The organism is Neobacillus sp. BF23-41 (assembly GCF_041106275.1).
Map to the genome: position 1 here is coordinate 1 of NZ_JBGBPR010000018.1, position 90,557 is coordinate 90,557.

The 90,557-nt window shown below is 38.3% G+C and carries 82 protein-coding genes and 3 pseudogenes; 18 read left to right on the top strand and 67 right to left on the bottom strand.

Going from position 1 to position 90,557, the window contains the following annotated elements; all coding sequences use genetic code 11:
• The 3 genes from AB7942_RS21980 to AB7942_RS21990 form a co-directional block, all read right to left on the bottom strand.
• The coding region (locus AB7942_RS21980; protein ID WP_369448507.1) for an MFS transporter at window positions 1-671 on the bottom strand (671 nt) is incomplete at its 3' end.
• Between the two features lie 795 nt (window positions 672-1,466).
• A complete protein-coding gene (locus AB7942_RS21985; protein WP_369448508.1) occupies window positions 1,467-2,042 on the bottom strand; it encodes a TetR/AcrR family transcriptional regulator in 576 nt (191 codons plus the stop codon).
• A gap of 215 nt (window positions 2,043-2,257) precedes the next feature.
• The gene (locus tag AB7942_RS21990) at window positions 2,258-2,863 is read right to left on the bottom strand and encodes a TetR/AcrR family transcriptional regulator (RefSeq protein ID WP_369448509.1); all 606 of its coding nucleotides are present in this window, start codon (window positions 2,861-2,863) and stop codon (window positions 2,258-2,260) included.
• 187 nt (window positions 2,864-3,050) lie between these two features.
• On the opposite strand from AB7942_RS21990, the gene AB7942_RS21995 reads away from it, so the two are divergent.
• Window positions 3,051-3,485: a PaaI family thioesterase gene (locus tag AB7942_RS21995; protein WP_369448510.1), complete on the top strand. Its 435-nt coding sequence runs from the start codon at window positions 3,051-3,053 to the stop codon at window positions 3,483-3,485.
• Window positions 3,486-3,758: 273 nt separating this feature from the next.
• Here AB7942_RS21995 and AB7942_RS22000 read toward each other — a convergent pair whose 3' ends face one another.
• From AB7942_RS22000 to AB7942_RS22055, 12 genes and pseudogenes are all read right to left on the bottom strand, one after another.
• Window positions 3,759-4,187, bottom strand: coding sequence for an organic hydroperoxide resistance protein (locus AB7942_RS22000; RefSeq protein ID WP_369448511.1), 429 nt, complete (start codon window positions 4,185-4,187; stop codon window positions 3,759-3,761).
• A gap of 137 nt (window positions 4,188-4,324) precedes the next feature.
• Entirely contained in the window at window positions 4,325-4,990 is a 666-nt protein-coding gene (gene wrbA / locus AB7942_RS22005; protein ID WP_168244441.1) for an NAD(P)H:quinone oxidoreductase, read from the bottom strand.
• 133 nt (window positions 4,991-5,123) lie between these two features.
• A complete protein-coding gene (locus AB7942_RS22010) occupies window positions 5,124-5,726 on the bottom strand; it encodes an alpha/beta hydrolase (RefSeq protein ID WP_369448567.1) in 603 nt (200 codons plus the stop codon).
• Window positions 5,726-6,669: pseudogene (locus tag AB7942_RS22015) on the bottom strand (ring-cleaving dioxygenase). The gene AB7942_RS22010 and the pseudogene AB7942_RS22015 overlap by 1 nt, the downstream one beginning before the upstream one ends.
• Window positions 6,670-6,770: 101 nt before the next feature.
• Window positions 6,771-7,709 carry a ring-cleaving dioxygenase gene (locus tag AB7942_RS22020; protein WP_369448512.1) on the bottom strand — a complete coding sequence of 313 codons (939 nt, stop codon included), beginning with the start codon at window positions 7,707-7,709 and terminating at the stop codon, window positions 6,771-6,773.
• Window positions 7,710-7,895: 186 nt separating this feature from the next.
• Entirely contained in the window at window positions 7,896-8,327 is a 432-nt protein-coding gene (locus AB7942_RS22025; protein ID WP_369448513.1) for a MarR family winged helix-turn-helix transcriptional regulator, read from the bottom strand.
• Window positions 8,328-8,444: 117 nt separating this feature from the next.
• Window positions 8,445-8,840: a transcriptional regulator SpxA gene (gene spxA / locus AB7942_RS22030; protein WP_369448514.1), complete on the bottom strand. Its 396-nt coding sequence runs from the start codon at window positions 8,838-8,840 to the stop codon at window positions 8,445-8,447.
• 291 nt (window positions 8,841-9,131) lie between these two features.
• The gene (locus tag AB7942_RS22035) at window positions 9,132-9,548 is read right to left on the bottom strand and encodes a nucleoside 2-deoxyribosyltransferase (protein ID WP_369448515.1); all 417 of its coding nucleotides are present in this window, start codon (window positions 9,546-9,548) and stop codon (window positions 9,132-9,134) included.
• A gap of 174 nt (window positions 9,549-9,722) precedes the next feature.
• A pseudogene (locus tag AB7942_RS22040) lies at window positions 9,723-9,788 on the bottom strand (NAD(P)H-dependent oxidoreductase); the annotation flags it as partial.
• A gap of 16 nt (window positions 9,789-9,804) precedes the next feature.
• Window positions 9,805-10,638 (bottom strand): glycoside hydrolase family 18 protein, encoded by an 834-nt coding sequence (locus tag AB7942_RS22045; RefSeq protein WP_369448516.1) that lies wholly within the window; start codon window positions 10,636-10,638, stop codon window positions 9,805-9,807.
• The gene (locus tag AB7942_RS22050; RefSeq protein WP_369448517.1) at window positions 10,635-10,949 is read right to left on the bottom strand and encodes a nucleotide pyrophosphohydrolase; all 315 of its coding nucleotides are present in this window, start codon (window positions 10,947-10,949) and stop codon (window positions 10,635-10,637) included. Before AB7942_RS22050 ends, AB7942_RS22045 begins: the two co-directional genes overlap by 4 nt.
• A gap of 363 nt (window positions 10,950-11,312) precedes the next feature.
• Window positions 11,313-16,094 (bottom strand): AAA domain-containing protein, encoded by a 4,782-nt coding sequence (locus AB7942_RS22055; protein ID WP_369448518.1) that lies wholly within the window; start codon window positions 16,092-16,094, stop codon window positions 11,313-11,315.
• Window positions 16,095-16,548: 454 nt separating this feature from the next.
• On the opposite strand from AB7942_RS22055, the gene AB7942_RS22060 reads away from it, so the two are divergent.
• Window positions 16,549-17,184: a hypothetical protein gene (locus AB7942_RS22060; RefSeq protein WP_369448519.1), complete on the top strand. Its 636-nt coding sequence runs from the start codon at window positions 16,549-16,551 to the stop codon at window positions 17,182-17,184.
• Window positions 17,185-17,477: 293 nt separating this feature from the next.
• On the opposite strand, the gene AB7942_RS22065 is transcribed toward AB7942_RS22060, so the two are convergent.
• From AB7942_RS22065 to AB7942_RS22080, 4 genes are all read right to left on the bottom strand, one after another.
• Complete coding sequence (locus AB7942_RS22065; RefSeq protein ID WP_369448568.1) at window positions 17,478-17,561, bottom strand: putative holin-like toxin; 84 nt, start codon at window positions 17,559-17,561, stop codon at window positions 17,478-17,480.
• Window positions 17,562-17,867: 306 nt separating this feature from the next.
• Window positions 17,868-18,071, bottom strand: a complete 204-nt coding sequence (locus tag AB7942_RS22070) for an ATP-binding protein (RefSeq protein ID WP_369448520.1) — start codon at window positions 18,069-18,071, stop codon at window positions 17,868-17,870.
• Window positions 18,072-18,261: 190 nt separating this feature from the next.
• Window positions 18,262-19,263 carry an ABC transporter substrate-binding protein gene (locus AB7942_RS22075; protein ID WP_369448521.1) on the bottom strand — a complete coding sequence of 334 codons (1,002 nt, stop codon included), beginning with the start codon at window positions 19,261-19,263 and terminating at the stop codon, window positions 18,262-18,264.
• A gap of 129 nt (window positions 19,264-19,392) precedes the next feature.
• Window positions 19,393-20,286, bottom strand: coding sequence for a TauD/TfdA dioxygenase family protein (locus AB7942_RS22080; protein WP_369448522.1), 894 nt, complete (start codon window positions 20,284-20,286; stop codon window positions 19,393-19,395).
• Window positions 20,287-20,755: 469 nt separating this feature from the next.
• Here AB7942_RS22080 and AB7942_RS22085 point away from each other — a divergent pair, with 469 nt between their 5' ends.
• Both AB7942_RS22085 and AB7942_RS22090 read left to right on the top strand, forming a co-directional pair.
• Window positions 20,756-21,523 carry an ABC transporter ATP-binding protein gene (locus AB7942_RS22085; RefSeq protein ID WP_369448523.1) on the top strand — a complete coding sequence of 256 codons (768 nt, stop codon included), beginning with the start codon at window positions 20,756-20,758 and terminating at the stop codon, window positions 21,521-21,523.
• Between the two features lie 24 nt (window positions 21,524-21,547).
• On the top strand, window positions 21,548-22,372 hold the full coding sequence (locus AB7942_RS22090; RefSeq protein WP_098934815.1) for an ABC transporter permease: 825 nt from the start codon (window positions 21,548-21,550) through the stop codon (window positions 22,370-22,372).
• A 290-nt stretch (window positions 22,373-22,662) separates the two neighbouring features.
• On the opposite strand, the gene AB7942_RS22095 is transcribed toward AB7942_RS22090, so the two are convergent.
• The 13 genes and pseudogenes from AB7942_RS22095 to AB7942_RS22155 form a co-directional block, all read right to left on the bottom strand.
• On the bottom strand, window positions 22,663-23,415 hold the full coding sequence (locus tag AB7942_RS22095; protein WP_369448524.1) for an NADPH-dependent oxidoreductase: 753 nt from the start codon (window positions 23,413-23,415) through the stop codon (window positions 22,663-22,665).
• A gap of 105 nt (window positions 23,416-23,520) precedes the next feature.
• Entirely contained in the window at window positions 23,521-24,888 is a 1,368-nt protein-coding gene (locus AB7942_RS22100) for a dipeptidase (protein WP_369448525.1), read from the bottom strand.
• Between the two features lie 72 nt (window positions 24,889-24,960).
• Complete coding sequence (locus AB7942_RS22105) at window positions 24,961-26,892, bottom strand: fructose-1,6-bisphosphatase (protein ID WP_369448526.1); 1,932 nt, start codon at window positions 26,890-26,892, stop codon at window positions 24,961-24,963.
• A gap of 172 nt (window positions 26,893-27,064) precedes the next feature.
• Window positions 27,065-27,421, bottom strand: a complete 357-nt coding sequence (locus AB7942_RS22110) for a DnaD domain protein (protein WP_369448569.1) — start codon at window positions 27,419-27,421, stop codon at window positions 27,065-27,067.
• Window positions 27,418-27,858 (bottom strand): hypothetical protein, encoded by a 441-nt coding sequence (locus AB7942_RS22115; protein WP_369448527.1) that lies wholly within the window; start codon window positions 27,856-27,858, stop codon window positions 27,418-27,420. The genes AB7942_RS22110 and AB7942_RS22115 overlap by 4 nt, the downstream gene beginning before the upstream one ends.
• 42 nt (window positions 27,859-27,900) lie before the next feature.
• Window positions 27,901-28,215, bottom strand: coding sequence for a hypothetical protein (locus AB7942_RS22120; protein WP_369448528.1), 315 nt, complete (start codon window positions 28,213-28,215; stop codon window positions 27,901-27,903).
• Between the two features lie 75 nt (window positions 28,216-28,290).
• Window positions 28,291-28,671, bottom strand: coding sequence for a winged helix-turn-helix domain-containing protein (locus AB7942_RS22125; RefSeq protein WP_369448529.1), 381 nt, complete (start codon window positions 28,669-28,671; stop codon window positions 28,291-28,293).
• 213 nt (window positions 28,672-28,884) lie between these two features.
• Window positions 28,885-29,484 carry a DUF4386 family protein gene (locus AB7942_RS22130; RefSeq protein ID WP_335711662.1) on the bottom strand — a complete coding sequence of 200 codons (600 nt, stop codon included), beginning with the start codon at window positions 29,482-29,484 and terminating at the stop codon, window positions 28,885-28,887.
• 731 nt (window positions 29,485-30,215) lie between these two features.
• A complete protein-coding gene (fdhD, locus tag AB7942_RS22135; protein ID WP_335438503.1) occupies window positions 30,216-31,037 on the bottom strand; it encodes a formate dehydrogenase accessory sulfurtransferase FdhD in 822 nt (273 codons plus the stop codon).
• A 33-nt stretch (window positions 31,038-31,070) separates the two neighbouring features.
• The gene (locus AB7942_RS22140) at window positions 31,071-33,428 is read right to left on the bottom strand and encodes an FdhF/YdeP family oxidoreductase (RefSeq protein WP_335438502.1); all 2,358 of its coding nucleotides are present in this window, start codon (window positions 33,426-33,428) and stop codon (window positions 31,071-31,073) included.
• Window positions 33,429-33,604: 176 nt separating this feature from the next.
• Complete coding sequence (locus tag AB7942_RS22145) at window positions 33,605-33,964, bottom strand: Na-translocating system protein MpsC family protein (RefSeq protein WP_335438501.1); 360 nt, start codon at window positions 33,962-33,964, stop codon at window positions 33,605-33,607.
• Window positions 33,965-34,340: 376 nt separating this feature from the next.
• A pseudogene (locus AB7942_RS22150) lies at window positions 34,341-34,454 on the bottom strand (DNA alkylation repair protein); the annotation flags it as partial.
• Between the two features lie 59 nt (window positions 34,455-34,513).
• Window positions 34,514-35,545, bottom strand: coding sequence for a S66 family peptidase (locus AB7942_RS22155; protein WP_369448530.1), 1,032 nt, complete (start codon window positions 35,543-35,545; stop codon window positions 34,514-34,516).
• A gap of 481 nt (window positions 35,546-36,026) precedes the next feature.
• On the opposite strand from AB7942_RS22155, the gene lspA reads away from it, so the two are divergent.
• Entirely contained in the window at window positions 36,027-36,464 is a 438-nt protein-coding gene (gene lspA, locus AB7942_RS22160; protein WP_369448531.1) for a signal peptidase II, read from the top strand.
• 60 nt (window positions 36,465-36,524) lie between these two features.
• Here the strand turns inward: lspA and AB7942_RS22165 are convergent, their stop codons facing one another.
• The 8 genes from AB7942_RS22165 to AB7942_RS22200 all read right to left on the bottom strand — a co-directional run bounded on the left by AB7942_RS22165 (window position 36,525) and on the right by AB7942_RS22200 (window position 45,331).
• Complete coding sequence (locus AB7942_RS22165) at window positions 36,525-37,301, bottom strand: arylamine N-acetyltransferase family protein (protein ID WP_369448532.1); 777 nt, start codon at window positions 37,299-37,301, stop codon at window positions 36,525-36,527.
• A 221-nt stretch (window positions 37,302-37,522) separates the two neighbouring features.
• Window positions 37,523-37,759, bottom strand: coding sequence for a hypothetical protein (locus AB7942_RS22170; RefSeq protein ID WP_098933259.1), 237 nt, complete (start codon window positions 37,757-37,759; stop codon window positions 37,523-37,525).
• Entirely contained in the window at window positions 37,759-38,079 is a 321-nt protein-coding gene (locus AB7942_RS22175; protein ID WP_088088275.1) for a YbjQ family protein, read from the bottom strand. The genes AB7942_RS22170 and AB7942_RS22175 overlap by 1 nt, the downstream gene beginning before the upstream one ends.
• Before the next feature lie 204 nt (window positions 38,080-38,283).
• Complete coding sequence (locus tag AB7942_RS22180) at window positions 38,284-39,492, bottom strand: acyl-CoA dehydrogenase family protein (protein WP_369448570.1); 1,209 nt, start codon at window positions 39,490-39,492, stop codon at window positions 38,284-38,286.
• 17 nt (window positions 39,493-39,509) lie between these two features.
• Complete coding sequence (locus AB7942_RS22185) at window positions 39,510-40,697, bottom strand: CaiB/BaiF CoA transferase family protein (RefSeq protein ID WP_369448533.1); 1,188 nt, start codon at window positions 40,695-40,697, stop codon at window positions 39,510-39,512.
• 244 nt (window positions 40,698-40,941) lie between these two features.
• Window positions 40,942-41,268, bottom strand: a complete 327-nt coding sequence (locus tag AB7942_RS22190; protein ID WP_246869554.1) for a DUF3870 domain-containing protein — start codon at window positions 41,266-41,268, stop codon at window positions 40,942-40,944.
• Window positions 41,269-41,577: 309 nt separating this feature from the next.
• Window positions 41,578-43,887, bottom strand: a complete 2,310-nt coding sequence (helD, locus tag AB7942_RS22195; RefSeq protein WP_369448534.1) for an RNA polymerase recycling motor HelD — start codon at window positions 43,885-43,887, stop codon at window positions 41,578-41,580.
• Between the two features lie 571 nt (window positions 43,888-44,458).
• Complete coding sequence (locus AB7942_RS22200; protein WP_369448535.1) at window positions 44,459-45,331, bottom strand: SDR family oxidoreductase; 873 nt, start codon at window positions 45,329-45,331, stop codon at window positions 44,459-44,461.
• A gap of 233 nt (window positions 45,332-45,564) precedes the next feature.
• Between AB7942_RS22200 and AB7942_RS22205 the strand changes: the two genes are divergently transcribed.
• The gene (locus tag AB7942_RS22205; protein ID WP_335438169.1) at window positions 45,565-46,005 is read left to right on the top strand and encodes an Rrf2 family transcriptional regulator; all 441 of its coding nucleotides are present in this window, start codon (window positions 45,565-45,567) and stop codon (window positions 46,003-46,005) included.
• Window positions 46,006-46,147: 142 nt separating this feature from the next.
• Here AB7942_RS22205 and AB7942_RS22210 read toward each other — a convergent pair whose 3' ends face one another.
• From AB7942_RS22210 to AB7942_RS22230, 5 genes are all read right to left on the bottom strand, one after another.
• Window positions 46,148-48,172, bottom strand: coding sequence for a glycoside hydrolase family 3 protein (locus tag AB7942_RS22210; protein WP_369448536.1), 2,025 nt, complete (start codon window positions 48,170-48,172; stop codon window positions 46,148-46,150).
• Between the two features lie 591 nt (window positions 48,173-48,763).
• Window positions 48,764-49,714 (bottom strand): sugar ABC transporter substrate-binding protein, encoded by a 951-nt coding sequence (locus tag AB7942_RS22215; protein ID WP_369448537.1) that lies wholly within the window; start codon window positions 49,712-49,714, stop codon window positions 48,764-48,766.
• A 39-nt stretch (window positions 49,715-49,753) separates the two neighbouring features.
• Window positions 49,754-51,817 carry a PAS domain S-box protein gene (locus AB7942_RS22220; protein WP_369448538.1) on the bottom strand — a complete coding sequence of 688 codons (2,064 nt, stop codon included), beginning with the start codon at window positions 51,815-51,817 and terminating at the stop codon, window positions 49,754-49,756.
• A complete protein-coding gene (locus AB7942_RS22225) occupies window positions 51,759-52,604 on the bottom strand; it encodes a CheR family methyltransferase (RefSeq protein ID WP_369448539.1) in 846 nt (281 codons plus the stop codon). Before AB7942_RS22225 ends, AB7942_RS22220 begins: the two co-directional genes overlap by 59 nt.
• A 5-nt stretch (window positions 52,605-52,609) precedes the next feature.
• Window positions 52,610-55,348, bottom strand: coding sequence for an ATP-binding protein (locus AB7942_RS22230; RefSeq protein WP_369448540.1), 2,739 nt, complete (start codon window positions 55,346-55,348; stop codon window positions 52,610-52,612).
• Window positions 55,349-55,884: 536 nt separating this feature from the next.
• On the opposite strand from AB7942_RS22230, the gene ilvB reads away from it, so the two are divergent.
• Together ilvB and AB7942_RS22240 are read left to right on the top strand one after the other, a co-directional pair.
• Complete coding sequence (gene ilvB, locus AB7942_RS22235) at window positions 55,885-57,555, top strand: biosynthetic-type acetolactate synthase large subunit (protein ID WP_369448541.1); 1,671 nt, start codon at window positions 55,885-55,887, stop codon at window positions 57,553-57,555.
• 73 nt (window positions 57,556-57,628) lie between these two features.
• The gene (locus AB7942_RS22240; RefSeq protein ID WP_369448542.1) at window positions 57,629-57,775 is read left to right on the top strand and encodes a hypothetical protein; all 147 of its coding nucleotides are present in this window, start codon (window positions 57,629-57,631) and stop codon (window positions 57,773-57,775) included.
• A 21-nt stretch (window positions 57,776-57,796) separates the two neighbouring features.
• On the opposite strand, the gene menC is transcribed toward AB7942_RS22240, so the two are convergent.
• The 5 genes from menC to AB7942_RS22265 all read right to left on the bottom strand — a co-directional run bounded on the left by menC (window position 57,797) and on the right by AB7942_RS22265 (window position 62,560).
• Window positions 57,797-58,906, bottom strand: a complete 1,110-nt coding sequence (menC, locus tag AB7942_RS22245; protein WP_369448543.1) for an o-succinylbenzoate synthase — start codon at window positions 58,904-58,906, stop codon at window positions 57,797-57,799.
• A 20-nt stretch (window positions 58,907-58,926) separates the two neighbouring features.
• Window positions 58,927-59,754 carry a GNAT family N-acetyltransferase gene (locus AB7942_RS22250; protein WP_369448544.1) on the bottom strand — a complete coding sequence of 276 codons (828 nt, stop codon included), beginning with the start codon at window positions 59,752-59,754 and terminating at the stop codon, window positions 58,927-58,929.
• A gap of 136 nt (window positions 59,755-59,890) precedes the next feature.
• Complete coding sequence (locus AB7942_RS22255) at window positions 59,891-61,042, bottom strand: amidohydrolase (protein WP_335712929.1); 1,152 nt, start codon at window positions 61,040-61,042, stop codon at window positions 59,891-59,893.
• 23 nt (window positions 61,043-61,065) lie between these two features.
• Window positions 61,066-61,917 (bottom strand): MurR/RpiR family transcriptional regulator, encoded by an 852-nt coding sequence (locus AB7942_RS22260; RefSeq protein WP_369448545.1) that lies wholly within the window; start codon window positions 61,915-61,917, stop codon window positions 61,066-61,068.
• A gap of 433 nt (window positions 61,918-62,350) precedes the next feature.
• Complete coding sequence (locus AB7942_RS22265) at window positions 62,351-62,560, bottom strand: Fur-regulated basic protein FbpA (RefSeq protein WP_369448546.1); 210 nt, start codon at window positions 62,558-62,560, stop codon at window positions 62,351-62,353.
• Window positions 62,561-62,827: 267 nt separating this feature from the next.
• Between AB7942_RS22265 and AB7942_RS22270 the strand changes: the two genes are divergently transcribed.
• Together AB7942_RS22270 and AB7942_RS22275 are read left to right on the top strand one after the other, a co-directional pair.
• Window positions 62,828-63,343 (top strand): J domain-containing protein, encoded by a 516-nt coding sequence (locus tag AB7942_RS22270; RefSeq protein WP_088088289.1) that lies wholly within the window; start codon window positions 62,828-62,830, stop codon window positions 63,341-63,343.
• Between the two features lie 213 nt (window positions 63,344-63,556).
• A complete protein-coding gene (locus AB7942_RS22275) occupies window positions 63,557-63,742 on the top strand; it encodes a hypothetical protein (protein WP_088088290.1) in 186 nt (61 codons plus the stop codon).
• Window positions 63,743-63,894: 152 nt separating this feature from the next.
• Here the strand turns inward: AB7942_RS22275 and AB7942_RS22280 are convergent, their stop codons facing one another.
• Window positions 63,895-64,965: a pyruvate kinase gene (locus tag AB7942_RS22280; protein WP_369448547.1), complete on the bottom strand. Its 1,071-nt coding sequence runs from the start codon at window positions 64,963-64,965 to the stop codon at window positions 63,895-63,897.
• Window positions 64,966-65,266: 301 nt separating this feature from the next.
• Here AB7942_RS22280 and AB7942_RS22285 point away from each other — a divergent pair, with 301 nt between their 5' ends.
• Window positions 65,267-65,482 carry a DUF1540 domain-containing protein gene (locus tag AB7942_RS22285; protein ID WP_335397661.1) on the top strand — a complete coding sequence of 72 codons (216 nt, stop codon included), beginning with the start codon at window positions 65,267-65,269 and terminating at the stop codon, window positions 65,480-65,482.
• A 183-nt stretch (window positions 65,483-65,665) separates the two neighbouring features.
• Here the strand turns inward: AB7942_RS22285 and AB7942_RS22290 are convergent, their stop codons facing one another.
• The 5 genes from AB7942_RS22290 to AB7942_RS22310 form a co-directional block, all read right to left on the bottom strand.
• The gene (locus AB7942_RS22290; RefSeq protein WP_369448548.1) at window positions 65,666-66,328 is read right to left on the bottom strand and encodes an amino acid ABC transporter permease; all 663 of its coding nucleotides are present in this window, start codon (window positions 66,326-66,328) and stop codon (window positions 65,666-65,668) included.
• Between the two features lie 12 nt (window positions 66,329-66,340).
• Complete coding sequence (locus AB7942_RS22295; RefSeq protein ID WP_369448549.1) at window positions 66,341-66,979, bottom strand: amino acid ABC transporter permease; 639 nt, start codon at window positions 66,977-66,979, stop codon at window positions 66,341-66,343.
• Between the two features lie 90 nt (window positions 66,980-67,069).
• Window positions 67,070-67,876 carry a transporter substrate-binding domain-containing protein gene (locus AB7942_RS22300; protein WP_088088295.1) on the bottom strand — a complete coding sequence of 269 codons (807 nt, stop codon included), beginning with the start codon at window positions 67,874-67,876 and terminating at the stop codon, window positions 67,070-67,072.
• Between the two features lie 15 nt (window positions 67,877-67,891).
• On the bottom strand, window positions 67,892-68,620 hold the full coding sequence (locus tag AB7942_RS22305; protein WP_088088296.1) for an amino acid ABC transporter ATP-binding protein: 729 nt from the start codon (window positions 68,618-68,620) through the stop codon (window positions 67,892-67,894).
• Window positions 68,621-68,894: 274 nt separating this feature from the next.
• On the bottom strand, window positions 68,895-70,253 hold the full coding sequence (locus AB7942_RS22310) for an amino acid permease (RefSeq protein ID WP_369448571.1): 1,359 nt from the start codon (window positions 70,251-70,253) through the stop codon (window positions 68,895-68,897).
• Between the two features lie 313 nt (window positions 70,254-70,566).
• Here AB7942_RS22310 and AB7942_RS22315 point away from each other — a divergent pair, with 313 nt between their 5' ends.
• Entirely contained in the window at window positions 70,567-71,244 is a 678-nt protein-coding gene (locus AB7942_RS22315; RefSeq protein ID WP_369448550.1) for a cell wall hydrolase, read from the top strand.
• Between the two features lie 75 nt (window positions 71,245-71,319).
• Here AB7942_RS22315 and ypfJ read toward each other — a convergent pair whose 3' ends face one another.
• Window positions 71,320-72,159, bottom strand: a complete 840-nt coding sequence (gene ypfJ, locus AB7942_RS22320; RefSeq protein WP_369448551.1) for a KPN_02809 family neutral zinc metallopeptidase — start codon at window positions 72,157-72,159, stop codon at window positions 71,320-71,322.
• A gap of 206 nt (window positions 72,160-72,365) precedes the next feature.
• On the opposite strand from ypfJ, the gene AB7942_RS22325 reads away from it, so the two are divergent.
• From AB7942_RS22325 to AB7942_RS22340, 4 genes are read left to right on the top strand one after another with little or no spacing between them, the layout of a single operon-like run.
• Window positions 72,366-73,406 (top strand): LacI family DNA-binding transcriptional regulator, encoded by a 1,041-nt coding sequence (locus AB7942_RS22325; RefSeq protein WP_369448552.1) that lies wholly within the window; start codon window positions 72,366-72,368, stop codon window positions 73,404-73,406.
• A 58-nt stretch (window positions 73,407-73,464) separates the two neighbouring features.
• Window positions 73,465-74,625 (top strand): Gfo/Idh/MocA family protein, encoded by a 1,161-nt coding sequence (locus AB7942_RS22330; RefSeq protein ID WP_369448553.1) that lies wholly within the window; start codon window positions 73,465-73,467, stop codon window positions 74,623-74,625.
• Window positions 74,626-74,654: 29 nt separating this feature from the next.
• Window positions 74,655-75,392: a ThuA domain-containing protein gene (locus AB7942_RS22335; protein ID WP_369448554.1), complete on the top strand. Its 738-nt coding sequence runs from the start codon at window positions 74,655-74,657 to the stop codon at window positions 75,390-75,392.
• 49 nt (window positions 75,393-75,441) lie between these two features.
• Window positions 75,442-76,539, top strand: a complete 1,098-nt coding sequence (locus tag AB7942_RS22340) for a Gfo/Idh/MocA family protein (RefSeq protein WP_369448555.1) — start codon at window positions 75,442-75,444, stop codon at window positions 76,537-76,539.
• A 233-nt stretch (window positions 76,540-76,772) separates the two neighbouring features.
• On the opposite strand, the gene AB7942_RS22345 is transcribed toward AB7942_RS22340, so the two are convergent.
• The 5 genes from AB7942_RS22345 to AB7942_RS22365 form a co-directional block, all read right to left on the bottom strand.
• Entirely contained in the window at window positions 76,773-78,572 is a 1,800-nt protein-coding gene (locus AB7942_RS22345) for a S9 family peptidase (protein ID WP_369448556.1), read from the bottom strand.
• Window positions 78,573-78,667: 95 nt separating this feature from the next.
• Entirely contained in the window at window positions 78,668-80,245 is a 1,578-nt protein-coding gene (locus tag AB7942_RS22350) for a SagB family peptide dehydrogenase (protein WP_369448557.1), read from the bottom strand.
• Between the two features lie 24 nt (window positions 80,246-80,269).
• Window positions 80,270-82,216, bottom strand: coding sequence for a TOMM precursor leader peptide-binding protein (locus AB7942_RS22355; protein WP_369448558.1), 1,947 nt, complete (start codon window positions 82,214-82,216; stop codon window positions 80,270-80,272).
• A complete protein-coding gene (locus AB7942_RS22360; protein WP_369448559.1) occupies window positions 82,213-84,183 on the bottom strand; it encodes a putative thiazole-containing bacteriocin maturation protein in 1,971 nt (656 codons plus the stop codon). Before AB7942_RS22360 ends, AB7942_RS22355 begins: the two co-directional genes overlap by 4 nt.
• A 175-nt stretch (window positions 84,184-84,358) precedes the next feature.
• The gene (locus AB7942_RS22365; protein ID WP_369448560.1) at window positions 84,359-84,700 is read right to left on the bottom strand and encodes a heterocycloanthracin/sonorensin family bacteriocin; all 342 of its coding nucleotides are present in this window, start codon (window positions 84,698-84,700) and stop codon (window positions 84,359-84,361) included.
• 360 nt (window positions 84,701-85,060) lie between these two features.
• Between AB7942_RS22365 and AB7942_RS22370 the strand changes: the two genes are divergently transcribed.
• On the top strand, window positions 85,061-85,315 hold the full coding sequence (locus AB7942_RS22370; protein ID WP_335397698.1) for an HPr family phosphocarrier protein: 255 nt from the start codon (window positions 85,061-85,063) through the stop codon (window positions 85,313-85,315).
• Window positions 85,316-85,400: 85 nt separating this feature from the next.
• Here AB7942_RS22370 and AB7942_RS22375 read toward each other — a convergent pair whose 3' ends face one another.
• Both AB7942_RS22375 and AB7942_RS22380 read right to left on the bottom strand, forming a co-directional pair.
• Window positions 85,401-86,096, bottom strand: coding sequence for a YoaK family protein (locus tag AB7942_RS22375; RefSeq protein ID WP_369448561.1), 696 nt, complete (start codon window positions 86,094-86,096; stop codon window positions 85,401-85,403).
• 381 nt (window positions 86,097-86,477) lie between these two features.
• Window positions 86,478-86,783, bottom strand: coding sequence for a hypothetical protein (locus AB7942_RS22380; RefSeq protein ID WP_369448562.1), 306 nt, complete (start codon window positions 86,781-86,783; stop codon window positions 86,478-86,480).
• Window positions 86,784-87,087: 304 nt separating this feature from the next.
• Here AB7942_RS22380 and AB7942_RS22385 point away from each other — a divergent pair, with 304 nt between their 5' ends.
• Window positions 87,088-87,570: a DUF2231 domain-containing protein gene (locus tag AB7942_RS22385; RefSeq protein WP_369448563.1), complete on the top strand. Its 483-nt coding sequence runs from the start codon at window positions 87,088-87,090 to the stop codon at window positions 87,568-87,570.
• Here the strand turns inward: AB7942_RS22385 and AB7942_RS22390 are convergent.
• The 3 genes from AB7942_RS22390 to AB7942_RS22400 form a co-directional block, all read right to left on the bottom strand.
• The gene (locus tag AB7942_RS22390) at window positions 87,567-87,806 is read right to left on the bottom strand and encodes a hypothetical protein (RefSeq protein ID WP_369448564.1); all 240 of its coding nucleotides are present in this window, start codon (window positions 87,804-87,806) and stop codon (window positions 87,567-87,569) included. The two genes, AB7942_RS22385 and AB7942_RS22390, sit on opposite strands and share 4 nt — an antisense overlap.
• 238 nt (window positions 87,807-88,044) lie before the next feature.
• Window positions 88,045-89,034, bottom strand: coding sequence for a Gfo/Idh/MocA family protein (locus AB7942_RS22395; protein WP_369448565.1), 990 nt, complete (start codon window positions 89,032-89,034; stop codon window positions 88,045-88,047).
• Window positions 89,035-89,048: 14 nt separating this feature from the next.
• A complete protein-coding gene (locus tag AB7942_RS22400) occupies window positions 89,049-90,212 on the bottom strand; it encodes an SEC-C metal-binding domain-containing protein (RefSeq protein WP_369448566.1) in 1,164 nt (387 codons plus the stop codon).
• Window positions 90,213-90,557: the final 345 nt, after the last annotated feature.

Consider the following 90,557-nt stretch of genomic DNA (forward strand, 5'->3'; position numbering starts at 1 on the left):
GATAACGCAATTCCTTGAATTGTGAAAACAGTAAAGATCGGCAGTGCAACAAATGACCAAAAATGTGAACGAATACTATTAGGCACTCCAAGTGATATCTTAGTCTTAGCCGGTTTCTGCATGAGGGAATCCTCATGCTTAGGAAGAGTTTCCAGAATTACTAAAGAAGTAATTAACATTACAAGTAAAAACCAGTATGGTACTCTAAGCGGCTGCAGATGTAAATATTGCAAAATTAAACCAGCAATTGCTGGACCTAGGCCAAATCCGATGAGTACCGTTGCTCCTGATAACTTGATAGCTGTACTTACTTTATTAGGAGAGATTTGTTTTATTAAAAATGCAGCGGCAGTACCTGTAAAAGAGCCATATGCAATACCTTCCAATATTCTTGCAGCATAGAGCATCCAAACATCAAAACTGCCTAGAAAGAGCAACGTAGAGGCAATAGAAATCCATATACTGCTGCGAAGCACCCTCTTCAATCCCCAGGTGTTCCCTCTGGCTCCTACAACAAACAAGGTCGGCAGTAGGATAGCGGCATAAACGGCAAACAAAATCGTAATTTGCAGACTATTCAATTGATAATGTTCACTGTACAAAGGAAATAATGGTGTAATAAATGTTGCACAGCAGGACATTATAAGATAAACCCAAAGCATTCTTTTCATTTTAGAAATCCCTACTTTCATAATTATATTTTACTTACTAGTTGGTAAGTTACATTCGTAGAAAAACCGCCCTATAATTTTTAATAAGACGGTTTATTTGTTTCAGAACTTGGGATCATATATCCTTCCCCAATAGCGTTTATATTGCAAAGTACCACTTATACATGACAGAATTGTATGAGCTATCCATTCAACATCTTCAGACTTTTAAACGATATTTCATGATCGGTAACGGCAACTCCTATATCCTCTTTTTTTCAAAATGACCTGTTGTTTGAACAAATCATCATAACAAATGCCAACATACCTTTTTTCCGAATAAATATTAATCCCAGGTATAAAAATTTGTGTTTTTCGATTTCCACTATTGTATTTTAACTTACTAGTAGATAAGTGTCAAGCATTGATATGCACCCATGTAACTTTTGTAACAGTTTCCCATACTTTTAAATGTTGGCTATTCTTCAAAGCAATGATTACCTCCAATCCTTGTATATATTTATTTATTTGCAAAAAATAACAACAAAAATGAGTTAACTGGTTTTAGTTAACTCTTTTTCTTTCACAATAAAATTATAGAAATCTGGTCTTATTAAAATGAATTTAATAATAACTTTTTACTTATTTTTATTTAGAATGCGGCTAAGACTAAAATGAAACAAACATAAATTAGTTCCTTTTGTTAGTACCAAAATGATGTCCCACATAAACTCATCTCATACACCACATTTATCATTTTCAATTGTCTAGCACCCTTTTCCGTCTTTTAAAATAAAGTCTAACAATTTTAAATAATTAATCTAATACAGAGAGTGTCATATCAACAATATTTTTTAGTTTATGTTTATCGTTAGTTGTTTTTGCTAATACTCGTAAACCTACAAAAGAATTATGAATAAACTGAGATAGTTTTTCTATATCATGGTGTTTAGGGATTTCACCTGAATTTTGTCCACGTAATAGTAATTCAAGTATAATCTTTTCTGATTTAGAAAAATTTTGTTCAATTTTTTCTGCCACCTCTTGATCATGTAAAGCCAACTCAACTGCACTATTTACTGTCAAACATCCAATTGATTTTTCATTATCTTGAGAAATGGCCATTTCTAATATACTTCTAATAGTATCTTTCACAGATGATAATTTCTTAACTTGTATATCCATTTTTTTCTTCATAGTGTTATCATAAAGTTCTAATGCTTTAATAAACAAAGTATGTTTGTCACCGAATGTATCATATAAACTTCTTCGATGAATCCCCATATGAGAAACAAGATCTTGCAATGAGGTTTTTTCGTAACCTTGATACCTAAATAGTTCCATTGCTTTTTGTAAAGCTTCCTTTTCATCATATTCTTTATGTCTGGCCAAGCTAGTACCTCCTTATGAAAGCATTATAGCATATTAAAAAATAATCATTGAATAGTCAATAAAACACTTTTATTAAGGGAGTGTGACAAATAAAGGATTCTCAAATCTAAATATTCTCTTTTTGGTTCTATCCGCGAGGGTAACATGAGTTTTTTCTCAAGTTCTGTGAATGGTTCATCAACTGAAAAACCTGGAGTGTTAGTTGCAATCTTAACTCAATCTTTATTATTAGTCGTTTCAAGTTTAGTTAGGTAATCTCTTAAGAAGCCAATAGAGCGGTTTATATAAATAGTGTCATAATATAGCTTTGTCATCATAAGAGATCCCTCAATTGTGGATATAAATATAGTTGTAAAAGTTTCAGAATCTATTGTAGGAATGATTTCTCCGTTTTTTATCCCATTTCGAACTATTTGAACGATCATGGAATATAAATCATTCATGGCCCTTACTGTCGCCTCCCGTAAATCGGGATGTGCATCATCTGACTCTATCGCTGCATTTAAGATCGGACAACCTCCAGGAATGGGCTTCCCTTCTACTAATAACAAAAAAACATCAAGTATAGCATTCAGCTTTTCAATAGTATAATTTTGGTTTTCAATTGCTTTTTGAAAAGTCATGGACATGGTATTAATTGAGTAAGAAAATGCATCCAATGAAAGTTCTGCTTTACTTTTAAAGTGATTATATATTCCTCCTTTTTCCATCCCGGTTTTTTCCATGATACTAGTAATAGAAGTACTCATATAACCTTCTGTATTTAATAGTCCAGAGGCTTTTTCAATAATCATCTGCTTAGTTCGTTCACCCTTGCGCATATTTTTGTCCTCTTTTCTGTCTGATTTATCAAACTGATTGGTCTGTTAAAATTAGTATAACTCTATAAGTCTTCATATTCACATTATTTTTATCTGAACATTACAATTATATTGACAAATAAAACCTACTAAAGTATATAATAAAAACAGACCGTTTTGTATTTTTTTATAATGGAGGGATGTTAAAATGAGTAAAAAAGTTCTTGATATGTTTATTAATGGTGAGGTTCCACCACCACCCATTGCAAGGTTAATTGGGGCGGAGCTGGTATATGTTGAAGAAGGAAAAGCAGTTTTTGAATTACAATGTAATACAGAAAAACATGCAAATCCTATGGGGACGATCCACGGTGGAATTCTATGCGATATTGCCGATATGGCGATGGGTGTAGCCTTTTCGAGTACATTAGAAACTAATGAAACCTTTACAACCGTTGAACTTAAAATTAACTATTTAAAACCCGTCTGGAACGAAAAAATTATAGCAAAAGGAGAGGTTATGAAAAGAGGAAACACTATAGGGTTGATTAAGTGTGATGTTTTTGATGAAGGAGGTTCCTTAGTCGCCCATGCTTTAAGCACATGTATGATTCTTCGAGGAGAAAAATCAGCAGGAAGATAGGAGCACAATTTTAGCTTATAAATTACTGGCGAAAAGACTGCTTTAAAAAGCGGTAACAGTAACAAAATTCATTAACACATACGTGTAATTATATGGTACTTAGTAATTTTTGATATTTCTAAAACGCCTCAGAATTTGTCCTGAGGCGTTTTAATATAATTCTCAGTATTAATTTTTTGGAATTAAAAATGTAAGACAAACTTATATTGCAGAACTTTCCTCGACAAGGCATTTATTTTTTTTAATAAATTAGATCCAACCAACGAATTTGATTTATTCAACAACCTGGAGAGTGACGTCAATATTCCCTCTTGTGGCTTTTGAGTATGGACAGAACTCATGAGCCTTATGTACAAGCTCTTCTAATTTTTCCTTTTCCACACCAGTCCCTTTTACTTGCAAGGTTACCGCAATTTTGAATCCTTGATCAGCCTCATCTTTTAAGAAATCTACATTTGCCGTTACTTGTGATTCGAATTTGACATGTTCCTGCCTTGCGATGTGCTGTAAAGCTCCATCGAAACAAGCAGAGTAACCGCAAGCGAACAACTGTTCAGGGTTTGTCGCGTTTGGTAATTCTTTCGCTCTTGGGGAGCCGGGCATTGCTAAATCCACTTTTATCTTGCCATCTGATGATTCAACTCTGCCTTGTCTTCCTCCTGTAGCTGTTGCAGATGATGTGAATAATGGTATTGTAGTCATCGATTTTCTCCTTTTTTGAGAATAATGTCTTGCCTTAATGTTCACAAAGAGAGAGCTTATTACCCTTAACTCAAAACCTAACATTTTGAAAAGCTAATCGGAAATTTTCCGACTAGCTTTTCTTATCGGTCAAAATGTTATTGATTCGCTTTTTTGACCCACTCCGCAACTGTAACGGTACGTTTAGCTTGATGTTTAACAGCTGCCTGTACGTCTTCGATCATTTTCCCATCTTGTCCAACAGTAACACTTGTTCCATAAGGGTTACCACCTGCTCCGAAGGTGACCGGATCTGTATAACCAGGAGCTGCGACAATTGCACCCCAATGATACATGGTGGTATAAAGGGATAAAATCGTTGCTTCTTGACCGCCATGAGGATTTTGTGCAGAAGCCATGGCGCTAACTACTTTGTTTACAAGCTTTCCGTTAAACCATAAACCTCCGGTTGTATCCAAAAATTGCTTCATTTGTGCAGGCATGTTACCAAATCGAGTAGGTACACTGAAAATAATGGCATCTGCCCATTCCAAATCATTTAATGTTACTTCAGGTACTGCCTTCGTTGCTTCAACATGAGCTTTCCAACCAGGATTTCCTTCAATAACTGATTGTGGTGCAAGCTCAGGCACTTTTAATACCTTTACTTCAGCACCCGCTTCTTTCGCTCCTTCTTCAGCCCATTTTGCTAATTGATAGTTTGTTCCACCCATGCTGTAATAAATTACGGCTAATTTTACATTTGTCATTGTTTCGATCTCCTTTTCTGATGAATCCCCAAATAGTTTAGATAAAAAACCCATTTTAATACACCACCTATTTTCTCAATCATTTTCAATTAATATTCATAATAATGCCGTTTTTTTATTTTTTTGATTCTCATTAAAAAACAGTTGATTTACATTCGATTCATTGTCTGTAATTTTTATTATTTAATTATAGTTTGCGATACCATTGAGCCGCGGCTTCTACCTCTTCGACGGTTAACTGATGGCCTCTGTTCTCCCAATGAAGTTCAACCTTTGCGTTTGCGTGCTCAAGTAACGATTGTAGTTCAGCAGATTCCAATGGTGAGCAGATTGGGTCATTTGTTCCAGCAGCAATAAATACTGACTTCCCTGACAAATCTGGAAGATCAATTCCTTTTCTCGGCACCATTGGATGATGAAGAATGGCACCCTTTAATGCATTTTGATAATGGAATAATAAACTAGCGGCAATATTTGCGCCATTTGAATACCCAATTGCCAAAATATTATTTCGGTCAAAACCATATTTTTGTGATGCTTCGTCAAGAAACTCATTTAATTCTTTTGTTCTGAATATTAAATCTTCTTTATCAAAAACTCCTTCAGCTAATCTTCGGAAAAATCGGGGCATTCCATTTTCCAATATATTCCCACGTACACTTAATACTGAAGCCTCATCATCAATTCTTCCCGCAAGTGGCAGCAGGTCTAATTCATTTCCACCTGTACCGTGAAGCAACAGTAAAGTTGGTTTTGATGGGTCAGTCCCCTTATTAAATATGTGTTTCATCATTTATCTCCTTCCAGAACGCGAACCTCCACTGGGGGTAAGGTTTCTTCTAATTCTTCACGCTTTGACTCTAACCATGAAGGTAACATGAGTTTTTTTCCAAGTTCAGCAACAGGTTCATCAACCGAAAAGACTGGCGGGTCAGTCTCTATTTCGAAGAGGATTCCTCCTTCTTCATGAAAATAAAGAGCTTTAAAATAATTTCGATCAAGTATTTCTGTCGGATAATACCACTTATCTTGAAGAAGTTTTCTCCATCTGCTATGGTCTTCGTCATCCTTTGCTCTCCATGCTATATGGTGAACCGTTCCTGCCCCCATTAGCCCTCGGGCTGAGGGATTTAGCATGATATCAATGTTATTTCCAAGTTGTCCTTCAGATTTAAATCTTGGAAATTCATCTTCTTGCCCAATACATTCTAATCCCAAAATATTTTCTAGCATGTCCGTGGTTTTATGCGGCTGAGCAGAAAAAAGAACTGCGCCGCCAAACCCTTTAATAGCATTCTCTGCTTGAACTCCCCCAAAGTTCCAATTATTGATTGCTCCTTCATCTCGTTCAATTAGTTCGAGTTGAAGACCATCAGGGTCGTTAAATTTCAAATTACTTTCCCCAAAACGAGTTGTTGAAATAAATTCAATATTGAATTTTTGCAACCGTTTCTTCCAAAATTGAATCGAGCCCTTTGGGATAATATAACTTGTCACACCCACCTGTCCTGTTCCAATTCGACCTTTAAGCTGTTTAGGCCATGGAAAAAAAGTTATAACAGTTCCATGTTGGCCCATTTCATTCCCAAAATAAAGATGATAAACCTCTGGACGATCAAAATTTATCGTTTTTTTACGAGCCTTAACCCAAGTACACCAGCATAAAAATCAATATTCCTTTGAGCATCGTTAACCATCGCACTTATATGATGGATCCCTGCTGTTTTTTGCATTTTAATCCACTCCATTTCACCAGTGGGATTGGGTGTAACCTTCTCTATCGGTATTTGCGGCTTGGTCTATCGAAAGCAAAGCAATTATTCTCTTTCGTGAATTAATCTAATTCTCTTACTTCAATCGGAATCAATACTTGCTCAATTTGTCCTCTATGCGATTCGTATTGTGATGGCAGCATCAATTTTTCTCCCATCGTCGCCAATGATTCATCATGAGCGAATCCTGGTGGATCTGTTGCAATTTCAAATAGAATTTCGCCATGTTCTCTAAAGTAAATAGCATTAAAGTAGTTTCGATCCTGTACTGGTGTAACACCATAATCGTTCGCCTCAACATACCTCTTCCAATCCAATTGATCCTGGTCATCTTTAGCCCGCCATGCAATGTGGTGTACTGTTCCTACACCCATTTGACCGCGTCCAGTAGGAATTAATTTTAGGTCGATAATATTTCCGATATCTGCAGAAGAACGATAACGAGCGAAATCTCCTTCTTTTCCGATTAATTCAAGTCCCATTACATTTTCTAACAATTCCCCGGTTTTGTTAGGTTGTGCAGATAAAAGAGTGGCGCCGCCGAATCCTTTGATTGCAACTTCAGGAGTTACCTCTCCGAAAGTCCATGAATTGACTTCCCCCTCTTCTCTTTCCACAATTTCCAAGTGAAGTCCATGCGGATCATCAAATTCTAAATATTGCTCACCAAAGCGTTCCATTTTAGTAAAGGAAACGTTGAATTTTTCAAGTCTTTTTTCCCAAAATTCCATAGCACCCTTCGGAACAACATAAGAAGTGATCCCTACTTGACCGTCTCCAATGATTCCTTGACGAGCTCCAGGCCAAGGGAAAAAGGTGATAATCGTACCCGGTTTTCCGCCTTCATTACCGAAATAAAGATGATAAGTACCAGGATCATCAAAATTTACCGTTTGTTTTACTAATCGCAACCCTAAAACTCCAGCGTAGAAATCTACATTTTCCTGCGGATGCCCTACAATTGCTGTTATATGGTGAATACCCATCGTTTTCTTAGTCATTTTTGTCACTCCATTTTCTAATGTTTTTTACGAAACATGTTCAATTGTTCAATCCTTAGTAAAACATTTAAATTTTATTCATTTAATCCCTAATAACTATTTTGTACATTTGATGCATTTAAACTCTTATAAATACTATTATTTCAGATTCAAAATTCTCTAAATCGAGATATTTTAACTAAAAAATTATTTTTTCACTCTATTATTAATTTTTTTCAAAAGATTAACTATTATCTGAGCATCATCATTATTTAAAGAACCAAAAATATCATCCACCAATTCTTGATGTTTTGGCATGATTATCTCCATTAAAGCAACTCCAGCGTCAGTTAATGTCACATGTATTACACGCCTGTCATCAGGACATGGAAGTCGATTTAAAAAACCTTTTTGTTCTAATTTGTCTATAACATACGTCATCGAACCACTAGATATCAGTATGCTATTACCAATCTGCTGAATCGTTTGTTTTTCATTATGGTAAAGCACTTCTAAAACCGAAAATTCTGTAATACTTAGGTTATTTTTGGACATTTCATCCCTTATTCGCTCCTGAATTACTTTTGAAGTATGCATCAATTCTATAAATGGTTTATTTGTGCATTCTCTTTTCATCATAACCACCTCCTATAATATCTCCCTTTAATATATCTCGAATTCGAGATATCGATGAAGATAATAATAAATAATGTTATTTTAGTCAATATCTCTTTTTATTTGTCTTAAACTTAAGATTTAATTAATCATTCGTTGAGCTTCACGAAGCTGGAATAATCGATTTTTTCTAGGCAAAAATTTACGAATTTCTTCTTCGTTATACCCGACAAGTAACCTTTTTTCATCCATGATTAACGGTTTTCGTAATAATTCTGGGTTATCTTTAATTAACTTGTACAACTCTTGAAGTGATATAGATTCAATGTTACCATCCAATTTTTTAAAAGCATTCGAATGTGTTGAAATTATTTCATCTGTACCATATTCTGTTAAACGAAGAATTTTTTTAATCTCATCGATCGAAAGAGGTTCAGATAAAATGTTTCTTTCTTTATAAGCAATTTGGTGATCTTCAAGCCAAGCTATTGCTTTACGGCAATATACACAACTAGGTGTTAAATATAAAGTTACCATTTTAACCTGACCTTCCTTAATATATATTAGCAATAATATCTATCCTGAAAATAATGAAATAAATACAAAAACGAATGTATATACATTACAAAAAGGTAATTACCTATTTAATATCTTATATAAACAGATATCTCAAATCTGATTATCTCAAATTCAAGATAATTCAATTATAATTTATTTAACCAATTTGTCAACAATCTATCTTTTAATGTTAAGAAATACTCAAAAGAACAAATAATGGAGAAATTATATATTTTCACCCTAATAAATATCCTATTATCAATATAAATTTCATGTCACAGCTCCAAGATAAGGTATTCGAGGTAATTTATTAAAATCATACTGAATTACTTTATCAAAACTATCTAAATAGGCATGTAAAGATTGAACAATCATAAGATTTAACACTTTTTCTTTAGTATTAAAAATAATGATTGGCTTTTTAAGCGACCATGCATATCCAACTTCCCACATTGTTCCAGGATCCTGATCGTTATATACTGCAAAGATAATATCGCCATACTGAATGGCATTCACATCAGCAACAAAGTTTTGATATTGCCATTGATAAGATCCAAAAGGAAACTCACTTTTGTATTTACGTGGAGAAAAAACATTTAATCCTTTGTTCAATAAAATTATTTCTAATTTTTCTAACAGCGCAATTTGTTCTGAGTTAAAAAATGGTCCCGCCAAATATACGTTCATTTATTGACCTCCAAATGTTTATAAACATAATTATTAGGAGGTTTATGAAAATAGAAATGGCTAAATAAAAATTTTATTAAAGTTTCAAGAATGCTAAGCATTTTTTGATTCTACCAAGGATTATTAAGAAAAAACCAGGAGACCCTTCTGCAAGAATTACTGGTTTTTTACAAATTATTGTTCTACTCTTGAAAACCAATCAATAGCATTTTTTAAGTCCCCTGGAACAGATTGATTGTATTAAGATATAACAATATTAGTGCACATTAAATTCCTCTAGTAACATTTTTTCTGTTTGAGGCATTGTTAAAACTAAGTGCCAGCACCCCATTCCAGCTAGTCCATATTGTCGAACTAGTCGAAACTTAACCAGTAAGCTGCGTGGGTCCTTAAACCATACTTCGTACAGATTTCCTTTATTGTCAACACGGAACCAAGGTGCAGTAGCATTCTCATTATAGTGCACCGGACTTTGATATCTGTGCTTCCGGATATTCCTTGCCAAATCCCGATCATTAAATTGGAAGTAAACAGGAGATACCTGTATATAACTGCTGTAGCGCAAATCCAGCAGCGGCTCCCCGATACTAGCCATAATATAATTATGTAAATAAGCACAAGAGTGAAGCTGAATTGAGGTTGAATCACAATAAAGTGACTCATTGAAATTCTGCAAATATCTCTTATAAGAAGATGCTTGATAGGCAGGATGAACCGTTTCCCGTTCTCTACCTCCTAAAAAGGTCCGTACAATACCCTCTCCTTCAGAAACCTTTGCTTTCTGCCATTGTTTCAACTCAATGATGACAGCATTTTTTGTCCCCTGTTCGTCCTGGCCAGCAACGAGAAAGTCGATTCTCTTTTCAGATGAGGGCAGCTTATATTCCAATAATACATGGGTATCCTCTTTTAAATCTGCATCCCCTAAAACCTTAGCCATTTGCGGGAGTGAGTTTTCCCAGGACCTCAATTCACTTCCTGAAACTACTTTGTTCATTTTTGATAAAACGTTTTTCTTAAGAACATACCCAATTTTATTTTCATAAATATGGTTAAAAAAATTTGAAGAGGTCTCATTGTAGATAATCATTTAATTTTTTCCACACTTTTACTTACTGGGTATTTAATAGCGTTTTTAACCAGCTTGTTTGTGACTTCCTCTTCAAGATTAATTCCCATTTTATCTGCAAGCTGGACAAGATATATTAAAATATCCGCCATTTCTTCTTTTATATTTTGTTCGGATTTAGCAATTGCTTCTTCACTATTACGCCACTGAAAATTTTCAAGCAGTTCATTTGCCTCAAGGGAAATCGATATGGCCAAATCTTTTTCATTGTGGTACTTTTTCCAATCTCTTTCATCACGGAAGTCTAAGATCTTTTTTTGAATCTCTTTCATTCTTTATCTCTCCTATGGAACATTATTCCAATGATATATTTAATTCTATTATTACCTTATTTTAACACTACAATTTTATATAAAAACTTTATAATAATATTATGTGATGATTATTCATCGATTAATTTCTGCGGTTATGCGCACCTTTTGGCTAGGTTGTATATTTTTCAATAAAAGTAAAGACTTATACTTTAGACCAACGATTTTCCTAAGACCTCCTAAAGGTCCCTCGTCGCCATGGACACCATTTTTTCGACTAATAGTTCTCATATCCACGCTCATACGGTAATTGATGACATGTTAATGAAAATGACTGCACACAGAAAGGCCTAACCACAATTGGTTACGCCTTACTTAATATTTCTATCCCATGTAACTCGTAAACCACCCAGGTCTATACTTAGTCGCGCGACTCCCTTTAATTGAAAACTGAAAGTTAATCCCCATTTGTCTAAGTTCACTAATTAACGGCCTTAGTTCAGCCCCACCGACTAACCAAAGATTCCCACCCTTGTGACGTTTGTCTATAACTTCATAGTTCTTTACAGTTAAATAATTATAAAGACTTTCAGGGGCTTCATCAATCAAATCAATTAAATCCATTTGTTCATGATAACCTTCTAATTCATGTGAGAATAGGGCTATTTGTTCTGAATGAGTTTTGTTTTTTTGGGGTTCAACTTTGATGTTTCTATCTTGCTTGAAAGTAGAAAAATTTTCTTTGGATTTTTCTCTCACTGGTTGTTTATTTAATTTTTTTAGGATGATTTCCTTTTTTAATACTCTTGGTGAAACATTATTACTTGTTTCCTTTTGTTGATTATGAGGACGAATTCCCATGTAACTCAACTTGGCAAAGAGCGATTCCATCGTTTTCTCAGGATTTGAATAGAATACACTTCCCCTGATCCGCCAAAATGTCCATCCTACTCTTTCAAGAACACGCTGTCGTTCAATTTCCTCTTTCCATTTCTCCTCACCTTGCCATTCCATATCACCCTCACATTCAATGGCTAATCGCGTACGCTCTCCTTCAACTACCAAATCTATTGCCTTACCTAATGTGCCAACCTTAACTTGTGGAACAACACGATATCCCTTGGATGAAATTAACGTATAAATGTCTCTTTCTAGTTCCGAGACAAATTCATGTTCCTCCTTAACCAATTCTTCCTCGGTTTCACCATGATTAAGACAATGTTGTAAAAGTCGATATCGAACATCATTTGGATTTAACTTGTTTGCATCAACGGAGTGGAACAATATCATTTGATCTCTTGATCGGCTTGCAGCAACATTAAATCTTTGTAGTGCATCTTTTTTCCCGAGTGAAGTAAAACTTTTATTTTCCGCGATGACTAATGAGAGGAAGATCACATCGCGTTCGTCTCCCTGAAAGGCATACGCATCTCCTACCACTAGTCTTCTATTGATGATGTCTTCTTCAACGATTTTCTTGTGAATGAGTCCTTCAATCACTTTTTGTTGATCGTTCCCGAGTAGTGTAATCACTCCAAAAGACTTTTGATAATATATTGGATCCTTAATACACTCTATAATATAATCAACAATGGCTTCAGCCTCTGGAATGTTAATTACTTTAGTGGTATTGTCCAATCGATACCCATCATCAACTTTTACTGCCTTTACAGGCGGTGTAAACATATCCTTTGCAAAAGGTAGACGTAATGGGTCAATCATTCCGCCATACATTAATTCATTGCTGAATTTAATGATTTCTGGGACGCAGCGGAAATGCTCTTTTAAGACGATTTTACTGTCAAAAACCCTAGAAGCTGTGTCATATAAACTGGTCCGAATGTCAAATTGCATTTTATTCGGGATATCAAAAAGATACCTAGTGATTAATTCATGGACATCGCTTATTTCTGTAAAAGCATTCTCAGGACTGATTTGATTTTCATCCCCAACTATAACCGCTTTTTTCCCACGAAGAAAGGCACTTAATCCGAACAAATTGCTTTGGCTACTTTCATCAATAATAACCACATCAAACATGTCTTCTGTTAGATCGAAGTTCTCAATCACACGCTGGATTGGCATAATCCAAACTGGAATGGCCCCTCTTGCTACCTTCATTTCTTTGCTAGCCTCTTGGCGGTATATACGGGTATATTTTCCCGTTCCTTTTCCAATTCGTTGAATCGCCTTTTGCCATGCGAATAAACTCATTTTTTGTGTCCGTGTGGTTCGTTCTAATTGTTCCTTCCAAGTTGCTTCCGCAATTAATTCTTTTATGACTTTTTGTTCTTTCAATTTTGCCATTTTTCTATGTTCTTCTAGGTGATCAATCTGTTGTTTAGCATTTAATTCCTTCAGCCAGGCATCTACTTGACGCCATATCCAGGCAATCTCTAGATCTGTTGGGGGAATTAGCGGCTTTCCTACTCCACCAGTTTCTAGTAATTCCAATGTCCATTTTGGTGCTGCATCAAATAGTAGACTTTTTAGTTCTAACAATTGTTGATAATCAACTTCTAAGCCTTCAAGTCTTTCCACTTCTGAAAGGATTGCATCCCAAGTTGTGGTATTTCGCTTACGAAGTGAATCTAATAAGTTATTCCATAATGGATGTGAATGTCGTTGATTCATTCCTGCAATTAAATCTACTTCTATTTTTTGAAAGAATGTTTGTGTTTCATGCCAAGTCTTTTTGTAATGAAAAGCTTGTAAACCTTGATGTAGTTCATACAGCCATTGTTCCTCATGAAACCTATGTTCCCCAGTCATGGAAATAACAGCAAATAATTCCTCAAACTCTTTTTCTAAGTTGTTAACCCAATTAGATGCATTAAGGATTTGATTGCATTTCTCCTTTATTATTAGAGCAAATCTTTTCTGTGTTTCTTCCATTTTAGTTCCGTCAATTTCATCTAAGACACGATTCCACTTAATAGATAGTTTTTGCTTCATAATCATTAGATCAATGTGTTTTATGACCAAGGTGAGGTCTTCACTGTTTCTAATCGGATAGGTATTTACTTTTATCTCTTCAAAGAGATATTTAAGTTTTCTACCTGTTACGTTTTTATATAACCAGCCTATCTTGGGATTAGAAGATAATTTTTCATTCAAAACAAGGAGGTCGTCCCTTAACTCAGGAAGAATCTTATTTGTAGTTAGGACAATTTTATGCTCAATGATTTCCTTCTCCAGTATTTGAATTTCAATTACCTTTTCATCAATTTCTTTGATAAATTGATTCCACATGGGTACTTGGCTTGATTCTCTCACGCAATCCTTGATAATGGTATAGAGCCACTTGGGATTATGCATTTGTTTCAACTTTACAATGGCTTCTGTCGTTTTAGTCGTCCATTTGGCAAAATCAAGGCTCATAAAATCCTCGGTAGTCCAGCCCTTTATCTGTTCCGTTGTCTGTTCGATCTTCTCCTCTATTCCCTGTATCTCATTGACTTTTTCTAAAAATACGTTGGATGGAGGCAATGATTTTAGGCTAGGTCTTACTAACGATAGCGACTGAATATCTTCTTTTGCCAGAAGACCTAAAATTTCAAAAAATTTAATTAGTTTTTCGGTAGAGAATGGGAATGGCGAGTCTGATTTAATGTTATCAGGTATCCAGGCATGACTTTCAAACTTCTTAAGCCATTTTGCTGCATCTAGTGGCTTTAATTCCATGTCACCAAACTTTTTTGGTATGCATTCCCTTTCTGCAGCATCATTAATCATTTGATTGATTCGTTCAATACTCCTCTTAGTGGTTTGTAATTCTCTTTTTAATCGCTCGATATTCTTTTGTAAAATTTCAGGTTGTTTTGAATCGATATTTTCGGCAATAACACGAACGGAGTCCTCGATTTCTTTGACTGATTTCGAGTCCCCTCCTAAAACACTTACACACAGTGGACGAATTTCTTTAGGGATTTTATTTTTTAATACATGTAAAGCACGTTCTTTTTCACTAGTGACAAGTACTCTTTTCCCGTGTGCAAGAAGGTGACTAATCAAATTAGCAATCGTATGGCTTTTCCCTGTTCCAGGTGGCCCCTGTATAACTACACCACTATTAGCAGCTAATTTCTCAGCAATCAATTGCTGTTCTTTATTAGCCGGCAATGGGAAAAGCAACTCCTGGCCCACTGCCTCCCAATCTGGGGATAGAACCTTTGGATCATCACCAGATTCACTTGTCGTAATTAATTTTTTTATGGATTCTGGAACTGGAAAACCTGCTTGTATTTTTTCAATGGCATTGGTTAATTCTTGCTGCCAAAACCTGCCACCTGTTTTTCTCAAGAATATGGCCGGACTATTAGAAATGATCGGTGTTGATACGCTTTTCAAACTGTCCTTTTTATCTGTCTTAAATAATCCTTCTGGGCTTATCGTATGAACAACTTCCTGCAAAAAGGACTTAATAGGATCCAATTGATTTGGTGAAAAATCAAGCTCTTGAATTTGATTTTCCATTTTCATAACCCGTGTGGCATTCGGAAAATCAATATGTAATAACATGTCTGTTTCCATCGCTGTTCCTTTGCTCGTAGGCAAGAGATGAAAAATACCTTTCTTTGCGTCAAAAGTAATTTCTAATTTCGTTACTAAAATATGACGGGAGATTTGTTTATCATCAATTTTCCATTGAAGTAATCCATGCCCGCAAACAAGTTCTATGTCTTCCCCTTCACGTTCAAACCGTTGATACAAGGTGAATAGGTCCGTATATAACTGTTGAATCTTCATTTTTGGGGATGCTTCTGCAGCCCACATTTCCCATTCTTCTATCCATTGTTGGTAACTAGTTTTTCGTTTTGGATCCTCATCAAATAATTCCATAATTTCTTTTTCTTCTTCATCTATGCCTATTACCAGGACCTCAAGTACTGTGGGAGATTGCTCTGGATTATCAAATTTAGTTACCCATTTTTTTAATTCAGATGGAACTTGGGGTACTGTAGGAATTTCTTGCTTATGTACCTCAAACCAAGCTTCTTCACTTGTCCCACTCCCGCCAATATAAAAACCATCTATTTGTGGAATGTCCTTTTCCCACCATACCTGTTCATAATCATTAACAATACGAATAATCTTTTCGTTTAGATTTTTAACAGCAAGCAAATATTCAAAAATCCTTGCTATTTTCGCTGTTTCCGTTGACATGATCTCCCCACCTTATATAGGCTTTTTCTCTTAATATCATATTAGCATAATTTGGGTATTATTAGACCTGTAGTAAATAAGGACCTTATAATATATTCGAAGATTAAAACAAAAAGCACCCTTCGAATTTTTTGGAGGGTGCTAAATAATTATATTTAAGACAAGAATACAGTTTGTTCTCACGCTTATACCAAGTGGCAATTAAGTTAAATTCCTCCTGGCCACTTACTTTTATCGGAATAATAAACTTGAAATCTTCCTTGTAGGCTGGATATATTTAAATTTCATTGCCTAATTCCAATTTAATTACCTAAACTATTGCCACCTTACCACAACATTAAGATTGTCCAATTCTAGTAGAAAATGACAGCACCTAATAAATAAAAATAGAACAAAAGAGGTTCCTAAATTTAAGAACCTCTCCTTTCCAAACCCTAATTAAGGCCGAATTGCCGTGGAATGTGATGGTGATCATTGGCACGGACCCTACCAATATGACTACGATATGAATCGCCAGCGAATATTAGAAAGATGTGGATGGAGATTTTGGAGAGTTCGGGGAAGCGAGTATTATTACAACCCTGAAAAAGCACTCGATTCTCTATGGGAAACTCTTAAACAATATCAAATTGAACCATCTGGAAGAATTGATCTAAACAGACCGCCAAAAACGATGACTATTTCGCTAACAAGAAAAAATGAGTATCAGGATGTTTCTGGAGATAAAGCTGATTTGGACCTGAAATCAAAGGAAACAAACCCACCTATAACGCCGGCTACTGGAGAGGAACATTTGATTCAATCTACAGTTCTTACTAAAGTGGAAACTCCCATAACTGAAAAGAAAGCAGTGGTTGACCAGAAACACCTAACCATTGCTGAAGAAGGGTTAAAAGGATATTTAGAGAGCCTGGGGTATGAAGTTATTGACCAACGAGATAATCATGGAGCCTTTTGGCTCGTGGGTGATATGGAGCAAAACGAGCTCATCTCAAAGCTCAAAGAACAAAATATTCACTTCTCCTATGCACCAAACGGAAGCATATATACAAACCGCAGGCCGGGTTGGTATACAAATTTCCAAGGATAATACAAAGGGCACACCTTTTTTGAGTGTGCCCTTTAATGGAAGTGCCTTTCAATCCCCAACAAGTTCAATGATAGGGACCCTATATCGAGATGAATAGTGGAACAACCTAAAACTCATACTCTATTTTCTTTTTCCGTTTTTTTGGTTATAATATATCTATATAATTGCATAAAATAAAAAAAGACCGCTGGTGCCATTAACACCACACGGTCAATGCAATAGCAGGTTCCCTGCAAGGGAATCAGCATTAAGCGGAAGTAATCCACCCAGGGCTGCTAAAACTCAAGGGTGGATTATTTTTTTTGGTTAAATGACAGAACGGCTACAATCAGGCTTGCAAATGCAAACGTAATCATGAATGTTTCAAATACTGTCATTAAGCATCACCCCCTTTCTGATGGGAATGTGCTAACCACCCTTGAGAAATCCTCTTCTATCGCACTTCTATTTTAACATGCAATAATAGAAATAGGAACATACGTTTTGTTTTTTGGATAAATAGATCGATACGTACGAAATCATACTATGTTCTCTACTATATTATTTTCTACAATTTTCCAGTCTATTTCCCCACCTATTCAAGGGCTAAAGAGACAGCTTCAATATCCCTCTATACTGATCGTGTTTAATTCCGTTAATTGATAGGAACTTTCGGTTGTTACTTCTCTCATTAGTTCAATCAGTCAAGAGTGATGGGAGAAGAAAATGATTTGGGTTTGTTTAGATAGTTCCAGCAATATTTTTAATGTTTCTTTTGATCTTTCGTCGTCAAAGTGGACCAGAATGTCATCTACGATGAAAGGGATAGGCTCGTATTCTTTTACATACTTTTCTAAACTTGCGATTCTTAAGGATGGATATAGCTGGTCTGTCGTTCCATCACTCATACCTGAAACTTCTACTTTTTCGTCTATATTACGAACTCCCATTATGACAGGTTGGTCTTTTTTGTAACCTTGAATAGGAAAGGATTAGAAATATAACGAAAATCTAGCTCTTTTAAAAAAAGTGCCTGACACCATCCAAAATTGGATGGTGTCAGGCACTTTTTTTAAATTTCTATTTAACCTTTTGATGTTATTTTTTTAAAGCTGCATCGATGTACTCATTATGGATTTGTTCTTTATAATTAAATGCTTTCTTGATGTACCCTGCATCAGCTAATGTGTCAATGGAATCTTGCTGTGCGTTAATAGACTCTTCAGTAAAAAGTATATTGGGTTTTTCCGCTGTGATGATTTTCTTAATGAGAGCAGCTGGAAGTTTTGTTGCACGTGAATATATTTCAGATGCTTCATCCGGATTTTCAATTTGCCAATCGGCTGCTTTTTTGTATACTCTTAAATATGCTTGAACAATCTCAGGATGTTCTTCCGCAAAGCCTGTCCTGGCAATAATTGCGCCAGGGGCAAATATTTTTTTGTTTACATTTAGAGTTACTCCATTCCCTTTTTCAACATTATTTAGATAATAAGGATTCCACACTGACCATGCGTCTAATTTTTTGGATTCGAAGGCCGCTTGTGCATCATCGGGTTGAAGATTGATGAGTTTCACATCATCAGTCGTTAATCCATTCGCTTTCAATGCTTTAATTAGATACACATGAGCCGTTGTACCAAGTGGAACACCAACAGTCCTGCCTTTTAAATCTTTAATCTTCTTTATATCTCCATTTTTTTGTACTAAAATCCGAACATTCGATTCTCCTGTACCGGTTTGGGCAATTACTTCAAATGGAAGTTTTTTATCTAAACCTGCTATTAACGCACCATCTCCTAAAAACGATAAATCAACACGATTTGAAGCAAGTGATTCTAATAGCGGGGGTCCGCTTGTGAATTCACTCCATTTAACTTCGGCATTCATCGCCTTAAACTCTTCTTCGAACCAGCCCTTTTCCCGAGCAATGACTAATGGTCCCATTTTCCCATTTAAAGCAATATTCACTTTAGCCGGAGCACCTTTGTCATTACTTTTGGCATTCGTTTTTTCTGCGGATGAACCGCATCCTGCTAATAAAAATATCATGGAAATGACCAAAAATAATCCTAATAAATGCTTACGATATTTCTCCATATTTTAACCTCCTCGTATCACATGGCTTCACCCGCCTGTATGTGTGTATCCTGACTAGGATAAGAAAAGAGGTCCGACAATGAGCGTGATCTCCTTATCGGAACCTCTAATTATTCAATTGGTTAGATTTTATTTTTTAACTATTAATCTGCTTACTTCATTTTCCTGATTAACGGGTACGTTTTTTCCGACTGTTACACGTCGTACAACGCGATGACGATCTCCGTAGTCTGCAACCGCATAATGTTGCGTGGCCAAGTTATCCCAAATGACCACATCCCCTTCCGTCCATTTCCAGCGTACGGTATTCTCTAAACGGGTCACATAAGAATCAAAGATACTTAACAATCTTTCAGATTCACTTGTTGTATAGCCTTCTAACTTTCCTGCAAATCCTCCTAATAACAAATGCTTTTTCCCTGTTTCTGCGTGAACATGAACAACTGGATGTCTCGTTTTAAAAACTGTTGATTCAAAAACAGCACGATATTTTTTTGTAACTTCATTAACATTAATATCACTTTGTTTAAACTGTGCATAATCAAATTCATTTGAATGAATTCCCCATAACTTATCTGCTAATCTTTTCAAGCCCTCCGGAAGGTCATCATACGCTGTATTCGTATTTGCCCAAACTGTATCACCGCCAACTTCCGGAATCGTTACCCCTCTTAATATAGAGTATTTCGGAACTTCAGGAACAAACGTAACATCAGTATGCCAATGATTCGCTTTTGCACCTACCTCAGAGTCCAGCTCAAAAATATAGTTCGTATTATTTTTTACCGGTACGGTCGGATGAGCATATGGTTCGCCTAGTAATGTTGCAAATGCTTCTTGGCTCGCATCCGTTAAATGATTTTGACCCTTAAAAAATACTACCTTGTACTCGTTTAGCGCTTGTTTAATTTCATTTAAAATACTTGATTCTAAATCCCCGCTTAATTGAACACCTTGAATTTCTGCACCAATTCTTCCTGCTTGCGGTACCACTTTTAATTGTTTTGTTTGAAAAGCTGTCATTTTCAAATTCCTCCTAATAATCATGTTTTATTTTTTTCAAATACAGCGTAAATCTCTCTTGAACCGCCTCCTGACTTTTTATTTCCCACCTAACCCAGTGATATAGTCAGCTTAATGATTCGTTCAAAAAACAAAAAGAGATCCAACAAAGTGAGCGTGGAAGCTTCTCTTTGTTAAATCTCTAGTCGACTAGTGGATTCTGATCACTTTTATTTAATTGGACTAAATTGGTAAGTGGTTTGTTTATGAATGCATCTTAACAGGGTTCGAAATAGTCTGTCAATTATTTTTTAAGTAATCCTATAAATTTAGTTGGTTTTAAAGTATTGAATATTAATAATAACCATGGTAAGTTATTATCAATTAATTCATTCGAATGAATCGACTAGTCTACTGGAGATTCGGCGAAAAGACACATATGTCTTTTCGCTGAATCTCTTTTTTTATTTTAGAAAGGATGATGAGCATTATGGTATCAACAGTGGAAATAAATCATGTAAGAAAAACTTTTAAGAGTGACAATGAAAGCATTAAAGTTTTAGAGGATTTTAATCTCGGTGTAAAATATGGTGAGTTTATGACCATTATTGGTCCCAGCGGTTGCGGAAAAAGTACATTATTAAAATTGATTGCAGGACTTGATTTAGATTTTGAAGGCGAGATTAAGATAGCTGAAAAGGCAGTGAATGGTCCCTCTAAGGATCGTGGCTTTATTTTTCAAGAGCATCGTTTGTTTCCCTGGTTAAACGTAGAAAAAAATATTGCAGGTAATCTGTCATTAAAAGATCCGGATATACGTTCAAAAGTGGACCATTTAATTTCACTTGTAAAACTTAAAGGATTTGAAAAAGCATATCCGCGTCAATTATCCGGGGGAATGTCACAACGTGTGGCAATTGCCAGGGCCTTGCTGCGAAATCCTGAAGTGTTATTGTTAGATGAACCGTTTGGCGCATTAGATGCATTCACTCGCAACCATCTCCAAGAAGCTTTACTTGAAATATGGGAGGAAAATCAGACGACAATGATGCTTGTAACCCACGATATTGATGAGGCGATCTTTTTGTCATCTAAAGTCGTCGTCATGGATGCAAAGCCAGGGCGAATAAAGGGTATTGTACCTATTGATTTGCCTTATCCAAGAACAAGGATCAGTAAAGCGTTCCAAGAATACAGAACCGTTATCTTGAAATACCTTGATCACCAAGTTAATGAAATAGAAGATTGGAGCATTTAACTAAAAAAAGAAAGGATGATATAAATGTCTACACAAACAATCGCTCAGAACAAAGCCATTTCAATTAAGAAAAAGAAATCACAATTAACAAAAAGCTACTCTATTTGGCGAGGATTATCCCTGCCTGTTTTCGTATTGATTTTATGGCAATTCTTAAGTTCAATCGATATCTTGTCCGCTCAATTATTTTCTTCACCATTGTTAATTGTCACCCGCTTCATTGAACTAGTCCAGTCAGGGGAGATGGCTAAACATTTGCAAATCAGTTTAATCCGAGCATTTCTCGGCTTTGCAATAGGCGGTTTTCTCGGATTATTAATAGGTGTCATTGTTGGCATGAACAAAATGGCGGAGGAATATTTAAACCCAAGTATCCAAATGCTCCGCACTGTCCCACTGCTTGTGATTACACCGCTGTTTATCATGTGGTTAGGGTTTGGTGAATTATCTAAGATATTACTAATTGCTTTAGGTGCCTTTTTCCCTTTATATTTACAAACCTTTTTAGGCATTCGTAATGTAGATAAAAAATTATACGATGTTGCTCAAATATTAGAGTACAGCCGAATAGAGCAAATAACTAAGCTTATGATTCCAGCTTCTCTACCTAATATTTTACTAGGTATACGCTTAGCTCTAAGCGCTGCCTGGATGTGCTTAGTTGTCGCAGAGTTATTGGGCGCAGATAGAGGTGTGGGCTTCATGATCCAAGATGCCCGTTCTTTTATGCAGACAGACACTGTCTTTGTAGGCATTATCATCTTTGCCCTTGCTGGTAAAATATCCGACTCTATTGTCCGCTTTTTAGAAAATCGTTTACTAAAATGGCAAGATAGCTTTAAAGCTTAACCAAAAACCAATCAATCCACATCTCATTCAACTAAGAAAAGTCGTCAAGACCTCCAAATTACTACAACATAAAAAGACTACTTCCTATATATATGAAAGTAGTCTTTTTTGTAGAAAAAACTATATTAACTGATATTGTTAGCACTTTTTTCTTTTTTATTATCATGGTACTTATAAGATAAAGATCAATTAATTTCGAGATTGTCTTTTTGGAAATCAACAATTTCCTATCAACTAGCTACGCCCATATTAGTCCATTGCTCTATTTTGAGTTAAGATCTATGAATTTTTCACTTATATCGGAACCTCTGATTTTTTACCGTGGGACTGGAATTTTTTGCGTATTGGTCAAAACCCGTATCATAAAATTGAGCGACCTTACTGGACCAGTCGCTGGTATCTTTCCCGCTGGTCCGTTCAGACATATAGGATGATATCGTTTGATCATATTGGTCAATAATTTCCTTTTGAATTTTCGCATCATACTGTTCTTTCTGAAGTGTTGCCTTAATTGGCAGCCTTGGTTTTTGAGCGGGGACGGATTGTGGATATCCGACCACCAGACCTGAGATTGGAAAAACATATTCCGGAAGATTCATTAGTTCAACAAAGGTTTGGGGATTTCTCCGTAATCCTCCGATTGGAACGATCCCAAGACCCATCGATTCAGCCGCTATAACTGCGCTTCCCAGAGCGATCCCTACATCTGTTGAACCGATCATAATGGCTTCTAAGTCCTCGACAATTTTAAACTCCGTACCATTTTTTTCAGCTGCCAGCTTCGCCCGATAAAAATCCATGCAAAACACTAGAAAAACTGGAGCTTCCTTAATCCACCTTTGGTTGCCTGCCGCCTTCGCCAATGCGGCTTTCCTTTCAGTTTCCCTGACTTCGATCACGCTCACTTGCTGACCATTAATCCAATTGGGACCAGCCAAAGCCGCCTCAATAATCACTTCGATCTGGGCTTCGCTTACCTCTTTTTCAGTGTCGAAGTCCCTAACTGAGCGATGATTTCTTAATAATTGAATGGTTTCGTTCATACTATCACTCCTCGTGTATACGATACTACACACGCAGCTTTAAATTCAAACACCTGAATCTAATAAAAGTGCCTGACACCACTGAAGGTGGTGTCAGGCACCATTTTACTTATTAAGAAGTTCTAAAAAGGAACAAATGGTTAAGATCCCTTTATCGAAGTTTTCTAAGTTAAAGTGTTCGTTTGGAGCATGAAGATTTTCATCTGGCAAACCGAAGCCCATTAAGACAACAGGAGCATGTAGTGATTGGTTGAAATCCGATACAATAGGAATGGAGCCACCTTCTCTTTTGTAAACAGGCGATTTCCCATAAACAGTTTCATACGCTTCAGCCGCTTTTTGAATCATCGGACTGTCGATCGGCGTTAAAAATGGATTCCCCGTATCTTGTAGCGACACTTTCACCGTGCATCCTTTTGGTGCATGTTCTTCCAGATGCTTTTTTACCAATCCTTGAATCTTTTCAGGGTTTTGATTGTGGACTAGACGGCAGGTGATTTTGGCATGAGCCTCGTTCGGGATGACCGTTTTAGTTCCTTCCCCCTGAAATCCGCCCCATAATCCGTTAATTTCTAATGTTGGCCTGGAGCTGATTCTCTCAGGATAAGGATAATTGTTTTCCCCTCCTGTTAAATCAGTTAATGCTAACGATTTTTTTAACTTTTCTTCATCGAAGCCCAGTGCTTTAATTTGTTCCTTTTCAAATGCGGTTAATTCCACTACATCATCATAAAAATGGTCAACATTTACTTTACCATTTGAATCATGAAGAGTAGAAAGCAGCTGTACCAATAGATGGTTGGCGTTTTGAACTCCCCCGCCGAACATGCCCGAGTGCAAATCAGAATTTGCGGTTTTAAGGGAAACTTCTAATGCACACAGACCTCTTAATGAATAAGTAATCGCAGGGACGCCTCTGTCCCACATATCAGAATCGGAAATCACGACCACATCACAGGATAATTTTTCTTTATTCTCGGATAAGTATGGCGGAAGATGAGGACTTCCGATTTCTTCTTCTCCTTCGATGCAAAATTTTACGTTTACCGGTAATTTACCTTCTAATTTCAATAGTGTTTCCACTGCTTTGATATGTAAGAACGTCTGCCCTTTGTCGTCGGTTGCCCCTCTGGCAAAGATCTTTTCATCACGGATCGTTGGTTCAAACGGAGGCGTTTCCCATAGATGAATGGGATCAACGGGCTGTACGTCATAATGGCCGTACACTAAGACTGTTGGGGCATTTTCCTGATGAAGCCAGTCCGCATAGATAAGCGGATGACCCTTTGTCTGGACGATTTCAACATGTTCCATTCCAATGCTTTCTAATTTATTGGCAATCCATGAAGCTGCTTTTTGAATGTCCTCTTTATGCTCGGATAAGGAACTGATGCTTGGAATCCGGAGCAATTCTTTTAATTCCTCGACATTTTGATTATGTTGATTGGATAACAACTCGGATAATTGACTCATGTTCTCACCTTTTCTCGTTTATTTTCTATTCTTATATTATACAAAAAGAATGGAGAAAACCCACAATCCGCTCTAATTCATATATCGATATTCCCTCAAACTATTCAAATTTGAAATTTCCTGTAATAGTTCTTTACCAATATTCGTTTCTCTTACCTTTTTTCTCACCAGTTCTTTATCCACTACTCTTTTTACCGATAATACATCGGTACCGTCACTTAATACATTTTCTTTTGAATGAAACTGTTTATGAGCAACCAATTGCATACCGTAGGAATTATATAGTAACGTGTATCCTGCTATACCTGTTACAGATTGATAGGGTTTTGAGAACCCACCATCGATAACAATCATTCTTCCATTCGCTTTGATGGGATTCTCTCCCTCAATTTCTTTCACTGGTGTATGGCCGTTGATAATATGACCCTGCTCAGGGTCGAGATCGAATTCAGCCAAGAGTTTTTTGCAAAGTTCTTCATTCTCACGTAAGTAATAATAAGGGTTCTTTTTCTCCTTATGCGTTTCCTTATCCTGAATAAAGTACCTTTCAAAGGTGGTCATTTCTCTTTTTCCAAAGAGGGATGAGTATTCTCCGTTCCATAAATACCAAACCATATCAGTTGCAAGGTCATCTGTATTTTCCGGATGTTCAAAAGCATGTCGTAAATTATATTCAAACGTATCAAGTAATTCACGGCCTGCATACGTTTTATTCTCAATCGTCATTTTTTCCATATTTCCTTCTTCATCTAAAGGAATGCAACCATGAATTAACAAGTTTCCGTTATATTTCAAATAAAGGCTGCCTTTTTTCATAAGGAATTTCATATGTCTAGCCAGCTTTTCGGAATGCTGAACGGAAAATAACAATTTTTCGATCACTTGTTTTTCTTCATCTAATAATTGATCTGGCTGCATTGGATTAACAGTAGCAAAGCAACTATTTACTAGAGGGTAGGTTTTCCCATGTATCGTTATTTCGTTCTTTTCATAATCAATTTTCTCAAGTAAAAGTCTTTCTGACATATTAAAGTACGGGCGCCTCTTAATGATCGGAATTTCCAGTTTGAATTGAATCATGGCGATCGCTTGATGAATTTTCGTAATTTGCAGTTGTTCATGATTAGATAGTTTTTTATCGGAATGGACCTTAGGTCTAAAAACTGGATTGTCTTCATAGTACTTTTCCGCTAGATTAAGTAATGGTCTTAGATTGATTCCATATACATCTTCAATAATATCCAAATTGTCGTATCTCGCACAAATACGAATAATATTAGCCAGACATACCTTTGATCCAGCAAAGGCACCCAGCCATAGGACATCATGGTTTCCCCATTGAATATCAACCGAATGATAATCGATCAGTGTTTCCATAATTTTATCGGGCTCGGGTCCACGGTCGTAAATATCCCCTACTACATGAAGATGGTCGACAACTAATCGCTGTGTCGTATAGGCAAGACCTATGATCAGTTTATCCGCCTGTTCTAAGGAGATAATCTGCTGGACAATTTTTGAATAATAATCATCCTTATTTGTGGAATCATCTTTTTTGTAGAGTAACTCTTCAATTATATACACAAACTGTTTCGGCAAAGCTTTACGTAACTTAGAGCGTGTGTATTTGGAGGAGGCATAAGAAATGAGCTTAATCATTCGCTCAATGATTTCTGTATACCATTGGTTTAATTCTAGTTCATTACCAAAATGACTTTTTATTAACTTCAGTTTTTCCTCTGGGTAATAAATTAATGTTGCAAATTCATTCCTTTCGGATTCAGATAAGGTATGTTGAAACAGGTCATTAATTTTCTCTTTTACATTCCCTGAACCATTTCTTAATACATGTTGAAAAGCTTGATACTCACCATGTAAATCACTGACAAAATGTTCAGTCCCCTTTGGTAGATTTAGAATGGATTCGAGATTAATAATTTCTGTTGCTACTTTTTCTGCACTATCATATTTTTGGGCGAGTAAATCTAGATATTTTGCGTTCAAAAAATATGTATCCCCTTTCAGAATTGACTGCGTTGCTTTTATTAACATTATTCATTAATGATATTATAAGGGATAAATAGAATATATTTATATCATAATACATATTTTTATTGTCTTTATTTGCAAAAGAAGGAAACTTGATGACTGCAATCGCAGAACTTCGCAAAACACATCACTCTTCACCAGCCGTAAGATCAAGTACAAATCGACCTGGAATTGCTCTTCCAGCAGGAAATGATTCGGTTGATTGCCTATGCTTTGGTACGGACTTTTGGTTCTCATGTTGGGAATCAATTTCTGCTACAGTCAGTAAAGATTCATTTTCCCAGTTCCTCAGAATCCCCACCACATAGCTCAGCCTTCGCTTGTTATTGGCACACGCAATATTCATCGCTTTTAAAATCACCTCTTTCGGCTGTAAAAAGCTAGAATCATCTAACCAAACTAACAGCTGCTCTTTCGCATTCATGTTCGAAAAACCAAATCCATTGTCGTCCCAAAACTCAATAATTTCTTTTACATCTACTATTTATCTGCTATGGATATATTTTCTACTTTAGCATTCATCCATTCCACAAGACCTTCATAATTTCTTGCTAACAAAAGATGGCTCGCTACTTCCTTCATCTCTTTATTACTTTTAAATGAAGCGTTTTTCAACTCTCGAATTTCCCTTGCATATTTTTGAAGTACCATTGCCATTTGCACCGTATCTTGATAAATCAAGTTCATGTCCCAGCGTACAGCTCCTTCTGCACACATACACGATCCAGATTGGTTTTCGAAATGGACCGTCCACTTATAATGAAGAGTCAGTTCACTTAAGTATTTCTCCTGAATCACCTTGAACCAGGCACCTTGATATCCTCCAGAGATTTGGACATTTGGCGCGTAACGGTGATGGCCGTGGCAGCCAGCAAGAGTTGTAATACCCGCCTTGTTTAATGATTTAACTAGCATCGCCATGTTTGCATCCATATCCAAGGCATTGACCTTAATTCCAAACCGTCATTGAGCAAAGGATCTCCACTGGAAATGATAGCCTTCTATCTGGACAGGGAATTCTCGCCCGGGAGCGTTCATGATCTTCTTCATCGTAACAATCGGAGACCTGTTTACTAACACCTGAAATTGGTTATCCAGCCAAAAAGTTGGGATACCAAGGCTGCTTATTAATTGTTTTGTTTTCGTTATATCCTCCTGGGTATTTTCGTCTGACAGAATAATAAAATCGTCTTTAACCTCAATAAATAAGCCTCTCATTTGCAGTGCTTCTGCAATTCTTTCTGTGGCATTCATCATTTCTAATTTCAATAAGTTCATACTTATCATCCTCCTTTAACTTTCTGCTCCTTAAATATACAAAAGTCCGGTTACGATGGTCGTAACCGGACTTCTTTATCCATTTCGGAGGACTTTTGCTGGGATCTCTGCTTTCCAAACATATTCGCCCAAGTCTGTCGTTTCTAAGATATTTTTATCTATATCGTTTCGTCCCATTGCCTGAGAAAGTTTTTTTCTTATCGCTGATATATACCGTCTTACGGTAGTGGGGTTAACGGTTTGATCGTTCCAAACAGCATTTTCGATTCTGCTTTTTGTACAATAAATCCCTTTATTTTCAATCAAGTAACCAATCAGATTGGCTTGTTTTGGCTCAAGCCGAATAGTATCCTTTATTCCATAAAAAAGCTTCTCTGGACCTGCCAAATTGAGAACAACACACTGTCCTTTTTCTGCCTCCTCGACAAGTTGGTCTAAATCCCGATTCTTGAACATCGTTCGATTCTCATCTATTTCTTTTAAAAGAATAGGCTCTTTCCGTTTAAGTTTCATCTTATCTTTATACAATTGTATGAACCAGGAATGTTCACCTTACCCATCTGATTTCTGTGCTTCTTGAATAAGTTGCAACGCTTTTTGCACATATCCCATTCTTGAATAGCCTAATGCAAGGTTGCACAATAGTTTGATTCGTTTGCTCGGGTGTTTCTACAATGTAACATTTTTTCCTTCCTCTGATTCGGAGAGTCTCTTTACTTTATTGGACTTTAATCCGGATACGATAAACCCCGCTCCTGTGAAAAGAGCGCCAATGACCTCAATAATCTTCTGTCTGTCGCCTGAAACACTGGCCGCAGCAAACACTATGGTACCGATCAATAAAAGATACCCTGTAATTTTAGGAAATACCTTCCCTCTAATCATCGATACTCCCAACAAAATCATTCCTAATACAAACAGGAGCGGTCCGATCGTATAAATGGGCTCAGTATATGCTGTGCTAAAAACATGGGTAACCTTTTCCCCTGAAGCCTGTGCGATTTCCACAAAAACAATGGCTGTTACTATGATGTTTCCTATGTTTCCTAGAATCATAGCAAAAAGACCCAGCAATCCGTTTCTATCCTCTTGAAGGGAATACAAGCCAAAAAAAGCAAAGACGAGCAGTAAATGGGCAGCAAAAATAAGAAAAGTACCAAAAATGCTTTCATGTTCACTTGCCAGTAGGTTTAAAGAATGAGCCAACACCAGAAGGATTCCAGAGAGAATTGCAGTGATACGCCCCATACGAGGAATAGATTGATTCATATTCTTTTACACTCCTTTATTTTTTTTAAGCTAGGATGATTTAATGGATTGGGAAAAAAGTAAAATGACAGAGCAGACATGATGTCGGATAGAGCATGAACAAGGATTAGTGGAAAAAGTCTACGTGTTTTCAAGTAAATGATCGGGATGGTTATCAAGTGCCTGACACTTTTATTTTTCCGCTTAATGAATTATAAGATATATAAAGAATAATCCCATTTGGGGTCATCGGCCCAATTTACATAATCTGTAGCGATGACGACATAACTAAACAAATAATTACCTATTTTTGAATATCAAACAAGATTGAAAATTATCATGTAGAAGAAACTTCTGAGGTTGAAATAGTGAGGAAAAAGGATGCATTTATAGGAGTAAGTTTAATTTATTAAAACAATCAATATGTTCCTAGGTAACCTAACTCCATATCAGTAAGCAACAAACCGTCTTCTATCATCAATTTTTTCATGAACGTCTTACTCCTACCCATTTTTTTTCGATAATATTTGGCTCTTCCCTGCTCGTATGAAGGACATACATTTCCCGTGAAGGATCTTCTCGGTGAAATATTTTGTATATTTATTTTATCATTTAGGAAATGGCAAAGAAAGCCGTAATCTAAACTTGATCTTCTATTAGTTTTACTTATTTCCCCTAACAAAAAAACACTCACAAATATTGATATTCCAACATTTGTGAGTGTTTTATCTTTTATAAAAAAGATTGAATCCTTATAAAACAGATGACGATGATCGATTATATTCGATACCTTGAATGCGCTCCTGATGGGTGTAAACATTAAATCCGTTAGCTCGGATAAAGCCAACCGCCGTAATTCCGAGTTCCTCTGCTAAATCTAGGGCAAGATTGGTAGGTGCAGATTTGGATAGAATAATTCCTACTCCAATCTTGGCTGCTTTTAGTAACACCTCGGATGAAATTCGGCCACTGAAAGCAATGATTTTGTCCTTAAGTGGTATTCGGTTAATCATGCAATAGCCAAAAAGTTTATCCAGGGCATTGTGTCGACCGATATCCGTTCGTGCTGCCACAATTCCATCCTTCGTACAAAGGGCTGCATTATGAACCCCGCCGGTTTGTTGAAAATGTGAAGAGTTTTCTTGCATTTGCTTCATTAACTCACGGCATTGTTCCGGTGTAACCGTCAATTTTGTCATAACTGTTTTAGCTGTCTTTACGTCGTTATGAAAGTAAAATTGCCGCCCTTTTCCACAACAAGAACCAATGAATCTCTTCGAATGGAAATCTTTTTGGAGCGAATGTTTACTCACAAGATCAACATAAGCAAATCCCGTTTCTTCATCAATATGGATCGATTGAATATCTTGGTAGACTCGAATCACACCCTCAGAAGCTAGGAAGCCGACCACCAATTCTTTCAGTTCAGAAGGGGTACAAACCATGGTGGCAAACTCAGTTCCATCTAATATAATCGTTAAGGCAGATTCGACTGCAATATCATCCTCTTCCTCTATGAAGTTATGTCCATTATACTTGACAATGTTTTGAGAAGTAGTGATTTCCTTTAACATATGCGGTGCCCCTTTCCATAGATATTCTTGCCCTTAACCAACTTCTGTTTCAAGCTCAGCAATCGGCTTTTCTAGATATTGGGTATCTTTACGCGCATGATATCGTTCTGCTTTTTCAACAGTAACCGTGATGTTGTAATCCGGAATGCCGGCAAATTTCTCATACCGACCGCGCGGCAGTAAGTAGTTACCCTCCGGGAAATGAACTTCTAAATTTCCTTGCGCAATATCAACAAATTTTGCCGTACCTTGGAAGACGCCAAATCCGTTATAAACAACAATTCCTTCGCCTTCAGCAATGCTTAATTTTTGCCCATCAACAGGACTCATTAATACATCATATCGACCAGCACCGTTTAACGGATCTACTTCTTTATACACCATCGAGTTAAACTGCTTACCACGGCGGGATGTAATAATAAATTGTTCTGGCTTTTTATTTAAATCCGGAATATCAACCGGAATTAAGGTACCTCTCCCATCTGGAGTTGGACAAATTCCATCTTCACATAACCAAGCGCCCCCCCACTGGAAAACGTCTCCTTGCTTTTTCAAATGCTGAATTCCGTCGTAATCAGGGTTTGCTTTGGCAATTTCCTCACGAATTGCCTGCCCGTCAGCAAAATCGACCAAATGAAACGTTTCTGGTTTCACACGCTTAGCAAGGTCCAGATAAATCTTCCATTCTGCACGTGCTTCTTCAATCATGTTTTTGTTACCAGTAATTTCCGGAGAGAAGTAAACCATCCGTTCTGTTGATGTACTCGTGCCGCCTCCTTCTTGCTCATAACGCGTTTTCGCCGGTAACACAATGACTGCTTCTTTCGCATCGACTAAGGTCGATGTGTTTAAAATAATATCTTGATGAACGCGAATCTCCAGTTCGGATAAGGCTTGTTCAATAAAATCTGGGTCAGGCATCGTTTCTAAGAAATTACCACCAGATAGGTAATATAATTTCACTTTCCGCTCATGATCTTCTGGAAGAACAATGTTTTCTAGTGTGACGCCAACGATATCACCCTGCCACTTTGGCAGGTCAAATCCCCAAAGTTTTTCTACTCGCTCTACATTTTTCTCATCCCAGCCTCCGCCAGGTAAAACAAACGGGTCTGCCCCCATTTCTCCACTGCCTTGAACACTAGAGTGTCCACGGAACGGCATAAGACCAGCGTGCTTTCGTCCTAAGTGTCCACGAAGGAGTGCAAGGTTTGCTACTTGTGAGATATTGTCAGTTGCAAATGAGTGCATGGTCAGACCCAGCGCCCATGCATACACCGCATTTTTGCTGTTTGCTAAAAGCTCAGCTAATTCAATGATTCGTTCTTTAGAAACACCTGAAGACTCGATGATATCTTCCCAAGGTTGTTCTTGGACTTTTTTCTTTAATTCCTCGTAACCGTTTACATGTTCATCTACGAACTCATGGTTAATCGCTGACCCATATGCTTTATCCTCCATATCAAACCAATGCTTCATGATTCCATGCATAAAGGCAATATCCCCGCCAATGTTGACTTGATAGAAGTCATCGGCAATTTTTGTACCGAATAATGCAGACTCAGGGTTTGAAGGAATCCAATACTTATCCATCGCTGGTTCACGGTATGGATTAACAACAATGATTTTGGTTCCTTTTTTCTTTGCTTCAAGCATATATTTCGAAGATACAGGTGATGAGTTCGAAGCAACACTTCCCCAAAACAATAAGACATCTGTTCCGATCCAATCTAAATAATTGGATGTCGAAGCTCCCACACCAATGGAACGTTTTAAAGCTGTTTTACTTGGAGCATGGCAAATACGGGAAGCGTTATCAATGTGATTGGACCCAAGAAAGCGTGCGACTTTCGCTGCAACATAATAGCTCTCGTTTGTAATCCCCCGAGCGGTTAAATAAAATGAATATTGTTTCGGATCCAACTTTTTCATTTTATCTGCAATTAAATCCATTGCGTCATCCCATGTAATCCGTGAAAATTTACGTTCCCCTTTGCGACGAATCATTGGATATGGAATCCGGCCTAGCTTACGAAGTTCACTGCTATCATATTTCTTAAGTTCATCGATATCGGCATGAAGAATTTCAGGATTAATCGCAGGCATTGTATTTAGCCGAAGCACATTCAAACGTGTGGTGCAAACGTGCGGTCCATCCAATGTTTGGTCATATAACCCTGAGACACCGAGCGCACAACCGTCACATACCCCTTTTGTAATAATACGTGTGGCATAGCCGATATTGTCTTTATTATCCCAAGCGATTTTCATCGTATCGCGGATATGCTGCGGCTTAATCTTTCCTAGTCCAAAAGGAATTGGACTAACCCAGTATTTAGGAGCAGGTAACATTGCCTTTTTTTGTGGTCCTGGATGTTGAGTTTTTCCCATTTTCATTTCCTCCTCTATTTGTCAATTGCAATGATCCCAATAAAAAACCACCTAGGACTTTATTCATCCGTAAAAAAGGACAAATAGATCTAGGTGGTTAGTCTTTAACAGGTACGCTGTCAAGTGCCAACATTATGCAGTTGAAAGAAGTATTTATTGGAATTAATATTAAGTCTTTAAGTTCTAAACTTTACCTCAATATCTTGATCAAACACGAAGATCGACATCCCCATGTCGGTTTCAATATCAATATCCACAAAGACACGAATGAATCTTGCATCAAGTAGCTCTTCCATTTCCTGAGGATAGTTTTTTTTATAAATGTCCTTTACCATTTCAGTACGAGCAGATCGTAACATTTGTTTCCCATCTTCGGCTGTTGCAATAAATTTTTCAATAGGAGATAAATTACCTTCTAATTCACAAATTGCCCAGTTCTTACAAAAAGTTGTTCGAACCTGACTAGGGCCTTTACCCATAAAACGTTTTCGATACGTGCGAACAATGTTACTAAATTCTGCTTCATATTTATTCACATAACTCAACTCACTTGTTTTTACTCAATATTATCACTATGTTAATGATGTTTATTCTATTATTATACAATAAAACGAAACAAAAATAAAAACCATTGTAATAGATTCCTTATAGGTTCCATAAAAAAGGCGGAATCCCAATTGAATCATTACAACGGTTCTACTAAAACAGGTTCGCTGTTAAGCACCAACAGTTATAATATTTTACCCTTGTCATATGAGTTAAAAAACCTCTTAACCGATCAACAGGTTCGCTGTTTCGTATTAAAAAGAGACTCATATTTTATAATAAAATCGTAAATTTCACAAATTGTTCACATTTGACAACTTAATCATAACATGGCAGTGAAATCAACACAATAGATAAAATTTTTAATACCATTTGTTCTCGTTCCGACGCCTTATCATAGAGCGGTAAATATGAAATCGCGACTGTGTAGATAAAATTATTCATCGCGGATTTCGTTCGATCAGGAGAATCATGAATCGTTTACCACTTCCTTCTTTGTGATCATTCCCACTGCATTCTAATTATTATCAAGCAATTCATTATTCCACGCCACTTTCTAAAATCGTGAAAGTCTTTTTATCACAATTAATTTCCGCCATTGCTCCATAAGGCAATATAAATTTCGGTTCGGTATGACCAAAATTCAAGTTATATAGGATCGGCAAATCCTCCAAATTAAATTCCTTCATGACTTTTTGAATTTCAACTTTATATTCATCGTAATATTTCTCGTCTTGCGGTTTACCAAAAATGATTCCATTGGCTTTTTGTAGAATTCCTTGTATGGCATAATTTCGCAACCAATACTTAATATTATTTGGTTCCGGCTTTTCTTCAGATGTTTCAAAGAAAAGAATACTTTCATTCCAATATTTCTTTTCAGGCCAAAGCACTGTTCCTTTGGCAAACTCTAGTACCTCTATACAGCCTCCAATCAAATGTCCTCGTGCTACACCTGAGCCTTGAAGTATCTCGTAACCTACATTTTGTCGCATTGTCCGTCGGCGGTTCTTATTCTCTTCTATCCATTCTAAACGTTCACTCGTCCATTCTTTGGCTGGTTGAATTTCGCCAATCATCTCATTTGAAAAGAGCGTTCGATTCACCATGTCAATCGTATATGGATCCATCTCAACGTTTTCAGCAAAATCGGTTAATATTGCCGGACCATAAAAAGAAGAAATTCCTGCTTTATGACAAAATAAATGTGAAACAGTTACATCTGAGTAGCCCATAAAAATTTTCGGGTTTTCACGTATAATATCAAAATCAATATATGGAAGTAAACGAATACTATCTTCTCCGCCAATATTTGCAAAGATTCCTTTAATGCTTTCATCTTTAAATGCTGTCATCAAATCTTCAGCACGAGCTTGTGGATTTTTATAAAGATAGTCGCTCCCTTTTAAACTATTCGACATTGGGATAACTTCCAGTCCGAAAACTTCTTCTATTCTCTTTACACCTTGTTCATACCGCCATCTAAGTTCTGGATCACCAGCACCTCCCCAAGACGGACTTACTGTTACAACACGATCTCCCGGTAGCAATTTCTTTGGCTTTATTAACATATTTACTCCCACCCTTGTAGCATTTGATTAGCTAAGAATATACCATCCTCGTAGGTGATGAACATTTCACCTAGCTTTAATTTCTACAAGATTAAAAAATTTACCTGCTGTTATTTGATAATGGTCCTATACTATAATATTTTTAGAAATCTGACATTTACGATGTTTAAAGAACAAAAAAAGTGTCAGGCACCATTCAATAATTGGAAATCCTATCAATTTGATGCGTATTCATTCCTTCAATTTTACCACCGTAAGTATAATATTGGGCATTTGCTAATACCGTGGTCAAATAAAAATGGTATTGAATCTATCTATCAATTAAATGATCCGTTCTCAATCTCGATTGTTGCTACTTCGCATCAGTTCTACTTTACAATATCGAATAAACGTATTAGAGCTTCATAATAGAATAGAAATAAGCCTTCAATTATACTGAAGATTAGAATGCAAAGGATTCTGCAAGAAAGAAGGACTATATATGCTATTTTACTTAATTGCAATCCTCGTTATTGTGATGGACCAGCTTTCTAAATATTTAATTAGGGCCTACATTGACATCAATGAAACATTTACATTGTGGGGAATTCAACTCACACATATAGAAAATAGTGGGATGGCAGGAGGTTTATTTCAAGGCTATGCACGGCTCTTCGGAGTTGTGGCTGTGTTGTTCCTGATAGGTGTTTTATATTTTCGCAAATCCGGAAAAATGAAGGGTGCTCTCATCGATAGTAGTTTGGGATTCCTAGTCGGAGGAGCAATTGGAAATGGCATTGATCGTCTTTTGTTTGGGCAAGTGACAGATTTTATCATTCGCTCTGGTGGAATTCTTAACTTGGCCGACCATGCCATCGAGATTGGGGGGGTACTGCTTATTATTTATGGAGCCGTTAGTTGGTTGAAAAATAAGCACTAGATTTTCTAGAAAAGCACATGGGAAAATGCTCTTTCGTCCCCCAAAAATGACAATATGTTTTTAAAGCCCAAAATGTTGTTTTGCCAGCTCTTTGAATTTTACATTATCAATTGTCACTTTAGATAGAATTCCGTCTGCCCATTGGGTAAATGTGGTATTTGTTAAGGTGATATTTCCGTTATGGGTAAGTCGGGTGATTAAAGGTTGTTTGTTAAATGGAGATTTTGGGTGTTCTGTAATTATTCTTTGGATTTCACTCAAATCCGCCAAATCTTCAATAGGTTTCTTGGAATTAAATGCATAGCCCATTTTCCAATCTGTATCTTTATGCTTTAATTTCATCTCTAAACAATAGTCCCCATATTGATGATTTACTTTTTTAATCCGAAACTCCCCATTATACGAAGAGATGGTCTCACCGGATATTGGAACTGGTTTTAACGGTAAATTCCCACCAAAACCCGTGTCAACTAAATAGGTTTGTCCCTCGTGGTTTATAAGAACCGTTACATGCGTCCTTCCAAATTGATGATACTCGTTGGCAGCTTGATTATAAACAACACCGTCTGTTAAGACTGCATTAAACCCATTTTCTAATAGGTAGAAATAGAAAAGCGGATTTAATTCGAAACAAAGGCCGCCTTCATTTCTTTCCACTATTTTGTTCATTAAGTTTTCCTTTGTAATTTTACGGGTTTTGTTTTCAATGATAGTTAAATTTTCAAACGGAATGTTTTGTGCTGTTTTTTCAAGAACCTCATCTAATTTTTCAAAGGTAATTGTTTGGTTCATCGGCATGCCTATTCTGTTATGAAATAATGACGTCAGCTTTTGCATTTCTACCCCTCCAAATCCTTTTATTGCTTTATTTTTTTGAAATTCCTTTTAAACTATTATAATAGTTAATTAACGTCTGTACAAAATTCCAGTGTTTCTTTTCCCTTCCAAAGACTTTATGATCTAGAAAGTGCCTGACGCTACCAAATCACCTGTGTTTTAACAAAAAAAATGACACAAATTAATAGACAATTTGAGTCATTTTTTACATTTTTAGATTTTCATTTTTCCTTTTTATAAAAACGCTCCCCTGTTAGGGGGTTATAGTACACTCTTATTTTTTCATTGGTTACTGGGTCAATGTTTATTTCATCTGTTTTTTCAAATCCGGCGGGCACTTTTTCACCCTGTCGACCTTTGAAACGTTTGTCATAAATAAACACACCTAATAAAATAAAAACAATAACAGCGATGATTTGCAAACCGTAATAGGTGATAATTATCCAAAGTCCGTTCATTACATTTTCTCGACTACTACTGCCGTTCCATATGCAAAGATTTCAGTCATATTTTTTCCAGCTTCCCCTGAGTCGAACCGAGTCATAACTATTGCATTGGCCCCCATCGCATTTGCATTCTTGATCATCCGGTCCATGGCTTCTTTCCTCGAATCCTCCAGCATCACGGTATATTGTTTAATTTCTCCACCTACCAAACCTTTTAGGCTCGCCATAATATCCGCACCCAAGCCCCGGCTTCTAACAATTAAACCAAAAACAGGTCCTTTTACTTCGACCACCTTGTAGCCTTGGATATTTTCTGTTGTAACAACTAGCATACAAACACCCCCATCAAACAATTGTAAAATATATGAATAGCCTTTACTTCGTAAATGCGCACCCATTATTCCTTATTATACCATTTAAAAAGTGTCAGGCACCATTCAATTATATTTTCCCATTACTTGATCCGGATCGACCAATAGGTAAACTTCCAACCTGTCAAGAACCGTTCACATGAACTTCCATGACCTCAAGGCCAACTATTTAGTAACGCTCACTTGTTCAAAAGGCCATGAAGGCAATTGTTTACGAAGAGTCTTATCTTCCCTATAACCTAAAGCGTACTCACCTTGCATAATCGTATGGATTTCCCTAGTACCCTCATAGATCACTGGAGCTTTGGAATTCCGCAAAAAGCGCTCTACTGGATATTCATCGGAATAACCATAAGCCCCATGGATTTGAACGGCATCATTTGCAGCATCAAAAGCCGCATTACATGAAATCCACTTAGCAAGAGACGTCTCCTTTGTATTTCGTTTACCCTCATTCTTTAACCACCCTGCCTTAAAAACCAGCAGTCTTGAAATCTCAAGATTTGCGCTCATCTTTGCAATCATTTGCTGTACAAGCTGGTGCTTTCCAATCTCTTTCCCAAATGCTTTCCGTTCATGGCAATACTTAAGGCTAGCTTCAAGACTTGCTTCTATTAAACCTACTGCTCCTGCAGCAACTGTAAATCGGCCATTATCTAGTGCAGACATGGCAATTTTAAACCCTTCCCCTACTTCACCTAATCTGTTCACAACAGGAACTTTTACATCTGTTAAAAATACTTCTCCAGTATTTCCAGCACGAATACCCAACTTACCCTTGATCGCCTTCGTTTCTACCCCTTCAAAACTACGTTCTACAATAAATGCAGTCATTCCTTTATGCCCTAAATCATGATCTGTCTTGGCAAAAATCAAGAAATGATCAGCAACATCACAAAGAGAAATCCATGTTTTAGACCCATTCAAAATATAGTAATCTCCATGCCTAGTAGCTGTTGTATTCATCGCTGCAACGTCAGATCCCGCATTCGGCTCTGTCAATCCGAAAGCACCAATTTTACGACCTTGTGCTTGGGGGACTAAATACTTTTGTTTTTGTTCCTCTGTTCCCCATTGCATGAGCGTCATGCAATTTAGTCCAGTATGAACAGAAACGGCTGTACGATAGGCAGTATCTCCTCGTTCCAATTCCTCACATACTATCGCAAGTGTATTATAATCCATGCCGGCCCCGCCATACTCTTCAGGGATACAGACACCCATTACTTGCAAATCCGCCAATTTTTTCAAAATAGCCGGTTCAAAATAACCTTGGCGGTCCCACTCCTGAATATTTGGAATGATTTCCTTATCAACAAATTTTCTAACCATTTCCTTTACACTTTGTTGCTCATCTGTTAGTTCAAAGTTCATCATTTAAAATTTCCTCCTTAAATAATTTTATTTTGTTTTAATCTCGAAATTTCTTCGGAATTGTATCCAATGCTCTCTAATAGTGATTCAGTGTGTTCGCCAAACAGTGGAGGATGGCGCCTCATGGTTACTGGTGTTGCCGATAACTTCAACGGTGAGCCAGTTAATCGAAGATGATCAATTAATGGATGTTCCATTTCGACAATCATCTCTCTAGCCTTTATTTGTGGATCTTCAAACATTTCAGCGATGGTGTTGATTGGGCCATTCGGAACCCCAACAGCATCTAATCGTTCTTTCCACTCTTTTTTCGGCTTTTTTGAAAGCAGTTCTTCACAAATAGCTCCTAGTTTATCGTTATTTTTTAATCGCTGTTCATTATGAATAAATTCTTCCATTTCCGCTAATTCAGGTCTACCCAAGACAGCAGCAAATCGCTTAAACTGCTCATCATTTCCTACGGCAATGACAAGTTCACCGTCCATGGTATTAAACACCTGATACGGTGAAATATTTGGGTGCCGATTGCCCAGTCGTTTTGGAATCACACCGCTGCATAAATAATTACTTGCCACATTAATTAATGAAGAAATCTGGCAATCCATCAGTGAAATATCAATTTCCTGCCCTTCCCCGGTCTGGTTCCGATGCTGTAAAGCCCCTAATATCCCGATACAGGTATATAGTCCTGTTAACACATCTGCGATCGCCACACCAACTTTTACTGGAGTTCCTTCAGGTTCGCCAGTTATACTCATCAGTCCACTCATTGCTTGAATGATATAATCATAGCCTGGCAAATCCTTATAGGGACCCGTTGACCCAAAACCTGTGATGGAAGCCAATATCAGTCCGGGGTTTATTGCTTTTAACTGCGAATAGCCTAATCCCATTTTTTCAAGTGTTCCAGATTTAAAGTTTTGAATCATGACATCGCTAGTATAAGCCAGTTTGGAAAAGATCTTTTTTCCTTCTTCTGATTTAAGATTAAGTGTCATACTTTGTTTATTCCGATTGGCACATAAATAATACGCACTTTCTCCATTGACAAAAGGCGGCCCCCAGCCCCTCGTTTCGTCGCCTGATGCATAGTGTTCAATCTTGATCACTTCTGCTCCCAGGTCACCGAGAATCATAGAACAAAATGGTCCTGCCAGTACCCGAGAAACATCCAAAATTCGGATTCCATCAAGTGCCCCTCTCACAAAATCACCTCTTTCCGACTACTAATAAAACAAAAAGGAGCCAGCAAAGCAAACAATGAAAAATTCCATTGATTGCTTTACTGACTCCTACTCATAGCTCGTCTTCCTGCAAAGGAAGATCAAGTGAATATAGTCAATTTAATATCATCATTTTTATTACGATCCATCTGGTCATGCAGCAAGGTTTTTGCTGTCACCCAGTTCTTATTCTAACTATATACCAATATTTTGAATTTTTCAACAATTACTTTTCTGTAGATTTTATTTGCTGATAATGGAGATCTAGATCTTTTAACGCCGCCACCAATGCATTGGCTGCCTTACCACGATAATACATTTGAAGTGCAGCAATTGCGTCATCAATTCCGTCGTTTAAACTCATCCCCCTTAACACCTGGCCAACAAATCCACGGGCATGTTCAGTAGCCAATGTACAGGAGGCCTCGAGAATGACTCCATATTTTCTATCGATTTCTGCTGTAATCGTCAATGTTTCAAATACACTTTTCGCTGCCATCCCTTGGGGTAACTTTGCATGCCCGGCAATAAACAGAGTTTTTCCATTCATCATTTGAATCTACCTCACTTTTAAAAAAATGATTTACGTTTATTACATGACCTACATTGGCTCTATTAATTTTGTTTCTGAAGAAATACGCCTGACTACCAATTTTCCAAAGATGATTGATGGTGGAAAACTTTAAGTCTTGTTAATGTATTCTCCAATTAATTCAATAATCCTGTTGTGTTATTTCAAGAAAGATAAAAGAGTCAGAACAATTTGTATCTTTTTTCATGTAGAACCGTTTCAAGAAATAAATCCACCTTTTAAAATAAAGTGCCAGGCACCGGTTCAAATGGTGTCTGGCACTTTATTATTTCATGTCGTATCAAAATGGACGGATGCAGCTCTATTTAATAATAATTCCGATGGCGCACTCGCATATAAATACAACCTATGCATCGGTCTGGTCATGGCTACATACAATAATTTGATGTCTAACTCTTCTTCTCTGTACGATTCTTCCATGGTAAGAATCAGTACGGCATCAAATTCCAATCCTTTTGAAAGGTAGGAAGGTAGGATCACAACGCATCCCTTTTTCATATCTTCTTTTTCTTCTAATAACTGAATTGGAAGATTGCTATTCTCCAGCATTTTATGTATTCGTAAGCACTCTTTGTCTGTCCTTCCAATAATAGCAATCGAGTTAAGTTCTTCCTCTTTGAGTAAATCAATATCATGTTCAAGTATCTTTTTTACCTGTTCCAAATTGATAGGGTCAATTTTCGTAAAACATGGTTTGTCCCCATGTCGAATGACTGGTTCAACTTTTGGTAAGTCTTTATCCATGATAGAAAGAATGTCATTGGCTAAATGCATAATTTCGACTGTCGTTCGATAACTCTTTTGTAACGCTTGATAATTAGCATTTGGGAAAATGTCGTTTACTAATGGTTCCCAGCTGTTTAACCCTCGATAGGAATGAATCCCTTGGGCTAAATCTCCCACGATCGTAAACAATTCTGTTTCAAAGCCTTCTTTTAGTGCGGCAAATTGGAAATAGCTATAGTCCTGTGCCTCATCAATGAAAACACTTTTCATTTTATATGGTTCTTCAATACCTTCTAATTTTGATTTCATGTAAAATATTGGAGCTAAATCCTCAAGCTCTAGCGCCTTTTTAGCAAAAATCCTTTGACAATAGTTACTTAACCTCTTGCATTCTACCTCGGAAAGCGTACGAGAATATTTTTGTAACAGTTCAGGCGACGTCATTAGTTCCTTATATAAGGTAAAAATATCTTTTTTAACAAAAGGTGCCATATAATTTTTTATCGCTACCTTCGATTCTTTTTCCACCATACTTAATCTTTTTTCTTTCGAATCCATGAAGCTGACTACTTTTTCCGTTCTTTTTTCTGAATCCAGCCTGCTGCTAAAAAGGAGCTTTTCTAATGCATCGTCGTATTTCGTATTAATTTTTGAAAGAATCATCGATTTTTTTATTCTTAGATCATTTGCTAATAGATTTTTAATTTTATCTAATCTCTTATAGATAGGTAAGTATTGAAATTCATTGATAAATAGTTTTTTGAGTTTCCCACCTCTCATTAGTCGTGATTTTTCAATCATAAAATCCTCGGAAGGTGCTAAATTAAACTCAATTTCTTTTAAATAGTGGTCAATTAACTCCTTAAAATCCAGCGATCCTTTATAACTAGAAACCCATTGTATCCTTTTTGATTTTTCGTTTCCGTTAATAAGCGCCATTAATTTTGAATTAGGAGATATTAATGTTAATTTCTTCCCCAAACAATTTCTCATAAACTCTATATAGGTGGTTTGTTTAATTTTGTTTACCCCTAGATCAGGTAGAACGGCGGAAATATAATCGATAAACAATTTATTAGGTGCAAGGATCATCAATTTTTCTGGAGGAAATCGATATCCAGAAGAGTAGAGAAAGTAGGAAATTCGATGGAGAGCAATGGTTGTTTTTCCACTTCCAGCCGCTCCTTGAACGATTATGGGGTGTTTAAGTGAAGCTCGAATGACTTCATTTTGCTCATTTTGGATGGTCGCGACAATTTCTGTTAAGCGATTATCCGCTTTTCCTGATAAGGATTTCTGCAATAGTTCATCATGTGTGGTTAAATCGATATCTCGAATCTCTTTTAATAGTCCATTTTCGATTTCATACTGCCGCTTTAAAGATAAATAGCCACTTTGCGTTTCTCCGTAGGCATCATAAGTCACATTTCCTAACCGGCCATCATAGTAAACATTTGCAATCGGTGATCGCCAATCGACAATAATCGGAATCTGATTCACACGGTCAAACAGTGAGGCTTTCCCAATATATAAAATCTCTTCTTTGGTGTCACCACTGCTTGTAAAATTGATTCTCGAGAAATACGGTTTCCCGATGACGCTTGCTAACCGTTCCAATTCACTTTCGGCCAATTCTAAGTATTGAGCATTCGTTAAAAGGTTCATGTAGCTTAAACTACTGTCTGACGTATCTAGTTCAGCAAAGGCTTCTTTCAAATTCTCTACAAACTGTTCTTTATTTCCCTTCGATATTTCCAGAACGCTTTTAATATATTCCTTAGTAAACTCTAGGCGTTCCACTTCTGTTTGATAATCTTTATGATTACGAACTGATATTTGTTTTTTCGAGCTCATTCTCTTATCCGTCACCTCTCAATATGAGTTATACAACGGGAACTGGGACAAAAAGAAACATCTACAATTTTTTTGTAGATGCTTTTCTTAACAATGGAGCTATATTTTACCATTTTACAAGTGTTAATACAAACTTTTTATTGTTAAACGGTGAATATACTAGTCGATTTTCTTGCCGACATTTATTGACGCAGACACAATACACGTGCAGATTTTATCTTCCCTTGTTTTTAACCTTTGAAAAATAGTAAAGCTATTAGGAAAATAATCAATCCTATTAAGAAAATAGGACCAATACCTGTACTGTATACAAAATAAATTCTAATATGGAGAATCGCATGAATAATAAGAATGACCAGTAAGCAAAAAAGCAAAAAAATAGTTAACTGTACATTTTTATTTCGATTTCGATTCAAAGAATTGGCTCCCTTCTAGAAGCTCTACAGGGACACTTAATGGACTAACCTACTCTTGTTTTTTTATATAAATATTTTACGGTTGCTTGAATTATTCCTTCCTCTAAAAATAACCGACCTCTGATTCATTCAGAAAGGTCGGTTTTTAAAGGAATTTATTTTGTTTGAGAAATTTGGTTAACTATTTGGGTTAATGCCTCGTTGATTGGCGTAATTGGACGACCGAGAACCTTTTCAAAATCATTACTTTCAACTGCTAATGAACCATTTCGAATACTCTCTTGAATTCCAACTACAATCGGAATGACAAAATCCGGTAAACCTAGACCTTTCATGATTTCGGCATAAGTCTCGTCAGTGACTTGTTGTACAGGTATTTCTTTACCCAATACAACTCCAAGAGCAGATGCTAATTCTTCTTGAGTTAATAGAGGCGCAGAAAGTTCATAAACCTTATTTTCGTGACCGTTTCCGACAAGCACGGCTGCTGCTGCATCTGCATAATCTTGTTGTAGTGCCCAGCCTACTTTGCCTGTTCCAGCTGAAGTTACCCATGGAGCACCTGCCAAAGCCCCTTGAATGCTCCCACTTTCGTTTTCCAAATACCAATTGTTACGCAAGAAAGTAAATGGAATCCCTGTTTTAATGATTGCTGCTTCTGTCGCAACATGAGGCGGTGCCATTAAATTTGTGCTTTCTGTTGCATTAGCCAAACTTGTATAAGCGATAAATTTCACTCCAGCCCGTTCAGCTGCTGCGACTGCATCTGTATGCTGACGAATTCTTGTTTCATTGTCACCATCCGCAGAAATAATTAATAAACGATCAATCCCTGCAAAAGCAGTATCTAATGTTTCTGGAAGGTCAAAATCTCCTTTGCGAACTTCTACTCCACGAGCTCGTAATCCTTCTGCTTTCTCAGGATTACGTACACTGACAGCCAATTGATTCGCTGGTACAGTTTTTAATAAGGTATCCACTACTTTTGATCCCAATTTTCCTGTTGCACCTGTTACTAATATTTTCATTTGATATTCCTCCAATTGTTTTATTGTTAAAATTATTTTTATTAATGACTTTAACTTGTAATCGATTTGATTACCTGTAATCATTTTAATAACATGCTGATCTTTTGTCAACGTAAAAAACCATTTATATATTTTCTTCGTAATTTTGGTATAATACACTTGTAATCAAATTGATTACATTATAATAATATGGAGATATTAAAGTGTAGAGACAATAGAGAAGGTGAGTAAAGATGTCGGTTAGCAGCCGTTTTGCAGTTGGAATTCATATATTAACACTTCTTGAGGTTAATAATGGTGGGGTAAACTCATCAGAGTATATTGCGGGAAGTGTCAATACAAATCCAGCCGTGATCAGAAAAATAATGGGCATGTTAAAAAAAGCAGGATTAGTAAATGTACGACCTGGTATTGCTGGCGCTGAACTGGCAAAGGATCTATCTACTATTACCTTGTTGGATGTTTATAAAGCAGTTAATGTTGTCCAGGAGAAAGAATTGTTTAGCATACATGAAAATCCCAATCCTAATTGTCCCGTTGGAAGAAATATTCAAAATACAATTGGTCCACTGTTTTCAATTGCCGAGACGGCATTGGAGAAAGCTCTCGGAAATGTAACCATTGAGGATGTAGTCAGGGATATTACTAAAAAAGAGAAAGTTAATAGAATGTAAAAATACAATAGAGAAAGCCGAGGATACCGTACTCCTCGGCTCTCAATTTGCATAAAACTGATTTTTAACTAAAGGTAATAGTTTTCAGATATAACCTAGATGAAACCCTTAGTCGTAAGGTAGTATGACCGGCAAGATACTCTTACTTTTTATAGCTGAGACCAAAGCCGAAGGTGTAGTCGTCACCCGCTGCATTTGTGTAAGTATAGTCAAACTTTTCGGCGTAGCCTGGGACATCAGACGCGTTCATTTCTACAGCCTCTTGATTGGCTGGGATCGTGATTGGCAGCTTACCTGTTGGGTTGAAGCGTCCGCGAAGGACATCAAGAAGTGCTTCAGCCTTGACGCTGTAAGTAGCCACGACTGACGCAGCGGCAGGCTCTACCTCATCGATAACCCATGGATTGGTCATGTTAATAACCAGGGTAGTTGGGACTTTTTCTTCGATTTGTTTAACTTTTGCAACGTCAATTCCGGTGTTTGTGCCTAGTTTAATATCTACAGTAGAATTGTCAGGGAACTCGTATGGACTTGGACGCAGCCAAACAACAGCGGCAGTTGCTTCACCAAGTGTATCAACGATCGTTACTGTTGGGTCTTCCTTCGCAATCATCTTCTTCATTGCCTCTGTACGACTGGCACTGTTAGAACCGCTAAACACTTCTACGTATAGCTTTGTATGTGCGATTTTTTCATCAGTCAGCGGCAGCATTCCTTGATTATTGCGTAGAAGCGTTACGGACTTAAGATGCGCTTCGTCTGCTCTGGCCTGGGATTTTTCTGAGCTGGCAATGGCCTGAGCTTCTGTCGGATCCGTATATGGGTCCTCGAAAAGTCCGAGGTTGAATATTTCAGTAAGCAGCTGGGACACTGAAGGATCAAGGTCCTTCTCTTTAATTAAGCCTTTATTTACTGCAGAGATAAGGCCGCTTGGGTCGTTGTTGTCAGAGAAAATATTAGTTCCTGCATCGATTGCCTTCGCAAACTTCTGCTCGATTGTTAGGTTATGCACGCCCCAGTCGCGGTTGGTCAGCACACCGCTATCGCTGTTGACGTATCCTTTAAAGCCCATACTGTCACGGAGCAGGTCAGTGAGGAGAGTCTTGTTGTATGCACCGGCTACCTCTTCGAACTGCTGTGTCTCCGATTGCCAAAGCTCACGTGGAAGCTGTGCAGCGCTGCCCTCATTTTTAGGGACATTGTAGTAGGACATAACCGAGCTCACTCCAGCATCGATGGCAGCTTGGAACGGCGGAAGCTGGTATTTGTAAAGGCTGCCAGGCGTTGGATAGGTCGCAAACTGACCGGGCTCATTGTGCGGGTCGAGACCTCGGACGACAGCTCCGTCACCAGGGAAGTGCTTAACGGTCTGGGCGACAGACTTGCTGCTAAGCTCCTCACCTTGGAAACCAAGGACGAGTTCTTTGGCAATTTTTGCATTCAACGTTGGGTCTTCCCCGAAGGTGCCGGAGATGCGGCGCCAGCGCGGTTCAGTCGCGGTTTCAATCTGGTAGCCGTAGTTCTTCTGGATGCCGGCTGCGCGCCATTCGTCACTGGCAATTTCGGCGAAGTCGCGAATGAGGCTGAGGTCACGCGTTGCCGCAAGACCCAGGGTTCCAGGCCAGGTGGAGAATTGACCGGAGGCCTCGCTGATGCCGAACTCGTTCTGTTCATTTATATTATTCCTCGGGTTAGAGGTGAAAACGATCGGGATACCCAGCGGTGAGGCCTCGGCAATCTCCTGATATTGGTTCGCTCGTTCAGCTAGTGCTGCAGCTGAAGGATTATCTCGGATGATAAGGTAGCGAATGTGGCGGTTATTGATGTAATCCTTGATGGCGGTAGTGCTAAGTGATGTGATTTGCATGATGCCTGCTTTCTCCTCCATGCTCATTCGCGGCAGGAGATCGGCTACACGCTTTTCGGTGGACAAGCGCCAGTCCTCGTAAGGATCAAGCTTGCCGTTAGCATTGAGATCTTTGAATAGGCGTTGACCAATCTTAATAGTGGGCTTAACATGAGCTTCAACCGATGGCGCCTTTTTCCCACCAGCATTTGAGTGATCCGGTGGTGAGGCAAATGCCCCGCCGGCAATCGTGGCAGCAGCCACACTTGTGATAAGAGAAGACATAACCATTTTTCTTAACCGTTTCGATTTTTTTGACAATTTTGCTACCCCCTTGAAATTTTGTTGAGAGTGAATCATAAAAGCGTTTGCATAAAAATATCTATATTTTCCCTCCTTTGCCCCCAAAAGCTTGACGTTCAATATTTGTAACCGGATACAAAATGGGACAATTAAATTATACGAAAATTAAGACAATTAACCGTTGTATTAATTTTAGGTTTTTTTGTGATATTTTTATTTTTTATCTTCATAGTTAAATTCCGGTGACACACGGGCTTTTTTATAACGACCTTTTATGACTATTAATCACTGTAACGGGCCTTATGGACGGTTTATAACGACCTTCTATGACTATTAATCACTTTAACGGGCCTTATGGACGGTTTATAATGCCCTTTTCCTCTTATTTATCTCTGAAACGGGCTTTATGAAATGGTTTTCTTCCCAATGTTCACTTGCATCATTGCTAAAAAAACTAGTAAGCCATTTCTTTTCCTCTTCCAATAAGGAATTAAAAGGACCTGGTCAGGAACAAGAAATTATTACTCTTTCGAAAACATCAAAAAAAGTGTCAGGCACCATCCAATTATCTGGTTGGTGCCTGACACTCATTTATTCGTTACCTACTATTCATTTTAACAATTTATTCAGGAAGTCTAGTCTCTGTTTTGCATTCTCTTTAATAATGATATCTACACCCGTATCAACGACTTTTTCAACATTTTCTCCCTTTGTTACTTTCAATGCTGTTTCAACGCTTAAATATCCCATGTCATAAGGGTTTTGTGCTACTGTACTTGATATTGTTCCATCCTTGATTAACTTCAGCATATCAGGAATTCCATCCGCTCCTATAACTGGTATCGTAACACCTTGTTCCTCCAATACCTTTAATACAAGTAAAGCAGAAGTGTCATGTGTGGCAAAGACTCCCTTAATATCCGGATGATCGTGCAATATCTTTGTCATTTCTTTTTTTACTGTTTTGGGATCATCCGATATCCCTACTTTTTCAGCCGCCAAGATGATCCCCGCATCTTTTAAAGCCATTTTAGCGCCATTTACCCGTTCCTTAAATACTGAAATGGACAAATCACCACCGATAATGGCCACTTTATTTCCAGGTTGAAGCTGCGAGGCTAAAAGTGAACCTGCTTTTTTTCCTAAATCCACGTTATCGGTACCGATATAAGAAGTTTTATTTTTCATTGGAAAATCGTTATCTACTAGTAATACAGGAATTTTTTTGGTTTCCGTAAACTTTTCCAATATAGGAATAACCGTTGAATCCGTCGGTGCGACAATTAATACATCGGGATTTTCTTGATAGGTCTTCTCTAATAATCTACTTTGTTCTTCAGCAGATCCATTACTTGGTGCGATAACCTTCCCATCGATGCCAAAATCTCTGAACCCTTTTTCAGCGCCTGCTTTAATAATTTGCCAATATTGTATGTCTAAACTTTTTAAAACAACGACCACTTTCGGTTTTTCATCTACAAATGAATTAGAAATAAAACTTATAATGATGACAGAAATAACCGCTCCTACAAAATAAACTAGTTTTCTATTTTTTAACAATACATCCTCCCCTCTCTCTTATTTTAAGAATAGTAACGATCAGTTATTAAGAATGGGATTTAATTGAAAGCAAATCGAGAAAATGGTCCCATCATCCCCCGTTGTTATATCAATTTCAGCGTGGTGTCGTTTTGCTACACTGTAGCAAATAGCCAAACCTAATCCTGTTCCCGTTTCCTTCGTTGTAAAGAAAGGTGTTCCTAATTTTTGTAGAACGTCCGGGCTGATGCCGTGACCCTGATCTTTTATTTCTAAAATGACGGCTTGGTTTTTTGTATATGTTTTTATCGTAAGTTTTCCATTCGACGACATGGCATCGAGTCCATTAAGGGTGATATTTAAGATTAGCTGACGGATTTCTTTTTGATCGATATAAATATCCGGACACTTATTTAAATCAAGGTTAACTTGTTTATTTGACCGAAAAGCCTCCGCTTGAATTAGGGGAGATAATGCTTCTAGTATCGTATTTAAGTTTTGCTTTTTCTTCACACTGACCTTGTTTTTGGCTAAATTAAGAAATTCAGTAATAATCGCGTTCGCCCTACGTAATTCATCTAACATCAAATCAATAATCTCTGCTGATAAATTAGCGCTGTTATTCCTTGATAATTGTAAAAACCCTTGAACAGTTGTCATCGGATTTCTAATTTCATGGGCAATTCCTGCTGCCATCTCACCGATTAAATTCAACCGATCTAATCGTGACATCTCCTTCTCCAGGTGAACGGTATCGGTAATATCTGTTAAAACAATTAGCGTACATGGTTCTGGATCGATATCAATCATTTCAGTCGATAATAATCCGTCTCGAATATCTCCGTTTTTCGTTTTATATCTAATTTTCTTATTACGAATTTTCCGATCAAGATTAATAGGTTTCCCCGTTGATTCATCGACAAAATTCTTCAAATTTATTTTGTGTTTTTCCAACTCATCTTGGCTATAACCAGTAAATTTTATCCAACTAGTATTTACTTCAATAAAGGTTAAGTTCTTCTGCGAAAAAATCGCCATTAGGCAGGGACTAGATTCAAAAATTTTACGAAATCTTTCTTGGGAACGGTAGAGATGATTGGCGATTCTTTCTCGTTCCTCTATCTCTTTTTGTAGTTTCTCGTTAGCCCTTATCAGTTCTAGTGTGCGTTCTTCAACTATTTGTTCCATATTATTGAATTGGAGTTTTTTAATTTCTTCTATCTGCTTTCTTTCTGTAACGTCTCGAATCGAACAAACAAAAAGCTGTTGATTTTCAACTGTGGTTTCACCAATTAGAATGTCCGCATGAAAGTGACTTTCATCTTTCCGAATAGCGACCGATTCTATCACCTTTCCGACAGATTGCTTGATTGAGGAAAAGAATGAAAACGAAGAATCCTGGACGTCGTTACCCATCCATTTTAGAAAAAGCATTACCACATGTTTACCGATTAATTCCTCAGCCTTGTAACCAAACATACTTTTTATAGCTGGATTCACTGATAGAATAGAACATTGATCGTCAAACGTAAGGATCGTGTCGACAATGGTTTCACCAATAACTTTGGATAATGCCTCTGTCCGCCGTAAATTTAACGTTGTTCTATCTAACTTTTTATTCACTTTATTCAGTTCAACCTTACGTTCTCGATCGGATTGAATGATATTTTCATTGTGATTTTGATATATCTTAACAAATTGTTCGATTTTCTGCTTCAATGTTTTTGGATTAAAGGGTTTAAAAATATAATCAATGGCCCCTACTGCATACCCTTGATGCACATGTTCCATATCTTGACTTATGGCTGTGATAAAAATGATCGGGATGTGTCTTGTTTTTTCTCGAGCCTTTATAAGCTTCGCCGTTTCAAATCCATTTAGACCAGGCATCTGTACGTCCAGTAAAATTACAGCAAAATCTTGTTTTAACATACATTTTAACGCTTCTTTTCCTGAATTCGCACTTACTAAGTGATAATTGGGAGAAGTAAGTACAGCTTTCAATGCTAATAGATTTTCGGGATGATCGTCCACCATTAAAATATTTACCTTTTTGGAATGGGGACTATTTAACTTTTCGATAGAGTTTTTCTGATGCGTCAAATTCTCCGTAACAGTGTTCATAACTAGTAAATTTTATCCCCTCTCTTTTACCCAACCCAAGAAAACCTGAAGGGCTTAGGCTATTATATAATAACGTATGGACATGATTTTGAAGATCCTTATTAAAATAGATAAATACATTTCGGCATATAATGATATCAAACTCGTTAAATGATTGATCCGTTACTAAATCATGCTGGGCAAACACAACATTTTTTTGCAAAAAGGGATGGAAAAAAACCTTATCATCCACTGCCTTATAGTATTCTGAAAAGGCCCTCTTACCACCTGCCTCGATATAGTTTTTGGTAAAGAGCTGCATCCGATCTAATGGAAAGGTACCTTGCTTTGCCTTTTCTAGAACACCTTTGTTTATATCGGTGGCAAACATTCTCGTTTTATCGTAAATCCCTTCTTCATGTAAGAGAATAGACATAGAATAGACCTCTTCCCCTGAAGAGCAGCCAACATGCCAAATTCGAATTTCAGGATAATCTCTTACTAAAGGGATGACCTTGGTTCGGAATGAATTAAAGAATGAAGGATCCCGGAACATCTCTGTCACATTAATCGAGAATTCAGAAAGCAATTCCCCCATGACTACTGAATCGCGTAGTACCTTTTCTTGAAGAGCCGAAATACTTGTAAGATTCTCCTTACAAACACGATGGCGAATTCTCCTTTGGATAAACGGAAAGGCGTAGTTTCGAAAATCATAACCATAATAACGAAATACGGCCTCTAGCAGTAATTCTATTTCAATTCTTTCTATCTCTTCTGACTGTAGAATATCAGGTGTCTTTATCAAATTTTCTAGCCCTCCTTACTATACAGCCATACTTGCATTAAGGAAAATAACTGGTCTAAGTTAATCGGCTTACTGATATAATCCGTTGCTCCAGCATCTAAACATTCTTCTCTACTGCGTTTCATTGCCTTGGCTGTAAGGGCGATGATTGGTACTGCTTGAAATTCTGTTATTTGGCGAATTTGTCGCATGGCTTCAAACCCATCCATCTCCGGCATCATAATGTCCATTAAAATTAAGTCTGTATCTGGGTTGTCCTTTAATACCTCAATCCCTTCACGGCCATTTTCTGCTATAATAATATTCATTTCATATTTTTCAAGCGCAATTGTTAAGGCATAGACATTCCGTATATCATCATCTACAATGAGTATTTTCTTGTTTTTCAAAGAAGAAATGCCGTATTGAATTTCTTGATCTTTTATATCATTAAGTGGATCATCCTCATAAAGACTTATGGCTACTTCTTCCAAAGCGGTATTTCCTACTGTTTTGTTGATCGTTTGAAAGTATGGCAAGTATAAAGTGAAGGTGCTTCCTTTCCCTTTCTTACTCGTTACCTCTATAAATCCACCTAGTAACTGTGCCATTTCTCGACTAATGGAAAGTCCTAATCCAGTGCCGCCATATTGACGACTTGTCGTTCCATCTGCTTGTTTAAAGGCATCAAATATCGTTTCTTGTTTGTCTTTATCAATGCCAATTCCCGTATCGATAACGGAGAATTCAAGCATCGATTGCGCTCGGATTCCTCCTACAAACAGGTTGCCACTGACGTCTTTTATAACCTTCCGAACCTTTAATGACACACTTCCTCGTTCAGTAAACTTAAACGCATTGGAAAGGAGATTTTTTAAAATTTGCTGTAAACGCTGTTCATCTGTATTGAATGTCCCTGATAAACTTTCTTCCATTTTGATAGTGAACTGTACATTTTTTTGAATCGAAATCGGAGTAAATTGTCGTTCGATAAAATCATGTACATCCTGTAGCTCTACCACTGTAGGGTTTACATCTAATTTCCCAGACTCCACTTTGGCTAAATCTAAAACATCGTTTATTAAATGAAGTAAATCATTACCGGATGAGTAAATCGTCTGAATATACTCTTCCTGGTCAGCGGTAAGATTTCCATCCCCGTTTTCAGCGAGTATTTGTGCTAAAATTAGTAAACTATTAAGTGGTGTTCTTAACTCATGGGACATATTCGCTAGAAACTCCGTTTTATATTGAGAGCTAAGCTCTAATTGTTGAGCTTTCTCTTCAAGCGCCTCCCTAACCTTTTCGATTTCCTTGTTCTTTTGTTCAGAGGCTATATACTGCTCTTCTAGTTTTTCATTCGTCGTTCTTAACTCCTCTTGTTGTACCTGCAGTTCTTCTGATTGAGCTTGAAGTTCTTCTGTCAAGGCTTGTGAATCTTGCAATAATCTTTCTGCTTTCATATGGCTGACAATACTGTTTATCTTAATACCAATATTATTAGTTACGGCTTCCAATAGTTTAACTTGAAGTGGACTAAAGGACTCAAATGATGCAATTTCAATGACAGCTTGTACATCATTTTCAAATTGAATCGGTAAAATAATAATGTTTTTCGGTGAACCTACTCCAAGGCCTGATCTAATTTTTACGTAGTGATCAGGGACATTGGTTAGTAAGATGGATCGTTTTTCAAGTGCGCATTGTCCGATCAGACCTTCTCCAAAACGAAAACGCATATAATCTTTATTATCATCTAAAGAGGCATAGGCAGAAATCTTTTTTAGATACTTCTCTCGCTCTTCCACTTCCTTAACATAAAAAACTCCGTAACTAGCTCCTACCATCGGTACAAGTTTTGTAATTAACAATTCTGCTAACATCGAAACATTTTCAACCTCAGGATAAATGGTAGCAATCTCGGCAATTTTCCTATTCAGCCAACTTTGCTCTTCTGCTACTTCTTTTAATTGTTTCTCTAGCTTACTTTGTTCCTCTAGTGCATGTGCCATTTTATTAAAGGAAACTGCGATTTCACCCAACTCACCCTTAGTGGAAAGCTCAATTCGGGGCAATGAACTAAAATCACTAGTGGTAGCACTTTTCATAACAGCTGTTATTTTGTTCAGGTTATTTGTCATACCTCTAATAATCCAAAAGGTGAAAGCAATGCCAATACATAAGGCAATGGCAAGATAAATGTAAATAATGGTGACAGCCATATTGTATGTATCTTTAGACCTTAAAAGTTCATTTTTCATCTTTTGTTCTTGCAATCCATAGAGAAGATCGGCAATTTGATTCATTCTTTGTCTTAAAAGTTCAGCATCAGTCCAAAAGACAGCAGGAATTTCATACTCACTATTTAGTTTTTTTGCTGTCAAAGCTTGCTGACCTATATTTAGATATTGTTCATGCAATGTTTTAAATTTTGCGATTAGTTCTTGAGATTTCTCTTCCTTATCCATTTCTTCTAGTGATTCAATCGCAGCTTGCAAATTGGTATGGGAATCTTCCCAAGAATTCGTCGCCATTAAATCGATTTCATCTCTACGTTCCGATAACACCGAATTTAACTCTAAACCTATTCTAGAAGTCTCATATTTAATATCGGAAGCCATTTCGATTCGCTCATTTAAATCATTAACAACAATATTCATATTTACTGTCGATTGTTCAAGCATGTTCATTAAAATGATTGCGATAATAAAAAACAATAGCAGTAATGAACCGATGCTCGTATAGAGCTTTGTTTTAAATTTCATAAGACCTCCATATTTCCTATCGTTTATTAAAAGGTTAATCTATTAAACTTAAATCATAGTTGTCACAAAAAATAGAATATTCGAAATAATATAACTTCCCATTTATCATTTATCTTTCATATTTTTTTATTTTACTTTAAGTCAATATTATCGTCTACATAATATTTTATATTAATGAAGGAAAGTGGCTAATAAAAAGGATGCACATACTTCCACCCATAATTAATAGAAAGTACATCAATAGCCTGTTAAAAATGTCCAATTTTAGAGGATTTTGAAGAATTATAGTAAATGTGAAGGTTTCACTCTTTATTGTTTTATTATTTCAATATAACAAACTTACAAGTCACTAATACCTGACGATTAACCCCCTGCTTCCATACAATCACCTGCACTATAATACTACTACAGTTACCGTTTTTTTTCTTCTCTGGGAATGGAGACAATCAAATATTATAGGAAACATGATTTATTTCACATACAAATGAATCCAAATATTTTAGAATATTCTTTAAAAATAGAAATCAGGTGAGGGTATGACATTGTTAAAAGAATTTTCAGATGTAGAAATGTTTATAAATTCATTAAGTTTGCTAGGTGTGGACTGCTTCTTTGGCTGTGACGAACAAGAGTTAATGCTTTTGAAAGATACAAATGTCCGTTATGTACGTATGCAGCATGAGCAAGCGGCGGTTCATGCTGCAGATGGTTTCGCTCGTGCTACAGGCAAACCTGGTGTAGTCCTGCTAACCACTGCTTTAGGAATAACCAATAGCATTACTGGGATCGCAACTGCTTATAGTGACTCGGTGCCGTTAGTCATTATAGCAGGACAAATACAGGATGATCCGCTCCATACCAATCATGAAGCGTTTCTTGTATTAAACATTTCAGGACTTACAATGGCCATTACGAAGGACGCCATAAAAATAAATAACATCGAAGGCCTCCAAGAAGCTCTTAAAAATACCCTAACGATGGCGACTAACGGGAGACCAGGACCTGTTTTGCTTGAACTCACAACAGATACAACGATGAATGTTACCCAGAACCACCGTTTAGGGCGACCACAGCTTATAAGGAGAAATAGAGGAGAAAATTCTATAAAAATGGCCAAGAGTTTAATGGAAACAGCAAGAAAGCCAGTGATATTCATTGGGGGCGGGATCATCTCTTCAGGAGCTGCCGATTATTTAAGAGAAGTTGTACAGCAAACTCGAATCCCAGTCGTAAGCTCCCTTATGGGGATTGGTTCTATGGAAGCAGGAAACCCGTTGTACCTGGGGATGCTCGGGATGCATGGGACGTTTGCCACTAATAAAGCCGTCCATCATTGTGACCTTTTAATTAGTATTGGGGTTCGTTTCAGTGACCGAGTGACAGGAAGAATCAGTGGTTTTTCGCCTTCATCGAAAAAGATCCATGTGGATATAGATCCTGCTGAAATCAATAAAATCATCCCTATCGACTTGCCGATTGTCAGCGATGCAAAAGAGTTTCTTTTTACATTGAAAAATCAATTAGATTATCAAAAAATTAATGAAAATACTGGAATTTGGTCAAAAGAGGTGGTCGAATGGAAACGGACGGTCCCTCGTTTTGATCAATCCAACAGTGTGTTGAACCCTCAGACGGTAATTCGGCTGTTAAGTGACTCTTCCATTCAGGATACTGTTGTGGTAACGGACGTGGGTCAGCATCAAATATGGACTGCTCATCATTATGCTTTTACCAGTCCGCGGACACTGATTACATCCGGCGGATTGGGGACCATGGGCTACGGACTGCCTGCAGCAATTGGAGCAGCTGCTGCTTGTCCGGGAAGGTCTGTCATTTGTGTCTCAGGCGATGGCAGCTTTCAGATGAATCTTCAGGAATTGATCACAGCTGTGAAGTATCAGCTTCCGCTAAAAATCGCTATCTTGAATAATGGCTATCTTGGCATGGTGCGCCAATGGCAGGAACTGTTTTATCAGGGGCGGTATTCCCAAGTCAAAATGACTTCACCGAATTTCGCCCAATTGGCTCAGGCATACAGTGTAACCGGATTTAGGGCCCAGACCGAAGAAGAAGCTAAGCAGATTATTAGGGAAGCATTTCAGTGTACCAGGCCAGTTCTCATGGAGTTTAATATAATGGAAGAAGAAAAAGTCTATCCGATGGTGCCCCCAAACCATAACAACCATCAAACCATACTATCTCGTTAAAAAAACGCCAAACCATTGTGGAATTCAAAGGTTTGGCGTTTTTTTTAGGAAGAAATCGTCCAGGAGTGTAAAAATGAGCGAATTTTTACATTTTATGAACGAATCATTGCATTTTATGGGCGGATTTTCGATTCCAAAAGGTGAGAATAGATTCTATCAGCGAATCTTTAAGTTCTATCAGCGAATTTGTATGTTCTTTCAGCGAATCCAGGAAGTTTAGGTCTATATTAATTTACATTAGTTATGAATGAAAAGTACGGCTATACAACGTGTACTTGTCAATACGCTCCCGGTTCGGTTCATACCCGATACCGGGTTGTTTTGGAATTGTAATCATCCCTTCTTCCACTGTTACTTCGGGATCAATAATATCTTCCTTCCAATACCGGGCAGAAGCAGCTGTATCACCTGGGAGAGTAAAATTAGACAGGCTTGTTATTGCAATATTATGTGCCCTGCCAACTCCAGCCTCAAGCATGCCGCCACACCAGACGGGAATCCCATTCGCCTCACATAAATCATGGATTTTTTTAGATTCTGTTAAGCCTCCGACACGCCCAATTTTAATATTAATAATTTTACAACTGCCAAGTTGAATGGCTTTTCGCACATCATCCACACTATGGATACTTTCATCCAGACAAATTGGTGTCTCGATTTGCGTTTGAAGCTGCGCATGATCAATGATATCATCAAAGCCCAATGGCTGCTCGATCATCATTAAATTGAACTGATCCATCGCCTTAAGCGTTTCGATATCCTCTAAAGTATAAGCGGTATTTGCATCCGCCATTAATGGAATATCTGGGTAGTGTTTTCGAATCTCTGCTAAAATGTTTAAATCCCATCCTGGTTGAATTTTCACCTTGATCCGTTTGTATCCTTCTTGTAGATGACCCTCAATCAATGCTAATAATTCTTCGACCGTATCCTGGATCCCAATACTGACGCCGACTTCAATCTTTTCTAATGTTCCTCCAAGGGCACTCGATAGACTAACTCCTTGCTGTTTCGCATAAGCATCCCAAATGGCCCCTTCAAGGGCAGCCTTTGCCATATAATTCCCACGGACATGATGAAAGCGCTCGGAGACCTCATCTGGATGAGAAATTGGCTCTTTCAGAAGAAGTGGAATCAGAAAATCCTCCATCATATGCCAATTGGTTTTGACAGTTTCTTCTTTATATGTGGCATCAATCGCAGCAACGGATTCAGCCCATCCCGTAATGCCATCCTTCGTTTTGACTTCGACCAAAATAAAATCTTTATCATATTCGGTCCCTACAGCGGTCGTGAAGGGGTGTAATAGATCCATTTTCATATGTCTTAACACAATTCGTTGTATTTCCATACTATTTATACCTCACTCCGTTAAGTATGTTTCTTGGTTAATACATAATGATGAAGGTAAGGCTGATCACTTTTCCGTAATGCCGTAACCGTCCACCCTTTGCTCATATAATGGGTAAAAACCTTGCGCGTTTTCATTCTCCATTCTAATGCAGCATTTAAATTATTCGATTTAATCGTTTGGAATTGATTTGGAACCGGAACATAGAGGAGATTGGCCCAGGCATCCCTCTCGCTATCTAGAAAAATATCCTTCGGTACCGGCAACCCCTCGGCATCCTCTTCCACTTGAATCAAGAGGGGCACTTCATGGTTATCAACGAAATCTTCCATCCGCTTAGACGTTTCCTCAGCTATGTTCCATTCCACTAAAAAGCGATCAGATGGCAACCCTGCATTAAGAATATCAGGCATTTCACCATAACAATTCTCAATATACTGCGTACACACTCCGCCTAATTTGCTTAAATTAAGATATCCATTGACCGTTTCCAGTGGGTCATACGTCCACGTGATGAGTTGATAGCCCATCTTTCGCGCTTCTTCACGCTGCTTTAATTTTAATTTCTCTCCGATTCCCATTTTTCGAAAATCTGGATGAATCCCCATACTATGCGAACATAGATAGACTTTTGTCCCATCAAATCCTGGAAAGCTATACTGAAAGCCAATTAATCGAGTTCCAGAAAAAGCGCCAATCACCATCCCGCCATTTTTAACAACGGCAATGCTATGGGTAACGGGTACTGGATCCTCATCAGCCCAAACAAGACTTTCTAAATCTCTCACAGCAGTCAATTCTTCTGCCGTATGTAACATGCGTATCGTAATCAGTTTTTGTAAGTCCATATTGAGTAACTATCCTCCTGACACTTGATTAGATGACATTTTTAAGAAAGCTTTTTAAACCACCGCAGGCTGCCATGATCAGGACTAGACATGCTATTCACAAACCAACCATATACTTTTTCATAATGATCCACCATTAATGGTTATTTTCATTATTTTTTGAAGCGGCATTATAAAGTAGACTTGTTAATATTTTCGTTCCATACAGCAGTGCCTTTTCATTAAATTGCATGTCCGGGTGGTGGAGACCAGGACGCAAGTCACAGCCTAATCCAATCATGGTTGCCTTTACTTCCGCATTTTGCATGGTATAGAAGTGAAAATCTTCTCCTCCTTGTGAAATACAATTGTCTACTACATTTTCTTCTCCCAAGACAGAGGCAGCGGCAGCCTTTGCTAGTTTTAAAGCTTCCATATTTAATCTTGCAGCAGGAACAAATTCTTTCACGGTTCCGGTTATACTTGTTCCAGTCAAAGCACCGACCTTCTCTAGCAAATCCACTGCTCTGGACTGCAGTTCATCCATTGCTTCATTTGTACTTGCACGTAAGTCCAAAATAAAATTAGCGGTTTCCGGAATGACATTGGAGGAATCTCCTCCAGCATGTAACCCTGTCATTTTAATAGAAAAGGAGTCCGGGCTTTTTAAACGAATGTTTTGCAAGGCCTGAATTAAGTAAGAAGCGGCTTCGATTGGATTGATGCCATCCTGTGGCCGCGATGCATGTGCTTGCTTTCCCTTGATGACCCCGTAAATGGTTGCACAGGAACTATGAACAATGGCAGGAGCCACTTTCCCCATTGGAACTTCCATCCATGGACGAAGATGAATACCAAATAAGTATTGAACGCCTTTCAAAGCACCCTCTTGCATCATTCGCAGCGCCCCCTCCCCCTTCTCCTCTGCTGGTTGAAAAATAAACCGGATCGGCTTAGTGTGAAAAGATTTATTAGCAGCTATGGCTAAGGCAGTATGTAATACCATGGTGCTGTGGGCATCATGCCCGCAGGAATGATTGGGTTGAACCTTCCCTTTCACTTCTTGTAATAGGGCATCCATATCGGCACGTAAGGCAATGATCTCGTTGCCTTCTCCTGGAATATCGGCAACAATACCAAAATGCCCTTCGTAAGTCTTAAATGAGATCCCTGCTTTCGCTAATTCTTCCTGAATATATTGTGAAGTTTTCTGTTCCTGCCAGCTTGGCTCCGCCAATTGGTGCAAATCTGCATAAGTCTTTAGAATCGCTTGTTCCTGCTCGTTCATAAAATTAATAAGCTGGCTCATAGTCGAAGTCCTTTCCTAATTTTTCATTCAACAAACACACCATAGTTCGAGTAAAGTTCTTCTAATTTCTGCTGTCGAACTTGAATTTGCTCAGGATTTTTAACCTTCATCCCAGCAATGATAAAATCCAACAAAATGATGGCAGGTGTGATGGAATGGGCGGCCGATTCGGAATCTTCTTCTGTTGTCAGCGTATAATCGGCGATTCGACCAATCGGTGACAATAAACGATCAGTAACGCAAATGATTGGAACCCCTTGTTTTTTGGCACATTCTGCAATATGCAGGGTTTCCTTCGAATAACGAGGAAACGAGATAATAAATAGAACAGATCGATCACTTAAATCGGCTAACCGCTCATAGATTTCTTCTGTTGACGGACAAAGTGTGACTTGATCTCGAAGTGTATGGAGCTGAAAAGAAAACCAGTGAGCTGGTGCATAGGATGCACCCATTCCCAAAATGAAGATCCGATCTGCTTTGATTAAAACATCAACGACTCTCCAAAGTTCGGTTTCATTGAGCTGGTGATTGGTTTGTCGCTGGGAAAGAATTTCCTTTTCCAAGATTTCCGTAAAAAGAGAAGTGTGCTCTTCCTCTTTTTTTTCGATTTTGGAACTTGTACTGAATGGATGCAAACTTTTGTTTACAATCTGCTGTTGAATGTAATGGAGCATTTCGCTAAATCCATTGAATCCCAGCGCATAGGATAGTCGGATGACAGTGGTTTCGCTAACATCTACCTTTCGTCCAATCATAGTTGCCGTGTCAAAAGCTGATTCATCTAGTTTTTCGATCAGATGTTTGGCTACTTTTTTTTGTCCAGGAGACAACGTTTCATATTTTTCCTTAATAAGCGTTTCAAAGTTTTTCATATGTCCTCCAATCCATGCAGGAAATGCTTCATTTTAAATAAATGTTGCAGTAACTTCTTTAATGTTTATTATTATACATTATTTGTTAAATATTTAGAAATCTTTTTTATAAAAAATTTCTTGTTTCTTTAAAATCCACTTATAAACAAAAAAGTGTCAGGCACCATCCAGTAAATGGGTGGTGCCTGACACCTAGCTTTTATGATGCATCCTTTATTGGAAAAAACAAAAAAGCCGCCAAAGCAGCTAGATCTTCAACTATTACTTCCCTTTAATTTAATAACTGGTACCTATGTACACAATTTTTAAGAAATCAAATTCGTAAACCTACGATTATCACTTTCCTACTTCATACTTCATATTAAATGACAATATAGTACTCCGCCCCGATTATCATTAAATTCTAAGATTATTTCAGTTGAAGAATGCTTTTTTATCTTATTGTTTTTGTACTTGAGTCCAAACCATTTGTTTCAATATATTGGTACTCAGTTTCTAGTTCACCCAAAGTCCATTCATACAAATGTTTATTATTTTTTTTAAATATTCCGGATCTAATTAGTTCACTTATTAAAAATTGCCTTTTTTGGTGGACAGCTTTTCGTTGGTTATTTTTCATTAAGAAGGGTTCCACTCCTTTCATTAAGGCAATTATAAATGAGATTTTTTAAGAATTTGTCGATTGAATGGGTATTTAATGACTTTTAAAGGAATTGTTAACCTTCTTTAACAAAAGAAAATGTCTTTCTAAAAATTTAATCTAAAAGTTAATTTTGAAAATAATTCTTAATAAAACTTAATATTATCGTAAACCTGAAAAGTTTTTATGTATGATACATTGAATTTAACTTTAATAACAAAAGGTACATAGAAATTTAAAAAAAATTAGAAACAAGAATGAGTGGATCACATGTTAAATGTAAAAGAGGTTACTGAACTGCTAAGGGATGAAGGGATAACAGCTAGTGAACAAATCGTCATACGTTGGATCCTCGAAGGGAAAATAAAAGCGAAAAGGACCAAACATTTTAATATTGACTTCTTGATCCAACCAAAAGATCTAGTAGCATTCATATTAGAAAAGAAAATTGAGGACAAGATTAAACAATTTGGTATGGATTATCTGCACTGGGAAAAGACGTTACAAGAGAACCAGAAATTAAAAGAGGAAATCGAAGAGGTAAAAACTACTATTCGGATCGAACAAGCAAAAGTTAGTGGCTTAAAAAAAATGTTAAAAGCAGAATATGCTCTTTCCGATCATCCCCCACTTACCTTTAATTCATTATTTGGTTTAGATGCGGAGGCTGACAAAGCAATGTTGAAGAAAGAGTTTAAGAAACTACTTAAAGCCCTTCATCCCGATCGAGCTGGTGACGAAAGACTTTTTAAAGTGTTTTTTGAACATTACAAAAAGACCATTTAAATTTAATATTTTTCTACAAACAGGAGAAGTACCCTTTGATTTACCGTCTTAATTTGTCCGATTAAGACGTAATTTAACTATTCATTATTAAATATGGAGATTAATGTAGATAAGTTTTAAAACGTGATAGCAGGAAAAAATCATCTCGTTACAAAAATAGTAAAGAAGACGTAACAGATGTCTAATGAATAAGTTGAAAGGTGGTCATTTTCCTTGAGTATGGATTTATCCCTACAACAAATCGTCGAAGGTCTACCGAAGTCCTTATTAAATGCATCTGATAGAGATTTGGAAGGATTCCAAAAAATTATCGAAGAAACAATAAAATTAAGAGAAGGTCATAGAAACTTGCAAAAAATGGTTAAAAACTTCTCAACCACTACGATTCAGCGAGCTTAAAATTTAATTTGAAAAAATATTAGGAAGGTAAAATTCACCTTCCTTCCTTTTTGCTGTTAGGGAATGGATGTTGTTTTTTTCCTAGGAATTACGTTTTAAGGATATTGAATGTCTATAAAAACAACAAATTTTACGAAAACAGCTTTTCTTTTTTAACAACTAATTGTATTATTCAACAGTTTTAGCATATCCGCAAAATCAAAAGGTGCTTCTTTCCTCACGGAGTCTGCAAATTGGGACACAAGCTTCAATGTTTCAATGCTCTGTACAGGATAATTTCCTGCAGCACTTTCAGCAGACAACATCACAGCGTTTGTCCCATCCATTACGGATTGGAATATATCTGTGACCTCCGCTCTTGTTGGCAGAGGATTCTCTACCATTGATTGCAGCATTTGGGTTGCTGTTATGACATACGTATCCAGCCGGTTGCATTCGCTAATCATCGCTTTTTGTAACAATGGTATCCATTGATAGGGCAGCTCTACACCAAGGTCGCCCCGGGCAATCATAACGGCATCAGTTTCCGAACAAATTTTCTGGAAATTTTGAATAGCCTCAACCGTTTCAATTTTGGCCACCAGCTTAGGGGTATGTCCCTCCACACTTTTCATAAAGCTGCGAACTTCTTTAATATGCGTTGCCCTGCGGACAAATGAGCAAGCTATGAAATCAACTTCTTCTTGTAAAAGGAATTGAATATCTTGTTTATCTTTTTCAGTAAGGGCAGGTAAACTGGTAACAACACCTGGAAGATTTACTCCTTTATGGGAAGATATTTCCCCTCCTGATTTAACTGTGGTAACAACTTTAGTTTGCTCTACCTTCGTAACTTCCAACTCCACGGCGCCATCATTAATTAAAATTCGATTTCCTGATTTTACATCTTTAATTAAACCTTCATAATCGACACTTGCTTGTTTATCGTTACCTACTACTTGATCGATGTGAAGGGAAAAGGACTGTCCTGTGTTAAGAGTGATTTTTTCACCTTCCACTTCGCCCAGTCGTATTTTTGGACCTTGGAGATCACCCAATACTTTAATTGGATGTCCTGTCTCTCCGCTAAGTGTTTTTAATAATCGAATGACATTCCTGTGGCTATCGTGAGTCCCATGAGAAAAATTCAATCGTGCAATCGTCATCCCATGATTAATCAACTCAGTGAGAACTTTTTTATCATTACTTGCCGGTCCAATGGTACATATACGATCAACTGACATGGTATCACCTCAATTTTATGGTCGGTATTATTGTGCCCAAAGTAGCTTTTATTAGGAATGAATAAAAGAAGTAGGGTAAATCCTAAAAGTTTTATGTTTCCAACAGAGCGTATATCTTCAATTGTTAGCTCCATTCCAACATAAATTATGATGAAGAACTTTCTTTTAAATGGCTTACATTGGAACTATGTTATCTGGTATGTAAAAGAGTTTCGTGATTAACACTAAGGTTGTCCTCCTCTGGACTAACATAAATTTTCAAAAGAATGGTTGTAAGGAAACTTAAAGGAGGTATAGAGCAATGCCAAAAGTAGAGGTTTCATGTGCTATCTCAAACTGTACGTTCTATGGCTCAGGTAATGTATGTACCGCTGAAAAAATTATGGTTGAAATGGATAGTCATGCAAGATATGATACAGAAATGTCTGATGAGTTAGGTGAAAAGAACCATACTGATGAAGTGAGCCGTTCAGCCGAAACCTGTTGTAAAACATTTAAGTCTAAAAAAAGAAAATAATATTCATTTAAATAGAAATTCCTCTTGTGGGCAGCAAAGGAGATAAGGTCAATAACCTTCACTCCTTTTCTGTCCTTTAAATATTTAAAACTGCTTATCGTGTAATGATCTTCAATTTTTTATCAAATAAAGCATTTGGATTTTTAAGTAAAAAAATCCGGCCCCATTTATGAGCCGGATTTCTTACGTCTGCTTTAATTCTAACCTTCGTGCAACTAGTGACAAAGCATAATTAACAATAAAGTACATCAACGCAACTATGACAAATACAGGTATCACATACGATCCTTTTTGCGCATAAACAATTTGTCCATTGTGCAATAAATCCGGTAAGGCGATGACGACAGCTAACGATGTATCTTTAAGCAGAGAAATAAATTGACTCACAATCGGAGGAACCATTCTTCTCAGCGCTTGGGGCATGATGATATAGCGTAATGTCTGGGTGTAGGTCAGGCCAGACGCACGTCCTGCTTCCACCTGTCCTTTTTCGATGGAGTTTAAACCGCTTCGGATAATTTCCGATATCATCGCCGATTCAAAAACCGTCAATGCTGCAATAGCCGCTGAAGTTATTTCCATTTCAATTCCGATTTCGGGCAATGCGAAATAAGTGAAGAAAATGATCAGCAGCAAAGGAAGGTTTCGAATCGTCTCAACAATCACGGCAAGTAATTTAGAAACAACGGGAATCCTCGCATATCTGAGCGTTCCTGTGAGACCGCCAATAATGAAGCTAAGCACAATTGAAATGGCAGCGACCTTAAGAGTGACCCCAAACCCTTCCAGTAAAAATTTAATATTGTCCAGTGTATACACTTCAATGAACGGTGCTAGAAAATCCATCTACACAGCTCCTTAATTACTTCTTGCCATGCGTTTTTCTAAAAATCCTACGCCAAGACTTAAAGGTATTGTTAAAATTAAATAAAATAAGGCCACAAAAATATAGGTATCAAAAGTTATGTATGTCTTTGCCGAAATTAAATCCCCCTGATACATTAAATCCCCACCTGCGACTACGGCTAACAATGATGAATTTTTAACTAAATTGATAAATTGGTTGCCAAGAGGAGGGATGACGATCTTAATAGCCTGAGGGAGTATAACCATTCTCATTGCCTGGCCGTAACTCAATCCTGTCGAGCGTGCAGCTTCCATTTGCCCTTTTGGAACAGACATAATTCCGGCACGGATTGCTTCAGCAATGAAAGCGGCTGTATAGATGGTCAATCCGATGGTTCCTGCAGTCATCCCGCCAAAATTTCCAGCTAAGTAAGTGAAAAACACGATAACCAGTACAGGTATATTACGGATAAATTCAACATATGCCGAACCAAGAAAGTTAAGAGGTTTAAATGGGGCAATTCGCATGATTGCAATAAGTGTTCCCAAAATAAAACTGCATATTAATGCTATTAAACTAGCAATAATCGATATTTTTAATCCTTCCAAAAATGAATCGATATTATTTGTTAGTATCGAGAAATCCAGCAAACGATCTCCTCCTAATTCATCAGAATGAGCAGGTCCGCAAACTTGCCTGCGGACTGCTGCCCAACCTGACGAGAAACCCGATATAAATAATTAATGTTTAATCCATTTATCCTTAATTTCATCGTACTTCCCTGAATCCTTCAGGCTTTTTAATGCTTTATTCAACTCATCGACAAGCTCTTTATTACCTTTTTTAACAGCTATCCCATAAGGCTCTTCTGTGAACGTTCCTCCGACCAATTCAAAGGACGGATCTTCTTCTGCCATACCATAAAGGATCGCATCATCTGTGGTCAGGGCATCACCCTTACCTGACTTTAAGGCTGTAAAAGCTTCAGCATAGTTTTCAAATTCAAGTACGGTTGTTTCAGGAGCTTTCTCACGAATATTTACGGATGAGGTCGAGCCTTTAACAGCAAGCACCTTCGTTCCTTTTTTCAAGTCTTCGATGCCTTTAACCTTGCTTCCTTTTTTCACTAGCAATGATTGCCCGGCATCAAAATATACATCCGTAAAATCGACTTCTTTTTTACGTTCTTCATTGATGGTCATAGTGGCGACAACCGCATCAACCTTACCATTATTTAAGAGTCCTACCCTCGTTTTCGAAGTAACCTCTACATACTCAGGCTTAACCTCTTTGCCAAACATTTCTTCGGCCAATGCTTTAGAAAGATCAATGTCAAACCCTTCCACCTCACCTGTCGAAGGATTTTTCAATCCAAACAAACGAGTATCATGTTTTACACCAAATACGATTTTTTTCTCTTCTTTAATCTGAGCAAGTACATCCTTACTGCTTTCTTTCGAGGCCTTGTCCCCTCCGCATCCTGCAAGTAGGATGGCAGCCATAGTTGACACTACCGCCATTTTTACGAAATTTCTTGTTTTGAACATTCCATTTCCTCCCTATTAATGATTTAATATACGGCTGAGAAATAAGCGAGCCCGTTCTTCACGCGGATTCTCATAAAATTCAGCCGGAACTGCTTCTTCTAATATTCGCCCCTCATCCATAAAAACGATTCGGTCAGCAACCTCCTTGGCAAAGCCCATTTCGTGGGTTACGACCACCATCGTCATACCTTCTTTGGCCAAGGCTTTCATTACATCCAGTACCTCGCCAATCATTTCAGGATCAAGTGCTGAGGTCGGTTCATCGAAAAGCATGATCTCCGGGTTCATTGCAAGGCCACGGGCAATGGCTACACGCTGCTGCTGACCTCCGGAAAGCTGGGAAGGATAAGATTCAGCCTTATCTAATATCCCTACCTTGGTAAGATAATGACGGGCTGTTTCCTTAGCTTCTTTTTCGGATTGGCCCAATACTTTCATCGGCGCAAGAGTGATATTTTCAAGCACTGTTTTGTGCGGATATAAATAGAAGTGCTGAAAAACCATGCCAATATTGCGCCTCAGCTTATTGATATCTGTTTTTTTATCCCCTACTGATATCCCATTTACGGTGAGTGTCCCGTCAGAGATGGTTTCCAGATGATTGATACAGCGCAACAAGGTACTTTTCCCTGATCCAGATGGACCGATTACTACAACTACTTCACCTTGATTGATTGTAAGATTAATATCTTTTAAGACATGAAAATCCCCATAAAACTTATGTACCTGATTAAATACAATCATTCTTGACCTCCTGATTTAAAACCTATTACACGTGAAAATTCCATTATTAGTAATTTTCAGAATATCTTAAATTATATTTATATTTTGTCGAATTGTCAAATCATGACAATTTGCCTAGAATTTTCCGTTATTTAACACTTTCTCGAGTTAAAGATGTCTAAAGCAAAAAGGTGTCAGGCACCATCCATAAAATTGGATGGTGCCTGACACCTTTTAATAGAGGATTGTCGGCTTCCATTTATCTTACTTTTTCTTTGTCAATCGAGCTCTTTGATTATTGCTTCTTTTTCAATCTATATCCTATATAAAGGACCATAAACCATATAGGTGCTACAATTAATGCTCCTCGCATGCCCTCAATAAAGGCCATTAAGACCACAACAAGTGCTAAAAAAGCAAGGGCTAAGTAGCTTGAAACTGGATATAGCGGCATTTTAAATGCTAGTTTTTTTACTTCTTCTGTCGTTTTTGATTGTCTGAACTTTATTTGGGTAATCAGTATTATGGTCCAGCTAGTAATAACCGCAACCGTTGCAACAGAAGAAATATAGATAAATACTTTTTCAGGAACAATATAATTTAAAAATACTGCCACTAATAAAAATGATGACGAAAATAGGATTCCACGTCGTGGTGTAGAATGCTTGTTGAGCTTTCCAAAATATTTCGGACCATTATTTTGTAGTGATAAATTGTATAGCATTCTTCCAGTACTGAATAAACCACTATTAAAAGCAGACAACGCTGCTGTTAACACGACAAAGTTAATAATATGGGCGGCCCCAGGAATTCCGATTTTATCAAAAATTAACACAAACGGGCTGCCATTCGTCCCTACTTCATTCCAAGGATATAAACTCATCATGATGCCTAGTGCAGCAATATAAAAAATTAAAATCCTCCAGACCACATTGTTGATTGCAGATGGAATTGATTTTCGAGGATTTTTAGCCTCCCCTGCGGTAATCCCGACCAGTTCTACCCCGCCAAATGAAAACATCACTAGAACCAATGACATGAAAATACCTTTTATCCCATTTGGCATAAATCCTCCATGAGTCCAAAGATTGTTAAAACCGATGGGCTGGCCTTCGTTGCCGATACCTAAGAGGATCATACCTAATCCAACAACAATCATTCCAATAATCGCAACCACTTTAATCATCGCGAACCAGAATTCAAACTCTCCAAATGCTTTAACACTTGTAAGGTTAACCATTGTGATTACAACAAGTGTAGCAAGTGCTGTCAGCCATTGTGGAATTTCTGGAAACCAGTAGTTTACATAGACACCGACAACTGTAATTTCCGCCATCCCAACGACAACCCACATAAACCAATAGGTCCAACCGGTTAAGTAACCCGCAAACGGCCCTAAATAACGATTTGCGTATGAACTAAATGAGCCGGAAACCGGCTCATCTACAGCCATTTCCCCTAATGCTCTCATAATGGTAAAAATAACTAAGCCTCCGACTAAGTATGAGAGCAAAATTGACGGACCAGCCATTTGAATCGTTGCACTTGAACCATAGAACAGACCTACTCCAATCGCACCTCCAAGTGCAATTAGCTGGATGTGCCTGTTGTCTAGACCTCGTTGTAGTTGCTCACTTTCATGATTTTTGCCCAACACTAAAATTCCACCCTTCTTAATTATTCTTTTACAATAACTAAGATCGATATTCCTTTCCACATGAAAGAAAATTCAATAAATTCATCCTTCACCGAATACTTCAATTATATTACAAGAAATTTCAAGTAAAATATTCCTCTATTTCGTATTATTGGATTGAATATGTCATTTATATAGGAAAATTGTCATAAATCTATTTTACCTGTAATGTTGTTCATCTAATTAAAAAGAAATGTAACAGTAGCGTTCTGTAAATCGTGTACTAGCACATGATAAAGTAATACCATACGAATTTACAGGAGGTAGCCACATGAAAAACAATTACATGAAAAAATTAGTTGTAGCTTGTGTAGCTACATTTGCACTTATAGGTTTACAAATTAATCCGGCCGAGGCTATTACCCAATCTCCAGTTGTAAAAGGAGATAGCCCTTGGGAACTAGGACAACAATATGGATTAGACACTGATAAAATAGAACAAGTTAATAATCAACCGAACGATTGGGTTTATATAGAAGAAATGTTGCAAAATCCTGATCAACCGAAAGTAAAAGCAATAAAATCATCAAAACCTGCAATAGAAACGCCAGAAAAAAAACAAGAGGAACCAGCAGTGTCAATATCAAATGAAGAGAAAGATTTATTTGCCAGATTAGTAGAAGCTGAAGCAAAAGGTGAATCTTATGAAGGAAAAGTTGCAGTTGCGACTGTTGTATTGAATCGAGTTGATTCTCCTCATTTCCCAAATACAGTGACCGCTGTAATTAAACAAGTAGTAGGCAATAGCTATGCCTTTTCTCCGGTTCAAAATGGTGAAATTAAAAAGCCAGCATCAGATGAGTCGAAACGAGCAGTCGAAGAAGCACTAACGAGAAATGATCGCTTAAATGATTGCATTTATTTTTATAACCCAGAAATTGCAACGGATGATTGGATTCGTACGCGTGAAGTAGTAAAGACGATTGGTGATCATGTATTTGCAAAATAATGAATCAAGAGCCGTTGATGACGGCTCTTTTTGCTTGAAAAAAACGTTCTTATTCCTCTTTACGATGGAAACCCTTTAAAGGTTCGCTGCATTAAAGGTATCTCCTCCCTCAATGGTGCCGTTTTTAAATCCTTTATTAAACCATCTTTTTCTCTGTTCGGAAGTTCCGTGAGTAAAGCTTTCAGGAACCACATAGCCTTGTGCTTTTTTCTGGATATTATCATCACCTACAGCATTTGCGGCATTCTGTGCCTCTTCCAGGTCGCCTTTTTCTAGGTACCCCTTCCCTTGCGCGTAGTGGGCCCAAACACCCGCCAAGTAGTCAGCCTGCAATTCAAATCTAACCGAATAATCATTGGTCCTTTTTTGGGCTTGTGATGCTTGGTCTCCGCTATGTAAAAGGGTCTGGACGTGGTGTCCCACCTCATGGGCAATGACATACGCCATCGCAAAGTCACCAGGTGCTTGGAATCTTTGTTTCAATTCCTCATAAAAACTTAAGTCAATGTAAAGCTTGTGGTCACCCGGACAATAAAAAGGTCCTACAGCCGAACTAGCCGACCCACAGGCAGACTGAACACTGTCCCGGTACAAAACGAGCCTAGGATTCTCGTATTGCAGCCCTTTCTTCTTGAATTCGTCTGACCATACGTCCTCTGTATCAGCAAGGACAACAGAAACAAAGTCGGCTAATTCCTTCTCTTGAGCAGATTCTTGATAAGGAGGAGTTTGTGAATCCAAATCATTTGTCGATGTGTTATTGCCAAGTAAATCTCCTGGGTTCCCTCCGAGCATCGTAAAGAGGAGAACAATAATAATACTGCCTACCCCGCCTCCAATCACTGTTTTACCACCCATGCCCATTCCTCTTCGGTCTTCAACGTTTGCGCTTTGCCGTCTTCCTCTCCATTTCATTTTTTTACCTCCCTCAAGTATTAATAGAGAATTATTAATCGTTAGCTATTACCATAATGTTATACCCACAATACAGATAATTAATATTGTATATCTTCTGGAAATTATCAACTTTAACAATAAATAATAACAAATTTTAATATTGACAATTATCAGATAATAAGAGAGAATGAACGCGTGTACATTATAAGTTTAGAGGTGATATCTTGGCTAACCGGAAAGATGTTGCAAAATTAGCCGGCGTTTCTGAAGCCACCGTTTCACGAGTATTTAATAATATCGGTCCCTTACGTGAAGAAACCAAACAAAAGGTTTTGCAAGCCGCCCAACATCTGAACTACCACCCTAATGCCATTGCCCAAAGCTTTGCACGTGGGAAAAGTAACAACATTGGGGTCATTGTTCCTTATTTTCAAAGAGTAAACTTGATGACTACCCATTATTTTTCGGAACTTTTAAGTGGAATTGGCGCAAAGCTTGGTGAGTTTGGATATGGTTTGCTACTTTTATTTCAATCCCCTGATGAGCCGAAAGATTATGTGAAGCTTTTTCATACTCAGAAGGTAGATGGATGCATCATCCTAGGTTCCAAGGATGTTCCTGGTGAAGTGGAAGCACTTGAAAATTTACACCAATTGCAACTCCCCTATGGTCTGGTGAATCAAACTTTTTCGGGCTATCCCTTTCATTCCATTGACGCAGAACATTTTGATGGTAGTTTACAAGCCGTATCCTCTCTGCTAATGAATGGGAATGAACAAATTATCTTTTTAAATGGACCAAATGAATTTTCGAATAGTATCGAACGGTTACACGGTTATGAAACTGCCCTTTTGAATGCGGGTATTCCCTACAATCCTCAGTTCGTTTTTCAAGGGAATTATAGCCGTAAAAGTGGTTTTCAAGCGGCTGCCGGTATAGCTTCTTTACTGCCAGAGATCCATGCTATTTTTGCCGGGAATGATCGAATGGCTATTGGTCTTATGCAGGGTTTAGGTGAACAAGGCTACCAGGCAGGTCGTGATTATGCTCTCATTGGGTATGATAACTCTGAAATTTCAAGGATGACTTCCCCGCCACTTAGCACCGTTCATGTACCGCTTTTTGATATGGGGCAATTGGCAGCTGAAAAAGTTCTCCAATTGATCACTCAAGGTACCATGACAGAAATTAATGAACGATTGCCAGTTACCTTTATAGAACGGGCATCTTCACAACTTAGGACAACTTACACCAAACAATCTTAATAAAAATCGATTAAAATATATTTTTTTTTCATTCTTAAATAAGAAAAGGAGATTCGTTATGGAAACCGTTAAAATTGGAATGATTGGCTACAAATTTATGGGCAAAGCCCACAGTCATGCCTATCGAGATCTTCCCCTGTTTTTCCCTAAGATCATTCATCCTGAAATGAAAGTGATTTGTGGTCGTGACCATAACGCTGTCGCGGCTGCAGCTAAGCAATTCGGTTGGGAGGAACATACAACCGACTGGAAAACTCTTTTACAAAGAGAAGATATTGACCTTATCGATATCAATGCACCGAGTGATGTACATAAAGAAATAACAATTGCAGCAGCAAAAGCAGGCAAGCATGTTTTTTGCGAAAAACCGTTAGCGCTTACACTTGAGGATTCCAGAGAAATGCTTGAAGTCGTTGAATCTGCTGGGGTTAAACATATGGTCGGCTTTAACTATCGCTTTGCCCCTGCTGTGATGCTGGCTAAAAAGCTTCTCGACGAAGGTAAGCTAGGAGAAATCTATCATTTCCGCGCCTGGTTTTTACAGGATTGGCTCGTAGATCCGAACTTCCCGCTAGCCTGGAGACTGCAAAAAGAGATTGCTGGTTCAGGGTCTCATGGAGATCTGGGGGCCCATCTTGTCGATTTGGCTCATTATCTAATCGGTGATATTACTGAGGTTATTGGAATGAATGAAACATTTATTAAAGAAAGACCAATTCCTTCTCAAATGACTGGTTTATCTGCTAAAGGCTGCGATAGTGATGAAAAAGGCGAAGTAACGGTTGATGATGCTACCCTATTTTTAGCCCGTTTTGCTAACGGAGCTTTAGGAAGCTTTGAGGCTACACGATTTGCTACAGGGCATCGCTGTAAGAATTCTTTTGAAATCAACGGCAGTAAAGGAAGCGTCATCTTTGACTTTGAACGCATGAATGAACTTCAGGTTTATTTTGCTGATGATAGAGATGATGTCCAAGGCTTCCGCCGCGTCTTAGCGACTGACCCTTCCCACGCTTTTGCGGAAGCATGGTGGCCGCCAGGACATACGATTGGATTTGAACATACGTTTATTCACGAAGTAGTTGAACTTATGGAGTCATTCCGTGAAGATCGCCAGCCCGCTCCAAACTTCCGTGATGGCGTAAAGTGCCAAGAAGTTTTGGAGGCGGTTGATTTATCGATAGAAAAACGTCAATGGATTCGTATATCTGAAGTATAAAAAAATAAATATAAAGGAGTGTTCTAATTATGAAAAAAAAGGCATTAATCGTCTGGGGCGGATGGGATGGCCATCAACCAGATCAGGTAGCAGAAATCTTTAGAGGGATACTTGAGGAAGAAAACTTTCAAGTTGAGGTATCCAATACACTTGACGCTTATGCAGACACGGAAAAGCTGAAATCCTTAGATCTTATTATTCCCCACTGGACAATGGGTAAGATTGAAAATAAATATGCCTTAAATATTTCCGAAGCGGTTATGGCTGGTGTTGGTTTAGCAGGTTGCCACGGTGGAATGTGTGACTCCTTCCGCAACAATGTGGATTGGCAATTCATGACAGGCGGGAACTGGGTAGCACATCCTGGAAATGATGGTGTGGAATATATGGTAAACATCAAGCATTCTACAAGTCCGTTATTAGAAGGCATCTCCGATTTTAAAGTTGTCAGTGAGCAGTATTACCTTCATTTTGATCCAGCCGTTGAAGTGTTAGCATCCACTCGCTTCCCAGTTGTTCACGGTCCTCATGCTGCCAATAAAGCAGTTGATATGCCTGTTGTTTGGACAAAACGCTGGGGTCTTGGAAATGTTTTTTATAGTTCATTAGGACACCAAGCTAATATCATTACAATGCCAGAAGTTACGCTTATTATGCGCCGTGGATTTTTATGGGCTGCGGAAGGAAAGAAACGGGCCGAAGGTGTGGACGTAGCCGCACTTTATGGAAATGGCCGTGTTTATACAGGTATGGGAGACAGTCAATAATAATTAGATTTTTACTATGACCAAGAATATTAAACCGGAGGAACCAATAATGAAAAGGCTTAAAATCGGCATCATTGGATGCGGAAATATTAGTTCTATTTATATGGAAAATTGTCAGAAATTCTCTAACCTTGAGCTTGTTGCCTGTGCGGATTTAGATTTACAGCGTGCACAAGCTCAGGCTGAGAAATTCGGGATTCCAAAAGCTTGTTCTGTCGCGGAACTGCTTTCAGACCCTGAAATTGAACTAGTCATTAATTTAACGATTCCAAAAGCTCATGCCTTAGTTTGTATTCAAGCACTCGAAGCAGGAAAACATGTTTATACGGAAAAACCGCTTGCTGTTACATGTAAGGAAGGTAAACAAATTCTAGAAACAGCCAAGAAGCATCATCTATTAGTTGGGAGTGCACCTGACACCTTCTTGGGTGCTGGTATTCAAACAGCAATCCAATTAATTGAAAAAGGAGAAATTGGTGTCCCTGTTGGTGCTTCAGCCTTCATGATTTGCCGTGGACATGAACATTGGCACCCAGACCCTGCCTTTTATTATGAGACCGGCGGCGGACCAATGTTTGATATGGGTCCTTATTATTTAACAGCATTAATAGCATTGTTAGGACCTATTAACCGAATTTCTGGATCCGCTCGTATTAGTTATCCAAAACGAACCGTGATTAGTAAACCTAAAGCAGGAACAGAAATTCAAGTCTCTACCCCTACCCATCTTTCCGGTGTGATTGATTTTACCTCAGGTGTCATCGGGACCATTACAACCAGCTTTGACGCCTTTGGCGGAACATCGCTGCCACCTATTGAAATCTATGGAAGTCAAGGTACGATACTCGTTCCAGATCCAAATACATTTGGCGGTCCTGTTCGGGTAAGAAAACGTGACGAAAAAGAATTTGTGGAGGTCCCGCTGACTTCTGGGTACGATCAAAACTGCAGAGGACTTGGTGTCGCAGATATGGCCAAGGCGATCCTCGAAGGCGGAAACTATCGAGCCAATGGCGAATTAGCGTACCATGTCCTAGAAGCAATGCACGGACTCCATGAGTCATCAGAAAATGGAAAACACTATATCATGGAAAGTACCTGTGACGAACCTGAATCAGTATCTGAAGACCTACAGTTTTCTAAGTAATATAGATTACATTCTTTCATAGATAAATAAGAGTCTCCCTGTGTTTGGAGACTCTTTCCTATTTTCTGTGATAAAGTAATTAAATCCTCTCGATTTCCTTAAGTAAATTAGTTCCATTGTTGCGTGTTTTACTGATTATTTATCATCCCTTCAATAAGTTCTGCGATTTCAACTTCAAAATCAACAACTGCCGTACCCGCTACTCTTGGGCTAATTTATAACCCTCACCCGAGTTATGATCCATTACCGATATATCGATCGAGAAAATTTACCATTGCCTTATAGGCAGTAATTTTATTTTTTTGTTTGTCAATGGAATGGCCTTCGTCTTCAAAGCAAATAAAGTCAACTGCGTGTTGCCGTTCTTTTAGCTTGTTGACCATTTGCTCAGATTCTCTTATGTGGACACGCGGATCGCCCTTCCCGTGAATTACTAATAATGGGGTGGTAATTCGATCTGAATAATTCAATGGATCAATTCTATCAAAAAATTCTCCGTCTCTTTCTATTGTTCCGTATTCACTCTCCCTGTGCTTCTTACGCCATGGACTTGTTGTTTGAAGGAATGTTCTAAGGCTGGACATTCCCACAATATCAATAGCAGCAGACCAAAGCTGTGGATAGTGACTGATGGCGGCAAGAACCATAAACCCGCCATAGCTCCCGCCCATGATCCCGATTTTTTTAGGATCTACGTTCCCCTTCGCCTTTAGCCACTCCACTAAATAAATGAGATCCTTTAAAGCGTCCATTCTTTTTCGGACATCATCCAAATGTGTAAATGTTTTTCCGTAACCTGTACTTCCTCGAATGTTTGGTGTACACACGGCATAACCCTGGTTTAGTAAATACTGCTGAATTGGGTTGTATACCACACGTGCTTGACTCTCTGGCCCGCCATGAATGTATATAACAACAGGATGTTTTTCAGTGGAATCTCTCGGCTTCGAATAAAAGGCAGGAATCTCGAGGTTATCAAAAGAACGAAAGGATATAAGCTCCGGCTCAACTAATTTATGTTCCAGGACTGGTGAACGGGAAACATACGTAAGCCTCTCTGCCTGAATGGTCTTTAGGTCAAGTTCCCATATATCTGAGGGATATGTCGGTCCCTTAAACACATACGCTAGTTTTTGGCTATCTGGGGAAAACTTTAGATTTGATATGACTCCAATGGGAGTTTCCCATGTATAAAGGTAACTTCGATTTATGTCTAAAAGTACTCCCTTTGAAATTCCTCCCACATTTATCGAATAAGCTAACAAATTTTTATCACTATTCATGGCCAAATTCTCAAAATCCCACTTTCCCAGCTCTAGCCACTCGAGATTTTTGGTATTTAAATTTATAAGAGCAAGCCCATAGAATTCATTGTTTTTATTCGTTAATACATATATATGGTCCGCATCTTTATTAAAATGGGCATCTTTAAAACTTGCTTCCCCTGTATGTTCTGTTAACCAGTTCATATCTCCTGTTGAAAGGTCGATTATGCACAAATCATTATCTAGAGGGGAATTTATTTTCTGGACCAAAATGGATTTACCGTCAGGAGACCATTTAACCGCTGAAAATATTCCATCACCAGAATTCAAAAGACGAATATCCAACGATTCCAGATTTTGAATATAGATATCAAAAAAGGCTGGATTACGGCGATTACTCGACCAGGCAATCCATTTTCCATCTGGAGAGCTTCCGCCGTAACGGTGTATATGGTCTGGTGAGTTTGTCAACTCGATTAGTTTCCCTTCTCCCTTAAGTAAGTACAATTGCTGATTTTCATTTCCGCCAACATCCATACCAATAATCAAATTAGATTTGCCATTAAGATAGCTAATAAAGGTGATTCTTTCCTTTGTAAAGGAAGTTTGGACAGGCCATCCTTCACACCCTTCCCCTATATTAAGTTCCCAAACCTGTGGCAAACCAGTATAATCTGCGATAAAGCTTAACTTGTGGCCAATTGGATCGTATACTGGATTTTTGGCAAAACGAACATGCAAATACGGTTCTATACCAATGGCATCCATAAACATCCCCCCCATCCAATTAAGTTATTTTTTGAATCACTCAGGTGAATATGAAAAACTTCAATAACCTTAGAACTAAAGTAACCCTATTAATCCTAACTATGCAAACTTCCCTTCAACCAAGGTCGATGTCGATAGGGACCAATTGGAATTTGGATTAGACTAGTTTTTCCTAGTGGTTCCATCTTGTAAATCTGATCACTCAAGTTTGCATCAAAACCAAGGAGTGGGTGCCCCCCCATTCCGAGGGCTGACGCCGCTAACAGTAATCGTTGTACTAGCATGCCTGCTTCCATTTGTTGGATCCGGTATCCTCTGTAACCCAGTGCCGTTCTGAATGATTCCCTGTCTCCTGCCACATGTAAGCAGAGAGGTATTTGGAGCAAATTCACATTATCTAGAGACATTCCGGATTGCAATAGGAGTCGATAATCACCGAGATCCACCAGTCGTAACGCATGAGCAGCACTGTCATAATGATAGGCACCATTTGGAATACCTTCAACATTATATAAACAGCCATACAAAGAGACACGAGGCTCGCTCTTCCTATGTGCTTCATCCAAATCATTACGATACGAGAAGGAAGCTATCGCCTCCTGAAGCAGAACGGCCAGCTGATGTTGACTTACCTTCCCCAAAACAAAATCCATGTCTGGAGAAAATCGCTTGCGGCAGACCGACGCCAGATCATATGACAACCGGTTCACGTGAGGCAGCTCTTCCGCATGACCGTCACCATTCAAACTCCCTTTCGCCTCGATCAGCCGAAACGCTTGCGTTGAATCAAGCATGGACGCTTCATTCAACATTGTTAACATTGGATACTCTTTAACCCTCCGTGACCGGATGTAATGATGGGGCTGAATCGCTGTTAACTCTCGGCACAATTCGGCGGCAGAGACAAAACCTTCTTTTTCACTCCCTTTAGTAGACCAAATTGTAGGTTCTACTGAAAGCGGGATTACCGCATAAACACTCTCGTCCTGTTCGGAAAGCCCAACAAGATGGTTAATGGCCCGATCTAGAAACTGAAAGTAAACCCCTGATGCAAAGCCAAAACGTTTTGCTACTTCCAGTAACTGTCCGATAACCACACCAGCATCTAACCCTTGCAGACGGTAAGAAAAGTTATTGTATTTAAAGAAATTTTTCCAAAACATGGTTGACACAAATACAGTTCCAAAGCAGGAAGATATATCACAGCGGTTACCAAGAGCACGGGCGATATATGAATCGAAATTTCCTTCTCGCAACAATACCAAGCGGTGATGGGCGACATCATAATGGTACATCCCAACAGGCGAATCCTCTACCTTTAGATAAACGTATAATTCGTTTGGATACAATGCCCCGCCGGAAGGAGCGAATCGCCGATATGACTGTACTAGATTCGCCGTTTTATCTTTGGAATCCAAGGGAAAGACTGACTGGCTAACTTGAGTAAGGCCGTATACATACCAGAGGAAATGACCGACCTTACGAAGATCAGGCTTTGCGGGCGGTTCTTGTCCTTCAAGTGTCAGCGGTACTTCTAGAGAAAATGGTACCTCAGGTAAACCACTGTAGAGCTTATAAGAAAGTGGCGCATCTTCCCAATCCACTTCCCAGTTAGGCACACTTGCCTTATCAATGTCAAAATGCAGATTGTGCAAAAACTCGTCTAGACTCATCCTCCTTGCCTCCTAGTTCGCCTCTTATGGAAACGGATGCGGATGTGGGTTTAATTGTTCAAGTGTCAGCGGTTGTTTTGAAAATCCGAGTTCCATCGGTACCCTGAGAACACGCTCCAGCCCAGTTACACGGGTAAGATGTTGTCCGAATGTCATCGGCAGCATCCCCGGAATCAGCACTTTCACGCAATACAATCCGTTCCGTTTCAATTCTGGTGCCGTCTGGTCCACCACAATCACATCAAGATTTAATGGGCGAAAAACTTTAAGTATGTCCAGCAGATCATCTGTAAGGTCCATATGACCCGATTTCCACTTGAATTCCTCGGCAAATGTTCGCAATGGACGATTATCTTCAAGTAAAAAATCCAGGCGATCTTCCGCTTGCGGCAAACCGTACAGCATACCATGATCATCCATCTGTTGCACCAGAGATGAATCTTGCAGCATTCGGCTATACTCTTCCTGGTTAGACTCCAATTTCTCATCAAGCGTCAGCATCATGCCAGCCAACTCATGAACCGCACTTTTTACCGCCCTTACAGGGTCGAGATGGGCGCCAGCGGCACAGATGAGATTCACTCCCTTTTGCTTCTTGTTTTTTGCAATCGCACAAATACTTGGAATTCCGTGCTCCATCGTCGAGTTATACAAATAAAGATCATATCCCGCGACCGACCGCATACGTTCGATCATTAACTGCAATTCTTGGTCATTAGCTGAGGATGGGTCAAGACGCGGCAGGTTCAGCTGCGCGTACCAAGTCATTAGAAATGAATCACGCTCCACCACTTCCATAATTCCGTAAAAAATAGACTCCTCCAAACTTCCGCCTAATGCACATCCGTTGGAAGTTTCATAGACAAATCCACGCTGGCCGCAGCCCAAGCTGTAATAGGCTAGCAATTCTGGCACAAGAATCGGCCGCTCTTTCAAAAACGAATAACCCCATACCCAATTCATTGGTCGTTCAGGATTAAACGGTTGAAAGGGAAAACCATGCTGCTCATACTGTTCCTTTGCATGCACACCTACTTTCATAGGATTGAGCGCATTATTTTTCAAATTGCTGAAACTATCAAAGACGACTGTACGTTTCCCGCGTGGCTCCAGACCGCAGTACCGCTCGAGTCCTTCTAAAATGGCTGTCAACTCACTTACCTCATATGAATTTGTCCTGCCTGCTGTTCCCTCATCCCCCTCGAACAAAGGAAGATTCACACTGACATCAGCAAATGGCGGCACGAGGTCAACCATTTTACCATTCAAAAGGCCCGTTCGATGATCTAGGTAGTCTTTAACTAAAACTTTATTCAGATCATCCAACGAACGGCAGCGGTAACTGTCTAGGCTGATCTTCGGACTTGGCTGCAATGAGATTTGAGCAGCGTCCTCCGAATCGTCTGGTAGATGGCAGCAAACCGGACACAGCGGGTCAGGAAGAAAGGAATGCCATGAACTCTTTAATGTTTTCAAATTAATTAAACATACCTGTTCTTCCGAAAGTGCTTGATCACCCTGCAAAATTCGCTGTACCTCTGCCCTGATCTGGTATGACACCTGCAAGAGTCCTGTGGAGGATGCCCAGCCTTCAGTCTGCATACCTCCGTATTCCTTCAGCCTCTGCTTCATCTCCCACATCTCTTTACGGTCGCGTCCAGCCATAAGACGTCTCATATCCGCACACTGAGAACACCCGGGCGTCCCTGGTCGAATTAGCGGCCCCACTACACCCTTTCCAAATGAAACGAAGCCTCTCAGCCAGGGTGTGCCTGTTAGTCGAAATATCTCTTCTGCCTTTTGATGAACAGAAGGATTCCAGGCATCCTGAAGCACCAGTGCCAAATCAGTTTTTTTCGGTACAACTGCCTCGAATTCGGTCTGGCGAACTACATGGTAATGAGCGAACAGTTCTTCGCATACACTGTCCGCCACCACCCCTTCTCCAACAACCAACACGACAGCGCTCACCTAGATTCCTCCTCTCGAAGCAAAACACCAAACACCCCTGCCAATCCTTCTTTCAAAAATGGTTCTATTTCTTGTTCGAACACCGAGAGCCGCTTATGATCTCGTTCCAAGACTTCCATAGCGGACTGCAAGTTCTCGGATTTTATCCTCTCTTCACAAGCAGGGATTACTAAGCTTAGCGGCACCATTTCTTCCAGAAGCAAGGAAGATACATCAAACACTTGCGCCGTTAGGCAAGCTTCTGGGTTTTGGACTTTGGTAAGTGCCTGTAGTAACGTATTGCGTAACGCCATTGTTATATTCAAATCTACACTACGATACCATCCCTGACTCGTACCGAGCCATATCACAGGGAAACCTGACACTTCTTCACCTAAACCGATAACTGGTGCCCCCTGCATTGTAGTCAGCGCCTGCAAATAAAACCGGCAGCGATCATCTTCTACAGCACTCAACTGCACCCGAGAGACAGATATCTTCTGATTACGCTGTTGATTGTTAAGCTCTTCGGCCAAACACTTTTGCAACCCGCGGCAAACTCCTTCCTCAAACGTTTCCCCAGTCCCAACCCCAACAAATTCCTGCAAATCTAGCATTCTACCCTCTACTTCCTGATGTGGAAGTAGCCTCGTAGCGAGCAAATCGACCATTCGTGACGCATAGGCTTCAATCCCAGCAAAACCGGCTTCCCTTCGAGCCTCCTCATGTGTCAGTCCTGAACAGACAATGTCTCCTAACAGCTTAGCCGGTCCGTCAGATAAAGGGTCGACTGCCTGAACACGACACTGAGCTAACGGAAGTTGCTTTAAATTTCCCTCCTCCCAAATATGGAAAATCCCTGACTCTTTTGATGTCAATTGGTGGAAAAAAAGTAGCAATTCACTCGGCTCACCACTGCTTAATCCCTGTTCAATCCGCCTATCGAAATCTTCTACCCATTCAGTCGATATTCGTCCAGTCACCAGTGGATGGGGAATAAACGAGTGCCAGTGTCCTTCCAACGTATCAAGATCAAGCAAATAGAATTGATTCTTTTGTTCCAGTTCGGTTACTCCTGTAACCTCTTTAAACAATTCAAATACGATTACATTGGCCAACATTGCGCCGGCAGTGGAAGAGAAAGCAGTAATTTGCTGGTCTTTGAATAGCACAGATTGGTGCATGCGGCGCCAAGCAGACTCCCAGCTCGCCTCAGAATCTGGATTCACTAACGGACCCGCTATTCCTACCTGCTGTAAGCAAATAGCAGGGAGGAATGCCTTTTTCTCTTCCCCACAAACCGTATGAAGAAGCCGCAGTTCCTCTAAATTGCCTTCCTGTGACACATACAAAATTGAATCAAACGGTTGCACACTCTCCCGCCAAAAATTTACCCCTTCGTCCTTAAGGTTGATCTCCTCTACCTCTACCTCCACCTCAGGGTCTGTCTTACGGGCATGTGCCACGAGTTCCGTTAACCGCCGTCTATTAGTCGGTACCGTGTCAGTGATTAGCAATTTGAACTTGGGCAATCCGGATTCAATTAAAGAAGAAACTAACGAAACAAAAAAAGGACCTGAGCCAACTGCCAACACTTTGGCCTGACGATAGGTTTGAAAACGGTACGCTCCCGAATCGACAAAACTGTCGACAAATTCAATTTGAAAAGCATGCCTTTTAAGAACCTGATCCTCCAATTGATGCGGATGGTCTTGACTTACATCACGGACAAACCCATTTCGATACAGCACTTCTGCAATTTCATACACTCGATCTCGGTATGGGCCCGGCAATCCCTCTGTTAAATTCCCCAAAGTGTACTCCCCGTTGAACATCGGTATCAGCTTTTCAACCCACTGATCGATCGTACTGCCTTCCATACGGAACGAGCTAATGTTGTTCCGAAAATACACACCGTTGTTTGAATCGGGGAGAAAAAACGTGTCCCTTTTCACTTTCAGACGCATAGAAGGGTTCAAACTTGTCATTTCGCTCCTCCTTAGCCGTAGCTTTACTCCATTCTGTAACATCACTTCACTATAATTCTATGTACCGCAATTTGTCCCTTATGTCTAAGCTAAAAGAGAAGAGGCTCTGCAAAAACTCACGCAGTGACGGCCTCTTCTCCTTAACAATCAGTTTTACATTAGAAAAATCGAACGATTAACCGCCGCACCGACCTCCACCGCATCGATGGCCGCCGCCACAATTAGAGCAATGAGAGCAATTAGAACACCTAAAGCAACTAGAGCAACGGAAACAACTAGAGCAGTTAAAGCAGTTAAAGCAGTTAAAGCAATTAAAACAGCTAAAGCAGCTAAAACAACGGCCAAAACCGCCTATACCACCAATACCACCAATACCGCCAATACCGCCCATACCACCGAATTGTCGGGACTGATCATCAATGTAGTATTGGTTATAGTCAAAAGGAACTGCCTGACTCGCTTGGAAATCGCCAACATTCAACATTTGGAGTTCATTTAGGAAAGGATTCATTTTCATACCTCCGTCTTTTTTAAATCAACAATTTGTGCTAGCACATGAAAGGGGAAACAGAACAAACATAATCTGATAAATAGGTGTATAACAGGTGAATTCACCCATGCATCAAGTACTCTCTCCATCAAAATATGAACTTTGGCTGGGTATTGCTACTGATTCAAAAGCCTATTTTTATTGGACATTCATTCAAATTACTAGATTTAAACTAAAGTACTAGGGAACTCAATAGGCAGCGCAGAAGGACTACCACACAAAATGGCCCATATTGAGTCAATGGTGCATTTTTAGTGACGTAGTTTCATACATAAGAAAGGTGCATTATTTACAGATGCTACAACTTCGCAGCCAAGGAGGAAAATCATGATACAACAAACAGTGACAATCAACAGAAATGCAGGTTTATATGCTCAGCCGGTCAATCAATTAGTTCAAAACGCTTCTCGATTTAATGCTGATATCTTTCTTACTTATAAAGGACGGAAGGTTAATGTAAAATCGGTACTCGGCGTTTTATCATTAGCGATCCCTAAACAGGCAGAAATTATATTAGAAGTTTCCGGGGATGATGAAATAGAAGCACTCAGAGAGGTAATTCATACGTTGGAAATGGTTTAGTGGGAAGATATCAATAGGAAGACAGGAAGAGGCTGGTTCTCCTTTGTTCCAGCCTCTTCTTCACAAGTACTAGGCAACTAACATTCTATCTTAACGTTAAGTACTTGCTTATATACCCTCGATCCCGGTGATACAAAATAAGTGCGATCACTAAAATCCCAGACGCAATCCAAATAGAGGTGTTCCCAATGTAGGTGGTGGAAAATGTCCCGGTCAACGCGCCAAATAAAAAAGAAAGAATGATCACAAAAAATTCCTTGAATTGTTTTTTTGCTTCATCATTATCTTCTTTTAAGGCCAAATAGGCTGCTTGGGTTGCCGTCCGAAGATTTCCTGTTGTCATGGTTGAATTGTAAGCCCACTTGTCGATTTTATTAAAAGTAGAAATTTGTAAAGAGGATACAAATGCGATACATACAGTTACTACGATGTTCGGCACACTTCGTGGTAATAGACCTACAATAATTAATACAAGGCATTCTAAGATAAGAATTGACCTTCTATAGCTGTGTAAAACTTGTCTAACACGAGGAATTTTCGCCATTTCTGATACTAAAACACCTAAGATAAATGCTAAAATTGGCGGGATATAAAGCATCGAGCCAAGCCATTCCCTGTTCGCTGCTTTTACAGCGAGCAGGACCATATTTCCTGTTTGGGCATTGGCAAATACGCCGTCTCTGCTGATAAAAGTATAGGCATCTAAAAAACCTCCAACGACCGCTAACAAAATACCCAAATAAAATGAGTTGGACGATAATGAGGGGATTTTATCTTTCACTATGCGATCTCCTTGTTTCAATTTACTAACCTCAATAGTATTTCCTAGATGGTTTGAGAAAACGGCAATATTAAATCCTGATTTTCTTAAAATATCATGAATTATAATGAAAAGTTCCCGCATTTTTGACAATAAACGAAAATTTAATTGTTCAACACGGGAATTTGAGGTGAAATTTTTATTATTTTCCTAAAAAAATTCAGGCGTTTTTGCAGTTTTAGATTTTATGAGCGGATTTTTGCATTTTATGAGCGAATTTTCGCATTCAATGGGCGAATCACGAAATTTATCAAAGTTTGCCATTTCTATCAGCGAATAGAAGGATTCCAAAGAAAAAGAGACTAACCCCAATTAGTTAGTCCCCGGTTTTACAACCCATTATTATTGATTATTCCTCATCCAATCGATAAGTTCTGCAATCGCATCCTCAAAATCGACAGCCGCCGTCCCGTCTTCTGGAATTTGCTCCATGCAATTATCGTATTCATCCAGCCTGACTATTAGTTCCTCCATACTTTCATCTGTGCTTTGTTTCTTTGAATGATATTTTTTGGCTTTATTTAAAAGGTCATTGAACTGATCATCCTCACCAATTGCGTCAACCAAACTCCATACCTCTTGTAACACCGACTCCAATCTTTGTACCGATTCGTGCAACTTTTGTAATTTCTCAATTGAGTTTTCCATTATAAGTACTTCCTTTCTTTCTAAAAATGCAGCTCGTCTGTTTTATCCGATCCTTAACTCAAACATATTATTTTCATATCCAATAACAACTATGAAAAAACATTCGATCATCCTTCCACAGCATTTTTACCATAAGAATGATTATTGCGGAGAATAGAAAAAGAAATTTTTTTGAACACCTAGGATAAACATAATTGTTTCAGTTACCATTTTCACACAATTTTCATAATTTTATTGTACTATTTAGCTAGTCCAGCATTCTTTTAAGCTCATCGATCCATCTTTTAAAAGAGGAGGAAAGGAAATGTTTGAAGAATTAATGTCACATATTCACCCCATTATGGTGCATTTTCCGATTGCTTTAATCATTATCGCTACATGTTATGATTTATTTTGGATGGTAACAAAGCGTAGATTTTCACCGAAGAAAGGTTTTTGGCTGTGGACCGTTGCGTTTATTAGTGCTTGGATAGCAATTGGCACTGGACCCGAGCACGATGCTAGAGGAAATACAAATGTTTTCGAGTATCACGAAAGCTTGGCGGATATTGCCGCCGTCCTTGCTTTTCTTGTCGTCGCATTCCGTGTTTTCTTTATATTTAAAAAGAAAGAGTTTCATAAGGCTTCACTTGTGATGTATTGTCTGCTTACCTTAATTTGTTCTGCCAGCATCCTTGCGGTTGGGTACTTTGGCGGGAAAATGGTCTATGATCAGGGTGTGGGTGTCAAAATGGATGGAAAATATGTAAATCCTCCTAAAACAGAAACATTCAATCACGATAATTAATAAATTTTTTTCATACCTTCATACATTAAAAAAGCTTGGTATCTCAAAAATCCAAGCTTTTTTATTTGACCATTTGATATTATCAGCTTTCCCCTGTCTAAAAAAAAACGCCTTAGGCGTTTAATAATTGCACTTTGGACATGGTTGAAACCGATTTTTCCCATGTCCGCATTGTCTACACTTGTCTGAGTATTGTTTACTATTTTTAAATTTCCATTGTTCATACGTGATGCCATGTGAACCTTCATCGTTTAAGTACTTAATATAATCATTCCCATAAGGATAGATCAACAACATCACCTCCAGTGCTCATTATCAATGTATGCGCTTACATCAACTAAATACACTGAAAATAAATAAAAAAAAAGTGTCAGGCACCAACCATTATCTGAAAGGGTCAACCACTTTCGCTGGCATAAGAGGACGGACATAAAAAAATAGGACCAACCGTGATAGGTTGATCCTAGTCCCATACTACTGATAATAATTCTTCACCATTTCTCCCATGACCCAATTCGTTCTGGCACCTGTCACTCCACTGCTAGGGCAATTACGGCTACCACTTGTTAAGTCAGCTACAATCGCTTCGACAAGTGGTTGATGGACGTGCTCTGGTCGCTCGAAACTCCATTGCTCCGTTCCGCTCGCTGTCGTAAAAACAATGGGCTCGTTTCCGAAAGTGGAAAAGGTGATTTTCCCTCGGCTCCCCACGATTTCATTCACATCGACATTTTCAAAAGCAGTAAAACACCAATTTCCGACACCATGGACGCCAGATTCAAACCGATATGTACCTGTAACAATATCTTCGGCACGATAATAGCCTGCTTGATTGGAAGCAAATCCTTGCACAGACGTAATCGGTCCAAGTAAAAAATCTAATAGATCAAGTGTATGGCTGGCTAGATCAAAAAAAAGTCCCCCGCCTGCCAATTCCGGTTGAACTCGCCATGGAAGATGTTGTGGGTCCAACACATCTTCCGTAGCTTTTTGATATTGTGTTGATGATACAAATCGTACCTCACCAACTGCCCCATTCTCCAACAGCTCTTTTATTTTTAAAAATCGCTGTTGTGCCCTCCGATAGTAAGCTACATATAATGGGACTCCTGCCTCCTCACAAGCAGCAATCATTTCCTGGCATTCATCGAAATTGCGGGCCATTGGCTTTTCTACATAAACAGGTTTCCCTGCCTTTGCTGCCTTGATTGTATATTCCTTATGGGATCCTGGCGGTGTTGCAATATAGATAGCATCTATCTCAGGATCGTTTATAAGTTCATCCGCATTATCATACCACTTTGGTACATCGTGCCGGTTTGCATAATCTTTGGCAAGACCCCCCGTTCTTCTCATAACGGCTACCAACTCAGAATTATTAATTTTTTGGAAGGCTGGACCGCTTTTCACTTCTGTCACATCACCGCATCCAATGATCCCCCATCGAACTTTATCAAACTTCATCGCACTTAATCTCCTTATTTGCCACAGCACTTTTTATATTTTTTGCCGCTTCCACACGGGCACGGATCATTTCGCCCTACTTTATTTTCCGTTAAGATTGGACCGTTTCGGGAAATTCCACTCTGCTTGCCTTCATTTCTAAATTCTATTTCTCTCCCAAGTGCTGCAAGCTTCCAATCCATTAGTTCAGGATGTGGCTCGCCTAAAATGGAATAATAACTATAAACCGTCTGTTCAATATCTACGAGGCTTGAGAAGTAATCCTTTTTCATATGATCGCTAATTTCAGGAAGCGCATCTTTAGAAAGCTGATGACAGAGTGCTTCGATCAGCATATCCTGATCTTCGAGTTCATCTGAATATTGATAGGCTTCTCTCAAAACCTGAACAGCCTGATCTGATTTAATATTTTCGATAACGGAACTGGCAAAAATAATCGAATCCGATTGCTTTAAATAAGGACCCACCGATTCGACTACCTCATCGGATTGAAACCGAATTAACGCCGATGCTGCCTCTTCTAATAAGATATCTTCATCACGGTCTAATAAACTGGATAGAAATGGGATATGCTTGTCTAGTTTCAGTTGTCCAATCATATAAACCGTCAAGATTCCATTAAATGAAAACCAATCCTCTTTTAATTCTTCTTGGATAATCATATCGATTTCCTCTTCGGTAATCCAGCCATTTTGAACGATGCATGCAGACAGTTTTTTAGCTTGTATGTAAAATGGATGTTGATAAGAATCGGCTTGGTCAAGAGTATTTATTGTTTTTTCATATTCTTTCCACACTTCTTCTTCCGTCCCGTTTACGATTAGCTCATATAATGACCAACGATCCTCACCAATGTATCTTTGCAGTTGCTCTCTATATTTTAGAGCGAGCTTTGGATCAATACGCTCTAACAAATTCACCGCTAAGTGGATCTTGGTCTTGTCCATCTTTGGCATATTTTCTAGTAAAACCTTGATAGCGTCTTCATTGATTTTCATGTTTTCTATGTAGATTAAAATAGAGGATTGCTTGTCCTGGTTATTAAATGCTTCCTTCAATAATTCGATTGTCCATTCTTCTGGGACGTTTGGATAATCGTGTAATGCATGAAGCACCGTTTCTTGAATTAATATATCATGGCTAATCAAGTGCGGTTTAATTTTTTCTAAAAAGGTCATCAAATCAGCCCCCATCACTCTACTTTTCTCATCCTACCTACTATTATATTTCATTTTAATTTCAGCACCAATAAGAACCATTTCACTATTGAAAAAAAGTATCAGGCACCAACCATATGCTCCTAATGAGCATTTCCATTTAGAGAATTTTGAAAAAGGGCTGGAAACGATTTGTTATTATTGGTATGAGCTGGAGCAATCGTTATAGAAAGCTATAATAATGAAAAACCTCGCCACGATGAACTGTGACCCATAAAATAGACAGTCTAAAAAAAGACCGAATATTTTAAGCTGCTAATAAGTGACTCCGGTATTGTGCCGGAGTCATTTTATTTAGGCTCCATT

Excerpts from the sequence above, each read along its gene's own strand:
- AB7942_RS22290 (WP_369448548.1), bottom strand. The coding sequence starts at position 66,328 with ATGGATTTTCTAGCACCGTTCATTGAAGTGTATACACTGGACAATATT.
- AB7942_RS22125 (WP_369448529.1), bottom strand. The coding sequence starts at position 28,671 with ATGTTCAAGAATCGGGATTTAGACCAACTTGTCGAGGAGGCAGAAAAA.
- AB7942_RS22250 (WP_369448544.1), bottom strand. The coding sequence starts at position 59,754 with ATGGACTTACAAAAACTGATTACGATACGCATGTTACATACGGCAGAA.
- AB7942_RS22165 (WP_369448532.1), bottom strand. The coding sequence starts at position 37,301 with ATGCAAAAGCTGACGTCATTATTTCATAACAGAATAGGCATGCCGATG.
- AB7942_RS22395 (WP_369448565.1), bottom strand. The coding sequence starts at position 89,034 with ATGAAGTTTGATAAAGTTCGATGGGGGATCATTGGATGCGGTGATGTG.
- ypfJ (WP_369448551.1), bottom strand. The coding sequence starts at position 72,159 with ATGAAATGGAGAGGAAGACGGCAAAGCGCAAACGTTGAAGACCGAAGA.
- AB7942_RS22180 (WP_369448570.1), bottom strand. The coding sequence starts at position 39,492 with ATGAACTTTGAACTAACAGATGAGCAACAAAGTGTAAAGGAAATGGTT.
- ilvB (WP_369448541.1), top strand. The coding sequence starts at position 55,885 with ATGACATTGTTAAAAGAATTTTCAGATGTAGAAATGTTTATAAATTCA.
- AB7942_RS22285 (WP_335397661.1), top strand. The coding sequence starts at position 65,267 with ATGCCAAAAGTAGAGGTTTCATGTGCTATCTCAAACTGTACGTTCTAT.
- AB7942_RS22175 (WP_088088275.1), bottom strand. The coding sequence starts at position 38,079 with ATGCTAGTTGTTACAACAGAAAATATCCAAGGCTACAAGGTGGTCGAA.
- fdhD (WP_335438503.1), bottom strand. The coding sequence starts at position 31,037 with ATGTTAAAGGAAATCACTACTTCTCAAAACATTGTCAAGTATAATGGA.
- AB7942_RS22220 (WP_369448538.1), bottom strand. The coding sequence starts at position 51,817 with ATGAACACTGTTACGGAGAATTTGACGCATCAGAAAAACTCTATCGAA.
- AB7942_RS22075 (WP_369448521.1), bottom strand. The coding sequence starts at position 19,263 with ATGGAGAAATATCGTAAGCATTTATTAGGATTATTTTTGGTCATTTCC.
- AB7942_RS22260 (WP_369448545.1), bottom strand. The coding sequence starts at position 61,917 with ATGAAAAACTTTGAAACGCTTATTAAGGAAAAATATGAAACGTTGTCT.
- AB7942_RS22085 (WP_369448523.1), top strand. The coding sequence starts at position 20,756 with ATGGTATCAACAGTGGAAATAAATCATGTAAGAAAAACTTTTAAGAGT.
- AB7942_RS22055 (WP_369448518.1), bottom strand. The coding sequence starts at position 16,094 with ATGTCAACGGAAACAGCGAAAATAGCAAGGATTTTTGAATATTTGCTT.
- lspA (WP_369448531.1), top strand. The coding sequence starts at position 36,027 with ATGCTATTTTACTTAATTGCAATCCTCGTTATTGTGATGGACCAGCTT.
- AB7942_RS22265 (WP_369448546.1), bottom strand. The coding sequence starts at position 62,560 with ATGAAAGGAGTGGAACCCTTCTTAATGAAAAATAACCAACGAAAAGCT.
- AB7942_RS22025 (WP_369448513.1), bottom strand. The coding sequence starts at position 8,327 with ATGATGAAAAGAGAATGCACAAATAAACCATTTATAGAATTGATGCAT.
- AB7942_RS22130 (WP_335711662.1), bottom strand. The coding sequence starts at position 29,484 with ATGAATCAATCTATTCCTCGTATGGGGCGTATCACTGCAATTCTCTCT.
- AB7942_RS22280 (WP_369448547.1), bottom strand. The coding sequence starts at position 64,965 with ATGTCAGTTGATCGTATATGTACCATTGGACCGGCAAGTAATGATAAA.
- AB7942_RS22070 (WP_369448520.1), bottom strand. The coding sequence starts at position 18,071 with ATGAGTGATGGAACGACAGACCAGCTATATCCATCCTTAAGAATCGCA.
- AB7942_RS22385 (WP_369448563.1), top strand. The coding sequence starts at position 87,088 with ATGTTTGAAGAATTAATGTCACATATTCACCCCATTATGGTGCATTTT.
- spxA (WP_369448514.1), bottom strand. The coding sequence starts at position 8,840 with ATGGTAACTTTATATTTAACACCTAGTTGTGTATATTGCCGTAAAGCA.
- AB7942_RS22380 (WP_369448562.1), bottom strand. The coding sequence starts at position 86,783 with ATGGAAAACTCAATTGAGAAATTACAAAAGTTGCACGAATCGGTACAA.
- AB7942_RS22335 (WP_369448554.1), top strand. The coding sequence starts at position 74,655 with ATGAAAAAAAAGGCATTAATCGTCTGGGGCGGATGGGATGGCCATCAA.
- AB7942_RS22240 (WP_369448542.1), top strand. The coding sequence starts at position 57,629 with ATGAGCGAATTTTTACATTTTATGAACGAATCATTGCATTTTATGGGC.
- AB7942_RS22120 (WP_369448528.1), bottom strand. The coding sequence starts at position 28,215 with ATGAACTTATTGAAATTAGAAATGATGAATGCCACAGAAAGAATTGCA.
- AB7942_RS22255 (WP_335712929.1), bottom strand. The coding sequence starts at position 61,042 with ATGAGCCAGCTTATTAATTTTATGAACGAGCAGGAACAAGCGATTCTA.
- AB7942_RS22200 (WP_369448535.1), bottom strand. The coding sequence starts at position 45,331 with ATGAAAATATTAGTAACAGGTGCAACAGGAAAATTGGGATCAAAAGTA.
- helD (WP_369448534.1), bottom strand. The coding sequence starts at position 43,887 with ATGAGCTCGAAAAAACAAATATCAGTTCGTAATCATAAAGATTATCAA.
- AB7942_RS22140 (WP_335438502.1), bottom strand. The coding sequence starts at position 33,428 with ATGGGAAAAACTCAACATCCAGGACCACAAAAAAAGGCAATGTTACCT.
- AB7942_RS22020 (WP_369448512.1), bottom strand. The coding sequence starts at position 7,709 with ATGACTAAGAAAACGATGGGTATTCACCATATAACAGCAATTGTAGGG.
- wrbA (WP_168244441.1), bottom strand. The coding sequence starts at position 4,990 with ATGGGTTTTTTATCTAAACTATTTGGGGATTCATCAGAAAAGGAGATC.
- AB7942_RS22305 (WP_088088296.1), bottom strand. The coding sequence starts at position 68,620 with ATGATTGTATTTAATCAGGTACATAAGTTTTATGGGGATTTTCATGTC.
- AB7942_RS22270 (WP_088088289.1), top strand. The coding sequence starts at position 62,828 with ATGTTAAATGTAAAAGAGGTTACTGAACTGCTAAGGGATGAAGGGATA.
- AB7942_RS22065 (WP_369448568.1), bottom strand. The coding sequence starts at position 17,561 with ATGACAGTATTTGAAACATTCATGATTACGTTTGCATTTGCAAGCCTG.
- AB7942_RS22100 (WP_369448525.1), bottom strand. The coding sequence starts at position 24,888 with ATGAGTCAATTATCCGAGTTGTTATCCAATCAACATAATCAAAATGTC.
- AB7942_RS22045 (WP_369448516.1), bottom strand. The coding sequence starts at position 10,638 with ATGATTATCTACAATGAGACCTCTTCAAATTTTTTTAACCATATTTAT.
- AB7942_RS21995 (WP_369448510.1), top strand. The coding sequence starts at position 3,051 with ATGAGTAAAAAAGTTCTTGATATGTTTATTAATGGTGAGGTTCCACCA.
- AB7942_RS22365 (WP_369448560.1), bottom strand. The coding sequence starts at position 84,700 with ATGAAAATGAATCCTTTCCTAAATGAACTCCAAATGTTGAATGTTGGC.
- AB7942_RS22095 (WP_369448524.1), bottom strand. The coding sequence starts at position 23,415 with ATGAACGAAACCATTCAATTATTAAGAAATCATCGCTCAGTTAGGGAC.
- AB7942_RS22300 (WP_088088295.1), bottom strand. The coding sequence starts at position 67,876 with ATGTTCAAAACAAGAAATTTCGTAAAAATGGCGGTAGTGTCAACTATG.
- AB7942_RS22050 (WP_369448517.1), bottom strand. The coding sequence starts at position 10,949 with ATGAAAGAGATTCAAAAAAAGATCTTAGACTTCCGTGATGAAAGAGAT.
- AB7942_RS22010 (WP_369448567.1), bottom strand. The coding sequence starts at position 5,726 with ATGAAACACATATTTAATAAGGGGACTGACCCATCAAAACCAACTTTA.
- AB7942_RS22000 (WP_369448511.1), bottom strand. The coding sequence starts at position 4,187 with ATGACTACAATACCATTATTCACATCATCTGCAACAGCTACAGGAGGA.
- AB7942_RS22370 (WP_335397698.1), top strand. The coding sequence starts at position 85,061 with ATGATACAACAAACAGTGACAATCAACAGAAATGCAGGTTTATATGCT.
- AB7942_RS22400 (WP_369448566.1), bottom strand. The coding sequence starts at position 90,212 with ATGACCTTTTTAGAAAAAATTAAACCGCACTTGATTAGCCATGATATA.
- menC (WP_369448543.1), bottom strand. The coding sequence starts at position 58,906 with ATGGAAATACAACGAATTGTGTTAAGACATATGAAAATGGATCTATTA.
- AB7942_RS22340 (WP_369448555.1), top strand. The coding sequence starts at position 75,442 with ATGAAAAGGCTTAAAATCGGCATCATTGGATGCGGAAATATTAGTTCT.
- AB7942_RS22315 (WP_369448550.1), top strand. The coding sequence starts at position 70,567 with ATGAAAAACAATTACATGAAAAAATTAGTTGTAGCTTGTGTAGCTACA.
- AB7942_RS22390 (WP_369448564.1), bottom strand. The coding sequence starts at position 87,806 with ATGGCATCACGTATGAACAATGGAAATTTAAAAATAGTAAACAATACT.
- AB7942_RS22330 (WP_369448553.1), top strand. The coding sequence starts at position 73,465 with ATGGAAACCGTTAAAATTGGAATGATTGGCTACAAATTTATGGGCAAA.
- AB7942_RS22190 (WP_246869554.1), bottom strand. The coding sequence starts at position 41,268 with ATGATGAATGGAAAAACTCTGTTTATTGCCGGGCATGCAAAGTTACCC.
- AB7942_RS22345 (WP_369448556.1), bottom strand. The coding sequence starts at position 78,572 with ATGGATGCCATTGGTATAGAACCGTATTTGCATGTTCGTTTTGCCAAA.
- AB7942_RS22170 (WP_098933259.1), bottom strand. The coding sequence starts at position 37,759 with ATGAACGGACTTTGGATAATTATCACCTATTACGGTTTGCAAATCATC.
- AB7942_RS22155 (WP_369448530.1), bottom strand. The coding sequence starts at position 35,545 with ATGTTAATAAAGCCAAAGAAATTGCTACCGGGAGATCGTGTTGTAACA.
- AB7942_RS21990 (WP_369448509.1), bottom strand. The coding sequence starts at position 2,863 with ATGCGCAAGGGTGAACGAACTAAGCAGATGATTATTGAAAAAGCCTCT.
- AB7942_RS22090 (WP_098934815.1), top strand. The coding sequence starts at position 21,548 with ATGTCTACACAAACAATCGCTCAGAACAAAGCCATTTCAATTAAGAAA.
- AB7942_RS22035 (WP_369448515.1), bottom strand. The coding sequence starts at position 9,548 with ATGAACGTATATTTGGCGGGACCATTTTTTAACTCAGAACAAATTGCG.
- AB7942_RS22080 (WP_369448522.1), bottom strand. The coding sequence starts at position 20,286 with ATGACAGCTTTTCAAACAAAACAATTAAAAGTGGTACCGCAAGCAGGA.
- AB7942_RS22205 (WP_335438169.1), top strand. The coding sequence starts at position 45,565 with ATGTCGGTTAGCAGCCGTTTTGCAGTTGGAATTCATATATTAACACTT.
- AB7942_RS22115 (WP_369448527.1), bottom strand. The coding sequence starts at position 27,858 with ATGGCGATGCTAGTTAAATCATTAAACAAGGCGGGTATTACAACTCTT.
- AB7942_RS22230 (WP_369448540.1), bottom strand. The coding sequence starts at position 55,348 with ATGAAATTTAAAACAAAGCTCTATACGAGCATCGGTTCATTACTGCTA.
- AB7942_RS22360 (WP_369448559.1), bottom strand. The coding sequence starts at position 84,183 with ATGACAAGTTTGAACCCTTCTATGCGTCTGAAAGTGAAAAGGGACACG.
- AB7942_RS22350 (WP_369448557.1), bottom strand. The coding sequence starts at position 80,245 with ATGAGTCTAGACGAGTTTTTGCACAATCTGCATTTTGACATTGATAAG.